General features: G+C 47.4%; 121 protein-coding genes, 3 pseudogenes and 1 riboswitch (1 of these 125 cut by a window edge). Of the genes and pseudogenes, 87 read left to right on the top strand and 37 right to left on the bottom strand.

From position 1 onward, the window contains the following. The 3 genes from ACI1P2_RS09520 to ACI1P2_RS09510 all read left to right on the top strand — a co-directional run. On the top strand, positions 1–191 hold the final stretch of the coding sequence (locus ACI1P2_RS09520; protein WP_355319071.1) for a hypothetical protein. 193 nt of this gene lie to the left of the window's left edge; only the last 191 of its 384 coding nucleotides appear in the window; its start codon lies off the left edge, out of view; it ends in the stop codon at positions 189–191. Between the two features lie 3 nt (positions 192–194). Next, positions 195–1,550, top strand: a complete 1,356-nt coding sequence (locus ACI1P2_RS09515) for a glutathionylspermidine synthase family protein (protein ID WP_355319069.1) — start codon at positions 195–197, stop codon at positions 1,548–1,550. A gap of 95 nt (positions 1,551–1,645) precedes the next feature. Next, a complete protein-coding gene (locus ACI1P2_RS09510) occupies positions 1,646–2,050 on the top strand; it encodes a DUF350 domain-containing protein (protein WP_355319067.1) in 405 nt (134 codons plus the stop codon). Positions 2,051–2,553: 503 nt separating this feature from the next. On the opposite strand, the gene ACI1P2_RS09505 is transcribed toward ACI1P2_RS09510, so the two are convergent. After that, positions 2,554–3,345, bottom strand: a complete 792-nt coding sequence (locus ACI1P2_RS09505; RefSeq protein WP_355319189.1) for a GTP pyrophosphokinase — start codon at positions 3,343–3,345, stop codon at positions 2,554–2,556. Positions 3,346–3,486: 141 nt separating this feature from the next. Then, positions 3,487–5,844 carry a UvrD-helicase domain-containing protein gene (locus ACI1P2_RS09500; protein ID WP_355319065.1) on the bottom strand — a complete coding sequence of 786 codons (2,358 nt, stop codon included), beginning with the start codon at positions 5,842–5,844 and terminating at the stop codon, positions 3,487–3,489. 333 nt (positions 5,845–6,177) lie between these two features. Between ACI1P2_RS09500 and ACI1P2_RS09495 the strand changes: the two genes are divergently transcribed. The 3 genes from ACI1P2_RS09495 to ACI1P2_RS09485 all read left to right on the top strand — a co-directional run bounded on the left by ACI1P2_RS09495 (position 6,178) and on the right by ACI1P2_RS09485 (position 8,170). Beyond that, positions 6,178–6,933, top strand: coding sequence for a zinc ribbon domain-containing protein (locus tag ACI1P2_RS09495; protein ID WP_355319063.1), 756 nt, complete (start codon positions 6,178–6,180; stop codon positions 6,931–6,933). A 64-nt stretch (positions 6,934–6,997) separates the two neighbouring features. Next, positions 6,998–7,795 (top strand): TrmB family transcriptional regulator, encoded by a 798-nt coding sequence (locus ACI1P2_RS09490; RefSeq protein ID WP_355319061.1) that lies wholly within the window; start codon positions 6,998–7,000, stop codon positions 7,793–7,795. Between the two features lie 81 nt (positions 7,796–7,876). Next, positions 7,877–8,170, top strand: coding sequence for a hypothetical protein (locus ACI1P2_RS09485; protein ID WP_355319059.1), 294 nt, complete (start codon positions 7,877–7,879; stop codon positions 8,168–8,170). A gap of 94 nt (positions 8,171–8,264) precedes the next feature. Here ACI1P2_RS09485 and mscL read toward each other — a convergent pair whose 3' ends face one another. Further along, a complete protein-coding gene (gene mscL / locus ACI1P2_RS09480; RefSeq protein WP_355319057.1) occupies positions 8,265–8,765 on the bottom strand; it encodes a large conductance mechanosensitive channel protein MscL in 501 nt (166 codons plus the stop codon). Between the two features lie 387 nt (positions 8,766–9,152). Between mscL and ACI1P2_RS09475 the strand changes: the two genes are divergently transcribed. Next, positions 9,153–10,394 (top strand): hypothetical protein, encoded by a 1,242-nt coding sequence (locus tag ACI1P2_RS09475; protein ID WP_355319055.1) that lies wholly within the window; start codon positions 9,153–9,155, stop codon positions 10,392–10,394. 137 nt (positions 10,395–10,531) lie between these two features. Then, on the top strand, positions 10,532–10,612 hold the full coding sequence (locus ACI1P2_RS09470; RefSeq protein ID WP_355319187.1) for a putative holin-like toxin: 81 nt from the start codon (positions 10,532–10,534) through the stop codon (positions 10,610–10,612). A gap of 202 nt (positions 10,613–10,814) precedes the next feature. On the opposite strand, the gene ACI1P2_RS09465 is transcribed toward ACI1P2_RS09470, so the two are convergent. From ACI1P2_RS09465 to ACI1P2_RS09455, 3 genes are all read right to left on the bottom strand, one after another. Continuing rightward, positions 10,815–11,105, bottom strand: a complete 291-nt coding sequence (locus ACI1P2_RS09465; protein WP_355319053.1) for a transposase — start codon at positions 11,103–11,105, stop codon at positions 10,815–10,817. Between the two features lie 66 nt (positions 11,106–11,171). Continuing rightward, a complete protein-coding gene (locus ACI1P2_RS09460) occupies positions 11,172–12,311 on the bottom strand; it encodes an MGDG synthase family glycosyltransferase (RefSeq protein ID WP_355319185.1) in 1,140 nt (379 codons plus the stop codon). A 94-nt stretch (positions 12,312–12,405) separates the two neighbouring features. Further along, positions 12,406–12,561: a hypothetical protein gene (locus ACI1P2_RS09455; RefSeq protein ID WP_355319051.1), complete on the bottom strand. Its 156-nt coding sequence runs from the start codon at positions 12,559–12,561 to the stop codon at positions 12,406–12,408. A gap of 485 nt (positions 12,562–13,046) precedes the next feature. Between ACI1P2_RS09455 and ACI1P2_RS09450 the strand changes: the two genes are divergently transcribed. The 10 genes from ACI1P2_RS09450 (at position 13,047) to ACI1P2_RS09405 (ending at position 21,931) form a co-directional block, all read left to right on the top strand. Next, positions 13,047–13,235, top strand: a complete 189-nt coding sequence (locus tag ACI1P2_RS09450; protein WP_355319050.1) for a hypothetical protein — start codon at positions 13,047–13,049, stop codon at positions 13,233–13,235. A gap of 212 nt (positions 13,236–13,447) precedes the next feature. After that, positions 13,448–14,167 carry a hypothetical protein gene (locus ACI1P2_RS09445; RefSeq protein WP_355319049.1) on the top strand — a complete coding sequence of 240 codons (720 nt, stop codon included), beginning with the start codon at positions 13,448–13,450 and terminating at the stop codon, positions 14,165–14,167. Positions 14,168–14,218: 51 nt separating this feature from the next. Continuing rightward, a complete protein-coding gene (locus ACI1P2_RS09440) occupies positions 14,219–14,623 on the top strand; it encodes a GntR family transcriptional regulator (RefSeq protein WP_355319047.1) in 405 nt (134 codons plus the stop codon). A 3-nt stretch (positions 14,624–14,626) separates the two neighbouring features. Beyond that, positions 14,627–15,556 carry an ABC transporter ATP-binding protein gene (locus ACI1P2_RS09435; RefSeq protein WP_355319045.1) on the top strand — a complete coding sequence of 310 codons (930 nt, stop codon included), beginning with the start codon at positions 14,627–14,629 and terminating at the stop codon, positions 15,554–15,556. Beyond that, a complete protein-coding gene (locus ACI1P2_RS09430) occupies positions 15,553–16,455 on the top strand; it encodes an ABC transporter ATP-binding protein (RefSeq protein WP_355319043.1) in 903 nt (300 codons plus the stop codon). The genes ACI1P2_RS09435 and ACI1P2_RS09430 overlap by 4 nt, the downstream gene beginning before the upstream one ends. Further along, on the top strand, positions 16,448–17,755 hold the full coding sequence (locus ACI1P2_RS09425; protein ID WP_355319042.1) for an ABC transporter permease: 1,308 nt from the start codon (positions 16,448–16,450) through the stop codon (positions 17,753–17,755). Before ACI1P2_RS09430 ends, ACI1P2_RS09425 begins: the two co-directional genes overlap by 8 nt. 379 nt (positions 17,756–18,134) lie before the next feature. Continuing rightward, the gene (locus ACI1P2_RS09420) at positions 18,135–19,085 is read left to right on the top strand and encodes a S8 family peptidase (RefSeq protein WP_355319040.1); all 951 of its coding nucleotides are present in this window, start codon (positions 18,135–18,137) and stop codon (positions 19,083–19,085) included. A 17-nt stretch (positions 19,086–19,102) separates the two neighbouring features. Beyond that, the gene (locus tag ACI1P2_RS09415) at positions 19,103–19,987 is read left to right on the top strand and encodes a hypothetical protein (protein ID WP_355319038.1); all 885 of its coding nucleotides are present in this window, start codon (positions 19,103–19,105) and stop codon (positions 19,985–19,987) included. A gap of 71 nt (positions 19,988–20,058) precedes the next feature. After that, the gene (locus ACI1P2_RS09410; protein WP_355319036.1) at positions 20,059–21,207 is read left to right on the top strand and encodes a hypothetical protein; all 1,149 of its coding nucleotides are present in this window, start codon (positions 20,059–20,061) and stop codon (positions 21,205–21,207) included. A 79-nt stretch (positions 21,208–21,286) separates the two neighbouring features. Then, entirely contained in the window at positions 21,287–21,931 is a 645-nt protein-coding gene (locus tag ACI1P2_RS09405; protein WP_355319034.1) for a TraX family protein, read from the top strand. 216 nt (positions 21,932–22,147) lie between these two features. Here ACI1P2_RS09405 and ACI1P2_RS09400 read toward each other — a convergent pair. After that, positions 22,148–22,369 (bottom strand): annotated as a pseudogene (locus ACI1P2_RS09400) (IS3 family transposase); the annotation flags it as partial. Between the two features lie 266 nt (positions 22,370–22,635). Here ACI1P2_RS09400 and ACI1P2_RS09395 point away from each other — a divergent pair. After that, positions 22,636–23,193 carry a pyridoxamine 5'-phosphate oxidase family protein gene (locus tag ACI1P2_RS09395; protein ID WP_355319032.1) on the top strand — a complete coding sequence of 186 codons (558 nt, stop codon included), beginning with the start codon at positions 22,636–22,638 and terminating at the stop codon, positions 23,191–23,193. Positions 23,194–23,253: 60 nt separating this feature from the next. Here ACI1P2_RS09395 and ACI1P2_RS09390 read toward each other — a convergent pair whose 3' ends face one another. Next, positions 23,254–23,751: an AAA family ATPase gene (locus ACI1P2_RS09390; protein ID WP_355319030.1), complete on the bottom strand. Its 498-nt coding sequence runs from the start codon at positions 23,749–23,751 to the stop codon at positions 23,254–23,256. Between the two features lie 214 nt (positions 23,752–23,965). Here ACI1P2_RS09390 and ACI1P2_RS09385 point away from each other — a divergent pair, with 214 nt between their 5' ends. Beyond that, entirely contained in the window at positions 23,966–25,186 is a 1,221-nt protein-coding gene (locus tag ACI1P2_RS09385; protein WP_355319028.1) for a hypothetical protein, read from the top strand. A gap of 174 nt (positions 25,187–25,360) precedes the next feature. On the opposite strand, the gene ACI1P2_RS09380 is transcribed toward ACI1P2_RS09385, so the two are convergent. Beyond that, positions 25,361–26,572, bottom strand: coding sequence for an ROK family transcriptional regulator (locus ACI1P2_RS09380; RefSeq protein WP_355319183.1), 1,212 nt, complete (start codon positions 26,570–26,572; stop codon positions 25,361–25,363). A 433-nt stretch (positions 26,573–27,005) separates the two neighbouring features. Here ACI1P2_RS09380 and ACI1P2_RS09375 point away from each other — a divergent pair, with 433 nt between their 5' ends. The 8 genes from ACI1P2_RS09375 (at position 27,006) to ACI1P2_RS09340 (ending at position 35,217) form a co-directional block, all read left to right on the top strand. After that, positions 27,006–28,268 (top strand): ABC transporter substrate-binding protein, encoded by a 1,263-nt coding sequence (locus ACI1P2_RS09375; protein WP_355319026.1) that lies wholly within the window; start codon positions 27,006–27,008, stop codon positions 28,266–28,268. A gap of 6 nt (positions 28,269–28,274) precedes the next feature. Further along, a complete protein-coding gene (locus tag ACI1P2_RS09370; protein ID WP_355319024.1) occupies positions 28,275–29,216 on the top strand; it encodes a carbohydrate ABC transporter permease in 942 nt (313 codons plus the stop codon). A 113-nt stretch (positions 29,217–29,329) separates the two neighbouring features. Then, entirely contained in the window at positions 29,330–30,091 is a 762-nt protein-coding gene (locus ACI1P2_RS09365) for a carbohydrate ABC transporter permease (RefSeq protein WP_355319181.1), read from the top strand. Between the two features lie 21 nt (positions 30,092–30,112). Beyond that, entirely contained in the window at positions 30,113–31,132 is a 1,020-nt protein-coding gene (locus ACI1P2_RS09360) for a Gfo/Idh/MocA family protein (protein ID WP_355319022.1), read from the top strand. A 12-nt stretch (positions 31,133–31,144) separates the two neighbouring features. Beyond that, a complete protein-coding gene (locus ACI1P2_RS09355) occupies positions 31,145–32,119 on the top strand; it encodes a Gfo/Idh/MocA family protein (RefSeq protein WP_355319020.1) in 975 nt (324 codons plus the stop codon). 23 nt (positions 32,120–32,142) lie between these two features. Beyond that, complete coding sequence (locus tag ACI1P2_RS09350) at positions 32,143–32,985, top strand: sugar phosphate isomerase/epimerase family protein (protein ID WP_355319018.1); 843 nt, start codon at positions 32,143–32,145, stop codon at positions 32,983–32,985. A 27-nt stretch (positions 32,986–33,012) separates the two neighbouring features. Next, entirely contained in the window at positions 33,013–34,011 is a 999-nt protein-coding gene (locus ACI1P2_RS09345; RefSeq protein ID WP_355319016.1) for a Gfo/Idh/MocA family protein, read from the top strand. A 573-nt stretch (positions 34,012–34,584) separates the two neighbouring features. Continuing rightward, positions 34,585–35,217 carry a DapH/DapD/GlmU-related protein gene (locus ACI1P2_RS09340; RefSeq protein WP_355319014.1) on the top strand — a complete coding sequence of 211 codons (633 nt, stop codon included), beginning with the start codon at positions 34,585–34,587 and terminating at the stop codon, positions 35,215–35,217. A 256-nt stretch (positions 35,218–35,473) separates the two neighbouring features. Here ACI1P2_RS09340 and ACI1P2_RS09335 read toward each other — a convergent pair whose 3' ends face one another. Then, positions 35,474–35,851 (bottom strand): MerR family transcriptional regulator, encoded by a 378-nt coding sequence (locus ACI1P2_RS09335; RefSeq protein ID WP_355319013.1) that lies wholly within the window; start codon positions 35,849–35,851, stop codon positions 35,474–35,476. Positions 35,852–36,029: 178 nt separating this feature from the next. On the opposite strand from ACI1P2_RS09335, the gene ACI1P2_RS09330 reads away from it, so the two are divergent. Together ACI1P2_RS09330 and ACI1P2_RS09325 are read left to right on the top strand one after the other, a co-directional pair. Continuing rightward, positions 36,030–36,878, top strand: coding sequence for an SDR family oxidoreductase (locus ACI1P2_RS09330; protein WP_355319011.1), 849 nt, complete (start codon positions 36,030–36,032; stop codon positions 36,876–36,878). Between the two features lie 74 nt (positions 36,879–36,952). After that, positions 36,953–37,897, top strand: a complete 945-nt coding sequence (locus ACI1P2_RS09325) for an alpha/beta hydrolase (protein WP_355319009.1) — start codon at positions 36,953–36,955, stop codon at positions 37,895–37,897. A gap of 154 nt (positions 37,898–38,051) precedes the next feature. Here ACI1P2_RS09325 and nspC read toward each other — a convergent pair whose 3' ends face one another. The 9 genes from nspC to ACI1P2_RS09280 form a co-directional block, all read right to left on the bottom strand. After that, the gene (gene nspC / locus ACI1P2_RS09320; RefSeq protein WP_355319007.1) at positions 38,052–39,179 is read right to left on the bottom strand and encodes a carboxynorspermidine decarboxylase; all 1,128 of its coding nucleotides are present in this window, start codon (positions 39,177–39,179) and stop codon (positions 38,052–38,054) included. A gap of 1 nt (position 39,180) precedes the next feature. Continuing rightward, positions 39,181–40,419, bottom strand: a complete 1,239-nt coding sequence (locus ACI1P2_RS09315) for a saccharopine dehydrogenase family protein (protein ID WP_355319005.1) — start codon at positions 40,417–40,419, stop codon at positions 39,181–39,183. A 598-nt stretch (positions 40,420–41,017) separates the two neighbouring features. Next, positions 41,018–42,145, bottom strand: coding sequence for an FMNH2-dependent alkanesulfonate monooxygenase (ssuD, locus tag ACI1P2_RS09310; protein ID WP_355319003.1), 1,128 nt, complete (start codon positions 42,143–42,145; stop codon positions 41,018–41,020). Positions 42,146–42,163: 18 nt separating this feature from the next. Next, positions 42,164–43,021, bottom strand: a complete 858-nt coding sequence (locus ACI1P2_RS09305) for an ABC transporter ATP-binding protein (RefSeq protein ID WP_355319001.1) — start codon at positions 43,019–43,021, stop codon at positions 42,164–42,166. A gap of 51 nt (positions 43,022–43,072) precedes the next feature. Further along, positions 43,073–44,158, bottom strand: a complete 1,086-nt coding sequence (locus tag ACI1P2_RS09300) for a taurine ABC transporter substrate-binding protein (RefSeq protein ID WP_355318999.1) — start codon at positions 44,156–44,158, stop codon at positions 43,073–43,075. A 25-nt stretch (positions 44,159–44,183) separates the two neighbouring features. Beyond that, positions 44,184–44,990 carry an ABC transporter permease subunit gene (locus tag ACI1P2_RS09295; protein ID WP_355318998.1) on the bottom strand — a complete coding sequence of 269 codons (807 nt, stop codon included), beginning with the start codon at positions 44,988–44,990 and terminating at the stop codon, positions 44,184–44,186. A gap of 220 nt (positions 44,991–45,210) precedes the next feature. Continuing rightward, complete coding sequence (locus ACI1P2_RS09290; RefSeq protein ID WP_355318996.1) at positions 45,211–45,756, bottom strand: TetR/AcrR family transcriptional regulator; 546 nt, start codon at positions 45,754–45,756, stop codon at positions 45,211–45,213. A 155-nt stretch (positions 45,757–45,911) separates the two neighbouring features. Continuing rightward, positions 45,912–47,246: an MFS transporter gene (locus ACI1P2_RS09285; protein WP_355318994.1), complete on the bottom strand. Its 1,335-nt coding sequence runs from the start codon at positions 47,244–47,246 to the stop codon at positions 45,912–45,914. A 13-nt stretch (positions 47,247–47,259) separates the two neighbouring features. Next, on the bottom strand, positions 47,260–48,375 hold the full coding sequence (locus ACI1P2_RS09280; protein ID WP_355318993.1) for a 5-methyltetrahydropteroyltriglutamate--homocysteine S-methyltransferase: 1,116 nt from the start codon (positions 48,373–48,375) through the stop codon (positions 47,260–47,262). A 192-nt stretch (positions 48,376–48,567) separates the two neighbouring features. Here ACI1P2_RS09280 and ACI1P2_RS09275 point away from each other — a divergent pair, with 192 nt between their 5' ends. From ACI1P2_RS09275 to ACI1P2_RS09265, 3 genes are all read left to right on the top strand, one after another. Next, positions 48,568–48,981, top strand: a complete 414-nt coding sequence (locus ACI1P2_RS09275; protein WP_355318991.1) for a MerR family transcriptional regulator — start codon at positions 48,568–48,570, stop codon at positions 48,979–48,981. Beyond that, complete coding sequence (locus ACI1P2_RS09270; RefSeq protein ID WP_355318989.1) at positions 48,953–49,279, top strand: thioredoxin family protein; 327 nt, start codon at positions 48,953–48,955, stop codon at positions 49,277–49,279. The genes ACI1P2_RS09275 and ACI1P2_RS09270 overlap by 29 nt, the downstream gene beginning before the upstream one ends. Before the next feature lie 267 nt (positions 49,280–49,546). Further along, the gene (locus ACI1P2_RS09265) at positions 49,547–49,951 is read left to right on the top strand and encodes a hypothetical protein (protein ID WP_355318988.1); all 405 of its coding nucleotides are present in this window, start codon (positions 49,547–49,549) and stop codon (positions 49,949–49,951) included. A 186-nt stretch (positions 49,952–50,137) separates the two neighbouring features. On the opposite strand, the gene dapA is transcribed toward ACI1P2_RS09265, so the two are convergent. Further along, on the bottom strand, positions 50,138–51,028 hold the full coding sequence (dapA, locus tag ACI1P2_RS09260) for a 4-hydroxy-tetrahydrodipicolinate synthase (protein ID WP_355318986.1): 891 nt from the start codon (positions 51,026–51,028) through the stop codon (positions 50,138–50,140). A gap of 111 nt (positions 51,029–51,139) precedes the next feature. On the opposite strand from dapA, the gene ACI1P2_RS09255 reads away from it, so the two are divergent. The 3 genes from ACI1P2_RS09255 to ACI1P2_RS09245 all read left to right on the top strand — a co-directional run bounded on the left by ACI1P2_RS09255 (position 51,140) and on the right by ACI1P2_RS09245 (position 53,472). Continuing rightward, a complete protein-coding gene (locus ACI1P2_RS09255; protein WP_355319179.1) occupies positions 51,140–52,009 on the top strand; it encodes a LysR family transcriptional regulator in 870 nt (289 codons plus the stop codon). Positions 52,010–52,146: 137 nt separating this feature from the next. Continuing rightward, on the top strand, positions 52,147–53,226 hold the full coding sequence (locus tag ACI1P2_RS09250; RefSeq protein ID WP_355318984.1) for a serine hydrolase domain-containing protein: 1,080 nt from the start codon (positions 52,147–52,149) through the stop codon (positions 53,224–53,226). Between the two features lie 33 nt (positions 53,227–53,259). Further along, positions 53,260–53,472 (top strand): deaminase, encoded by a 213-nt coding sequence (locus ACI1P2_RS09245; protein WP_355318982.1) that lies wholly within the window; start codon positions 53,260–53,262, stop codon positions 53,470–53,472. Positions 53,473–53,523: 51 nt separating this feature from the next. Here ACI1P2_RS09245 and ACI1P2_RS09240 read toward each other — a convergent pair whose 3' ends face one another. Continuing rightward, positions 53,524–54,069, bottom strand: coding sequence for a GNAT family N-acetyltransferase (locus ACI1P2_RS09240; protein WP_355318980.1), 546 nt, complete (start codon positions 54,067–54,069; stop codon positions 53,524–53,526). 35 nt (positions 54,070–54,104) lie between these two features. Beyond that, positions 54,105–54,989, bottom strand: a complete 885-nt coding sequence (locus tag ACI1P2_RS09235) for an ABC transporter six-transmembrane domain-containing protein (RefSeq protein ID WP_355318978.1) — start codon at positions 54,987–54,989, stop codon at positions 54,105–54,107. A gap of 166 nt (positions 54,990–55,155) precedes the next feature. Here ACI1P2_RS09235 and ACI1P2_RS09230 point away from each other — a divergent pair, with 166 nt between their 5' ends. The 5 genes from ACI1P2_RS09230 to ACI1P2_RS09210 all read left to right on the top strand — a co-directional run bounded on the left by ACI1P2_RS09230 (position 55,156) and on the right by ACI1P2_RS09210 (position 59,321). Further along, positions 55,156–55,977, top strand: coding sequence for a MerR family transcriptional regulator (locus tag ACI1P2_RS09230; protein ID WP_355318976.1), 822 nt, complete (start codon positions 55,156–55,158; stop codon positions 55,975–55,977). 158 nt (positions 55,978–56,135) lie between these two features. Beyond that, the gene (locus ACI1P2_RS09225; RefSeq protein WP_355318974.1) at positions 56,136–56,951 is read left to right on the top strand and encodes an inositol monophosphatase family protein; all 816 of its coding nucleotides are present in this window, start codon (positions 56,136–56,138) and stop codon (positions 56,949–56,951) included. Between the two features lie 18 nt (positions 56,952–56,969). Further along, positions 56,970–57,602: a DUF5071 domain-containing protein gene (locus ACI1P2_RS09220; RefSeq protein WP_355318972.1), complete on the top strand. Its 633-nt coding sequence runs from the start codon at positions 56,970–56,972 to the stop codon at positions 57,600–57,602. Positions 57,603–57,619: 17 nt separating this feature from the next. Then, on the top strand, positions 57,620–58,195 hold the full coding sequence (locus ACI1P2_RS09215) for a GNAT family N-acetyltransferase (protein ID WP_355318970.1): 576 nt from the start codon (positions 57,620–57,622) through the stop codon (positions 58,193–58,195). Beyond that, positions 58,182–59,321 (top strand): phosphotransferase, encoded by a 1,140-nt coding sequence (locus ACI1P2_RS09210; RefSeq protein ID WP_355318968.1) that lies wholly within the window; start codon positions 58,182–58,184, stop codon positions 59,319–59,321. The genes ACI1P2_RS09215 and ACI1P2_RS09210 overlap by 14 nt, the downstream gene beginning before the upstream one ends. A gap of 260 nt (positions 59,322–59,581) precedes the next feature. Here the strand turns inward: ACI1P2_RS09210 and ACI1P2_RS09205 are convergent, their stop codons facing one another. From ACI1P2_RS09205 to ACI1P2_RS09190, 4 genes are all read right to left on the bottom strand, one after another. Continuing rightward, on the bottom strand, positions 59,582–60,241 hold the full coding sequence (locus ACI1P2_RS09205) for a CPBP family intramembrane glutamic endopeptidase (RefSeq protein ID WP_355318966.1): 660 nt from the start codon (positions 60,239–60,241) through the stop codon (positions 59,582–59,584). Positions 60,242–60,748: 507 nt separating this feature from the next. Further along, on the bottom strand, positions 60,749–62,116 hold the full coding sequence (locus tag ACI1P2_RS09200) for a sensor histidine kinase (RefSeq protein ID WP_355318964.1): 1,368 nt from the start codon (positions 62,114–62,116) through the stop codon (positions 60,749–60,751). Continuing rightward, positions 62,113–62,787, bottom strand: a complete 675-nt coding sequence (locus tag ACI1P2_RS09195; protein WP_355318962.1) for a response regulator transcription factor — start codon at positions 62,785–62,787, stop codon at positions 62,113–62,115. The genes ACI1P2_RS09200 and ACI1P2_RS09195 overlap by 4 nt, the downstream gene beginning before the upstream one ends. Before the next feature lie 145 nt (positions 62,788–62,932). After that, positions 62,933–63,106, bottom strand: coding sequence for a hypothetical protein (locus tag ACI1P2_RS09190; RefSeq protein ID WP_355318960.1), 174 nt, complete (start codon positions 63,104–63,106; stop codon positions 62,933–62,935). 381 nt (positions 63,107–63,487) lie between these two features. On the opposite strand from ACI1P2_RS09190, the gene ACI1P2_RS09185 reads away from it, so the two are divergent. The 9 genes from ACI1P2_RS09185 (at position 63,488) to ACI1P2_RS09145 (ending at position 69,771) form a co-directional block, all read left to right on the top strand. After that, a complete protein-coding gene (locus tag ACI1P2_RS09185; RefSeq protein ID WP_355318958.1) occupies positions 63,488–64,576 on the top strand; it encodes an RNA-guided endonuclease InsQ/TnpB family protein in 1,089 nt (362 codons plus the stop codon). Positions 64,577–64,771: 195 nt separating this feature from the next. Then, the gene (locus tag ACI1P2_RS09180; protein WP_355318956.1) at positions 64,772–65,062 is read left to right on the top strand and encodes a MazG-like family protein; all 291 of its coding nucleotides are present in this window, start codon (positions 64,772–64,774) and stop codon (positions 65,060–65,062) included. Between the two features lie 21 nt (positions 65,063–65,083). Continuing rightward, positions 65,084–65,653, top strand: coding sequence for an AAA family ATPase (locus ACI1P2_RS09175; RefSeq protein WP_355318954.1), 570 nt, complete (start codon positions 65,084–65,086; stop codon positions 65,651–65,653). Between the two features lie 6 nt (positions 65,654–65,659). Next, positions 65,660–66,148, top strand: coding sequence for a cysteine hydrolase family protein (locus ACI1P2_RS09170; protein WP_355318952.1), 489 nt, complete (start codon positions 65,660–65,662; stop codon positions 66,146–66,148). 226 nt (positions 66,149–66,374) lie between these two features. After that, complete coding sequence (locus ACI1P2_RS09165) at positions 66,375–66,674, top strand: cyclase family protein (RefSeq protein WP_355318950.1); 300 nt, start codon at positions 66,375–66,377, stop codon at positions 66,672–66,674. Positions 66,675–66,758: 84 nt separating this feature from the next. Continuing rightward, positions 66,759–67,658: a GNAT family N-acetyltransferase gene (locus ACI1P2_RS09160; RefSeq protein ID WP_355318948.1), complete on the top strand. Its 900-nt coding sequence runs from the start codon at positions 66,759–66,761 to the stop codon at positions 67,656–67,658. A gap of 99 nt (positions 67,659–67,757) precedes the next feature. Further along, the gene (locus ACI1P2_RS09155) at positions 67,758–68,246 is read left to right on the top strand and encodes a hypothetical protein (protein ID WP_355318946.1); all 489 of its coding nucleotides are present in this window, start codon (positions 67,758–67,760) and stop codon (positions 68,244–68,246) included. 205 nt (positions 68,247–68,451) lie between these two features. Beyond that, complete coding sequence (locus ACI1P2_RS09150) at positions 68,452–68,874, top strand: P-loop NTPase family protein (RefSeq protein ID WP_355318944.1); 423 nt, start codon at positions 68,452–68,454, stop codon at positions 68,872–68,874. 3 nt (positions 68,875–68,877) lie between these two features. Beyond that, on the top strand, positions 68,878–69,771 hold the full coding sequence (locus ACI1P2_RS09145) for a DUF2785 domain-containing protein (protein WP_355318942.1): 894 nt from the start codon (positions 68,878–68,880) through the stop codon (positions 69,769–69,771). Between the two features lie 188 nt (positions 69,772–69,959). On the opposite strand, the gene ACI1P2_RS09140 is transcribed toward ACI1P2_RS09145, so the two are convergent. Next, positions 69,960–70,256 carry a hypothetical protein gene (locus ACI1P2_RS09140; RefSeq protein WP_408976183.1) on the bottom strand — a complete coding sequence of 99 codons (297 nt, stop codon included), beginning with the start codon at positions 70,254–70,256 and terminating at the stop codon, positions 69,960–69,962. 140 nt (positions 70,257–70,396) lie between these two features. Between ACI1P2_RS09140 and ACI1P2_RS09135 the strand changes: the two genes are divergently transcribed. The 8 genes from ACI1P2_RS09135 to ACI1P2_RS09100 all read left to right on the top strand — a co-directional run bounded on the left by ACI1P2_RS09135 (position 70,397) and on the right by ACI1P2_RS09100 (position 75,739). Further along, the gene (locus tag ACI1P2_RS09135; protein ID WP_355318940.1) at positions 70,397–70,612 is read left to right on the top strand and encodes a helix-turn-helix domain-containing protein; all 216 of its coding nucleotides are present in this window, start codon (positions 70,397–70,399) and stop codon (positions 70,610–70,612) included. A gap of 222 nt (positions 70,613–70,834) precedes the next feature. After that, positions 70,835–71,863: an ROK family protein gene (locus ACI1P2_RS09130; protein ID WP_355318938.1), complete on the top strand. Its 1,029-nt coding sequence runs from the start codon at positions 70,835–70,837 to the stop codon at positions 71,861–71,863. A gap of 60 nt (positions 71,864–71,923) precedes the next feature. Then, the gene (locus ACI1P2_RS09125) at positions 71,924–73,123 is read left to right on the top strand and encodes an MFS transporter (protein ID WP_355319177.1); all 1,200 of its coding nucleotides are present in this window, start codon (positions 71,924–71,926) and stop codon (positions 73,121–73,123) included. 178 nt (positions 73,124–73,301) lie between these two features. Continuing rightward, complete coding sequence (locus ACI1P2_RS09120) at positions 73,302–73,607, top strand: hypothetical protein (protein WP_355318936.1); 306 nt, start codon at positions 73,302–73,304, stop codon at positions 73,605–73,607. A 56-nt stretch (positions 73,608–73,663) separates the two neighbouring features. Beyond that, complete coding sequence (locus ACI1P2_RS09115) at positions 73,664–74,116, top strand: GNAT family N-acetyltransferase (protein WP_355318934.1); 453 nt, start codon at positions 73,664–73,666, stop codon at positions 74,114–74,116. A 15-nt stretch (positions 74,117–74,131) separates the two neighbouring features. Beyond that, a complete protein-coding gene (locus tag ACI1P2_RS09110) occupies positions 74,132–74,596 on the top strand; it encodes a DUF2691 family protein (RefSeq protein WP_355318932.1) in 465 nt (154 codons plus the stop codon). 41 nt (positions 74,597–74,637) lie between these two features. Next, complete coding sequence (locus ACI1P2_RS09105; protein WP_355318930.1) at positions 74,638–75,141, top strand: acetamidase/formamidase family protein; 504 nt, start codon at positions 74,638–74,640, stop codon at positions 75,139–75,141. A gap of 52 nt (positions 75,142–75,193) precedes the next feature. Then, a complete protein-coding gene (locus ACI1P2_RS09100) occupies positions 75,194–75,739 on the top strand; it encodes a GNAT family N-acetyltransferase (protein ID WP_355319175.1) in 546 nt (181 codons plus the stop codon). Between the two features lie 807 nt (positions 75,740–76,546). Here the strand turns inward: ACI1P2_RS09100 and ACI1P2_RS09095 are convergent. From ACI1P2_RS09095 to ACI1P2_RS09085, 3 genes are all read right to left on the bottom strand, one after another. Next, positions 76,547–76,987, bottom strand: a complete 441-nt coding sequence (locus ACI1P2_RS09095; protein ID WP_355318928.1) for a GreA/GreB family elongation factor — start codon at positions 76,985–76,987, stop codon at positions 76,547–76,549. 95 nt (positions 76,988–77,082) lie between these two features. Next, entirely contained in the window at positions 77,083–77,241 is a 159-nt protein-coding gene (locus ACI1P2_RS09090; RefSeq protein ID WP_355319173.1) for a cold-inducible protein YdjO-related protein, read from the bottom strand. Between the two features lie 388 nt (positions 77,242–77,629). Next, positions 77,630–78,571, bottom strand: coding sequence for an alpha/beta hydrolase (locus ACI1P2_RS09085; protein WP_355318926.1), 942 nt, complete (start codon positions 78,569–78,571; stop codon positions 77,630–77,632). A 317-nt stretch (positions 78,572–78,888) separates the two neighbouring features. Between ACI1P2_RS09085 and ACI1P2_RS09080 the strand changes: the two genes are divergently transcribed. Next, entirely contained in the window at positions 78,889–79,698 is an 810-nt protein-coding gene (locus tag ACI1P2_RS09080; RefSeq protein ID WP_408976188.1) for a YitT family protein, read from the top strand. A 101-nt stretch (positions 79,699–79,799) separates the two neighbouring features. Here the strand turns inward: ACI1P2_RS09080 and ACI1P2_RS09075 are convergent, their stop codons facing one another. Both ACI1P2_RS09075 and ACI1P2_RS09070 read right to left on the bottom strand, forming a co-directional pair. After that, positions 79,800–80,777 (bottom strand): aldo/keto reductase, encoded by a 978-nt coding sequence (locus ACI1P2_RS09075; RefSeq protein WP_355318921.1) that lies wholly within the window; start codon positions 80,775–80,777, stop codon positions 79,800–79,802. Between the two features lie 111 nt (positions 80,778–80,888). Further along, positions 80,889–81,455, bottom strand: a complete 567-nt coding sequence (locus ACI1P2_RS09070) for a TetR/AcrR family transcriptional regulator (RefSeq protein WP_408976182.1) — start codon at positions 81,453–81,455, stop codon at positions 80,889–80,891. Positions 81,456–81,614: 159 nt separating this feature from the next. Here ACI1P2_RS09070 and ACI1P2_RS09065 point away from each other — a divergent pair, with 159 nt between their 5' ends. Beyond that, positions 81,615–82,241, top strand: a complete 627-nt coding sequence (locus tag ACI1P2_RS09065) for an FMN-dependent NADH-azoreductase (protein WP_355318917.1) — start codon at positions 81,615–81,617, stop codon at positions 82,239–82,241. A gap of 298 nt (positions 82,242–82,539) precedes the next feature. On the opposite strand, the gene ACI1P2_RS09060 is transcribed toward ACI1P2_RS09065, so the two are convergent. Together ACI1P2_RS09060 and ACI1P2_RS09055 are read right to left on the bottom strand one after the other, a co-directional pair. After that, a complete protein-coding gene (locus ACI1P2_RS09060) occupies positions 82,540–83,115 on the bottom strand; it encodes an NAD(P)H oxidoreductase (RefSeq protein WP_355318915.1) in 576 nt (191 codons plus the stop codon). A 28-nt stretch (positions 83,116–83,143) separates the two neighbouring features. After that, positions 83,144–84,133 carry a saccharopine dehydrogenase family protein gene (locus tag ACI1P2_RS09055; protein WP_355318913.1) on the bottom strand — a complete coding sequence of 330 codons (990 nt, stop codon included), beginning with the start codon at positions 84,131–84,133 and terminating at the stop codon, positions 83,144–83,146. Positions 84,134–84,311: 178 nt separating this feature from the next. Here ACI1P2_RS09055 and ACI1P2_RS09050 point away from each other — a divergent pair, with 178 nt between their 5' ends. Then, a complete protein-coding gene (locus ACI1P2_RS09050; protein ID WP_355318911.1) occupies positions 84,312–84,680 on the top strand; it encodes a winged helix-turn-helix transcriptional regulator in 369 nt (122 codons plus the stop codon). 208 nt (positions 84,681–84,888) lie between these two features. Here ACI1P2_RS09050 and ACI1P2_RS09045 read toward each other — a convergent pair. Then, a pseudogene (locus ACI1P2_RS09045) lies at positions 84,889–85,035 on the bottom strand (aldo/keto reductase); the annotation flags it as partial. Between the two features lie 157 nt (positions 85,036–85,192). Here ACI1P2_RS09045 and ACI1P2_RS09040 point away from each other — a divergent pair. Then, complete coding sequence (locus ACI1P2_RS09040; RefSeq protein WP_355318909.1) at positions 85,193–85,888, top strand: response regulator transcription factor; 696 nt, start codon at positions 85,193–85,195, stop codon at positions 85,886–85,888. Further along, a complete protein-coding gene (locus ACI1P2_RS09035; RefSeq protein ID WP_355318907.1) occupies positions 85,881–86,969 on the top strand; it encodes a sensor histidine kinase in 1,089 nt (362 codons plus the stop codon). Before ACI1P2_RS09040 ends, ACI1P2_RS09035 begins: the two co-directional genes overlap by 8 nt. A 168-nt stretch (positions 86,970–87,137) precedes the next feature. On the opposite strand, the gene ACI1P2_RS09030 is transcribed toward ACI1P2_RS09035, so the two are convergent. After that, positions 87,138–87,866, bottom strand: coding sequence for a hypothetical protein (locus tag ACI1P2_RS09030; protein WP_355318905.1), 729 nt, complete (start codon positions 87,864–87,866; stop codon positions 87,138–87,140). A 53-nt stretch (positions 87,867–87,919) separates the two neighbouring features. Next, positions 87,920–88,069, bottom strand: a riboswitch (cyclic di-AMP (ydaO/yuaA leader). Positions 88,070–88,466: 397 nt separating this feature from the next. Here ACI1P2_RS09030 and kdpF point away from each other — a divergent pair. The 8 genes from kdpF to ACI1P2_RS08990 all read left to right on the top strand — a co-directional run bounded on the left by kdpF (position 88,467) and on the right by ACI1P2_RS08990 (position 98,164). Beyond that, positions 88,467–88,547, top strand: a complete 81-nt coding sequence (gene kdpF / locus ACI1P2_RS09025) for a K(+)-transporting ATPase subunit F (RefSeq protein WP_355319171.1) — start codon at positions 88,467–88,469, stop codon at positions 88,545–88,547. 30 nt (positions 88,548–88,577) lie between these two features. Continuing rightward, positions 88,578–90,248 carry a potassium-transporting ATPase subunit KdpA gene (gene kdpA, locus ACI1P2_RS09020; RefSeq protein ID WP_355318903.1) on the top strand — a complete coding sequence of 557 codons (1,671 nt, stop codon included), beginning with the start codon at positions 88,578–88,580 and terminating at the stop codon, positions 90,246–90,248. A 28-nt stretch (positions 90,249–90,276) separates the two neighbouring features. After that, complete coding sequence (kdpB, locus tag ACI1P2_RS09015; protein WP_355318901.1) at positions 90,277–92,307, top strand: potassium-transporting ATPase subunit KdpB; 2,031 nt, start codon at positions 90,277–90,279, stop codon at positions 92,305–92,307. A 22-nt stretch (positions 92,308–92,329) separates the two neighbouring features. Then, positions 92,330–92,899 (top strand): potassium-transporting ATPase subunit KdpC, encoded by a 570-nt coding sequence (gene kdpC / locus ACI1P2_RS09010; RefSeq protein WP_355318899.1) that lies wholly within the window; start codon positions 92,330–92,332, stop codon positions 92,897–92,899. Between the two features lie 87 nt (positions 92,900–92,986). After that, on the top strand, positions 92,987–95,305 hold the full coding sequence (locus tag ACI1P2_RS09005) for a histidine kinase (protein WP_355318897.1): 2,319 nt from the start codon (positions 92,987–92,989) through the stop codon (positions 95,303–95,305). 86 nt (positions 95,306–95,391) lie between these two features. Then, positions 95,392–96,924: an ATP-binding protein gene (locus ACI1P2_RS09000; protein ID WP_355318895.1), complete on the top strand. Its 1,533-nt coding sequence runs from the start codon at positions 95,392–95,394 to the stop codon at positions 96,922–96,924. After that, the gene (locus ACI1P2_RS08995; RefSeq protein WP_355318893.1) at positions 96,921–97,640 is read left to right on the top strand and encodes a response regulator; all 720 of its coding nucleotides are present in this window, start codon (positions 96,921–96,923) and stop codon (positions 97,638–97,640) included. Before ACI1P2_RS09000 ends, ACI1P2_RS08995 begins: the two co-directional genes overlap by 4 nt. A gap of 68 nt (positions 97,641–97,708) precedes the next feature. Further along, the gene (locus tag ACI1P2_RS08990; RefSeq protein ID WP_355318891.1) at positions 97,709–98,164 is read left to right on the top strand and encodes a GNAT family N-acetyltransferase; all 456 of its coding nucleotides are present in this window, start codon (positions 97,709–97,711) and stop codon (positions 98,162–98,164) included. A 468-nt stretch (positions 98,165–98,632) separates the two neighbouring features. On the opposite strand, the gene ACI1P2_RS08985 is transcribed toward ACI1P2_RS08990, so the two are convergent. Next, complete coding sequence (locus ACI1P2_RS08985; protein WP_007428610.1) at positions 98,633–98,713, bottom strand: putative holin-like toxin; 81 nt, start codon at positions 98,711–98,713, stop codon at positions 98,633–98,635. Between the two features lie 538 nt (positions 98,714–99,251). Between ACI1P2_RS08985 and ACI1P2_RS08980 the strand changes: the two genes are divergently transcribed. The 16 genes and pseudogenes from ACI1P2_RS08980 (at position 99,252) to ACI1P2_RS08905 (ending at position 112,505) form a co-directional block, all read left to right on the top strand. Further along, positions 99,252–99,374 carry a YjcZ family sporulation protein gene (locus ACI1P2_RS08980; protein ID WP_355318889.1) on the top strand — a complete coding sequence of 41 codons (123 nt, stop codon included), beginning with the start codon at positions 99,252–99,254 and terminating at the stop codon, positions 99,372–99,374. Between the two features lie 341 nt (positions 99,375–99,715). After that, complete coding sequence (locus ACI1P2_RS08975) at positions 99,716–99,895, top strand: ribbon-helix-helix protein, CopG family (RefSeq protein ID WP_355318887.1); 180 nt, start codon at positions 99,716–99,718, stop codon at positions 99,893–99,895. 150 nt (positions 99,896–100,045) lie between these two features. Next, positions 100,046–100,141: a hypothetical protein gene (locus ACI1P2_RS08970; protein ID WP_355318885.1), complete on the top strand. Its 96-nt coding sequence runs from the start codon at positions 100,046–100,048 to the stop codon at positions 100,139–100,141. 55 nt (positions 100,142–100,196) lie between these two features. Then, complete coding sequence (locus tag ACI1P2_RS08965; protein WP_408976181.1) at positions 100,197–100,349, top strand: hypothetical protein; 153 nt, start codon at positions 100,197–100,199, stop codon at positions 100,347–100,349. 405 nt (positions 100,350–100,754) lie between these two features. Next, the gene (locus tag ACI1P2_RS08960; protein WP_355318881.1) at positions 100,755–100,934 is read left to right on the top strand and encodes a ribbon-helix-helix protein, CopG family; all 180 of its coding nucleotides are present in this window, start codon (positions 100,755–100,757) and stop codon (positions 100,932–100,934) included. 140 nt (positions 100,935–101,074) lie between these two features. Next, on the top strand, positions 101,075–101,386 hold the full coding sequence (locus ACI1P2_RS08955; protein ID WP_355318879.1) for a DUF6809 family protein: 312 nt from the start codon (positions 101,075–101,077) through the stop codon (positions 101,384–101,386). A gap of 820 nt (positions 101,387–102,206) precedes the next feature. Next, positions 102,207–102,509, top strand: a pseudogene (locus tag ACI1P2_RS08950) (S-layer homology domain-containing protein); the annotation flags it as partial. A 15-nt stretch (positions 102,510–102,524) separates the two neighbouring features. Next, positions 102,525–105,353, top strand: coding sequence for an S-layer homology domain-containing protein (locus tag ACI1P2_RS08945; protein WP_355319168.1), 2,829 nt, complete (start codon positions 102,525–102,527; stop codon positions 105,351–105,353). 86 nt (positions 105,354–105,439) lie between these two features. Continuing rightward, positions 105,440–106,324, top strand: a complete 885-nt coding sequence (locus tag ACI1P2_RS08940) for a glycosyltransferase family 2 protein (RefSeq protein WP_355318878.1) — start codon at positions 105,440–105,442, stop codon at positions 106,322–106,324. A gap of 25 nt (positions 106,325–106,349) precedes the next feature. Further along, positions 106,350–106,589: a hypothetical protein gene (locus ACI1P2_RS08935; RefSeq protein ID WP_355318876.1), complete on the top strand. Its 240-nt coding sequence runs from the start codon at positions 106,350–106,352 to the stop codon at positions 106,587–106,589. 401 nt (positions 106,590–106,990) lie between these two features. Continuing rightward, the gene (locus ACI1P2_RS08930) at positions 106,991–107,308 is read left to right on the top strand and encodes a PTS sugar transporter subunit IIB (protein WP_355318874.1); all 318 of its coding nucleotides are present in this window, start codon (positions 106,991–106,993) and stop codon (positions 107,306–107,308) included. Further along, positions 107,301–107,633 carry a PTS lactose/cellobiose transporter subunit IIA gene (locus ACI1P2_RS08925; protein ID WP_355318872.1) on the top strand — a complete coding sequence of 111 codons (333 nt, stop codon included), beginning with the start codon at positions 107,301–107,303 and terminating at the stop codon, positions 107,631–107,633. The genes ACI1P2_RS08930 and ACI1P2_RS08925 overlap by 8 nt, the downstream gene beginning before the upstream one ends. A gap of 280 nt (positions 107,634–107,913) precedes the next feature. Next, the gene (celB, locus tag ACI1P2_RS08920; RefSeq protein ID WP_355318870.1) at positions 107,914–109,233 is read left to right on the top strand and encodes a PTS cellobiose transporter subunit IIC; all 1,320 of its coding nucleotides are present in this window, start codon (positions 107,914–107,916) and stop codon (positions 109,231–109,233) included. A gap of 56 nt (positions 109,234–109,289) precedes the next feature. Then, on the top strand, positions 109,290–110,714 hold the full coding sequence (locus tag ACI1P2_RS08915) for a glycoside hydrolase family 1 protein (protein WP_355318868.1): 1,425 nt from the start codon (positions 109,290–109,292) through the stop codon (positions 110,712–110,714). Positions 110,715–110,986: 272 nt separating this feature from the next. Further along, on the top strand, positions 110,987–111,697 hold the full coding sequence (locus ACI1P2_RS08910; protein WP_355318866.1) for a GntR family transcriptional regulator: 711 nt from the start codon (positions 110,987–110,989) through the stop codon (positions 111,695–111,697). 124 nt (positions 111,698–111,821) lie between these two features. Further along, positions 111,822–112,505 carry a transposase gene (locus ACI1P2_RS08905; protein WP_355318864.1) on the top strand — a complete coding sequence of 228 codons (684 nt, stop codon included), beginning with the start codon at positions 111,822–111,824 and terminating at the stop codon, positions 112,503–112,505. Positions 112,506–112,741: the final 236 nt, after the last annotated feature.

The following is a 112,741-nucleotide window of genomic DNA, read 5'->3' as shown; positions in this document are numbered from 1 at the left end:
CTAATGATGACTGCGATGACCCGGATTATTATAATCCGAATGCCTGTGATTATAACTCAAGTGGCGGCTCGTACTACGGGGGCTCCTACTATGGCGGCTCCAAAAAAAGCGGCTCCTCCTACAAATCAGGCTCATCCCACAGCGGCTTCGGCAGCGGCGGCTCTTCCAGCGGCTTCTTCTCGGGAGGTTAAGGGATGCGCCGGATTTTGCAGCTGCCGGCCCGGCACGAAGATTTGTTTACAGGCAGGATTGCCGAACAAATCCCTTATCACCGGATGTACGGCAAGCAGTACTGTCTGCCCTCGTTAACCTTGTACCGACGGGAGGAAATGGATGAGTTGGTCTATGCGTCGGAGGCGGTTGACGCCATCTACCGCAAAGCGCTGGCATTTGTGCAGGAGTATATGCCTGACAGCTATCTGACCGGCCCTCTGGGCATCCATCCCGGCCTGCTGCGCGCGGCGCGCATGCCCGTCCCCTGCGGCGGCATTACCCGCCAGGATTGGATTATCGGCGAGCAGGGCATGAAGTGCATCGAGAATAATACGGACACACCGACAGGCATCCCTGAGGCGGCTTATCTGGAAGGCGAGCTGGTGCGATTGGCTGAGGTCCCGGGGCTGGTGGCGCCTTCACAAGGAATGAATAATTTGCTGCGTGAGACGCTGTCGGCACTGATCGGGTTTTATAGGCAGCAGGGGCAGGATGGAAAAGTCTTCTTTACATGTTATGACTGGCACACTGAGGACCGCATGAACACGCGCTATCTGATGCGGATGTGTGAGGAGGCGGGTTTTGATACTGCTTATGCGCCGCTTGAAGAGCTGGAGATCATCCCGGGAGAAGGGCTGTTTCACCGGGGGGAGCCGATCCGCATCCTGTATCGTCTGTATCCGCTGGAATATTTAATTCATGACCGGGAGGAGGAAAGCGGTCTTGAAGTCGGATATGAGCTCATTCGTTTGATGGAGCAGGGCAAGCTTGGCCTGATTAACCCGCCGCAGCACATTATCAGCCAGAGTAAAGGCTTTATGGCCACGGTCTGGTCGCTGTACGAACGGAATGAGCAGACTCCTGAGTTTTGCGGGTTCCGGCTATTCGATGACAGGGAGCTGGAAATCATCCGGACATACCTGCTGCCAACCTATTTTGCTGCTGCGCCTTTTGAGCAGACCGGAACTGCTTATGCGGCCAAAGGCATGTGGGGGCGGGAAGGCAAGGGGACACAGCTGATGAACGCCTCTGGCGAAGCGGCTGCGGAGGCACATTTTCCGGTTGAGAAGAAGGATTTAACAGCTGAGGAGGCGGCTGAAGCGGCTGCAACAGCGGCTTATTACAACGAACAGCCCAAGATTTATCAGCGCTTTTGGCCGATGCAGGAAGCCGCAGCCGTTACGGAAGAAGGGCTTTACAAGGGGCATCTTCTGACAGGCATCTTTGTCGTGGGAGGCAGATTTGCGGGGGTGCTGCCAAGGATCGGGGAGAAGATCACAGGGGATATGGCCTTTTACTGCGCGGCTGCGGTTGAGCCGGATGAAGAAACTCGTTGATAACGAGTTTTCGCAAACTTACAACTTTAGTCATATTTAGTGCTGGTCAAGCAGCGTTATAGAGTCAGTTTTGAGTTTCAGGAGGAGGAGAACAATTGAGTCAATTCGGATTATCCGCGGCTAATTTGGGCATCGGCATCGTCCTGTTATTTATTGTGCTGGTTGCCGGTTACTTTGTATTCAGTAAAATCACCCGTTATGATGACAGCGAGGAAATGGCGCGCGGCAACGAAGCGGCAGGCATCTACATGGGCAGCAAAATGCTGGGTTTGTGCATCATTGTCGGCATGGTGTCCTTCAGCACCCATTCCTGGGCGGATATGCTGATCTGGTCGGTGATTGGCATCGTGATCCTGTCCCTGGTCTATGTTGTTTTCGACTGGGTGACGCCGCGCACGAAAATTTGCGAGGAAATTGCAAAAGGCAATGTGGCCCTGGCCCAGTTGCTTCGCTCGATTATTATCGGCGTCTCGCTGGTTATCGGCACATTTTTAATGTAATTATTCGGGTTAAAAGAGCGAGTATCAATGGCTGATTGCCATCAATACTCGCTTTTAACGGTTATCACAGCCGCTAATGGCTCCAAGAATGTTGATTTCAAATTATAGCGGTTGCCATGTCGCTTATTTCGCTTGAACGGAGCATTTTTGGCCTAGATTAAGGCAAATAACGTTGATCACGACCGTTAGAATTTAGAAAAGGCATTTTTTCGTAAAATAGCAGCGGCTGCAACCGTTAGATTTCCGGCGGGTGGAATATCGGCTCGTAAACCTGAGTTTCGACGAAAATCTGAAAAGTAGGTACAAAAGGTCGAGGACAGGGGGAGCTTAGACCTGTTCTCGACTTTTTTGCTTACAGAAATCGCCGGGGATTGGCGATTTCTTTCTGATTTAAGTAGGGACATGCACGAAGCAAATTTATTATCATTGAAATTTGGGGTCAACAGCGATGGGAGGAATGGTTCGTTCTCGGAGCGTCAGCCCTTCTGGGGCATCACCTTCGACTACACACGCTCGATACGCTCGGTGAGGCTTTCCCCGGACAGGTCTTCTCCTCCGGGAAGGCCGTTGTTCCCCTCAGGTTCCTCTGTCGCGGCGGCTTCCTCCGTCAGGGAGAGGATCTGCCTGCGCAGATTCAGCATTTTCCGATCCAGGTCATCTGCCGCTTTGGCGGCTTCGGCCAATTCAGCGACGACATGCTCCGGCACCTGCTTATCAAATTTATAGTACAGAATGTGCTCAAGGCTTGCCCAGAAATCCATCGCCAGTGTCCGGATCTGGATCTCCACCTTCATCCAGCGTTTGCCCTCAAACAGAATAAGCGGCACTTCCACGATCAGATGCAGGCTCTGGTAGCCGTTGGGCTTGGGCTGTGCAATGTAATCCTTGACCTCTTTAATGCGGATGTCCTCGCGTGTGCACAGATGATCGTACAATCTGTAGATGTCCTTCACAAAAGCGCATACGATGCGCATTCCAGCAATATCATGAATCTGAGTCAGAATATTGTGGATGGTCACCTCGTAACCTTTGCGCCGGACTTTTTGGATCATGCTTTGCGGCTCCTTGATCCTTGTCTTAATATGCTCAATCGGGCTGTAGCCGTCCTGAATCTTCCATTCCGTCTGGATCAGCTTGATCTTGTTCTTCAATTCCTCCAGGGCGAGCTGGTAAAGGACAGGGATTTTCTTCCACTCGTCTATTTGCTTGCTCAGGTCCTCGTTCAGCTCAAGATGGTGCTGAAATTCCTGGAGCGGCAGAGGGGTGTGGTTTAACAGCTTCTCTGGTTCATTCACAAGGCATTTCTCCCGGCGGGCCGCACGGCAGCCTGATTTCATCAGGATATCGTCAACGATCATACTGCAGTGCGGCCGTTTTTAATTCATGTAGCAATCGCTTTAATTGTACACTATAACAAAACCTGTGAGCAAAAACGGTCAGCGTGCCGGTACGCTGCGTGTGGCCTCCTGCATGGGTGAAGAACATAACGGGCATAAAGGAGGAGACTCGGCGGCTGCCGCTATTTCATTTCGTGCATAGCCGGCGTGCTTGATGTCCTTTCTGATCCACGCGCTGCAGGCGGGAGAGGAGCAGTTCCATACGGGAACGGTGATCATTCGCGCCTTGCTGTCGCGTGTCTGGGCGCCGGGTTTGACTTGGGCGGCAGGTCTGGCTTGAGCACCGGGGCGCTGGGCATGCGGGTCCTGACGTCCGGAGGGTGCGGACGGCTTGACGCCATATGCTTCGAGCAAAAAGCGCGACACCGCGGCAGGTTTGCCGTGATTGGCGGCAGGCGATGTGATGTACAGCATCTGCTTTGCCCTTGTAACTGCCACATACGCCAGCCGCCGTTCTTCCTCCAGGAGCTGTTCAGGATCAGCCTGAGCGCCGGGCGTGACAGGAGTCAGCAGATCCTCCGGGGGCTCCTTGCCGAGGGAGGTGCTGTGGGGAAGAATGCCTTCGCTGGCGCCGATCAGGTAGACGCAGGGGAACTCAAGACCTTTGGCCCGGTGGATGGTCATCAGGCTGACAGCGTCGCCATCGGCGGCGTTGCGCAGCGATTCCATCTCCCGGTGGCGTTCGGACAGCTCGTCCGCAAAGGCTACAAATTCCTCCACCGAGTCAAAGCGGCGTGCGGCCGTCTCCAGTTCCTCCAGGCTTTCCTGCAGCGTTTCTTTATAGTGTGTCCAGGTCCCGGGGTCCCCGCTTTCCAAATATTTATCATAAAATACCCTGCGCATCTCCTGAATGGCCATTAGAGGTTTCATTGCCGCCAGATTTTTGATCAGCCGGATGCGCTCCTTGACCTGCTCCTGCTGGAAGTCGCGCAGCCGTTCCCAGCGGGTAAGATGAATCAGCGGGTACTTCTTGGCCTGCTTCTTCTCTTCCTTCTGGATATGCTCCATGCCGGCCTCGCGCGGAACATACAGCGGTCCGAGCGCGCTCGGGATGCATTCCATGCGGCGGGGGTTGAGCGCCAGCCGCAGATGGTCCATCAATGGCCGGACCAGGGACTGATCGTAGAAAACCGTGCCGGCTCCGTACTGGATGAACGGAACATCCCGCATCACCAGTTGCTCGAAGATGGAGCGGCTGCCGCTGGCTGTGCGGTGCAGAATGGCAATATCGCTGTAGCGTAATGTTCCTTCCTCCACCTGGCGGAGCAGATGGGACACGACATGGATGGCTTCCTCCTCAGGATTGGACGGAGTGAAGAACTGCGGCTCCAGTCCTTCCCTGCCAGCGGAGACAAGCCTCTTTGCGCGACGCTTGCGGTTTTTGGCCACGATGCTGGAGCCGAGGCCCAGAATTCTCGAATCACTGCGATAGTTGATGTTCAGTGTAATGACTTTGGCGTCCTTATAGACCTTGTCGAACTGCAGTATGGATTCCTGACGGGCCCCGTTAAACGTGTAGATCGTCTGGTCGTCGTCGCCCACCACCATCAGATTGCGGTGCTTGGCGGCCAGCCTGCGCACCATCTCATATTGCAGCGTATTGGTATCCTGAAACTCATCGACCATAATATAGGCAAAACGCTTTTGCAGCGGAAGAAGCACCGCGGGATCGTGCAGCAGCTTGGCCGCCCGCAGCAAAATGTCGTCAAAATCTATCTTCTGACGCTCTTTCTTCCAGTCCTCATAGGCGAGCAGTGCCTGTTTTGCCTCCCTTTCCTCCTGGCTTGTCTCCGGCAGCTCGTGTGTGGAGCGTCCTTCCGCTTTCCACGCCGACAATGCGGACAGCAGCGTTTCCGGCTGATAAGCCTCGCTGAGGCGAAGCTGGCGCAGCAGCATTTTCATGACCGTGTGCTGGGCCTGGGTATCCCCGAAGATGTCCTCCGTCACTCCCTGATGGCGGAGCAGGGCGAGGGCAAAGGAATGGAAGGTGCGCGCCTGCACGGACCGTGCCGCAGCAGGCCGTATGCCGGGAAGAAGCGCGATCCGTTCCTTCATCTCGGCAGCGGACTTGCTGGTGAAAGTCACGAGCAGAATGGCCGAAGGGGATACGCCGCGCACCGCCATCAGATAACCTGCGCGGGCAGCCAGTACCGTCGTCTTTCCGCAGCCAGCCCCGGCCAGGGTCAGCAGCGGGCCAGGGCCGTAACGAACCGCCTCAAGCTGGGGTTTATTCAGCAGAATTCCGGCCTGTTCAAGGGCGCGGAAATAGAAGGCGTCCGGCTCATTCTCCCCGACAAGCTGAACGGTCGTATCCGTCGAAGCAAGCCCTGCTTCCGGGAGGGGCAGATGATATGAAACCCCGAGAGGGCGGGGGTAAAAACTGGTGTTTGAATCCATACGGTGAAACCTCACTCATTCTAATATCTTCCATTTTCCCAAGAAGGGATAGTTTTTGGTATGATAGATCTGATTACCTTGAAGCAATATTTTTTAGAACTCTATTATACCGGAGATTGACTTGTCCCGACAGGTTTCTCCATTCTTTTCCGACATGGGAGAGACATGATTGGGTACAAAGAAGTTTCCAGCAGCAAAGTTATCTATTATAGTAGATTATAGAAATTTATAAAATCTAAAATCTTAATTAAGGAAATTTAGCTGTTTATGGGATTGGGATCAGGCTGAGGAAGCTGTCTGTCGACCACCCCATTAGCTGATAGGAGGATTTGTATGAATCTGTTGCAAAAGATTAAAGACGGCGCCAACAAAGCCACTGAGAAAGCACAGCATGCTGTGGAAATCCAAAAAATGAACTCACAAATCGCCACGATACAGCAGGAAATGGATGTACATTTTTTGAAGATGGGGCAAGTCTTCTACGAAGGCTACCGTCTTCGGGATATGTCGGTGGCTGAAACTGAAATGACCCGGCTGTCACAGGCCTGTGACGAGCTGCAGGAGGAAATCGACAGCATTCGCAGCCGCATTGCGGAGCTAAAAAACGAACGCTTGTGCGAATGCGGCGCGTCTGTGCCGCAGGATGCCAACTTCTGCCCGAAATGCGGACGCAAGCTCGTGGACGAGAACGCGTCGCATCAAGCGGCCGCTGCGCGTGAACAGGCTCCGCAGTTCAAGGACAGCACTCTTTTCGGATATGTGGATCATGAGGCGGAGCATCCATTGGAGAAAAAGCCGTTCAATACGCCTGAACTGGATGAGGATGATGTAACGCATTCGGACTTTACACCTGAGGAAAAGGCAGAATTTGATGCGGAATGGGAGCGCCGCCGCAGCGAGGACTTGGAGCATGAACGCCAGCAGGAGCTGGATGAGCGTATCCGTTACTGGAAATCCAACAATCAGAATGAGGAGGCGGAGCCAGTGGAGACCCACTCGGCCAGGGGATTGGTGAAGTGCCAAATCTGTACGGCCGAGCTGCCCAAAGGCTCCAAATGGTGCCCGCGATGCGGGGCGGAGCAGATTTGATGCAGCCGCGCCGGCAGTCCTATGCTAGCTGGCCGGTTTTTGACAGCATGGGAGGACGGAAAGTATGGAACAATTGCTGCATCATTTGAAAAATCTCGGCTTTACGGATCTGGAAGCGAAGGTGATGGTTGAACTGGCGCAGAGCGGAGCGGCTTCAGGCTACGAGGTGTCGAAGCGGACAGGAGCCTCCCGCTCCAATGTATATGCGGCGCTGCAGAGACTGGCAGGCCAGGGCTTCCTGCGCACAGGCGAAGGGGACCCTGTCCGGTATAGTGTGCTGCCGGTGGAAGAGCTGACGCGCATCATTTCCGGCAGGCTGCGGGAATCTTTGGAGACGGTGGAACGAAAGATGCCGCGGCAGGGACAGGAGCGGGCTCCGTTCCACAATGTGGAAGGAGACAGGGATGTGATGGCCAGCCTTGCGCGCGAGCTCGGCCGGGCGAAGCATGAGATCGTCGTGGATGTAAGGCGCGAAGAAGTGGCGTTGGTGCTCGATCAGTTGGAACAGGCGGAGCAGCGGGGAGTCAGGGTGCTCTGGGCCTGCGACAACGGCGAAGCGGCGCTCGGCCAGTGGCTGCCGCGCGGCGCTTTTGAAGCTGAGCCGATACCGGCGGGGCGCAAATTTTCGTTTGTTGTTGACCGTCGCTGGTGTATGCTCGGCATGAGGGGAGACAGTGGGGCAACGCAGGCTGTCGTCACGGAGCATCCGGTTATGACAGAGCTGCTGCTGAATCAATTTGCCCAGGATGTCGTTCTCTACGAGATGGAAAACGACATAGGCGCTGAGCTCTCTGCCCGTTACGGGTGGCGGTACGAGGCGATCATCGGCAAATATGTTTCCGGTGGGCCGCGAAGTGTCTGAAATTCCGCCGCAATGAGATGAGACGGATTAGGGCAAGCTGGTACCATCGGGGTAATAACGGGGAAAAGGAGCTATGCAGAGATGGAGTGTATCGTTCATTTTCGTGTTGTGTATGAGAAGGAGACCAAGGAGCTGCGCGGTTTGATTCTGGTGGAGCAGGGGGGCAAACCAAGCATTGAGCAGATTATTGCCATGCTCGGCAATATGGGCTACGAGGTTCGCCAGGACTCCGCGGATGAGCTTGTGTTCAGGCCGGCGGATGCCGGAGCCGGTTACCGGTATATCCGGATTACGGAGCTGGATACGGGGGAAGAGGTATACCGGGAGGACCGCCATTTGCGCATGCTGCTGGAAAATCTGCTGCCAGGGCATTAATCACTCTAACTACTCGCTAATAAAAAACATCCGCCGGTACAATCCCCGGCGGATGTTTCTTTTTTGGATAAGTGCCCGTTTTTGTAATAATCCATCAAGCTTTCTGGCCTGCTTCCTCCAGCATGGAGGTGCAGTGCGAGCAGCGTACAGCCTTCAAAGGCACCTCTGACAGGCAGAAAGGGCATTCCTTTGTTGTTCTCTCTTCTTCCGCTTTCTCCGCCTTCTCCTGCTTGCGTCTCAGCATGTTGATCCCTTTCACCAGCAAAAACACGCAGAATGTCACAATCAAAAAGTCAAGCATCACATTAATGAACTGTCCGTAGGCTATGACGGCTGCGCCTGCCTCCTGGGCTTGAGCAAGGGGGAGCCGGTTGCCCGCCGCATCGGTGGTCTTGTCCGAGTCCAGCGAAAAGTAAAGGTCGGAGAAATCCGCGCCCCCGAGGATTTTTCCGACTGGCGGCATAATGATGTCATTAACGACAGAGGTCACAATTTTATTGAATGCGGCCCCGATGATAACGCCGACCGCCAAATCAATCACATTGCCGCGCATTGCAAACTCTTTGAATTCCTGTATAAAACCTTTGCCACTCATAAAATGCAGTTGTCTCCTCTCCTGCAGCTGATTCACATCAGCGTCCTGCATCTATTGTACAAAAATCACGGCGTTTGCAAAATATGCGTCAGGTCTCAGTCTTTATTTTCCGCTGAGCCTTCGCTGTACTCGTGACATTGAATTCGGGAAAGTTGAAAGTATATTCGTTCAGCTACTCACGGCTGCGCGTAGATTTATCCAGGCTGGCGACCGAGTGCCCATTATTGTCGATTTTTTGGCAAATGGGGAAGTGACTTTTGCAGAATAATATCCCAGCTGTTAAAATAGATATAGAATCATAACTATGTTGCGCACGCCCGCCTGGATATGGATTCTGGCGGTTATGTGTGTTGGGCAGGTTTAATGAAAGCAGGAGGTAAGAGCACGATGATTTTAAAAAATTGGAAACTATGGACCAGTGCCGCACTGACGGCGGCGCTGTTGACGGGCGTTCAGCCTGGAGTAAGCTCCGCGGCGCAGGCGGAAGAAACGGCCGTGAAGCTGACACAGCCGGCCTTTTGGACTGCTCCCGCTCTCCCGGCTGCCGGCGAACAGAATGGCACCGAGCAGGCAGTGGAACGGAGCGTGCATGCCGTGCCTGATCAGGGGCTCGTCTATGTTTTTACCCGCCAGGCTGTAAGTGCAGGGCAGGACAAGGCAGGTTATTTGGATATTTTGCAGGCTTATAATGATCAGACGGGTGAGTTGAAATGGCAGTACGGACTGCATAAGGAAGGCAAGCCCTACACTGCAAGTACCCAACTGATGTATACAGAGTCCGGGGAAATCTATTTTTATGCTCAATACACGGATGGAACGTCCCGCATCCACGCCGTATCGTCGAAAGGGAAGGATCTGTGGGCTCAAGAAGTCGAAAGCGGCAGCAAGGTTAGTCTTGTTAGCAGCAGCAAGCTGCTTGTTTATAAGGAAAGCGAGCCTTCCTGGGACGGATCGGTATCCACTACATTTACCCAATATTCTGATACAGGCAAGTTTATTACCCAGAGTATGCTTGGCGGCACAATGATTTTCGCTGGGGACGGCAGGGTCGTGATGAATGCGGACCGAAAGGTTAAGGTTGATGAACAGTGGCAGGATGACCCTCATCCGGATATTAAAATATTGGATGATTCCCTGAACTTATTGGATTCTTATACTTTCCCTACCACCACCAAAATTTACGGAGCCGGAAATCCGGTGATTGTGCTGGATGACGATACGCTGCTCATTCGGGCTGTAAGCGACTCACAAGGAAACATCCTGCTCGGATTCAATAAGGATGGGGAGAAAAAGTGGGAGCGCCTTATTCCAGAAGGCGCCTTGATTGAACAGGCCGGTGCTGGAAGCTATGCAGTCTATGCTGATGGTAAAATCGAACTTTACAATGCATTCAACAAGATGGCGGAGCGCACGTTTACCTATGATCCTTCTAATGCAGTGAGCATGGAGCAGACTGAAGAAGGCAAGCTTCGGCTGGTTCTTGGCTCTGATGTATATGTATTGGATCCACAGACCCTGAAAACCGGTAAATTATATAAGCTGGATTATCAGAATAGCACCTACGATACGACGGATAAAGCTGTATTCTCGATCGTGAACAACCAGCTTGCGAAAGGTTTGGTCCGTTAAGCGGCAAGCTGTAGTAAATTAGCACTACATTTTCAAGGAAAAAAGCCCCGAATCGGGGCTTGTCTGGTATAATTAGCTAGTACAACTTAACGGCTAACAAGGGCGGTCGGCTAATCTCCCGGAAGGGAGGTGAGGCTATGGAGGTTTTTCAAGCATTGTCATTGATGTTCATGTTTGGCATGTTCATTATTGCTTTGCTGACTTACCTTAAGAAATAGACCGCCCGGACAAGGAATCGGTCTATTTCCAGCACTGAATTCCGACAGCCAACCGCTCTTTTAGCGGTGTTGTACGGGGACCGGCTGCTACCGGTCCTTTTTCTATTCTTATGTTACCACATCGAATTTAGTCTAAGCAATAAATGTTCTTTCCGAATTTTAGTGATAAGGATAAAATTCGGACGCGATGATATGGGAGAAATCAAGGGTGTCCAGGATGCCCGCTCTTCTTTTCCTTCCGCGGGTGCGTAATTTTTCCCAGCTTATCCGTGTCGTTTTCTTTGGGAACGAGCCGCTCATCCGTCCTTCCTTCATGGTGGTTGTCAAAGGAGTATTCGGTCAGCTTCCATTCGCTCTTTCCCAGTACCAGATCCGCAGGAAAATGCTGCCCCCGCTTCAGATGCTGCTCATGGCCGTCTTCATCCTCATACACGCCGTCAACTTCCACATTTTCTCCCGATAGTGGAAGCATATCTTTATCATCAGAACTCATAATGTCTCCTTCCGTCACGCGTTCTCCTGGTTAAAATACCCGCCTGAAAAATAAATTATGCAAATTTCAAACGGAGGCGGTGACGGGAGCAAACCATTTGCTCATGATATCATCGGCGATGGTTTCGGCAGCATAGGGCTTGCGAAGTCGGCTAACCGCCTGCTTCATCCGTTCTGCCTGCAAAGGATCCGTGAGCAGCTCACTGGCCTGCCCGATCAGTTCCTCTGCATGGCGGGACAGCAGTGCCGCGCCCTTTCCTTGCAGATAGAGGGCGTTATTCAGCTCCTGGCCCGGAACCGGACGGTAGATCAGAATCGGCAGTCCGGAGGCGATACTTTCGGCAAGGGTGATGCCGCCTGGTTTGGTGATAACCATATCGCTCGCCCTCATCAGAGAGGGGATGTCTTCCACATACCCGAAGGTATGGATGTCCGGTTGCCCCGCAAATTCCTGATCCAGCTCGGACTTCAGCGATTCGTTCCGGCCGCACACGATCAGCACGCGCACATCCGGCAGGCGGATGAGGCCGCGGCAGATATCGCGAATGCCCGACAATACGCCGAAGGCTCCGGCCATCAGAAGCACAGTCCGCTTGCCCGGAGCCGCATATTCGTCATTGTCCGGCAGCAGCAGCTCGTCTGCTGCCCCGCAGAATGCCGGATGGATCGGTATGCCGCTGGCAACAACCCGGTCGGGGTGAACACCACGCGCTTCTGCTTCCCGTTTCATATCCTCGGTCGGAACATAGTAGCGATCGATATCGGGATGCAGCCAGCGTCCGTGCAGATCAAAGTCTGTAAGCACATTGACGATCGGTAGATTCATGCCCGTCCGGCGTCGCAGTGCAGGCAGGGCCAGCTGCGGGAAGGTGTGAATCACCAGATCCGGCTGCACATGCGTCAGCGTCTCCTGCAGCTTGCGCATGCCGAAGGAATGCAGCACACTGCCGAACGCGGATCTGGCCTGCATATCCTTCGTCAGGTTATACACCCAGCCGTAAATTTGCGGAATTGTCTTAAAGCTCTGCATATATACAAATTTGGTCAACTCATTCAGCATCGGATGGGCCTCGGCCATCAGGTCCAGCAGGACAACCTCGCAGCTGCCCCGCTTGCGGAGTGCGGCTTCAATTGCGCGTGAGGCCTGATAATGCCCGTTGCCGTAGCTGGCATATAAAATCAGAATTTTCGGCGTTGCTTTCCCCATGTTGATGCCCCCATTATCAGCCATCTGTCTTTTCATTGTATTCTCAGGTTCAGTTCCCGGCAGCAGATTCCGAATTTAAGCATATCACGGGAAGTCAGATACAAGCCAACATGTCCCGAAAGCCCCGCATTTCGGGATACTTGTCCCGGATGCTTTCATCTGCACGAACAAGCAAGTGCTCGTCTGCGCATGGTTTGTCATGCAGTACCGAGGGGACACGCGGGAATACGGCGGCTGGTACATTGGACATGGAATTTACTTGTCCACGGCGCGGTTCCCCTTTTTCCGCCAGTATTGTTGGATGGAAGTATTATAGCCTGTTGAACCAGGATAAAAGTAATATTTCTGTAACGTTTGTGAAACAGCCGTTTTCTTTAATATTCTGCTGATGTTTGTAAGGTATACTGCAATTAGTGTACCGAAACAATTTACCCAAATAATTTACCGCCGTAAGTCCGATGTATATTATAGTTACCTGTAGTACAGTACTAAGAAAAAATAGACAGAAAAATGTGACTTTACCCGGAAAGTGAATCTGACTCCTGAATATGATATAATGTGGTTGTGATTCAGGCAGAAGCGATTCGGGTAAGTCCAGTGTCAGGTATACGTCCATTTGGATCGTTCCCGACCTAAGCTGTGTTCTACTTGCTACTTCAATGTATATGACGTAATGACTTTGCAGCATTCTCTTCAACGAAGCATTTATTTCCAACGTTTTGGGAGGGAGTTAACATGGCAACGAAAGGTCATAATGAAGTAAAAGAAAGCCTGCGGGAGATGACTCGAATTTTTCGGCCAAAGGATCCCAAAAAATTTGTGAAAGAATACGTACGCAAGTACCGTATTACCGGAGGGTATGAGGAGGAACTCACCCTTGTGGTGGAGAATGAACTCGGCAAACTGAATTCTTCTGTCTCTTGAGCCTTAATTCACTGATAAATATTTCAGCGTATCGGCAACGCCGTCCTTTTCACGTTAGTGTGATAAGGGACGGCTTTTTTGTGTTTTCTGCAGCATGGACTGTGAAATTTTAGTAAAAGGTTGACGGAGGAATAAGTAGTTAGTATATTGTGTATAAAGATATACACAGTGATCACACTAACAGAATAGATGCGGATGAAGGGGGTGACGGGATGACAGCTTTTAAACAGGCATGGAAAATTACCGTGCGCGAGCTTTGTTCAGACCGGTTTATGGCGGTGTGGACGTTAATATTTATGGTTTATCTTGCAATAACGACTTCGTTTTTAGTAGATGCCCAGCTGGATAGGGAGAGTTTTAAAAATCCGGTTGCCGATTGTATGCTGCTTGCCTTGATTCCATTTCTCGGGTTTGTGTTAAACAGCCGGGCTTTCAAGTATCTGCAGGAGGATTCATACACACAGATGCTGGCATACCTCAGACTGCTGCCGGTAGGAGCCAAGACTGTGGTTGCGAGCCGGATTCAGCAGGCCATCATAGCGTTTTTGATGAACGGAGCTATTTACTTTGTGGTGATGTTTCTGTTTGTAGAGCCTTTTCGCATGATTCGTTCCCCTGGTTTCTATGTGGCTTTCGCGCTCACCTGGATCGGTTACGGAATGATTGTGAGCAGCTTGTACATGTATGTGGAATTTCTGGTCAAAGGGAAAACGTATTTTTGGCTGACGCTCGGAATTATGGGCTCGTCCGTCATTGTCGCGGCTATCATCAGAATATGCGGAGGAAATATGATTTTATGGACAAAAGATATGAGTCTTGCATGGGGAGCGGCTTCACCGGCCATGTGGGTGGCGTTGGCGGCAGGAGCGGCGATGATGCTGTTATCTTCGCGGCTGATGCTGCGCAAGCTCATTGTGCGTGATCTGGCTTAAAAGGCAAGGCCGGGCGGGCGTTGGCAGAAGGGCGGGGGTGAAAGAAAAAGGATGAATATACCGGTGCAAATTGATGAGAACAGCGCCGAACCGCTGTATGCACAGATCAAGAAGCAGCTGAGATCGCTAATCATCTCAGGTCAGATCCCTGAAGGCACACTGCTGCCTTCCATAAGGGAATTTGCAGGATCTCTGAACTGCAGCGTCATCACCGTCCGCCGGGTGTATCATGACCTGGAGAATGAGGAACTGCTTCGTACCCGGCAGGGAACAGGCACTTTTGTGGCGAGCATTGGTTCGGATTTAAAGGAAAACTACCGCCTTAAGGCGGTTAAAGAGGCGATAGAGCAGGCGGTCAACACGGGTGTGGCGGTGCAGTGCAGCGAGGAGGAGCTGAGGGTTCTGTTCGAAGAGGCGGTTGCAGCAAAATACGGGACAGCGAAGGAGAAGGGATAAGGCATGGGGAACGCGGAGAATATCGTGATCGAGATGCAGAATGTGACCAAGACAAGAGGAAGGCGCCAAATCGGTCCGATTACACTGACAGTGCCGGCCGGTTATGTGGTTGCGCTGGTCGGCCATAACGGCTCGGGGAAAAGCACACTGCTGAACATGCTGACCCGGCTTTCGCTCCCGGATGCAGGGCAGATTCGCTGGTTTGGCCGCGAATATGACGCGGAGCTGCCCACCGAAATCCGGCAGTGGATCGGATACATGCCCGAGCATTTCTTCAGTGAAGAAAACAGGATGACTGCAGAGCAGGCGGCTGCTTTCCGGGCGCAATGGTATTCCGGCTGGGATGAGATCCGCTTCCGGGAGCTGATGGAGAAATTTGAGGTGCAGGAGCATACTAAGCTCTCCAAGCTGTCGAAGGGCGAGCGGAGGAGGTTCGAGCTAGCCGCGGCACTGGCTCCCCATCCCCGTCTTCTGCTGCTGGATGAACCGTCATCCGGGCTGGACCCGTTCGCCTGGAAAATGATGCTTGAGGAGCTGCGGGACTGCATGAGGAACGAGAAGACCACGATTATTATGGCCACTCATATCGTGGATGAGATCAAGAGACTGGCCGATTATATCGTGCTCCTGCATGAAGGAAGGCTTCTGGGCTGTGCGGAGAAGGACCGGCTGCTGGAAAGCGGCAAGGAGCTATGGTTTGAGGGCACGGAGGAGGAAGCGGCAGACCTGCCGTGCGTTCTGGAGCAGAGTCAGGAAGGGGTGCTGCAGCGGGTCGTGACGATGGAAGCGGCCGCGGCGGCGGAAGCGCTGGAGGAGGCCGGAATCCGCATTTTGCGCACACGGGCGCTAGAGCTGGATGAAATCATGACGCACTGGGCAGCTGGCCGGCTGCCGCAGGATATGACATCTGTGAGAGAGGGGAATGAAGCATGAGTATGCTGCAGCTGGAACAGGTTGTGAAGCAGTATGGGGACAAGACGGCCGTCAACGGGGTGTCCCTGCAGGTGAACAGCGGTGAAATCTATGGTTTATTGGGAGGCAACGGCGCGGGCAAGACGACCACGATGCGTATGGTGCTGGGACTGATCTACCCGGACGGCGGGCGTATTCTGTATGACGGCAAGCCATATAACGCCGAGCTTCAGCACAGAATGGGTTATCTGCCGGAAGAGCGTGGGCTTTATCCGAAGGTGAAGGTCAGCGAGCAGATCATGTACCTCGCCAGGCTGCGCGGCATGTCTGCCAAGGAAGCGGATAAAAGCCTGCGTTACTGGCTGGACCGCTTCGGTGTGCCGGAATATTACGATAAGAGGATCGAAGAGCTGTCAAAGGGCAATCAGCAGAAAATGGGCTTTATCGCCGCGGCCGTTCACCGTCCGCCGATTCTTGTACTGGATGAGGCATTCAGCGGCCTGGACCCTGTCAATGTCGAACTGCTGAAGGACACGGTCAAAGAACTGCGCGATCAGGGCACGGCCATTCTGTTCTCCACCCACCGGATGGAGCATGTCGAGGAGTTGTGCCGCAACATTACTATCCTGCATCGCTCCAATACGGTGGTGCAAGGGGACATCAAGGAAATCAAGAACCGTTATCCACGCGAAAAAGTCCGCCTTGTAACCTCCGGGGAGATCAGGGGGCTTGACGCGATTCCCGGTGTGCGCAGAGTGGAGAAGCTTGAGAGCGGCTGGATGCTGTATATCGATAAAGAAGCGGCAGCACAGCGCATTTTGCAGACGGCTATTGCCCAGGGAGATGTTCTCCGCTTCGAAATTATGGAGCCAACACTGAATGAGATTTTCATCAAGGAGGTTGGAGAAGCTCATGAATAAAATGGGAACGGTGATCGGCTTTACATTCCGGCAAAAGGCCAGGACCAAATCGTTTATATGGACCACTATTATATTGGCTTTGCTCCTTACGATTGCTATGAATATTCCTTATCTGATTTCTATCTTCAAGGGGGATGAGACGGGAACAACGGGCGGGAAGGAACCTGTGCAAATCGGGCTGATTGCAAATGAATACACAACAGCTGCTGAGGAACTGGAGCAATACAGTTTGACCCAGTCTGTCACCCCTGTCAAATGGACCCGCTATCCAAGTATCAAGGATATTGGATTAAAAACCGCCATTGCAGATGAGAAGGTAAAAGGGTACGTCGAACTGGTTAAGCCTGAAGGCGGGGGAATGTTCCCGCTGGTCCGATATACTTCTGTGGACGATGAACCGTCACAGGATGTGATTTCCCTCCTGCAATCGGGACTGCAGAAGGCCAAAGCCAAAGCTGTGGCCGGAGATACGCTGTCAGCGGAGCAGCTTGCGCAAATCACCGAGCCGGTGGCCATCGACAGCATGGAAATCAGCAGCGCCGAAGCAGATGGTAAGGATGGCACGGTGGCGGGAGCGGATGTCGGGACTGTCAACTATGTCGTGATCTATGCGCTAATGATCCTGTTCTTCACATCGGCGATGATGACTGGCAATATGATCGCTGCCGAGGTTACGGCCGAGAAGAGCTCCCGAGTAATGGAAATTCTCATTACAAGCGTATCGCCGCTGACGCAGATGTTCGGTAAAATTATCGGAATCTTCTATGTTGGTCTTTTGCAGATCCTCGTGTTTGCCCTGGTAGTGGGGGGAAATCTCATGCTGCCGCACAACGAGGCTGTACTGAGCAGCTTTAATATGAGACTCGACGAACTGAACTATGAAATGCTGATTTACGGACTGATCTTCTATATTCTAGGCTACTTTTTATATGGTGTGCTGTTTGCCGCAGTGGGCTCGATTGTTAGCCGTACGGAAGATCTGGGTCAGGCAGTCATGCCGATCACGATGCTGTCGCTGGTTGCGTTTTATATCGGTATCTTCAATATCAGCGCATCGGACAACATGCTGGTGAAGGTGGCGAGCTACATCCCGTTCACGTCACCGACCGTCATGCTGCTGCGCATCGGGCTTGACCGCGCCGCCGCCTGGGAAATCTGGATTTCGCTCGTGCTGCTGGTCGTGGCGATCCTTGTCTTCGGCTGGCTGGCAGCGAAAATTTACCGGACCGGCGTGCTGATGTACGGCATGCGTCCGACAATCAAGGAGCTGCGCAAGGCGATGAAGGCTTATAAAATATAAATTTACGGAATGTTATGTTTTTTATTCAAATAATTGGGGTGTTGGAATTTTGTAATTGATAAATATATACTATTCTACTCTATATATAACCTTGATCCATCGGGAAATCTAATGGATCAAGGTTTTTTAATTAAAACACTTATTTATAAAAACTGTCTCAGACTGAAGAGAACAAGTAAAGTTTTCACTTATGAATTCTCTCCTAGTTGCCCAGTTCAGGAGTATCTTTATTTAGGGAAAATAACTCTACCACTTAGATTCTATAAAAGTTAATAATTATATAATAAAATCAAATGCAAATAAAGATTGAAAATTTTGCTAATAAATAATATGCTTATATCATAATAAAAAAAGGAGGGAATAACTCGAAAATGATCTAATGATAAAAGAAAAAGTAATTGATGTGAAGTTTTGTATTTTTTGGATTGCAGTAATTTTGTTTTTTGTTGTTGTTTTGTTTTTTTGTCTACTTGAAGTTAGTACTCAGAAGGTAGTGAATCCTAGTTCATTATTAAATGAAGAAGTAATGCCATGGGGGGTGAAACGAATTAATGCTCCCGTACTCTGGGAAGAAGGAATTACGGGGGAAAATGTTAAGGTTGCTGTTTTGGATACAGGCGTCGATTTTAATCACCCTGATTTAAAAAAAGTTTTACAAAAAGGGTATAACACCATCAATCCAGCTGCGTTACCTGTTGATGATAACGGACATGGAACTCTGACAACAGGAATAATTGCGGCACAACATAATCAAGTTGGTATCATGGGCGTTGCGCCAGGTGTCCAATTATATCCAGTAAAAGTTCTTGATGAATTTGGTGAAGGGGAAATACTAAATGTAATCCAAGGGATTGATTGGTGTATAGAAAATAAGATTGATGTTATTAATATTAGCTTTTCGATCATGAAGAATGATAAGAAGTTAGAAAATGCTATTCAAAAAGCAATAAATTCTGGAATTATTATCGTTGCTTCTGGGAGTAACAGTCATGGCGGAGAAGTTGGCTATCCTGCAGCATATGAGGATGTAGTATCAGTTACTTCGGTTAACAACAGACTTTCTGTTGGGAAAAGTTCGCCGAAGGGGAAAATTGACTTTTCATCCCCCGGAGTTGATGTGGTATCAACAGCTTTGAATGGGGAGTATGAAGTTACGACAGGTACTTCATTCTCAGCTCCATATGTAACGGGTATTATTTGCCTTTTGTTGCAAGAAAATACTGATTTAGACCGCAAAAAAATAAAAATAGTATTGAAAGAATATGCTATTGATTTAGGTCCTTTTGGTAAGGACTCAATCTATGGAGAAGGAATAGTAGTATTAAAATAGCGGAGGGAGTTTTATAAATGAAGTTTTTTAACAAAATTAAAAGGCATATTGTTATTATCTTATCTTTTGCGCTAATTTTTACTATTGTATCACCGAATCTATTATATGCAACTCCATCTGTTACAAGTGATGTATACGATAATTTGTCAGTGACAGATAAAATTGATGATAATATTGAGATTCTTGAAAATAATGACTCCTTCGTCACGGTAACTGGAGAAGAAGATGGTGTTAGAATTACAGCTACATACAACAAGACGACACATGAAATTACGATGACTTCGGTAGAAGAACAGTCTAATATTATGGGATTCTCCCTAACTCCACCTGAGGAAAAAACATATACGGTTGAAGTTGAAACAGCTATTGGCGGAGAAATTGAGGCCATTGCTACCGATAATGAAACAAAAAGAGAGTATAAAATCGAATCTCCGGGCATAAAAGAAGAGAAGGTTCAAGCTCAGGCTGCTATACCTGTTGCTCAGTGGTTAGGTCAAGCAATATTGAATGCATTACTTCTTTTATCTGCAGTACTTATTATTGATGGAATCCATTATGTTGATTTAGAAAGATCTGAAACACAAACACGAGTCAAAAAAGAAAAAAATGTGTACTATTATGCAGTAGTTGATTATGATACAAACCATGTATTTATAGGCAACCAAGTAAATTACAGCGGGGCAAGAGCATGGTTAGCTAAATCGCATGATAATAACATTTTTACTAGAGACAGAATTAACGCTTATACACTTGCTAGGAATTATACAAATAAAGAACCAATTGAGCATACAAATGAGTGGGCTACAAAAGGTGAAGGTTATTACCGTCACTTCCACCCTGGCAGTGTTATTGGAGGGAAATTAAATAATCATATTTGGTATATAAATTACACAAGTTTATAAAAACTAGTCCTTAAAAGTCGAACCCTTCCTCTTTAGAGAGGGAGGGTACTTTTTGAGAAAAGAGTGAGATTATGAAACTAATTTCGATAGATAATTGTGAGAATTATAATTTTTATTGGACAGAAATAATTTCTCAAAATTCTCGTGTTTTTCATGTTTTAGAATCAAAAAAAGAAGAAATAGGATATCCATTTAGAGGTTTTGCACTTTTCAACTTAGATAATAATCATTTATCAGAGTTTGTTTTTCCAGAATCTAATGTTTTTAGAATAAGTACTGTTGGTGGAAGTGATACTGTATATTATCTAAATGAAAAGATTTCTGCAAAAAGCATATCTTTTCATAAGTGTGAAATAAACAAAAATATTCATACAGTGATATGTGAACTGGACATAGGCTCTCTATACAATGCAGATATTGGAGACCAATCTTATACTAAGCCTTCTATATCCATTTATGGAATAGATGATCGTTATATGATTCTATCTATTGATAGTCTAGATGGTCGTAAAAAACAATGGAGTCTTTTGGATTGTACGAAAAAAACTTTTTTCTCCTTTTCCGATCCAATTTTAAATCGTTTAGAGACTATCTCCATACTAGAAAAAGATAATCATAGTTATATTATTCTTAAAACCGGGCAAGTTCATGCCAAAGAAAAAGAAGAGCTTTGGAGAGAAAACAGTGCTAGACTTTTAAAAGAAGAAATTATTGTAATCGATTCCGGAGTTTTCATAGATCAAATCTTAAATGGAATTCTTAACTTAGGTAATTTTATTGTTGATTTAGCTTTAAATGATGCTGCAATTGTCAATTATTCTATAATAGGTGATTCTATTACGTACTTAAAACAACATTTCAAGGAAAATATAACCATAATTGTTAATTTAAATCCAGAAGATTTATCCAAAAAATGTACAACGTTTAATGGATTGTTTAATTATATATGGTTATATGAGGATGGAGCCTTTTCTTACAATTATGATGATAAAGGACTTCTTATACTCGATTTAAAAGATAATAAGATATTGACTCGGATAGATTCACATGCATTAGTTCTTAATGTGAATGCCAGAGAATTAGTAACCTATAATATTTTAGAAAACAATAATCTCCAAGTTAGATCAATTAATCTAATTAACAATAAAGAAAAAGTGCTTGCGGAAGGAAGGATTCTTTTTGTTGAATCCAAAAACAATAGTATTATCCTTCTCAAGTGAAAAATGAAAATCGTACTTTCGGCTTGGGAAGGAAAATTTTACTGCATAAGAAGTGCTTAATTATTAAGGAGTATATTGAATGGTAAAATTTATCGCTATTTTTACTATGTTATTGGCCCATATAGGGTATTTATACTTCCCTGATTCGACTTTTCTGGGGGTGATCGGAAGATTTGCCTTTCCTCTTTTCGCATGGGGAATTACTGTAGGGTTTAGAAATTCTAAAAATCATACTAAGTATATGGTACGCGTACTAGTTCTTGCTATTGTATCACAGTATCCGTATTTTTTAGTTTTTGAGCACTCATACTTAAACGTATGTTTTACGCTCTTTGCTGGTATGGTGATCTTAAAATTGTACACTTCTTCACTAAACAAATGGTTTAAGTTGGTTAACATTGTACTAATTTTTATAATCGCTGATATATGTTCTTTTGAGTACGGTATGTATGGTCTAGCTACTATCCTGGTATTTTATATATATAGGTTGAAACCTATTTCTATCCTACCACATATAGGAATAACCTTAATGGGGATTTATTTTTATAAATACTCCTTAATTCAAATGTATTCATTGTTTTCAATTCTAATATTGATGTTACTTCATAAGTATGATTTTAAAATTAACAGGTGGGTTAGTTATGCCTTTTATCCTTTACACTTGATTTTGTTTGTTTTGCTTGATTATTTTAATATAGTTTCTCCTATTTCTCTGTTTCGTTAAAGAATAGAGGGATGAAGTCACCTATATCATCACTTCAAGGCGGTCAAAAAGTGAGTATAAATATAGAACGGGGCAGTCCTAAAAACCATTTTTTTTGGGACTGTCCCTTGTCTTGCTTATGCAGACTATTTAGCCCCTATTTGAATTTGATAGTTCATTTCCTTACTCTGGATTGTCAGCAGTAAATCAGTCATCTTTTTTAAGGGCCTTTTGGCGCTACTGAACAGGTGTCATGTATCCCAGTGTTCCGTGAATCCGATGCTTATTAAACCAGTTGACGTAATCGTATAGTTCGATCTCCAAATGACGAAGGTTCTGAAATTGCATTTGGTTGACGAACTCGGTTTTCATGACCTTGTAGGTGGCTTCCGCTACGGCATTGTCATAGGGACAGCCTTTCATACTCAGAGAACGACCGATCTCAAAGGTTTCCATTATTATGATCTACATACTGAGGGTGGAGTTAAAGAATATGAAACACCGACCGCACAAGTCTTATATCGCCTCATTCATAACCTGAGTGTATCTATGCAAGTTAAGAATATATTTAATTTATGCAGCGGCTTCGAATACAATGAACGTATAGTCAAGCGCGAGATCACTGCGGCAGCAAGTGATTCGTCCCGAATGCCATAGTTGGCACTGCCAAGGTGGTGTTCACGCGTCATTCGAACTAAAATACAAGTTTTGCGGAGGGGATTCAATTGGGAAAACAATTTCCGGCTATGCTTCCAGAGCACATGGACTTTATTCGCAAGCAGCACCTGTTTTTTGTCGGAACGGCACCCATGTCGCGGGATGGGCATGTCAATCTGTCACCGAAGGGATATGACAGTTTTCGAATCATGTCCGAGTCTAAGGTCGCGTATTTGGATCTGACCGGCAGCGGCAATGAGACCAGCGCCCATCTCGAAGAGAACGGTCGAATTACGATCATGTTCTGCGCATTTCAGGGGCCGCCGAACATCATGCGGCTGTACGGAACCGGAACCGTAATTCTCCCGGAGGACAGCGAGTGGGAAGGGTTATACGGAATGTTCGATCCGCTGCCTGGTGTCCGGCAGATCATTGTGGTCGATATATATAAAGTCCAGACGTCCTGCGGTTATGCTGTTCCCTTCATGGCGTACGAAAAGGAGAGGGACACGCTCCAGCGGTGGGCGGAGCAAAAAGGCGAAGAAGGCTTGCACAGTTACAGGCAGGAAAAGAACATGAGCAGCCTCGACAGATTGCCGACATCCCTAGGGAAACGAAACGTATAGGGACATAGTGATCAGTTCAAGGCTTTAATATTATGTTGGAAGCCAGATCCCCTCGTTGGTTCAAATATATTGAAGAATCCACTCTTTTATTTGAGCTGCAACTATAGTTACATCATGATCCGTTGTATCAATAGTAGGCATAGGTGGGGAAAAGTCCTTATCGGCCATATCAAGCAATGCTTTGGCAAAGTTTTTGTGGTCCTGTATCATTTCTTCTGACCAATTTCTTTCACGCAAACGTTTCTCACGTGTTTCTTCATCACAGTGCAGGTTTAGATAATATACATGCTTAAAACAAGGAAAGTCCGCACATTTTTCAATATCCCAAGGCATCATTGTTCCGCATAAAATAGTCATGCGCCCGCTTTGGGCGATATTTCGTGCAACTCGAAGCCAAATATTCCGTATTTTCTCCCAATCCTGTCCAACAAACTCGATCATATCATCAGGGTCAAAAACATCAAAATCAGGCATTATACCGCGCAGTTCTTTCACGACATATGTTTTCCCTGACCCACTGGCTCCTGTCACAATAAATAAAGGCAATTTATTTTCCATTTGTTATCCCCTCCCTTTATGTACTTATATAATCCCATAGATTTTTCAAAACAAAGAACAGACTCCCCGGCCTGTATAATTACATTTGGGTAAACAAGGAAGGCCATTTCAGTTCCATTTATAATCATGAAGGAGATATTATGATATGATTATCCTTTTGAATGAAAATGGCTTCTGGAGATATTTACATTTTAGATAATGGGGATTGCCGGCTATGGCTAAAACACAGCAAATTAAAGGTTTCGAGAACCAGTTTGTAAACTATTCGGGACTTACGATTGACGATCAGTATGCTATTTTTTATGTGATTAGCACTGAGGACGAAGAGACAATGGCTGCTTTAAATATACAAGATGGAATACTAAAATATGATTTTGTAAACCAAACGTCTCAATTTTTCGCGTATGAACAACGGGTGAATTATTATGAAAGCCGAACTTTTGCTAACGACGATGTTGTTTACTATGTCTTCTTGGAATGGGAAAACCGGGATGCAACTTTTAAGATTTATCAGTTGGATTGCCATGGGATGCAGAGTGAATTAGTGTTTAAACTTACTTTACAGGATTCTGTAGCGAAATCGCCAGATGTTTCTGCTTTACGGCGAACCGAGTTTTACGGTATTAATCGCCGCTATCTGATCGTTGGAGTTCCGGAGCTCGATCCCTTTTCCAAAAAACAAAATTCCGGGTTTTCTCATTATTTGCTCATCGATATAGAGGGTAAAAAGAGTTACCCTATTCCCGAGGCTATCGGCAACCATGATCGGATTGTCCATCTATCGTATATAGACGTGTTTGAGCATGAAGGCAGAGAGTATCTGATGATTGACACCGGCAGAATTGGAGTTTCTGAAAAACATGAACTATGGGAGCGATACGGATTTGAAATGATCGAGGGGGTGAAAATGCAAAGTGTTGTTGTAATCCCTCTAGATACCTTTGTATCTAAAGTGAAAAACAAGCAGCCGATAGACCAAAGTTACATTCTCAGCCAATGCAATCAAAGCTCCGGACTTGCTCACTCGAGTGTAAGAGGCTCCATAATATACGTGTACAAACATCATTTTTTAAATAATAGCTCAGAGCTACTTGAATATAACCTGAGTACAGGACAGGCGCAAAACCATGCTTATCAGGAAACGTATGATAGGTTGTTTACATCGGATCGATACCTGTATGGCGTGAAAAGGTCTAATCGAAATGAATTAATTGACTTGAAGTCCGGAGAAAAGCTTTTTTCTTGTGATCCAACTACGGAAATCAGATGGGCAAATGAGACATACATTATTGTTCATGAATACCAGCCTGAACAAGGCGCGATGCAATTACGGCTCTATAACTTTCAGACGAAAAAATTAAACAATGCTGTTACCGGTCAATACCCAAGTTTCAATTTCATTCCAAGCGCAGACTTAATCATATTCAGTGGTTAAGGATGAATTAAACCCGGAGGACACTAATTAAAAAAATGATAGCTTGCAGGTTAACTAAACCAGGCAAACAAAAAGAAAGACTATTGAGCAGCCATTTACCGGCCCAATAGTCTTTCTTGGCTTGTTCATACTTGCTTAGGACCAGCTTTATTGCTTTGTTTGAAGTTAAAACATTTACTTCACATGCTGCGAAGAGAGCGAAAAACGGAAAAAATCCTGCAGCAGCACCGAAGCCGCTCCTACCAGCTTGGCGTCTTTGCCAAGGGAGGAGGTGACGATCTGCAGCGGGCCGGAATTCAAAGTCAGCGCGTGTTTGGCAACATAGGAGCGAACCCGTTCAAGCAGCATGTTGTCTTCCAGGATCAGTTCGCCGCCCAGGATGATCGCTTCCGGATTGAATAGATTGATGAGATTCACCAGGCCAGGCCCCAAATAACCGACAATTTCTTCAGTAATATCAACCGCCAGTGCGTCGCCCTGCAGCACGGCTTCGTGGAACATTTCAGGCGTAAGCTGCAGCGGGGGGTCACCCGCAGGGGCAAGGATGGTATGTCTTCGGCGGGAGATGGAAGTAACGATCCTTCCGTAAACCGCGGGCCAGCTGATATAGTTTTCGAGGCATCCATAGTTGCCGCATTCGCAGCGGATGCCGCTGCGGTCCACGCTTGTATGTCCGAATTCGCTGGCGCCTCCGCGTTTACCGCGCAGCACCGCATCATTGATGATGATGCCTGCCCCGACACCGTCCCCAACGGTAACATAGATCATATCGCTGTAATGCCTATTGCCGATCTGCTTCTCCGCAAGGACGATGGCGTTCATATCATTTTCTACCCATACCTTGATGCCGTAACGTTCGGCAAGGATGTCCTTAATCGCAATATTCTGCAGCTGCAGCTTGGAATTGTAACGGACAATCCCTTCTTTATGATCGACAATGCCCGGGACCGCCACCGATATTCCGATGCATTTATGCAACTCCATGTATTCTTCGTTTAATTGATCGATCAGGCCGATGGCCGCCTGTATGACCTCTTCACCGTACAACTGCTTGACGGCCAATGATTTGCGTGACAGGATCTTGGCTTCCAGATTCACGTGGGCCGCCTCGATGATGGAGTTGGAGATGGAGACGCTGATCAGGTAAAAGTTATTGGGAGCGAAGCTGACCATGATCGGCTTTCTGCCCCCGCTCGACACGCCGGCGCCCAGTTCGTCGACAAATCCTTCTTTAATCATTTCCTGGACAGCCGTTGCCACGGTCGTCGGGCTGATTTTATTCATTTTTGCAATTTCGCTCCGGGAAATAGGCCCATGCTTGCGGATCGTATTCAGGATGATGGAGCGGTTCAATTCCTGAATGAGCTTTAAATCCCCTGTTCGCATTTTTTCCAAATGAGATCACTCTCCAACTTAATTCACTGACTGGATTTACAAAAAGTTTTTATTACATAAATATAACAGAGGTCTTGAAAAAAACATAATGCTTTGTAATAATGTAAATCAAACGTAAGATAACTGGTCCAAAGTTTACGAAAACCCTCAAATTCCCCTATGTACTTAACTTTATGATATATAAATGATTATGCAATTCGTTTCTTTCATGCACTATATATCTTATTTCTTTTATATTTCTTCTACCAGTTCCCTGGTTTCACGTAATTTGTTCATCCATATAGCTCTTATTTTTTTGATGACTTATTTCATCCATTGGAATAAGTCGTGCTCAAACACAGTTATGCCGACCATTCTGTATGGAGGTGATGCCCCGATCCGTAAGCCGGAAGTTGAAATCACTTTGATTGCTGGAGGGTTCGCGATGAAAAAGACCGGTATTTTGTTCATGTCACTTTTGTTGATGGTATGCGTAACGCTTACAGCTTGCGGCGGAGGAGAGAGCGCTGCCGGAGGAAACGGCAAGAAGACGATCAATCTTGCGCTTTGGGATGAAAATGCGAAGGAATTTGTGGACAAATCCATCGCACTTTATAAAGAGACCCACCCCGATGTGGAGGTCAAGGTCACTTATACTCCTTTTGCAGACTATTGGACGAAGCTGAAAACCAGTCTGGCCGGCAAAGGCGGCCCAGATGTGTTCTGGATGAACGGGCCGAACTTTTACAGTTACGCTTCAAGTGGACTGCTGAAAGATCTGCAGCCATTGATTGAGCAGAGCAAGATGGATGTCTCCGTATATAATGAACTGCTCCGCAACATGTACACCTATGAAGGCAAGCTGTACGGAATTCCGTACTTTCAGGATGTCGTAGGCCTCTATTACAACAAAGAATTGTTCGACAAGGCGGGTGTTGCTTACCCGGATAATACATGGACATGGGATGCCCTGGAGCAAAATGCCCGGAAGCTGACGGACAAGGAAAACGGGGTATACGGTTTTGTCGCACCAGTCATCGACAGCCAGCCAGGTTATTACAACTTTATAGCTCAGGCAGGCGGATATGTGATCAGCGAAGACAAGACCAAGTCCGGATTCGATTCGCCGGAATCATTGGCAGCTTTTGAATGGATGGACTCTTTGATCAAGGCAGGCATCTCGCCGACCGCCCAGCAGCAGCTGGAGACGGAACCAAAGCAGATGTTTGCATCCGGCAAAGCGGCGATGTTCCCGGCGATCTCGGTAAGTGTGCCTGAGCTTCACGGCATTCTCGGCGACAAACTCGGGGTGGCGGAGCTGCCGGCAGGCAAGCGCAAAGCCAGCATCGTGCACGGGCTGAGCTGGTCGATCAACAAGAGCACCGAACATGAACAGGAAGCGTGGGAGCTGATCCAGGCGCTTGCCGGGGAAGAAGGCAGCAAGTATTTGGCTGAAAGCGGATTCAGCATTCCTGCATATAAGGGAGCGGAGGAAGGATGGCTGAAGTCCGTGCCGGGTCTGGATCTGACAGTATTCACGGACAGTCTGCAGTTTGGCGTGCAGTACCCGATTTCGGAAAAAACAGCGGAGTGGCAGGCGGTAGAAACGAAAGAGCTGCAGAATGCTTTCCTCGGCAAACAGTCGATTCCGGATGCCCTGCATAAAATCGCCGCCGAAATGAACGCCATTCTGGAAACCGAGAGGTGATCCGTCATGTACGAAGCTGAAATGACCGGAGTCCAGTCCAAAACGGCCAGTGTGAAACCGAGAATGTCCAGACAAGGCTGGATGGAGGCAATGTGGGCATACATATTCATCAGCCCGCTCGTGCTGGGACTGTTCCTGTTCTACATGGCTCCATCCGCCGTATCCCTTGCGTTGTCCTTTACAGACTGGGACGGGCTTGCTGCTCCCGCGTTCACCGGACTGGCCAATTTCCAGCGGTTAATGGATGACCCCGTATTTCTGAAATCACTAGGGAATACATTTCTGTATACGATTGTGTCCGTGCCTGTCACAACGGCTTTGGCGACGATCCTGGCCGCCCTGCTCAATCAGCCGATACGAGGCAAGACGGTTTACCGGACACTCTACTTCATTCCCGTCATTACGATGCCTATCGCCGTTGGCATGGTGTGGAGATGGCTGTACAACTCCGAATACGGGCTGATCAACTACGTGCTTGGACAGCTGGGCCTGCCGCAGCCGAACTGGCTGTTCGATGAGAACATCGCATTGTTCTCCATCATTCTCATCAGCATCTGGAGCGGTATCGGGTACAGCGCCGTCATTCTCCTGGCCGGATTGCAGGGGATATCGGGGTCATATTACGAAGCAGCAGCGATTGACGGGGCAGGCAAAGTACGCCAGTTTTTTCAGATTACGCTTCCTTTGCTTACGCCCAGCCTGTTTTTTGTCGTCGTGATGTCTTTCATTAATTCATTTCAAATTTTTGATCTCGTGTACATTATGGTGGGCAAGCAGGATTCCATGCTCGATTCAACCCGAACGATTGTGTACAGCATTTGGGAGAACGGATTCAAGTATTTTGATATGGGTTATGCGTCTTCCCAGGCGTTTGTGCTGTTTGTGGTCATTCTGATCTTTACGATCGTACAAATGATTTTTCAGAAGAAATGGGTCCATTACCAATAGGATCACCGATCCGGTGAAAGGAGGGGTTCATCTTGGCTACGAATGCGGCAATAAGGCCGAACCGCGCCGGGGGCATATGGAAGCATATCGTGCTGGCGGCGGGAGCGGCTGTTATGATTGTGCCTTTCTTGTGGATGATCTCGACTTCGTTAAAGTCGTACGCGGACTCAATGCAGATACCGCCCGTATGGATACCGCCGGAGTTTCACTGGGACAATTATGCGAAAGTATTCGATAAAATTCCGTTCATGGAGTATTACCTGAACACCTTATTGATGACCGCCGGCCGAACGGTCGGCCAGCTGCTGATCTGCTCGATTGCGGCATTTGCCTTTGCGTGCATGCGGTTTCCGGGTAGAAATATCATTTTCGTCGCCCTGCTGTCGGTCCTGATGGTTCCCTCCCAGGTCGTCATGATTCCGAGCTTTGTCATCATGCGGGATCTGGGCTGGCTGGACACGTTTTACGCCCTCATTATCCCGGGCATGTTCAGCGCGTTCGGAACCTTCCTGTTGCGTCAGTTTTTTCTCGGGCTGCCGCGGGATTTGGAGGAGGCTGGCAAAATAGACGGCTGCAGTTACTTCGGCATTTTTGCGAGGATCTACCTGCCTCTGTCACGGTCAGCGCTTGTCTCGCTGGCAATCTTCACGGTGATGGCCTCCTGGAATGATCTGCAGTGGCCTTTGATCATGACCAGCTCGGACGATATGCGTGTGCTCTCCATCGGCGTCTCGACGTTCCAGGGCCAGCACAGCACTGATTATCCGCTGCTAATGGCCGCAGCAGTGATGACTACATTGCCTCTGATTATCGTATTTATATTTCTGCAGCGTTATTTCATTGAAGGTATTGCGATGAGCGGCATTAAAGGTTGAATGACAAAGGAGATGGGAACTGTGATCAAGGTTTTGTTGATTGGCGCAGGAACAATGGGCAGTACACATGCTCAGGCTTATGAACAGATGGAAGGCGTACAAGTGGCAGGAGTGGTCGATATCCAGGCGGAACGGGCACAGTCGCTGGCAGATGAGGTGCATGCCCGCGCGTTTGCTTCCTACGAGGAAGCGATATCGGCTCTGGACGATGTCGATGTGGTGGATGTGTGTCTGCCTACTTATCTTCATAAACGATATGTGCTGCAGGCTGCACAGGCGGGCAAGCATGTCATCTGCGAAAAACCGCTCGCCCGTCATCTTGCGGATGCGGAAGAGATGATCGCGGTATGCAAGCAGCACGGAGTGAAGCTGTTTGTCGGGCATGTGCTGCGTTTCTTCCCTGAATATGCGCAGGCCAGAACGGTTATTGAAGCGGGTGATCTTGGCGAGATCGGTGTTGTGAGGACTTCCCGGGGCGGCACTTTTCCGCGGGCGTGGAACAATTGGTACGCAGACTATTCGTTAAGCGGCGGGCTGACGCTCGATATGATCATTCATGATTTCGATTATTTGCGCTGGTGCTTCGGCGAGGTGGACAGAGTTTATGCGAAAAGTTTGCGCGGACGTGTATACGGCCAGATCGATTATGCGCTCGTCACGCTTCGCTTCCAGAGCGGAGTCATTGCGCATGTCGAAGGGACGTGGGCGCATGAATCGTTTGCCATGAGTTTTGAAATCGCGGGGAAAAATGGGGTTCTTCAGTTTGACAGTGCTCGTGATAATCCGGTTACGGCCGTAAGCCGCAACGGGGTGCAAGGGAGACCGGGGGTGGCCGTACCGGAAAGTCCGCTCCGTGAAGGCACCTATTATCGTGAGCTGAAGCATTTCATGGATTGTATTGCGACCGGAAACGAGCCGCAGATCACGGCGGAAGACGGCCTGGAGGCCCTTCGCATATCGCTGGCCGCACTGGAGTCCATGGAAACGGGCAAACCGGTCACGCTGATTCATAAACCATCCGCACTGCAGCATCAATCTTAAGGGGGCTCTACGATGAAGATCGGAATTATCAGTTTCGCACATATGCATGCCTATAGCTATGCATCAGCATTACAGAAGTTGGACGGCGCCGTGCTTGCGGGTATTGCCGATGACAATGCCGCTCGCGGCAAGCAATTTGCCGAGACATTCGGTACGCAGTTGTACACCGACTACCATGAGCTGCTGCAGCAGGATATCGAGGGTGTCATTGTGACGTCGGAAAATGTAAATCACAAAGAGCATGTCATCGCCGCCGCCAAGGCAGGCAAGCATGTGCTGTGTGAGAAGCCCTTGGCCACGAATGTGGAGGATGCCCTCGAAATGATCGAAGTGTGCCGGCAGCATGGTGTCATTCTGCAGACAGCCTTTCCGGTACGCTACAATTCCAGCATCGTAAGGGCGAAAGAAATGATTGATGAAGGCGGAATTGGACGCATCCTCGCCATGAGAGGCACGAACCGCGGACAAAATCCGGGAGGGTGGTTCGTGGAGCCAGCCTTGTCGGGCGGCGGTGCGGTCATGGATCATACCGTGCATGTCGTCGATATTATGCGCTGGTTCACAGGATATGAGGTGAAGGAGGTGTATGCGGAGATCGACACTCATTTCTCCGATACCCCGATTGACGATTGCGGCATCCTGACGATGGAATTTGAACATGGAATATTCGCCACGCTCGACTGCAGTTGGTCACGCAACAAAACCTTCCCGACCTGGGGAGACGTTACGCTGGAAATTGTCGGCTCCGAAGGGACGATAAGCATTGATGCTCTGGACCAGAAGCTGCATGTGCATACCGATCAACACGGGTACCGGCACTCGTTCTGGGGTGACGATATGGATGAAGGGCTTATCGCCGGTTTTGTGCGCGCCATCCGGGAGGGCAAAGCGCCGATTACCGGAGAGGACGGCATGAGAGCTGTGGAAGTGGCGCTCGCCGCTTACCAATCCGCGAGGATTAAGGAACCTGTCGCTACCGGGCTGTAACCAAAAGGGAGGATGAACGATTTATGCTGAAAGCAATGAATCAATGGGGATTTCCGGACGGGACACCGCTGGAAAAGGTGTTTGCCGTCAGTAAAGAGGCTGGATTTGATGCGGTTGAACTCAATCTGTACCCGGCCGGTGGTACGGGGCTGACGATGGATACGACGGCGGCGGAAGCGGAAGAGATCGGGCTTCTTGCACAGCGGCACGGAATCCGGCTGCTCAGTCTGTCGACGGGTATGCTGTGGGATTCACCTTTGTCTGCGGGAGACGCCTCTGTCCGGCAGGAAGGCGCACGGATCGTTGCTAAACAACTGGAGCTGGCTGCAGCCCTGGGAATGGACACGATACTTGTCGTTCCCGGTTCCGTGGATGAAAACACCTCCTATGATGATTGCTACCGGAACAGCCAGGAGGAGATCGGGAAGCTGCTTCCGCTGGCGGAAAAGCTGGGTGTGTCCATCGGAATTGAGAACGTATGGAATAAATTTCTGCTGTCCCCGCTCGAAATGGCGCGTTACATTGACGAATTTCAGTCCTCCCGGGTAGGCGCTTATTTCGATGTCGGCAATGTGCTGCAGTTCGGCTATCCCGAGCAATGGATCCGTATTCTCGGTCCGCGCATACGCAAAGTGCATGTTAAGGATTTCAGCAGAGCCGTCGGCAATATCAACGGATTCGTGCCGCTGTTAAGCGGGGATGTGAACTGGACTGCGGTGCGTGCAGCACTGCAGGACATCGGCTATGATGATGTGCTTACCGCAGAGCTGACTGCCTATGAGCATGCTCCGCTGCAAATGATTTTTGATACGGCGCGTCACCTGGATTGTATTATCGAACAGATGCCTGCGGGAGTAACGGAGTAATATTGAAGGAGGCTGAAATCATTCCATATGGATAAAGTGAGAGTTGGCATAGTCGGAACAGGCGGCATTGGGCATGCTCATTTGGACAATCTGACAGCGAACGGTTCTGTTGAAGTTGCTGCGGTGTGTGACGTGAGCCGTAAGCTCGGGAAAGAGAGAGCTGCTGCCGTTGGAGCAGTATATTATGAGCAGGCGGATGATATGTTCGAGCAAGCTCAACTGGATGCCGTCTTTGTCTGTGTACCGCCGTTTGCGCATGGACAGATTGAGGAGCAGGCTGCGGCGCGCGGAATTCATCTGTTTGTGGAAAAACCTCTTGGCTTGGAGATGGCATCCGTACAGAGGAAGGCAGCGGCGATAGAAAAGGCAGGCATTATTCATGGCTCAGGATACTGCCTGCGTTATATGGACATTGTCCGGATCGCCAGATCATATTTGCAGGACAAAGAAATCGGTATGGTGCGGGCTCACTATTTGTCATCCTTTGTGGAGACACCGTGGTGGCGGGATATGAGCAAATCGGGCGGCCAGCTCGTGGAGCAGTCGACGCATACGGTCGATCTCGTCCGCTATCTTGCCGGTGAGATGAGTGAAGTGTATGCCCGTATGGATCTGCGCTTCATGAAAAATATGGACGGCATGAATGCGCCTGACGTGACTTCCGTCAGCGTTGTATTCGAATCGGGTGCTATCGGACATATCGACAGCACCTGCATTCAGCCGGATCATCGATCAGGCATTGAGCTGCTGGGCCGCGGTTTCCGTGTGGTCATTGACGGATCCGAATTGACGATTGTAGATGATGAAGGAACACAATCGTTTAAGAGGGATACCGATTTTTACAAAGCACAGGACGATGCCTTCATTGAAGCGGTGCGAACCGGGGAACGGAGCCTGATTCTATCTTCGTATACAGACGCCATGCGGACTTTGGAGGTTACGCTGCGGGCGAACGAATCCGCCAAGTCAGGTGTTCCCATTAAGCTGGAAGGATTCAAGCCTGAGTCTGGCATCTCACGGACTTAGGGTGATCAGGGAGCTGCCTTGAAATTTGAAATTAGTCAAAGTGGCTATTGAATGAAATCCAAAGCCTTGATTCATTGGAAACATTGATGAATCAGGGCTTTTTTTGTCCACTGTTGTGGGGTAACTTCGTCTCAGGAAGAATTTTTACACTGGGATAACCCTTTCAGCTTGGCATCAAGTTAATGTTGATCCATAAAGACCGTAATCATAGATTCTATTTCCTGAAAAGGAAGCTCAAAACCGAAATTGGTGCTTGACTGGGGGACAGGGCAACAGCGTAAAAGAGTGAAATAAAATCTAACGTTTGTGAGCGATGCTATTTGGGCAAAAACAAGAGGGTGCAAAATGTAACGGTTGCTGGCGAGCCTATTTCCCGTTTTTTGGCGATAAAGAGGCGGTTTCACCCAAATAAGCTCGCCTACAACCGTTAAAAATGAAACCTCCGCTTTTTCGCCCGAATAAGCGTGATGACAACCGTTAGCCCAGAAAATGTTCCGGATTGATTGATCATTTGAGGCTTCCCCACTAGTCAAACACCGATTTTAGGTTGAGTAGAAAAGGAGCTGCATACAAATGTTTCCCATTCATCAAGTCCATCCTCAACCGCCGTTGTCGGTCAAACCCCGTATACACGAAAGCAGCCGTATCGTGAACAGTCTTATCGGTAAATGGACATCGATCGGACCTGATAACAAGCTGATTGAAGCCGAGATCGGGGATTACACCTATACGATGGATGGCGTTACCATCAACTACGCCGAAGTAGGCAAATTCACTTCCATCGCCTCCCACGCATGCATCAATCCGGTCGACCATCCCATGGAGCGGGTGACACAGCATCATATTACCTACTATCAGCCTGAATACGGGCTTGGGGAAACGTACGACGAGGAAGTCTACAACCGGCGCAGGGGAAACCGCGCCACCATCGGCCATGATGTGTGGATCGGCCACGGAGCGATTGTGATGAAAGGTGTCCATGTCGGAACAGGCGCCGTCATTGGCTCCGGCTCTATCGTGACGAAGGACGTTGAGCCGTACACGATCGTGGTCGGAGTGACAGCCAAGCCGATCAAAACCCGTTTCCCGAAGGAGATTGTCGACAGTTTGCTGCAGATTGCCTGGTGGGACTGGCCGCGTGAGCTGTTCATCGAACGGTTCCACGAGCTGAACGATGTACACAGCTTTGTTAAGAAATATGGCTGATTTGCACAAGAAGGTTATCTGCATCTCTGAAAAAATGGAGAACGGCAGTCAAGGACGGATTATTTCTCGTCCATGGCTGCCGTTTTTCGGGATCTCAATCGCTAAAAAGACAGGATTAATATCAGTATTGGTGTCCTGAAGCATCAATATAAAAGGAACGAACAAGGGTGCGGCGGAAAGGACGCCCTTCTTCTGTAATACCTTCGACCTCAAAGCTAGTGTTATAAATGCCGGGTTTACCGGTTAAAATTCAAGGCTAAGGCAGCTTTTCGAATTTATTGTCCTGGGCATCGATTAACGCAAGCTTGTAATTAAGCTTTTCAAGAGTCTTCATGAGAAGTGAGATTTGTTCCTCGACTTTGCTTTTCTGACGAGCCAGCATGATTCTCCTATCCGGCAACGTACTATCCCCGCTTTTATAAAGCTCCACATACTGTTTTATTTCTGCCAGCGGTAAACCTGTTGAACGCAGGGCTTGTACCGTCTCTATACAATCGATGTAATGTTCATCAAACTTGCGCACCCCGTTCGCATTTCGTTCAACAACCGGCAGCACGCCTTCTTTCTCATAAAAACGCAGGGTATACGGAGAAATGCCCGTTTTTTGTGAAATTTCCTTAACAGTAAAAGCCATTATCATTCACCGCCTATCGGGGATTAGAGCTGCTCTAACAAATTGTACAGTCCGAACCTGTGTCCGGTCAAAATAAATCCTTTATCCATAAGGGGGAGCTATATGGAGTTGACTTAGAGCCGCTACGGCCCGGTAAGCTACGTTTAGAAACAAAAAATGATTAGAAGGAGATCGTTCAATGATAAAAACTGTGTTGATCACCGGCTCTTCGACTGGATTAGGAAACACTACCGCTAGGAAATTTGCTGATGAGGGATGGAATGTGGTGGCGACGATGCGCAAACCGGACCAGCGCCTAGCAGAGGAATATCCCGAACGGATCCTCGTAACGGAACTTGATGTTACCAATCCCGCCAGCATCGAGGCGGCAATTGCGGCAGGGGCTGCTCGCTTCGGCCGGATCGACACCGTTGTGAACAACGCCGGCGTCAGCATCCTCTCGATTTTCGAAGCGACGCCTATGAATGTAGTCCGCGGGGTATTCGAGACCAATGTCTTTGGCGTCATGAACGTGATTAGAGCGATTACGCCACATTTTCGCGAGCAGGGCGGCGGAACCGTCGTGAATATCAGCTCGAGCGTCGGCTTTGCGGCAACTCCGCTTCTGGCCGCTTATGTTGCGTCCAAACATGCGATCGAAGGGCTGACGGAATCGCTCTCGTACGAGCTTGAATCGCAAAATATTTCCGTCAAACTGGTGGAGCCGGGAGCCATTCGCACCACAAGCTTTACCTCGAACACCATGTCCGCATCCCAGGACGTGTCCATTCCCTCTTCGTACCAGTTTTACTATGCTCATATGATGCAAGCCATGATGAACTATCCGTTTGAAGATGCGGATGAGAAGCAGGTTGCCGAGCGGGTTTACGATGCCGCCTGCGACGAGTCTGACCGGCTGCGTTATATCGCAGGTCCGGACGCGGAAGAAATGGCCAAGCTGAGATTTTCCCAATCGGAAGAAGAGTACTTGACCTCCATGCGGGACCTGATGGGACAAACTGCTTGGCGAGCTATGCATGAAAAGTAGGTTAACGTCGCTTTACAAGAGAGTGGGCATTGAAAAATCAATTTGTGACACTGTTAACGAAGGATGGTTGGTTTATGGAAGAAAAACTGCACCCTGAACTTAAAGAATTGTTTTCAGTTTTACCGGAAGTCATGTATACCCGAGAGAATTTAGGTGCCAAAAGGAAAGAGATGCACGAAATGTTTGCCGGCCTGGCTGCATCTCTGCCTGTGAACGATGCAGTCCTAACTTCAGAGTGGTATGTTCCGGGAGCAGCAGGAGGCCCGGATGTCCGTATCAAAATCTATGAGCCAAGAGTAAAGGATGAAATCCTGCCAGGTGTCCTGTATATTCACGGTGGCGGTTATATCCTTGGTTCTGCCGATATGATGGACCCTGTCATGCAGCAACTGGTACCGGAGCTCAATTGCGTCATCGTGTCCGTGGATTATCGACTGGCCCCGGAGCATCCTTTTCCGGCTCCACTCGAAGATTGTTATGCTGCACTTCAATGGTTCTCTGAACATGCTGAGGAACTGGGGGTGGATTCATCCCGAATTGCCGTGGTTGGTCCCAGTGCCGGCGGTGGATTAACGGCTGCGCTTTCTCTTTTGGCAAGAGATCGCAAGGGGCCTTCTATCGCATTCCAAATGCCTCTTTACCCCATGCTGGATGACCGGGGCACAAGCAAATCCAGTAATGAAATCAGAGATGAAAGGGTATGGAGTAAAGCCAAAACCCGGCTTGGATGGGAAATGTATTTAGGAGAAAACCGTGAAGTATCCCCATATGCTGCTCCGGCACGCGCAACCGACTTGTCAGGGCTTCCACCTACATACACATGTGTTGGTGACCTGGATCCATTCCGTGATGAAATCATTGATTATGTATTAAGGCTTACGCAGGCCGGCGTGCCAACAGAGTTTCATTTATACCCCGGATGTTTCCACGGCTTTGAGGAATACGCTCCTGCTGCCGAGATCAGCCAGAGATTTGTAAAAGAATATAAAGAGGCTTTGCAGCGTGCCTTACACCAATGATTGATTACATTCAAAGCGCTCTGCGGCGGGACGGTCGAATTTATGAAAAAAACCGGATTCATGTTCGAATCCGGTTTTTTTAAACCTCTGTGCGGATACTCTAATCCGACAGAGTGTCCGCACAGAGATTAACGTGTATGATGTTCCAGTTCAATTAAGCCAATCTCACTTTAAAATCCTGATAACCAAATTCACGCACTACTTGGCAATCACCGTCTTTATGCTTTACTGCAATGGCCGGCAGAGCCATGCCGTTAAAGGTGTTGGTTTTCACCATGGAGTAAATCGCCATATCGCCAAAAACCAATCTGTCGCCGCTCTTTAACGGCTGGTCGAAGGAATAATCTCCGATCACATCGCCGGTCAGGCAGGTTTGCCCGCCCAGGCGATATGTAAATGGCTTCTCGCCGGGTTCGCCTGAACCAAGGAGGGGAGGGCGATAGGGCATTTCCAACACATCAGGCATATGGCAGGTGGCCGAGGTGTCCAGAATGGCAATCTCGATTCCGTTTTTATGAAGATCAAGCACCGATGTGATCAGATAACCTGCGTTGAGCGCAACGGCCTCTCCCGGCTCCAGATAGACTTCCAGGCCGTATTTATCCTGCATACGCTTAATGCAAGCTTCCAGTCTCGGGATATCATAATCTTCTCTTGTGATATGGTGACCGCCGCCAAAGTTGATCCATTCCATTTGCGGCAGCCATTGCCCGAACTTTTCCTCCACGGCATTCAGTGTGGTCTCCAGATCGTCCGAGTTTTGCTGGCAAAGGGTATGGAAGTGCAGTCCTGAGACACCTTCCAGCAACTCCGGACGGAAATCCCCGCTCTTCACACCGAATCTGGAGCCCGGTGAACATGGATCATAGATTTCATGCCCTTCTTGCGTGGAGCATTCAGGGTTGATGCGCAAGCCCACTTTTCTGCCGGCCTGCAGGGCTTTGTTCTTGAATTTCTCCAGCTGTGAGAAGGAATTGAAGATCATATGATCACAAATGGATATAATTTCATCAATTTCATCCTCACGGTAAGCAGGGGCAAAGACATGGTTTTCTTTGCCCATTTCCTCATAACCCAGACGTGCTTCGAATAAACCACTCGCGGTTGTGCCGCTCAAATATTTTCCGATGAGGGGGTACATGGTTGTCATGGAAAACGCTTTTTGCGCCAGCACAATCTTGGCTCCTGTACGCTGCATAACGCCATTCAGGATTTTCAGATTTTTTTCGATCAGCTCTTCGTCAACGACATAACAAGGCGTAGGCAGCTCCTCGAATCGCATTTTAGCGAACAAGCTCCGACTCTTTTTCTTCTGCAGGCAGTTCGTCAACAAGCACCGGGTTAAAATCTTCTACCCACGGAAGTCCCCATTTGTTCAACTCTTCCATGAATGGATCCGGATCAAATTCTTCGATATTGAATACGCCAGGCTTATTCCACTTGCCGGTCAGGACCATGGCTGCGCCAATCATGGCAGGAACGCCGGTTGTGTAAGAGATGGCTTGGGAGCCCACTTCTTTATAGCACTCCTGGTGGTCACAAATGTTGTAAACATAGTATGTTTTGTCCTTGCCGTCCTTTTTCCCTTTGAAGATGCAGCCGATGTTTGTTTTTCCTACTGTACGCGGTCCAAGGGAAGCCGGATCAGGAAGCACAGCCTTCAGGAATTGCAGTGGAATGATTTGTTTTCCTTCGAATTCGATCGGCTCGATGGAAGTCATTCCTACATTTTCAAGAGCCTTCAGGTGTGTCAGATAGCTTTGGCCGAAGGTCATGAAGAAACGGATGCGCTTCAGTCCAGGAATGTTTTTGGCCAGGGATTCAAGCTCTTCATGGTACAGCAGATACATATCCTTTTCGCCAACTTCAGCGAAGTTGTACTCACGCTTGATTTCCATCGGCTTTGTTTCGATCCATTCACCATTCTCCCAATATCTTCCGTTCGCGGAAACCTCGCGGATATTGATTTCAGGGTTGAAGTTGGTAGCAAACGGATAGCCATGGTCGCCGCCGTTGCAGTCCAGAATGTCGATATATTCGATTTCATCAAAATAATGCTTCAGCGCGTAAGCGGAGAATACGCCTGTTACGCCAGGGTCAAAGCCGCTGCCCAGCAGAGCTGTAATTCCAGCCTGCTCGAAGCGCTCTTTGTACTCCCATTGCCATTTGTATTCAAATTTGGCCGTATCTTCCGGCTCATAGTTTGCTGTATCCATGTAGTGTGTTTTTGTGGCAAGGCAAGCATCCATGATGGTCAGATCCTGATAAGGCAGAGCCAGGTTCATGACGATATCCGGCTTCACTTCGTTAATCAAGGCAACCAGTTCTTCCACATTGTTGGCGTCCACCTGTGCAGTGGTAATTTTCGTTTTGCCGCCGTCCAGCTTCGCTTTCAGCTCATCACATTTGGATTTTGTACGGCTGGCGATGCAGATTTCTTCGAATACTTCACTGTTTTGAACACATTTGTGAACCGCTACTGATGCTACGCCCCCGGCGCCGATAATAAGTGCTTTTGCCATTTCTCAATCCCCTAACTGTAATAGATTTGTTTAAAGCGGAATTCCATACCATCGATACTAACGTGCGGCCTGCACCTGCAATTTCTGACAACAAAAAAGCAAGTGCAAAAACGCATCACTCGCGCATCACACTTGCTTCGATATAATCATTCATATTAAAAAAGCACAGGGTAACCCCGTAACAAAAGTATTCAGCATCAATACGTCATAAAAACAGGACTTTTGTTAGAAAGCTTTTTAATATTCGGAATATATCAATAAAGGATCAGAGTCTATATAGCAAATAATTACTTTTACCACTCTTATTGATCGTTTCACAAGTTGATGTGCATATGCACTGGTTGTAAAGTAACCAACTTATAAAATTTGAGCTTTTAACTCAATCAATAAGGCAACAAAGTTGCCAATCGGCATTTGACCCGGCTGTCCGTATGGCCTTAACATCCTTAAGGAGTGGTCAAAAATTATCTGCTTGGAAAGATCCCGGATATTCAGAATATCAGCTTTCCAAATTTCACGCACTTCATATATTATCACATTCATTTGAGATTGCAACAAAAAATATTTGGGTTTTTGCCCTTAATTTTTATTAAGCTAATTATGGTTTTGGTTTTCGATTCTCGGCCAGCAGCTCGCCCATCGCTGTCCATTCGGTTTCTGCCGGGGGCTGAGAGTAGGTAACCGGGAGTCTTGGAAACAGCAATTCAGCGATGCGGTAAGCCTCCTCCAGATGCGGGTAGCCTGACAAAATGAAGGTATCAATGCCAAGAGCGGCATATTCCTGCAGACGCTCCGCCACTTCCTCGGCACTGCCGACCAATGCCGTACCGACACCTCCCCGTACTTGCCCGATACCTGCCCATAAATTGGGGATGATTTCAAGCTCATTCCGATGCTGGCGTACAAGCTGGGTCATGCGCCGCTGCCCGACGGAATCGAAGCGGTCAAGCAGCGACTGTGCCTCCTCGACATCCTCCTCAGTGACATGCTGAATGAGCCTGCGGGCTGCATCCCACGCTTCCTCGGCCGTTTCCCGTACGATAATTTGCACACGCAGACCGATTTTGATGCTTCTGCCATGCTGGCTTGCGCGTGCTCTTACGTCGGCAATCTTCTCTGCCACCATGGCGGGTGTCTCAGCCCAGGTCAGATAGGTATCGATATGCTTCGCGGCGACCTCGTGCCCGGCCTCGGAAGAAGCACCGATAAACAGCGGGGGAGACTGCCGGTTAAAGGGAATATACTGCAGCTTGGCGCCCTCCACATGAATATGCTTCCCCTGGAACGTGACGCTCTCACCAGCCATGAGCCTTTTCCACACCTGGAGAAATTCATCCGTGACTTCGTACCTTTCACGGTGAGAGAGGAAGATGCCGTCTCCTTTCATTTCTACCGGATCACCGCCCGTTACGACATTAATGAGCAGCCGGCCGGAGGATAACCGTTCGAAGGATGCCGCCATTCGGGCGGCAATGCTGACCGATATTCCGCCTGGGCGAACGGCCACCAGAAATTTCAATCTCTCCGTCGCCTGAATGAGCGCTGAGGCTACGACCCAGCCGTCCTCGCAGGCATGACCGGTAGGCACCAGCATACCGGAGTAACCGAGCCGGTCGACGGCTTGGGCGATTTGTCTGAAGTAATGCAGGTCGGTTATTTTGGCTCCTCGGGTTGTGCCCAAATATCTTCCGTCTCCCATGGTGGGCAAATACCAGAACATCTCCATGTCGGGTGAACACTCCTGTTATTTTATAATATGACTGCTGCCAATCAGAGACACCAAATGCTGACGTAATTCGGTAAAATCTTTGTCTGAACGCAAGTCTTGAAAGGCAGGCATTTCTGAATCGTGAAGAAGAAGGTTGCTGAAATCCTGAACGATTCTGCCGGGATTCGGCTGCATGACGATAATGCGCCGGCCCAGCAGCAGCGCTTCATCCACATCGTGTGTAATGAAGAAAAAGCAGCGGCGTGATTGCTGCCAAATTTGGCGTACATGCTGCTGCATGGTTTCCCGGGTAAGCGCGTCCAATGCACTGAACGGTTCGTCCATTAATACGATTCTGGGCTCTGTTGCCAATGTCCGCGCAAGTGCGGTACGCTGCTTCATGCCTCCGGACAGCTGATGAGGCAGCCGTGAGGCAGCGGACTCAAGTCCAACCATCTCTATGTAGCGAGCGGCTTTCTCTCTGCGTTCCTTCCTGGGCATACCAGCCATCCGCAGCCCAAATTCTACATTGCCGGCTACCGATAACCACGGGAACAAATTCGCATGCTGGAAAACGACACCTACCTGGGGCGTTGGCCTGGTATGAACCTCGCCGTCAATGGAGACGTACCCGCTGGAAGGCTTTAAGTATCCCGCGATAATGTTAAGCAGCGATGATTTGCCGCAGCCTGAAGGTCCGAGCACACACACGAAATCATCCGGCGCAAAGGATAGCTCAATCCGCTCCAAAGCCTGGATTGCGACATTTCCTTGGTGATACGTTAGAGAGAGGTTCGTCAATTGCACGCCGGATGGTATCACATCCAAGGCCGATGAAGCTTGCTGAATTGAATTCGTATCGGCTGTGAGAGGGGCTTGGCTTGCTACGCTCATGTTTCTTCCGCCTTTCTTTTTGAAGCTGTCCAGTTCTGAAACTATCTTTCGCTATTTTGTATACAGATCGTTAAGAAGCGCCTTCTGGAACACGTCAAGCTCAGGCGCACTCTTGAGTGATTGCTGCTCCACAAGGAAATCCGCCGTTTGCTTCAGCAATGCAGCGAATTGTCCGGGCTGATCGGGGGTTCCTAAATATTTGGGGTCTGTCTGAGCCGCTGCATCCAGAACGGTAATTTCGTTCATAGCTTTCAGTGTTTCTTCTGCAGACAAGCCAAGCTCCTGAGATAAAGCTTCGGCCGCTTCCTGCGGATGATCCTGGTAATACTTTGTTCCCTCATCCAGAACCTCAATATAGAGCTTGACGGCCTGCGGATATTTGGCGGCAAAGTCGTCATGGACTACGCCGAATTCGCCTGTTAGGGCTCCTTTATCAGCGACCTCCCTGGAGGTAATAATGACTTTTCCATTCTCGGCAAGCAGCTTGGATTGCACAGGCTGCCAGGTGTATGCGCCATCAATGTCGCCGCGCTGCCAGGCCGCAAGCAGGTCGGGAGCCTGCATGTCAATGATCTTGATGCCGGCCGGATCTATATTTGCTTGTTTGAGCGCCGACAACAGGCTGAAATGGGAGGTCGAGCCGAAGGTTGTAGCCATGGTTTTGCCTTGCAGATCCTGCAGGGATTGAATGCCGGAGCTTCCCTGTACGACAAGCGCTTCGCTCTCGCCGATGACGTCATGAATGTAATAGACCTTGTTCGGCAAGCCTTGCGCGATGCCTGAAGCGCCCGGAGGAGTGCCGACAAGCCCGAAGTCGATGCTTCCGCTTGCCATCGCCGTGTTCACATCACGTCCGGAGTCGAATTTCAGCCACGAGATATTGACCCCGGGAAATTTCTTCTCGGCCAGGCCGAGCGCTTTAGCGACCAGCTCCCCGTTCGGAGATACCTGGTAGCCGATGCGGATTTCTTTTGGAAGCTCGCTGCTGCCAGAGCCATTGGCGGATGTGGGGGAGGAGGCTTCGTTTTGGCTTGCTTGCTCATTGGCGGGTTTGTCGCAGCCTGCCGCCAGCAGCATGATAGCCAGCAGGAGGAAGGCAGAAGCCAAACGGAATGATTTTAAGGGGAAATGATTCATATGGTTGTGCTCCTTCTTCTGAAAATTAATGTTCAATCCACGGGGATACCCGTTGAATGAGCAGTCTTATGGCCGTGTCAATGAGGATGGCGATGATCCCCATAATGATGATGGCGGCGTAGATAATGTCGCTGCGCAAGTATTTGCTGGCATCCAGCACCATCCAGCCAATGCCGGAGACGGCGGCGATCATTTCCGCTGCGACCAGGGTGGCATACGTGACCCCGACTGCCGTGCGCAGACCTGTTAACAAATCGGGCAGGCAGGAAGGGAAGATAACGAACACATACAGCCGCAATTTGTTTGCACCCAGGGACTTTGCCCCGTTGATTCGGTCGGCGGGAATACGGCGCGCGCTGTACACGGCGGCAATAAACATCGGTGCGAAGCCGCCCAGGAACAGCAAAATAATTTTGGATGTGTCCTCAATTCCGAACCAAAGCACAAGCAGGGAATAGTAGGCCAGCGGCGGCAGCGGGCGGTAAAATTCAATGAACGGATCGAAGACCGCCCGCAGCCAGCGAATTCTGCCACAGAGGATGCCCAAGGGCACAGCCGTAAGAAAAACGAGAATCAAGGCAATGGCGATCCGCTGCAAGCTTGCACCGATATGGCCAAGCAGGGTCGTTCCTTTGTAGCCTTCTTCGGCGATGGTGACGAATGCGGACCATACGTCGGCAGGAGAGGGCAGGAACAGGGGATTCATCCATTCGTTATAACTGGCAACCCACCATAAGAATAAGGCGAAGCCTGCGGAAATAAAGGAGACGGCTAAATATAAACCGTTTCTGGGATCGAAGCGGCTGGATGTCGACCGCTGTATATTAGCCATCGGCAAGGCACACATCCTTTCGTGAAAAATGTTGATTTCGTCGGGATGAAAGGCGGTACCGTCGGCGTTTGGATGGGATTAACAGACAACAAAATGAGAGCATCCTATCGAAACGTTCGGCCTTTCATGCAGCCAACTGCTTACGATTGTCTCTCCTGTTGTCAGGTGGAGGGGAATAGGAAATTGTAGAAGTTCATGTGGTTTTATTGCGTGTTCGCGCTTATTGCGGTTTGCTCTCTACCTTGGTTAACAGGTAAGAGAGTACGTCAGCCCGCAGCTGGTTATCCAGCGGGGCAAAGCCAAACAGCTCGCAAAAGAACAAGCCGTCCGCGGCTAGTCTGGCAGCCGTTGCTGTGACCGGATCCTTGCATTCTGCAGTCATCCGGCTTTGCCACAATAAATAACGCTGCCGCATGGGTGCAAGCAAATCAGGATTGCTGGCTGCGGCTGCCAAGATCCCGAAGCTCATTTCCAGATCATCCTTGCTGATCTCGAATGTCTTGATCAAATAGGCTTGAGCCCAACCGTTATTGAGGGCGGTATTGCTTGCAGCCTCGGCATCCGTGTCCGAATCGAATCGGTCCAAAAAGTCATTCAAAGCTGCCTGGATCAGTGCTTCCTTGGTGGGGAAATGGTAAAGCAGTCCGCCTTTGCTAATGCCTGCTTCTCTGGCTACTGCGTCCAGTGTAAGATGAGAGGCACCCATCTCTCTAACCAGTCTGCAGGCCACCTTCAGGATATCGGTGCGTTTCGAATTACGGTTCATGGCAGCACCTCCAGAAATACTATACTGTCCGGACGGTCCAGCAGTCAATGATTAATTCAATAAAACCGATGAGATAAGTTGGGATAAATATAAATGCCCCCTTAATGGACCAGATTGCCTGGCTGTCATTAAGGAGGCATGATAGTTTATTAAGGCTATTTCGATGCTTTGACCAATCTTTCAAATGCCCCGTATTTCTCTTGGACCAACAAAAGAGCGATTCCCCCGAGAATGCTCGGAAGGGCAAAGGCCATGAACGCCTGCTGTGGCGCTAAGTTGGTTGCCAGCAGGAGACCGATGATGAGGGGGGCTAGTATAGCTCCTATCCGGCCAATGCCGACGGTTACACTGAGTCCGGTTGTGCGGACCTCCTGCGGGTAAAACTCGGATACATAGGGGTTCACCAGATTTTGCGTTCCGCCTGTACATGCTCCGCCAATGGCGATCAGGAGATACAGCAGAAGCAGATTGGACGTTACACTTAGAGTAACAAAGCAAATCGCCCCGATGAAAAACATGATCAAAAGCACGTTGCGATGCCCCAACCGGTCCACCAAGTAGCCGCCAAGCAGCGAACCTCCAATTTGTCCGACTCCCAGCACAAGGCTGAAGGACAGGCTGGAAGTGATTCCGTATCCGGATCCCTGCATGATTTTGGGCAGCCAGGTATTCAGGCCATAGATCATAAGCAGACAGCTGAACACCGTGATCCAGAATGCGAATGTACTGACACCGCGACGGTCGGAAAACAGCTTTTTGGCCGGAAACCCTTTGGCGCGTTCTTGAACACTCACATACTCAAAATCATCGGTTGCTGCATAGTTCCCTTGAGGATTGATTTTGTTCAGTATCCTGGCGATTTGCTCACCCTGGTTACGAAGGATATGGAAGGCTAGCGATTCGGGAAATTGTCTGATAAAAAATGGCAGGGTAATCAGCGGGATAATCCCCAGCCAATATAAAAATCTCCATCCCAGACTCTCCATTAAATACATCCCCGTAAGTGAAGCCAATATGCCTCCTATGGAGTAACCGCAGTACATCGTTGCGACAATCAGCGCTCTGTTCTTTTTAGGTGAATACTCTGTCATCATGGCAATGACGGCGGGCATTAATCCGCCCATCCCAAGCGCTGCAATAAAACGCATGATCGTAAAGATGAGGGGATTGGGCGCTAGTCCTGCCAACAGAGAAAATACGCTGAATAAAAGCATACAGATCACTAATACTTTCTTTCGCCCAATGAGATCGGACAGTGAACCAAGCAAAAAGGAGCCGATCATCATGCCGATGAGCGAGTAGCTGCCAATCGCTCCCGCCTCTACGAGAGTCAGCTTGTATTCATCCATCATCATCGGCAATCCAATGCCGTATAAAGCAATATCAAACCCGTCGAAGGCAATGGCATAAAAGCACCAAAGAAACACCAATAAGTGAAATTTATTAAATTTGCTTTCAGCGATGACCCTGGAAGCCTGGACAGTATGCATCAGTTGTACTCCTTTATTTCCAAACTTCCTTGGAGATTTCCACAACATGCTGCAGTTTGGCCCACTGTTGCTCCTCTGTCAGCAGGTTGCCTTCTTCTGTGGAGGCAAATCCGCATTGCGGGCTCAAGCAGAGCTGCTCTAAAGGAACGAATTTCGACGCTTCTTCAATCCGCTTTTTAATGTCATCCTTGTTTTCCAGCTCGCCAAATTTGGACGTAACCAAGCCCAGAACAATGTTTAAATCCGATCTGTTCACAAAACGGAGCGGTTCAAACCCGCCTGAACGGTCATTATCATATTCCAGGAAGAAACCGTCGATATTCAGATGTCCGAATAACGGTTCCGCAACAGGCTCATATCCGCCGGAGGAAATCCAGGTGGAGCGGAAATTACCGCGGCAAATATGCATGGTGATTTTCAAATCATCCGGGCGATCCGCTACCGCTTTGTTCAGCGTCTGCAAGTACATGTTGACCAAGTGATCAGGATTCTTGCCTTTGGCGCGCAGCTGTTCTTTCTGCTCTTCCGAGCATAAATAAGCCCAGGACGTATCATCAAGCTGAAGGTAACGGCAGCCGGCATCATAGAATGACTGTATGCCTTTTTTATATGCCTTGGCCAGATCATCAAAGAACTCTTCTTCATCCGGATAGACCGAATTGTCAATCTCGCCGCGGAAATGAAGCATACTTGGACTTGGAATGGTAAATTTCGCAGTATGATCTCCAGCTACGTGGTTGAGATATTTAAAATCCTCCAGCATAGGATGATCTGCAAAGTCGAGTTTGCTGGTTACTTTAATGGCACGGGATTTGGTTTGCTTTTGCTGAAATTGAATCCCGCTTCCTGACCAGTAGCCCTCAACTCCGACGAGGTTTTCCAGAAAATCAAAATGCCACCAGGCTCTGCGGAATTCTCCGTCCGTCACGGCCTGCAGGCCGATTTCTTTCTGCTTCTGCACAATTCTTGCAATTTCCCCGTCTTCAATCTTGCGCAGCTGTTCTGCTGAAATTTCGTCATTTGCTCTCTGCAGGCGCGCTTTTTTTATGGCATCGGAACGCAGCAGGCTTCCGACCTGATCCGCACGAAAGATGGTAGAATGGTTGTTGGACTGATTCACTGTTGTCATTAAAAATCCCTCTTTCCTCTTACCTTTGTTGTGTAATCCTATCACGATTTAAGGGATAACGTGTAACTGTTAAAATATATTGCTGGTTATAGCTAAAAGCTATATCGCATTTTTTCCTCTTGACCCTGACATTGTTGTCACGGTTTATACTTGGGATGCGGCACGAGGATCGAACTACCGGAGGTGGATGATATGAAAATCGGTGAACTTGCCCGCAAGACGGGGGTAAGCATACGTTCGCTCCGTTACTATGAGCGGCAAAAGCTGATCGCGCCCATGCGCTCTGACAACAGCTACCGGGAATACAGCCCGCTTGCGGTCGAACAGGTCAAAACGATCCGGCTGTATATGAACCTCGGCTTCACGACCGAACAAATCGCCGGCTTCCTTCACTGCGTGCTGCAAAACAAAGAAGCGTTCTGCCACGACATCGTGCCGGTCTATGAATCGAAAATCACCGAGCTTGACGAACAAATTCAGCTCCTGACCATGATCAAGTCGAATCTGGAGGAGCGGGTAAGGTCGATCTTCGAGGAGCGGCGGATGGAGGAGGAACGCGCCAAAGGAGCGATGACGCATGACTATCATCACAATGACGGACGATAACTGGAGTGACATCGTAGGAAAATCGGATTCTCTGCTTGTCAGCTTCAGCAGCCCGCACTGTCCCCCTTGCCGAGCCGCTGAGCCTGTAATGGAGCAATTGGGGCAGGAGCTCGCCGACCGGTTGAAGGTAGCGAAAATAAACGTCTGGGAGCATTCCGAATTGGCATCCAGTCTTGGCATTATGGCAACACCTACGTTTGTGCTGTTCCGCGGAGGAGAGCCAACGAACAAAATGGTGGGATACCAGTCGAGGGATGCTCTTTTCGGCACGATCCAGGGATGGATGGATGCGAAGTAAGGAGCCCTGTTTAATCGCAGCAGGGGCGTTTCAAGGCGAGTAAGCGCAGTTTTTTCTCTATTAATTAGAGGCTATCGATTCACGAGCGGATTTCGTGAATGCGATGGCCTTTTTCATGTGGATGGAGGTAGAGGAACCATCTTTTTGAAGAGCAGGCGGATTGTACGGAGGATGATTGCAATAAACGGAAGGTTCACCCAAGCATAATAACAGGGACGAGCATAGATTACTAAAAGATCGATCTAGTATCTAAGAGGAGGAGATGTAATGCGCAAGAAAAATATTCGTAGCTGTCAGGCCCCGCAGGACATTACTCTGGTTCAACGTCTGCAGCCGCTTGTGGGACGGACGGTTACGGTGTCCCAGCCCGGACTTCTTAGGCTAACTAAGACGACAGGCAAGCTCACCAACGTGACCAAGTCCTCGTTTACAGTCGGAACAACGGTAGTTAAGCTCCAATCCTCCTTCTTTATCGTCCTGAACGAACGGGTTAAACGGACAAAGCCTTTTGCATTGACAGCCATTGCGGAAGATATGGGGGAATTGCGGGGGCCTTTGATTCAGCTCGGTCGGGATTTCGTCGAGTTTATGCAGACTCCGGGCCGGAGTGTGCCTATCCTTTTTCCGTTAAATAAGTTTACAGAAGTGTTTTGGGAGGACGAAGAGGAGTAAGAATTCAATCAATCTGCGTGAAAGGCCATCCCATTTGTGGGGTGGCCCTCCTGTACATAACCGCGGTTTCCGATCACACACCGCCACGATGGATGCTCTCTATTTCATTGAAGTGACGGGCAGGATCGTTACAACATGCGAAAATGATTCCAGTTGAGTAATTGTGCCCCAAATAGGTCCGTACCTTTAAACACTGGCGTCAGAGAGCACCTCCATTAATCTTTGTTTTACCCCCTCCGTTACGGGCATAAGCGGCAGACGTAATTGCTCATTTGCAATGATATCCTGCCGGGTAAGCAGCCACTTGAGCGGGGCCGGGGCAGGCTCTTCAAATAAATGATCGATCATGGGCTCCAGGGTCTTGAAGTCGTCTCTCGAACCATTAATATCACCAGCAGCAAACCGCTGGTATATCTCAATAAAACGATTGGTGTGAATATTGGCGGATGCGAGCATTCCACCTGTGGCTCCCTGGCACAACATGGCGTGAAAATGTTCATCTTGTCCGCAGAGCACAGGTTTTGTCTCATACTCCATCAAAGCGGAGAGAAGATCAAGGCCGCCGGAGCTGTCCTTCAGCCCGATCACCCCATCAAGGTCCATTATTTTCCTCATGGTATCCACTGTGACTCGACTTCCTGTTCGAGCCGGGATTTCATACACAAGGATAGGTAGGCCGACCTGGGAAGCTCTGCGAAAATGTTCCTGAATCCCTTCCTGTGTCGGCTTATTGTAGTAGGGAGTAACAACCATTGCGGCATCCGCCCCTAATTCAGCTGCCAATTCTGTCCGTTTAACCGTTGCGTAGGTATCGTTTGTACCCGTTCCAACGACAATTGGAATTTTTTTATGCATTCTCGTTAAGATGTCCTGTGTAACTTCAACCATCTGTTTTACTTCTTCCCATTGGACAGTCGGTGACTCTCCTGTAGTACCGTTAATGACCAGCCCCTGGATGTCATGGCTTGCGAGATGGCTGATGTATTTATGAAACGACTGAATATCCAGTTTGTTGTCACTCGAAAAAGGGGTGATCACCGGTATGAAAATTCCATAAACGTCATGCTCTTTAATCATCATTAGCAAACCCTTTCAGTTGGAGTGAATTCAATGTAACATAGGAATTAGCATTATAGTTATCTATATTAAGCGATGGTTGTAATCAATATTTTTGATGAGGTGGCTTGGATGGACTTTACCTATCTTCAGACTTTTCGAGAAGTAGCGATACGTCAAAGCTTTACAAGAGCAGCAGAGGCGCTTGGTTATGCACAATCCAGTGTGACAACCCAGATTCAAAAGCTTGAGAAAGCTTATAATGTCAAATTGTTTGAGCGCTATAGCAATAATAAGATTCGGCTTACGTCCGCAGGGGAAGAATTATTTAAGCTTGCTGGACAAATGTTGGAGCTTTTTGAACAGTCCAAGGAAAAGATGGCACAGCAGGGTGGGGGTTCAATAACCATCAGCACCATGGATTCTATCGCTTCTTATTTTCTGGCTTCTTATATCCAGGCAACCCGAAGAGAATATCCTAATCTGAATATAAGATTGCATACGGATCGCGAAGAGATGATTTTGCACCAGGTTAAGGAAGGGGAAGCAGATGTAGGGCTTATATTGGCAGACGATTATGATTCCAATTTAAAATGGGTCACGATTCGGGAAGAACCGCTCGTTCTGATTGTCAATCCAAGCCACCCGCTATTAGAAAAGCATAAAATCGAACTGAATGATCTGATTGATGCGGAGTGGATCATGCCTGAGCATACCTGCAATTACAGACAGCTGTTGGAGAGAATGCTTCGTGCAAACGGAATTGCTTATCGAGTTGGCCTCGAGCTTGGTAATCCGGAAGCGATTAAAAGGAGTATCAAAACAGGATATGGTATATCCATACTGCCCCAAATGGCTGCCATAGAGGAGATCGAACGTGGAGAACTAAAGGTCTTGCCCTTTGAGCATTCCGAACTGAAGCTGAAGGTTCAGCTCATTCTTCACCCCCGGAAGTGGGTTTCTAACCCATTAAGCTTCTTTATGGATGGATTAAGAGTGTAAAGTTCACTCCTCATGGTATTAAACTAACGGGCTTGTGGTTGAGAACGGTAACTATTTAAGGAGATTTTGATAACTTCCAGACTGTGGACAAATATGGTAAGGTGAATGAACATATGTTCTTGTTTGGAGGGGTTTTAATGAATGGTAAAAGCGGCGAATTGTCGGGTTTGCTACACAGTAGTATGGAACGGTTTCATGTGCCAGGAGCAGGTATAACATTATTTCAAGAGAATCGGCTTAATCGTCAGATGTCGCTTGGGATTGAAGAAATGGGCACAACTCGCAAAGTGAATTCAAACAGTATATTCCATGCATGTTCAATGAGTAAAATGGTTACTGCCATCGGTGTGCTAAAACTAGTTCAAGAAGGCCTGCTTGATTTGGAGGAAGATACAAATACTTATTTAAAGTCTTGGCAAATTCCTGAAAGCCTTTATCTGAAGACTAAGAAAGTAACGATAAGCAGTTTGTTGGCTCATCAGTCAGGATTCATTGATCCTGCAGGCAGTTTTGAAGTGCTTCAAAATAACACCCCATTCCCTGCACTCAAAGAATTGCTGTCAGGAAGAACTCCCTACAATGCCGAATCATCAGTTGTAAAATATACACCTGAAACGGAATTTCACTACTCCGATACCGGATATACCATCCTAGAACTCCTTATTGAAGATATAACGGGTGAGCCTTTTAGCTCTGCTATTAAGAAGCTTGTCATTGAACCCCTGGGCTTAGAGCAAACATTTTTTTGGAATGGTGCATCAACACCCATGATAGCCAAGGGGGGCAGCCTGACATCAGGACATGATAAGCATGGAAAGGTCATAGCGGGAACAAGGGCTCATTATCCCAATCTGTCAGGGACCGGCCTCTGGACAACACCTTTTGAGATATCTCTTATAACCAAGGAAATTATAAAGTCCTTTGATGGTGACCCTGCATCACTTTTATCACCCGAATTAACCCGTAAGATGCTGACAGGTTATAGCAGTGCCCAATTCGCTGGATTAGGGGTATTTCTATCAAAAGCTAAAGAGGAACCTTACATGATGTCCAAAGGCTGGGGAGTTGGCTACCAGTGTATGCTTATAGCTTACCCGCGCTTAAGATGCGGGATGGTTATTATGACAAATTCTGAACCGGGAAAGCCGCAAGAGGAGGCATTCATTGGAGAAGCTATTCAATTCATTTCGGAAGAATATGATTGGCCAGGATTGTAAGGGGTCATAATCCTATACGAAAGGAGACAAAGAATGAGTCAAGACGAGTTTTTTATGAAAGAAGCAATCAAGCTATCTAAACTTGCGGTTGAGCACGGTAACGAACCCTTCGGAGCGATACTGGTTAAAGACGGGATAATTGTATGTTCTAATGAAAACCAGATTTATACGGCATCGGACCCAACTTTCCATGCAGAAGCAGGGTTGCTGCGGAGATTCTGCGCAGAAACAGCCGATCAGCGGTGATCGGCTGCCTTTTCTCTGGGTAAAACAAACATGTCCTATCATGGGAAAGTATTAGAATTTTGAATAAAAGAAAATTGCATTTTCATCTTTATATTTTGAGTTTGAGTAAAGCATAGTATCCACTGCACCAATTTCAAACCCATTCTTCAAATAAAACCGGCAAGCGAGCAAATTAACATCCTGCGTATCAAGCGTGAATCCTTTCATTCCTTTTTGTAATGCCCATTCCTTTGCCTTGTTGAGTAAGGCGGTTCCTATTCCTTTTCCTCTGCTGCTTTCTAGTACAATAAGTCTGTCAATGGAAGCAAATTTTATTTCGTCACTTGTGCTTAATCTTATATGTCCCAGACATTTTCCTTGGGAATAGTATAAGAAAGCAATGTTGTCATCACTATTAATATATTCATCAAGATCCTCGTGTTCCGGGTATTTTGATTCATAAGGTTGTTCATAGAGCTCTTCTTGATAACTCCATATACCATTTTCTAATTTAGGTACAAGTCTCCCTATAACCGTGAAAGGATGTTCTTTGCGTTCGTAATCCTCTTTGTTATCAAGTGTCATTTCAACAATTTCAATTCCTCTAAATTTCCCCAAAATATCTCTCCTCTGTCACCTTATAAAAGGTGTTTTTATACAGGATGATCTGTTTCAATTTTTTCGCCTACCCGTTCACCGATGTCATACACACGCGAAACATTGTCTACTATGACTGGGATGTCATTCACCGCATCTTTAAACATCCATATATAAGATATTATGGCGTAAATTGTTCCAACAGTTATTCCATACAAATGCGTTAGCCTTAGTAGTGTTGCAACTGTTAAGATAATAACCATAATATCTACAATACCCCAAGTTATAGCTTCAGTGTTGGAAATCGATATGCGCCAAAATTGCATCCGATTAAAGTGACGTCGAACAATGGAAAGAGGCTTATGCATGATTATGTCCGATTGTACCTCTAATCGGTTGTTAAGTCCGTTATTGAGACGATAAGCACGTCGGCCAAACCATCGGTTAATGAATACAATTGGAATCATTATAAATAACCCAAAAAATCCAATAAATGGGTCATAAATAAAAAGCATAGTGATTGCACCAATAAAATAAATCGCAGATGTGGCTATTGCAGGCAATTCTGTTTCAAAGAAAAACACAATTTCTCGGGACAATGAAACCCGTCCTGCAATCTTATTTCCTTCAATTCCACTAGCACGCTGGCGCTCAACCATATCAAAAGCCATACGAGAATAAATAACACCGAAGATTTTGGTATCGTAGACATGTCTATATAGCCCGACAGATAAGTGAATAATCCATAAAGCGGAAATTGGTAAAAGGTTGATAAGGTTCCCTTTCAATAATCCATCAATTGCAAGACCAATTGCAGCAGCTTGAAGAAGATTGCAAATATTTTCGATAATAATTAATAAATAAGTAATACTGATACCTTTATAATTTTGGAACCAGATGTGGCGAAGCAGTTGAACCGCTGGAGAATTTATCTTTTTCACTTCATCAACTCTCTATATATTAATTCTGCAATTTTTTTGCTAATAGTCTGTACATTCCCCCCAATAAAACGCAGCCTGCCTATTGATCTTGTCCCCCCTCCCCCTCACTAAGTATAATGAGCATCATAAAGTATATGGTTACCGGATAGTCAAGAGAGGGTTTATTATGGATAAACAATTTTATGGGTATTTTACAACTGGTGAATTTGCAAAGCTTTTCCGTATAAAAAAGCAAACTCTGTTTCACTATGACGAAATTGGCTTGTTCTCTCCCGAAGTAAGAAAAGAAAATGGGTATAGATATTATTCCCATAATCAATTTGAACTTTTTCAAGTAATCAGTTTATTTAAAGAGGTTGGCGTTCCTTTAAAAGAGATAAAGTTACTCTTAAATGATAAGACCTCAGACAATATAATCACCCTTTTCAAGGGAAAGTCCATTGAAATAGGGGAGAAAATTAAAAAACTCGAACATTTAAAAACAATTATGGAGACAAAAGTGAAACTTGCTGAACAAGCAATAGAAGCGGACCTTTCTTCCGTTTCTATTCAGTATTTAGAAGAAGAGAGAATCATGATTACTCCAAATTTATTAGGCTTATCTGAATGGCCATACATTACTGTTATCTCCGATCTTATTCATTATGTTCAATCACATGAATTGAATCTGGGGCACCCTGTATGCGGTATGTTGGCGAAAGAACAAATACTGGAAAAAGACTTCTATAATTATCAACATTTATTTTTCAAGATACCAAATAATGTTGAGAATTTAGATTATCGAATGAAACCAAAAGGGCTGTATGCTATCGGTTACCAAAAAGGATATGAAGTTGAAGAAGCTTATGATAGGATTATTCGATTTATTGAAAAAAATGGATTTGAAATCGGGGAATGTGCATACGAGGAGTTTATTCTAGATGAAGTCATGGTGGACGGGATGGAAAACCAAATTACAAAAATCCAACTTCAAGTTCTACGTGAGTAGGACTGAGAAGGCACCCGTTATATGTGCTGAAGATAAATGGGGTTGTACCGATACCAATATTTCTGCCAGGAAACCCTATGGTAAAGGAAATGGGCTCAAGTTATAGAAACTAGATAACAATAAGAGTTGCACTTATATAGTCATTTGGAGGTTATACCATGGAAGATATTCTGCCTATTGCTAGAGAGTTTGCTATCCAGGCTGCCAAGAATGCGGGACAACTTGCTAAGGAGTTCTTTGATCAAGAAAAAGAAATCTCCGAGAAGGAGCATGGCGATTTAGTCACTCTGGTGGATCATCTTGCGGAAAAGAAGATTTTATCTGAAATTTTATCCCAATTTCCGGATCATCAAATACGAAGCGAGGAAACAGGCTGGACGGGGCAGGAGGGTGAATGGCTTTGGCTGGTAGATCCTCTGGATGGTACCAACAACTATGCGATCGGCCTCCCGGTCTACGGGGTATCTATAACTCTTATACATAATAAACTACCGCTCCTGGGAGTCATATATGACAGCCACTTGGGGGATATTTACGTTGCTGAACAAGGCAAAGGAACGACACGCAACGGAATTCCCCTTTCTATTAAGTCAGATGCTGCAATCAGCCAGCCAAATCCAAGAAGAATGACCGTGGGGTGGATTCAAGGACACCACGTGCAGAAAGAGCAGCGAGCCATGGACTTAAAGCATAAGCTGGACCTGACCTTTAAACGAGTATTAAGGCTGTGGGCACCATCACTGCTTTGGTGCATGCTGGCTCGCGGCGATGTGGATGGCATCGTGCTCTATAATTCCGAAGGTGATGATTTATATGCAGGCATACTGATGGCTAAAGAAGCAGGGGCTATGGTTATGGATTTTTCAGGTAAGCCTTTTGTGGGAATGAGTCCGGAGCCATACATAATCGCGTGCTATCCTAAGTATAAGAATGATCTCTTAAGTATTGTAAATGATAGTAATTTTTTTGGTTGATGGGCAGGTAGGTATGCAATGGAACATAACATTTTACCAAGAGATAAGCATGATTTTAATAGTGTGGAAGTGTTGGCTCATCTGGAAAAGTCAAAGGTTATTCCTTTATTACCAGAGCTCTTGGAATGGCTGCAGGATATGAATTGGCCAATAGCCCCAGCCATTGTTGACCTTTTACTCAAGTATAAAGTTGAAACTATTCCACATGTCAAAACGATTTTCTCCCAACATGACTCCGGCTGGATATACAATATTCTTGAACATTTGATAAAGAGATGGGATACGGAATTCGTATCCAGTGTGTTTTCAAGCTTACGAGACTTGGCTCAATCTACAGATAACGATGATGATACTGATTTAATCGCAATCGAAATTTTATTGAATAATCGTTTAATTGAAGCAACAGATGCAACAACACTACTGGAAAGAAAATTGAATGATACAGAATATCGGCTCCATAACTTTACAGCAGAACAAAAAGAGCACTTTGCAGAGTTGGAAAATGAAAGGCTGCATATTTTAAACACAAGCGTTAGGCAAATTGTTAACTTCGTTAAGGTAAATAACAATTCATTAAAAGAAAAAGACCAGTATGAAAATTTGCTTCGGCGTTATCGGGAAATTGAGCTTTTGATTACAGCTAAAAAATAGAGACGGAGGACAAAATCATGGTGTATACGTTTGAAACAGACCGATTATTGCTCCGCTTTTTTGAGTTGTCTGATGCAAGCAGGGTTCAAGATCTAGCTGGAAACGAAGAGGTAGCCCGCACAACTCTATCCATTCCTCATCCCTATCCGGATGGTGCGGCTGAACAATGGATCGTAAATATCCGTCAATTTTCCGAAAAAGGAGAAAGATATGCTTTTGCGATGGTAAAAAAAGAGGATGGTCTGTTAATTGGAACTATCAGTATAGGCATATCGCAAAGGCATAAGCACGCCGAACTGGGTTATTGGGTGGGAAAGCCTTATTGGGGACAAGGTTATGCCACTGAAGCAGCACGAAGAATACTTCAATTCGGATTCGAGGATCTGGATCTGAATCGCATTTTTGCGGCTGCCATGACAACGAATCCCGGCTCTTATCAGGTTATGAGAAAAATTGGGATGAAGGAAGAGGGCATCTTCCGTCAACATATATTTACTTGGGGAAAGTATGAGGATCTGGTGTTCTATGGAATGCTTAAAGCGGATTATTTAGAACGAGACGGCTCACAAGAGGGTGACGATGATCATACATAACAGAACAGACCTGCCTGTAGAGAACAAGACTGACCAACTTTTTGTTTGTCTTTCTAAGATATTCGGTGACATTGATTTTGAGTTGGATGACTTCACTTGTGAACCTTTGGGAAATGAAGCTTTGAATTTAACTACAGAAGGGATATATCATTTATTTGGAGACGTAAAATCTGACAACCAAAACCTGCCGTGGTCCATTGTTCTCAAAGTCATCAAGCCGGATAGCGAAGAAAAGAACAACCCTCAGCATCACAATTATTGGCGCCGCGAGGCGCTTTTGTTCGAATCCAATCTTCTTGATGATCTTCCCGGGTTAACCAGAGCTCCGATCCGTTATCTTGTTGAAGAACAGCAGGACGGAACAGTCTGGTTATGGATGGAGCATGTAAAAGGGTATTTTGCCCATACCAAGGAGCAATTCGAATTCATCGCACATCAGTTGGGCATGTTCAACGCTGAATATCTTACCACAAGAGCAATGCCAAATGAGGCATGGATCTGCAGGAGATGGCTAAAATCATGGACAACCTCAAGCCGAATGTACGCGCCAAGCCCGGAAGCATACCTAAGCCGGCTACAGGACGAAGAAGTAAAGTCCGCCTGGGAATGGTTGCAGGCGTTGACTGCAGATTTGGATGACAAGCTAAGCTCCCTTGAGAGGCTGCCGCGTGTATTGGCACACCAAGATCTGTCACATAAGAACATGTTAATCGACATGAATTCGGACTGTGAACGGCTGGTGCTGATGGATTGGCAGTTTCTGAGCATTTCAGGCATTGGTGAGGATTTAGGCAAAATGTTTGGCGTAAATATGAGTTTAGATGTGATTCCTGTTGATCAATATGAAGCTTATCAGGATTCTTTATTCAGTTTCTATATTAAAGGAATGAGAGAATCAGGTTGGCAGGGAAATGAGGAGTCAGCCAGATACGGTTATTGTTTGAGCGCTGCTTTGCGAAGCGTGTGGGAAGTGCCTCAGCTTTGCTCTTTGTCTGTGCAGCTTGACGGCGACCCATTAAACCTTGGGCTTCAACAACGGGTTCAGCGTCTAAAGAAAATCATCCATATGCAGAAGGAGATGGCTCGGGAAGCTGAATCCTTAAAGGAAAAGAGTTATTCTTTTTAACTCAAGAAAAACACCGCTTCGTTTGGTAAAGTGAGAGTGACGAACAATCACTACCACAAAGAGGTGTCTTCTCTATGATAGAACACTACCGAATGCGGTGGGACATTGAAGTCTTTTTAAAGTGCGCTAAATCGCTCATGCGCACGCCCGACGATGATGAGCACTACATCTACGCTATAACACTACAATCATAGACAGCCACGGTCGCGCGCAGTTGACCGAGCTGTTTGTCTCTGCCACGATGCCTCATGGAATTAGATCTATAGCGTAGAATAGTAGAGAAGATTGAGTCCGTTATACACGATATGCACCACGACGCCGGGCCAGACGGAATCCGTCTTACGGAACAGTATGCCCGTCAGGATGCCGACCATGAATGCATCGAACAGGATGACGTTGAATCCATGAACGACGCCGAAGATCGCAGCGCTGCCGACCACGCCGGCCCATGCTCCGTAACGGTTCAGCGCATTGGCAATAACGCCACGGAATACAAACTCCTCGCCGAGCGGCGTGAGGATGGCGCCAGTGATCATTAGAACGAAGAGTGAGAACGCGCCGCCTTTCGCCGCCGCCTGGAAGTCCGCTTGGTTGTTCGGCTCGGTGATGAAGTGAAAATACACGCCCTCTATAACGAAGCATCCGCCGAACGCGATAACACCGAGGGCGGCTCCCACAAGCAGCCATTTCCGTTCGGTCACCCGGAAACCGAAAGCGCGCAGATTGCGAACTCGCAGGGTGTAGGCTGCGATCAAGGCGGCGAGGCCAACGAGACCATTGCCTACACCCCCGATGTTAATTCGCAAGATGGCTTGCTCGTCAGGGATTTGCGACATCCAAAGACCGAGCATAATAATGCCGATCAGATAGAGACCCAGTGCAGTTAGAATTTCCGGCCAGCCAGGTCGGGCTTGGGGCATAGTGGACGTGGAAGGGCTACTCATTTCCAGCCTCCGATCGTGTTGGTCGCAACGTTTTCAATTGATGCGGCCAGTTCTTGTCGCTCGGGAGTGCACAACGCCCATAAAGCGGATCGAAGGTGCGCTCCGTACGAATTCGCGGCTAATCCGGCCTGCCTCCCGAACGCTAGTTGGCACCAGCTTTTACTCATGCTAAAAACCTCCAGTTTAAATTGAACGTCACAATCTAATTTATGAAATAATTATAGATCGAACGTTCATTGTAATAATGACATGGGCATCCTTCGGACTTCATCTCCCTCATCGCTTTATTGGGCTGCCTTAACGAGCCGCTAAAGAAAGCTTATACGACGAAGATGTACTCCTTATGACGGCAATATGAACGGAGTATGAACAAGCACAAAAAATGCTACGGCGTCACATGCAAGGAAGCTTGCACAAGATGCCGTAACAGGGAGAATAAGGGGATAGTATTGAGCCAATCCGAACTGTACAACATGAATCTAATTACTCTGTCGGCGTTGTGATTGGCAAGGTGACAATGACTGTCGTTCCTCGGCCGGGCTCGCTTTCCACTCGGATGTCGCCTTGATGAAGCGATACGATCTGTTTAACGATGGCGAGTCCCATACCGCTGCCGCCATACTTACGACTGTGGGAACGATCGGCCTTAAAAAACCGCTCGAATATACGCTTCTGGTCCTCGAGGGAAATACCAATGCCAGTGTCGGATATTCGGACTGTCACGTTTTTGATATCTTGTTTGATGCTGACGTTAATAACGCCGTCATCCCTGGAAAATTTGATGCTATTGCCGAGTATGTTCGTCCATACCTGGTTTAATAAATCATGATCAGCCGTTAGTCGAACGGCCTTCAAATTGAGCTCGAAACGGATGTTGCGAGCCGACCATTGCGGCTGGATCGCGACGATGACTCGTCTGATCTGCTCATCAAGGCTGAATGTGACGAGCCGCAGTTGCTGTGACTGCGATTCAAGCAAACTCAGCTTTAGCAGGCTATCGCTCATCTTGGACATCCGATCTGCTTCAGCGATGATAATATCGAGATAACGGCTTCGCTCGTTATCTGTGATGTCTACTTGCTTGAGCGCCAGAGCATAACCGGATATCGAGGTGAGCGGCGACTGAACTTCGTGAGATACGTTCGATACGAATTCCCTACGCATCTGCTCAAGCTGCTGCAGATCATGCATCATTTCTTCGAAGCTGCGAGCCAAAGCACCTAACTCACCCTTTTGCTTAATATTCAGCTTCACGTTGAAATCTCCAGCTGCTATACGCCTAGTCGCTTTAGTCAGCTTCTTGATCGGTCTTACAAGGAACATGGCGGCAACCAGAATCGATAGGCTTCCTGCTACCAACGAATAGGTCAAAAGATTCAAAATCCACTTTATGATAAAAGAGGCGGAAGGGAGGCCAATCGGTTCTACAAACATCGCTTTCGTTCCCATTTCAGTTGTCAACGGCATCCCCAAGAGATTAGCAGTAGCATCAATCGGATTGATTTTAACAACTTCTCCATCCAGTACTTTTTTTACTTGTTCCATAGTCACAGTGGCAGGATTGTGTCCGTTAAGCGCTCCGTAAGACTGGAACTGACCCGTTTCTTCATAAATTCGAATATGATAAGATTTGAGCTGATTCATTCCACTTAAGAAATTGTCCGCTTCACGTAACGGTAATGTCTCGTAAATCCGGGCAACATCCTGGCCGAAGTGAAGTAAGGGGATTTGCATGCTCTCGTTCAATTTATCTTTAAATACCCAAGTTGCCACATAAAAGGAAAGGGTCGTGCCCCCGATTACGGAGACTAGAAATGTCAGGACGACGCGTGTATATAAGGATCTGATCATTCGTACACCTCAAGCCGGTAGCCAAGCCCACGCACCGTTTCGATGCGAAATTCGCGTGTAGTCGCGAACCGTTCGCGCAGGCGTTTAATATGAACGTCTATCGTCCGATCATCCCCAGCGTAATCGATCCCCCAAATCTGATCGATCAACTGCTCGCGTGTATAGACTTGTCCGGGTGTTCCAGCAAGTTTATACAGCAATTCGAACTCCTTGAGCGGCAGCGTGAGCGACTCTGTCCCTTTCATCACCTTATAGGTCTGCCGATCAAGGATGACGTTGCCGAACTGGATCGTCTGCGTTGAGCCAATCCGGTATCGTTTCAGTAATGCCCTAACACGAGCCGTCAACTCCAATGGATCGAATGGTTTCGTCAAATAATCGTCCGTCCCAAGTTCGAAACCTTTCACCTTCTCCCATGTTTCGCCTCTCGCAGTCAGCATAAGTAACGGAAGATCAGGATTGGCTCTGCGGAGCTCCTTGCATAACGTCCAACCATCCATAATCGGCATCATAATATCGAGCACTACAAGATCGACATGCGTCGAGGCATAGACGGTCAGTGCTTCCTTGCCGTCCACGGCTTCGACTGTTGTGAATCCGTCGTTGCGCAGAAATAAACAGACGAGTTCGCGAATGTTCGCATCGTCGTCAGCAACCAGTATAGTAGACATTCGTTCCCTCTTTTCCTGTTGTCCATCCTAACCATCATACTATAAATGAACCTATAATATACTTTCAACTAAACAGCCTGTTACTTCAATCACCAAAAGAGGAGCAGCCTCGAAGCAAGCTCCCATTATAGTAGTTCCCATTTGTTCAATGACCAATCTCCTTGTCGGCACGGTCAAAGCGGATTCTCAGAGCTCGCCGACGGTTGTGCTGCACCAGCAAGATGATCATGATGCCCAGAACGATGCCAGTCTCCGTAGTCAGCACCCGTATCAGCGGGTATTCCGGGTTAGGCTGTATATCGGGGCGAGTCGCGGTCAAGAGGTTGTAGGTGTTGTGGGAGAAAGGCATTCCGCCACGAAGACTGGGAAGAAGATCTCCGCTTTGATTCGGTGCCAACTAGAGCAGTGGATGGTCGGTCTGCCCAGCTACATCGAGGCTTACCTGCCGATTTCATGCTGCGAAAGTTGTATTTTTAACATCTTTCCGTGAGAAGTCCTCTTCCTCTGAGCCTATGCTTTCGAAGCGAGTTTTGTTTGAAGTTTATTCAGGAAGCAGCGCTCACAAAACTTTGAGTAGGGGATGAATCTCGGTTAGGCGAAGCCTAAATGACTTGTCTATTGCATGAGGCGCGCACTTTTCTAGTCGAATGTTTGTGTGGTATGATGGGAATATACGTTCTCGTTAAGGCGGTGACCCTTCGTGCAAATCACGTACCAATTTCGCCTCTACCCGACCCCCGGACAGGAAGAACGCATGATTCGAACGTTGATCTTGTGCCGGAAGCTGTACAATCGGGCGAAGGAGCAACGGGATACCGTCTACAACCAAGAGGGCAAAACCGTCACCTACGCCAAGCAGCAAAATGAATTGCCCGCCTTCAAGAAGGAATTTCCCGAATATAAAGAAGTTCATTCGCAAGTGTTACAAGATTGCCTGCGGCGTTTGGATCATGCCTATCAGCGGTTCTTCCGCGGCGATGCGGGTTTTCCCCATTATAAGTCAGCTGACCGATATCTCTCCTTTACCTACCCTCAGCCTGGTGCAGTAGACAAGACTTTCGCCCAGGATGGATACGTCTATCTGTCCAAAATCGGCTTTGTCCGCATGCGTACACATCGTCCGTTCGACCGGGCGAATGTGACCCAAATCAACGTGAAACGGCATGCAGACGGATGGATCGTAGGAATCGGTGTGAACATAGAGACATCGGAAGCCGGCCAGACGGAGGAAACAGCCGTAGGCATCGACGTCGGGCTACGTACGTTTGCGGCGCTGTCCGATGAGACGAAGGTGGACAACCCACGGTATCTGCGAAAAGCGGAGAAACGGCTCAGACGCACGCAGCGACGGCTATCCCGCAAAGCGCGCGGTTCCCGCAACCGGCAGAAGGCCAAACAGAAAGTCGCGAGCATCCACCAGAAAGTGGCGCGGCAGCGAAAAGATTTCTTGCACAAACAATCGCATCGCATCGTTCAGGGACATAACCTGATTGCGGTGGAGCAGCTGAAAGTGAAGAACATGATCCGTAACCGCCGGCTGTCCAAGAGCATATCAGATGCCGGATGGCGAATGTTCATCACGTATCTGTCGTATAAAGCGGCAAGACAGGGGAAGCGACTCGTACAAGTGCCCGCCCACGGCACATCGCAAACCTGCATATGCGGTATGGATGTTCCAAAAACATTGGCGATCAGGCTTCATGAATGCAAAGCATGCGGACTGGTGCAGGACAGGGACATCGTTTCGGCCCAGGTCATTTTGCAGCGGGCTTTGAACATCGTAGCGTGATGGACCGAATACCGTAGGGAGGGTTTGCCCCGAACGGGATGCGTGCCGCATCGAACGCTTGTGGAGATCCAGTCAGACCTTTCCTACAGAAAGGCAGCGATCGTCGAAACAAGAAGCCCCCGCCTCTTCAGACGGTGGGAACATTCACTAGTATTATAGAAGGAAATAAATGTTTGGGGAGAGAGGTACGGGGAAATGAACACAGCAGAGTTTCAACAATATGTGAAAGAATACAGCAAGATCAAAGGATTTGAGGAAAGTACGATTGAGCAAAGGACCCTTTACCTTATGACGGAAGTAGGGGAATTGGCTAAAGAAGTTCTGTCCGTCTCTTTCCATCCGGACGCAGAGAAGAAAGAAAATCTAGGGCATGAGATGTACGATGTGGTATGGAATATTTTTGACCTGGCCAATAAGCTTGGCATCGATCTGGATCAGGCTTTCAAACAGAAAATGGAGATTAATGAAAAGAGAACGTGGGGATAAGAGGGTGGAAAATTAAAATACATGATCATATACCATTCCCCAAAGGAGGAGATTAGCCTGTCGGATCGTAAAGACTCATCTGTCGTCTATCTCATTTCCGGTCCACTCGGTGTAGGGAAGTCGACTGTTTCCAAGGAACTCGCCAATTCAATGAAGCAATGTACGCTGATCGAAGGTGATCTCCTGCTGCATGTCTACCGAGGGGAGAACGAACCGCCTTGGGAGGAACGGCTGCAGTTGGCCTGGCTTAATATCACCGCGGTAACGCGGAATTTCCTCCGGAACGGGTTCAATGTTGTCATTGATTTCGTCGTTGAAGAGGAACTTGAATGGTTCTGTGATCAGCTGTTGGATCTCGACGTGACGGTGTACTATGCTGTATTGTACGCGGAACCGGATACCCTCGCCGCCCGACTCCGTCAACGAGGAGATGAGCAATATATCGATCGTTCGCTCTTCCTGCGGAATAAGCTTATGGCTTCTCCGGACAATGAGCCGTTTCTGCTGAACGCAGATCTTAAGCGGCCGGAGGGGCTTGCTGAGGAAATCTTGCACGATGACAGGTTTCGGTTAATTAGAATAACGAGGTGACTAATAATGAAAATTGGATTTTTAATTGTAGACATGCAAAACATATTTCTGAAAAATCAATTGGAAGTGCCCAATGTCCAGGAGGCATGTGAGTATATTAACTATGTTGCAGATTTGCTGCGTACAAATCATCATCTAGTAGTCCATATTCAGGATATTGAAGGAAGCGCTGAAACAGACCCAGAACTATTGGAGGTTATTCCTGAAATTACAGTGGATCAGAAGGATATCCGTATTACGAAAGAGTATTCCAATGCTTTTTGGAAAACAGACTTGGAACAAATTTTAGTGAATAACGGTATTAGTTTGGTGATTATAGCCGGTTTTGCTGCGGAGCACTGTGTGCTTTTCACTTATAATGGGGCTATTGAAAGGGGCTTTAAATCGGTCATTTTGCAGAATGGAATTTTAAGTACAAAACCGGATGTCATCAATCAAACTTATCGGGATCGAAATATGATTTCTTATCCGGTTATTGAAAGTGTTGTGGGGTAATACCTTTATTTCATTAATGGGCAGGGATAAGTGAGAAAATATAGAATTCCTGAGTTATACAATTTCTTGCTCTGCTTGGAGAAGTATGGTGGTTCGATTAGACCCCAACCGAAACTTTAGTAATTCAGGGAATGAATTATTATCTGGCTTAAATATTATGTATGTGAGGTATACCGATAATTATTGATCTTACTCATCTGATTAAAGATGGCATGCCGCCATATCCATGGGATACAGCAGGTTTTTTGGGCAGCCAAAATATTTTACGGATCATCCGGTGTTGACTTTGGAATTCGCTGAATTGCTGGCGAGAAAGCAGGTGAAAATGGTCGGATTGGACATGCCATCACCAGACAAATACCCGTTTGAAGTACATAAATGTTTGTTCAATCATAAAATCTTCATTGCAGAGAATTTAACGAATGTAGAAAAGCTGTTGAATATCGGTGAATTTGAAGTGATCGCTTTACCTCTTCACATCAGAGCGGACTCTTCCATTGCGCGGGTCATTGCCCGGATCAAGTAAATCTGTTGTATTCGCTCACGTATCCCACAACACGAATTCTCTGCCTGTTATTTGAAAGTAACATTAAATATGAAGGAGCCGGTTATGGGAGCAGACATTCGTAATTATGAGCCAAAAGATGCAAAGGACGTCGCGGAGTTTAACTTTCTTTTTAACTTAGCCTATCAATACAATGGAGACTTCAAACCAGATAATATTTTTTGCGCCGAAATGGGCGGAAGAGTTGTTGCATCCGGCCATCTGGAGCCAACGGACTCATGTGAATATCTGAATCGGGAAGGAAAAGACGCTGCATACATTCATCGGTTTTTATTCGATACAGATGCTTGCAATGGCTATGAGTACTTGGAATCCGATCTATTTGACCTAATTACGGAAAGAGCTATGGAGATTAAACAATCGTATCCCCAAAAACGTATCCAAATCGGCCATACATGTTCTCATAATGATTTTCAGTATATTGACTTCTTACTATCAAAGGGCTTCTACCACGAATTAAATTATCTGATCATGAGGCGAGACTTGACTCAGCCACTGCCTGAACTCTCTAATAGCTACGGAATCGAAGTGAAGAGGTGGGCAATGGAATCCGAGGCAGAGAAGGATCTTTACTTGCAGGCTGAGAAGGATGGCTTCGATGGCGAGTCCTGGAGCAAAGAAAGATTAACGTGGTTTCAGCATGGTTCAGAATGGGACACATTCACGGCATTTCATGATCATCAACCGATCAGCAGCTGCATGACATGGGGAATATCTTCTGAAAGAAGTGCGACCGAACAAATTTTTACGATTCCCGAGTGGAGAAGAAAAGGAATCGCCAAGCTCGCCATTGTTGAGGCATTGAAATTTCTAAGGGATCAGAAGCAGAAAAGCGAAGCTACTTTAGGTGTTGTTGGATCGAATGCGGCTGCGATTAACTTGTATAAATCACTAGGGTATGAGCTGATCGATATCCATTTGCTCATGGTGAAGGATATTTTGTGAATTGGAAAAGGAGATGAGAGCTCCACTGTGACACTTTTCTATTATATAGCCGCAAATCGTGAGCTTCCAACAGGCTCATTCGGACAGAAGGGAACGGTTATGACACTAATAGATTACGTTACAAACGTAAATCCTGCCGAGAAGGATCGTTTCCCCATGAAAACATTACTTGAGAAATACCCACACGAGGATAAATTTATAGAGATTTATGATACTGAGGAGGATGCGGCCGGCTTATATATAACCGGACCTCTCACCGGACAAGATTCCTCACGTATGTTCAAAAATAAGTTAGTGTATCAAGTGAACCCTGAGGGCGGCTCTTTCGAAATGAATGCTGAGCTTAAAAGCTCACACCCCGTTTTGTACCAGACAAGTAAAAAGTGTTTAATAGAGCTGTTTAATTATCTTGCACATCATATGGAGACAGGCGAAGAGTTTGAACTCTATTCATGCTGGGCTAATGGACCAGAGAGATTCTCCGACATGCCCAAAAAGGAACTCGATCTCGTGATTGAACTAACCATATTTACATTGGGGAATGAGTTTGAATGGAAAGAACGGCAGATGATTCGAGTTAAGAAGTAGAGTAGGGAAGAAGCAGTCAGCGGTTCCCTGGCTTAAATGAATGTGTCGGGGCAGGATGAAAAAGTTTAACCCCTCCTCAACTAAGTGTAGCTGATCCACACACTAGTATTTAAGAGGAAGGGGTTAGATATAAGATTGATGGATTATGGCTATTGCAGCTTTACGGCTTCAATGTTAAGCTCAATCCTCACTTCATTGCGGACATATGACGATATTTGAATGCTGTTTTTTACAGAATCCAGGGTGTGCATTACTCGCCCGGCATGACGCTGGAAACGATCGTTTTACTCAGCATGTATTACAGATTGCGGGGCAGATTCAGGAATTAAATCCGATATTGTTTTATTTGAAGCCAACCGATGTTCGTGAGACGATTGAGCGAGTTAAAACCATGGGATCTCAAGAATGGTTAGATTTCGTCATTTGGTACCATACTGAGCAAAATTATGGAAAGAACAAGGGACTTCACGGGTACGAGGGATATATTAAGTTCCTTGAATATCGCCAAGAACTGGAATTGCGAATTATCAAACAGCTTCCTTTTCAAACCTTTATTATCGATAACTCCGATTATGATTGGGATAATCAACAGCAGACCGTTTCGAAGATCATGACGAAGTATCTGTAAAGCATGTCACTCATTCCGGGAAACGTTAGTTCAAGGATGACCGGCAGGATAAATGAGAGGTGTAGTAAATTGGCAATCACTAATGATGAGCGAAATTTGAAAGAAACATTAATTAAAATAAAGGGACAGCTTGGCAATAGGCCTGATAACACAGAGTTGTATGGTTTGGCCATGTATATGATGAACCATATCGGAAGTACAGATGCTGTTCTAAGAGATGAACTGATTTATTCGTTGCTTTCTGAATGGGTGCTCGCAGATCTCTTTTCTCTTGATCAGCTTAAGGAACTATTACATACTGCTATGGATGGAAGTCACCTGTTTTATAGAATTGGTGAGAAGGGGGCGGATTCCGTATTTACCAGATCCTTTTCCGTTTTAATCATCCCCTTGATTCTAATTTCGGACAGGAAAAGTTCTTTTCTAACGCAGCAGGATATAATAAAGATATATGATAGACTAATCGATTATTGTAAATCTGAAAAGGACACAAGAGGGTATGTTGCGGGAAAAGGATGGGCACATTCGGTGGCTCATACGGCAGATGCTTTTGAGGATCTTGTTCAATCACCTTACATAGAACAAAAACATCTAATTCAAATTCTTGAGATTCTGCAGCACAAAATTTGTTACAGTGACGAAATTTACCTCTACGAGGAGGATGAGAGAATTGCTGCGGCTGTAGTAAGAGCATTAGACAGAAAGTTGCTGGATATTAAAGAGGTTGAACAGTGGCTTTTAAGCTTTTATGCTGTCCCGGATTTTGATAGATTGCCTGAATCGGCTGTCTTGAGAATGAATGTTAAACATTTTTTAAAGACCTTATACTTTAGGTTACTTGATCACGGTGAATTGGATGAGTCGGTTCATATCATCAAAAAAATGATAAGCATGTGACAGGAAGGTTCAATTTAATGGATCTACGACGAGAACAACGAAAACAGGCCGTTGGTACGGCAGCTTGTTTAACTAAAGGGGCGGATTCTCGAACAAGCAAACAATGGCTCTTAAAAAAGCCCATCGACATTTAACCAGAATCCCTCTGTCCCCTCCGCTTTGCTCGTGCTTACAGTCAAGCGCTGATATTAGATTGAGTCTGACCTGTTCCAGTGCAATTCATTAATTAACTGAAGTGCATCACGGAAGCCTTGCAAATAGATTTCTTTTTCCAGGATGGATTGCATGGATAACTGGGTGTCTTCGTAAAGAAATATTGTATGGTTCAGATCGTCGGGCATTGCTTGCCGAATAGCTTGGAAGTAACTGTCACATTCTTTGGTTAGCTGACTATAGTCTGGCTGCGAATGAGACAATTTATTGTATAATAACTCTATACGTGTTCGAATTAAGGGTTCCGCCAAAGACTCGAGTGATTCCAGCATATCAGCACCTCTTTTTTATAAAAATAAACATTGTAAAGTTTAAAATGAACTCTAAAGTGTGTTATTTATCTACTTAAATATACACACTAGAGTATGCGTTGTCAACATCTTGGTATGGATTTTTGCAAGGAGGAGAAAGTATGATTAAAGTCCATCTATCTCGACTTATGGGCGAAAAAAGAATTAACATTGCTGATCTGTCCCGTTTAACCGGATTACACAGAAATGGGATTGCCAAGCTGTACAATGAAGAAACAGATGGTGTGAAGTTCGACACCTTAAACAGAATTTGCGAGGCTCTGGACTGTGAGGTTCAGGATATTATTGAGTATATTAAAGATGAAAAAAGTGATTGAAAATAAGACATACCTGGAAGGTTCAATTTAATAAGTCCGCGACGAGAACAACGAACACAGGCTGCTGGCATGGCAGCCTGTTTAGCTAAAGAGGCAGGTTTCCGAACACAATAACTCTTCGAAATGCAGATTTACCTATTTTCAGTTGACTTAATCGTCAGGGGACTTTATACTCCGCTTATTAAAAATGTTTTAAAAAGAGCCTGAAAAAGGAGGTGGAGCATGTCATTTTACACGCATAATACGATTCAGGTTAAGAAGATGAATATTGAGCTGGTTAAAAATGCCTTGAAGGCTCAGGGGATCTCTACAAAAGCATCCATTGCAGGCCTGACCAAGCTTAGTGTTGCCACCTGCGGGACGATACTTAACGAGCTGCTTGCCATAGGTGAAGTCATCGAATTAGAACCGGATGGGCCAAATGGCGGTAGACCAGCCAAGCAATATAAGTACAATGCAAACTTTGGATGCATGATCTGTCTTCTTGTCAGGACGGAAGGCGGCATTCATTCCATCAGCTACAGCATCGTGAATTTGCTTGGCGAGACTATAAAAGAGACAACGTTGGGACTGCCTCATATCGACAGGCATGTTATCGACCAATTGATTGAGGGATTAATCAGTGACAACGAGAATGTTCGAGCCATTGGTATCGGGATCCCGGGCATCGTTCACCTTGGAGTGATTGGTGTATGTGATGTTCCGGATCTGGCTGGACTGCCGTTAGGACCTTATTTGGAAGAAAAGTATGAGCTCCCAATTACGATTGAGAACGACATGAACATGACGGTATACGGCTTCTACCATCTTCAAAATTTCGAAGAAGATAAGACGTTTGCTGTTGTGACCTTTCCCAAGAACCATTTTCCTGGTGCCGGTTTTATCGTAGACGGACGAATCTTATCGGGTAACACCACATTTGGAGGGGAGGTATCTTTCTTACCGTTTGGCATTTCACGCGAGGAGCAGCTGCGGCAGCTGCATACAGAAGAAGGCTTTATCCGGCTGGCAGTCATGACACTATCCTCAATCATCGCCATCATCAACCCGGTAACCATTGCGATTACAGGGGAGCTGCCTCGTGAGTCACAGCTTGAAGACCTTTATATGGGATGCTTAAAGGATATTCCGGAGCAGCATATGCCGCAGCTCATGATTCGGAACAATACTCATCAGGAATACATGACAGGCCTTGTCACAGCTACGCTGGAAAGTCTCACTTACCGTCTGCAGATCACTCAGAAAAGATAACAAGTTAGGAGTACACAAAGGGTGGAAAAAAGTATAGGCAAGATCAACAAGATTTACGCCATGCAACTGGCAACCATATTTATTGGATTCGTCATCTTCGGGTTCTCGGAAAATATTAAAGGACCGGCAATACCACGCATTCAATTCGATTTTATGCTGAGTGAATCGCAACTTGGTACTTTGTTATCCTTGAACGCCCTGGGTTATTTGATAGCTTGTTCCTTTACAGCTTATTTGACCAAAATATGGGGGATCAAATGGGTAACCGTTGCCGCGTTCGCCTCTATGGCTGTATCCGGCATCCTGATTTTCTTCTCCCATAATTACCCAATGTTCTCGACTTCGTATTTCCTGATGTATATCGGCAACGGAATGCTGGAAATTGGTCTGGCTATTCTAAGCGCTCGGATTTTCGTGAAAAACACGGGCATGATGATGAATATGACGCATGGCTTCTACGGCCTAAGCTCAACGGTCGCTCCGCTTATTGCAACTGGCCTGATGAAAGTGACGATTGCTGGCCACACGCTGGATTGGCGCGGGATGTATATGGTGATGCTGCTATTGTCCGTCATCCCGATTGTGATCGCCTTGTTCAGTACGTTCCCGGGAGATGACATCTCGCACGAAGACCGTGTTCCATTTAAGACCTTGCTAAAAGACCGCGTATTATGGTTAATGGTGCTGGTGCTTACGTTTGGTGTTGTATCTGAATTGGCTGTTGGCGGCTGGCTCGTTAATTTCCTGGAGAAAGCTTATAGCTGGGATACCGTTAAGGCTTCCGGGATGTTATCCATCTTCTTCTTATGCTTCGCGCTGGCCCGGCTATTGCTTGGTCCGCTAACAGATCGGATTGGCTTTGTATTATCTCTCATTGTCTTCTCAGGGTTTTCGGCATTATGTACATTTGTTGCCATATTAGGTGGTGAAAATGTTGCGTTCCTGTTTGCTGCTTCCGGTATAGGCATAGCGATGATTTATCCGACAGTGATGGCTTTTATCGCGAAGAGATATCCGAAGGGCAGTGATACGGCTATCACATTCACTGTAACGTTGATGGGGTTAGGCAGTGTGATCGGTAATTATCTCATCGGAGGAGTCACAGAGCTCGTGAAGCAAATGGTTGGTGAAGATTCGCCCACAAGCCTGCTTCGTGGACTTCAAGCCGGCTACGGTTTCATTGGATTATGTGCAGCATTATGCGCAATAACCGGACTTATTTTATACGTGCATTTGTATAAGAGAAAAGAAGTCATCTAAATCATAAAAACGCCAATATTCAAGCCTTGGGGGGGCATATTGGTGTTTTTAAATTCATAGAATTTGGGGTTACTGGATCGTCACAGATCAATACTACTGTGTAGATGAGAAAGGGGATAGAACCTAGATTAATGAAGAATGTATTAGACTAATGGGAGTGGAGGAGGTGTAATCTTCATTGGACGATTGGAATAAGGAGAATGCCTGGGAACAGCTTGGGATTCATATCGATCAACTGATAGGCGAGGTAGATCGGATTCTACATGAGATAATTGACGCAGAAATGGGGAAGCGAGGCGCAGCATACGGTATCATTAGGGAGTATTGTGATCTTCCCGAGGAGCCGCCGACCTGGATTATCAAAATCGAGGACTCTAGAACTGTGCTCACTTATGACACGTTGTTTCAATATATGAGCAGGCATGAAAACCTGGAGGATGCGCTGACTCGTTTTATGCGTGATCACTTTCCATACTTCACATAACCAAAGCACCAACGGTGGATAAGAGATTTTAGTCCAGTTAACTTAAGGAGAAGAAAATGAATATTAGAAAACTACATACAAACGAAAATAACCCAATGGAACTGTTATTATCAGCGGACCCATCACCAAAACTTATTGAGGAATACGTCACCAGAGGAGAAAGTTTCATAGCCGAAGAGGATCATGAGATTTTAGGAATCTATGTGCTTCTCCCTACAAGGCCGGAAACCGTTGAATTGGTGAATATTGCGGTGACGGAACGGATGCAGGGACAAGGATTAGGAAAAATGTTAGTCTTACATGCCATTCAGACAGCTAAAGCAAGGGGATATAAAACCATTGAAATTGGCACAGGAAACTCAAGCATAGGACAATTAGCTCTCTATCAAAAGTGTGGCTTCAGAATTGTCGGGGTTGATCTGGATTTTTTCATTCGCCATTATGAAGAGGAGATATATGAGAATGGTATACAATGCAGGGATATGATTCGGCTGTCCCAGGATTTATAATTCGGTGCTCGGATGATGAAAAGAGGGATCAGTTTGGAGATTCCTAATGAATACGGAAGTTTTCTGGGAGAGATATTGGGGCCTTTTGATATGGCCGTATTCAATTGGTATACCGGAGGCGAGGAATCGTATCTTGTTAAGAATGGCGAATTGAGGGAACTTCTCCCAAGAATGATTGAGGGGATGGATGGCCGACTTCTAAAGGATATTTTAGAAAACAACACATATTATCTCATCTTTGCAGATTTGAAGGCCTTTCCTAAAGGGGAAATCGTTACAGATCTTCGGACGTATGAGGAGTTTGTGAATAGCGACTGTCAGCTCGTACTCCTAGTCGTTGACTCTGTTTATGTCACCATTTATTGTAAAGAAGAGGAAAAGGTTGATCGCTTATATTATAATGCAAAAATAAAAGGATATGACAACGTCGATTATATTACCGACGAAAATGATTTTAGAACAAGATTATCTGTATGGTAGGAGACTTGTCATGTAAGTGATTACATTTCTGGAGGGATACGATGGCCAGATATTCGCTGCATCCTGAAAGATCAACACTTCACGGCTCATTTTCAAAGGATTTTGATCCTGTATTGACGATTAATTCTGGGGATTCGGTTTGTTTTAGAACACTTGATGCAGGTTGGGGATTGGAGCCATTTTCAGCATCAGGAATACGGAAACCATTCGAGCCGAGAGAACGCCCGCGGGATGGTGGTCACGCCTTGTGTGGACCGGTTGCCATACATGGGGCGGAACCAGGGATGACGCTTGAAATAAAAATTAACGAAATACGCCCTAGTACATTATACTTGCCGATCCCAGTGCCAGGCGGTTTATTTTCAGTTGGGGACAGGCATGCCGTACAAGGTGATGGCGAAGTTGGTTGTCCGGCCTTAGAATGCCCGATGGATATTGTTGACCTCGAATTCAACGTTCATGAAAATATGAACATTAGCATGCCCCGTGCCAAAACTCCAACCGCATGGATTACTATGGGGTTCCACGAAGATTTGAATGATTGATCGTGACCTTGGTGCCTTAGGGAACAATATCCAGAGTAAGGAAGTGATGGTTGTGAATGTTGTGGTGCAGCTATGCAGTATGGAGGAGAAATTTATTATTAATAACATTTACCCGCTATATTTGCATGATCTATCTGAGGTGTGGGATCGGAAGACTAATCGATACGGTGTATTTGAAGAGGATGATACCCGGACTTTGGCCGAGCAGAATCGGGTATTTGATATCTGGTGGGAGCGCCCGGACGTTCTGTTCCCATACATAATTAAGGTGGATGATCTGCCCGCAGGTTTTGCTTTAGTGGCAACTCCGCCTTATACACCATGTCCTCGTTATATCGATTATTACTTGAATGAGTTCTTTCTTCTGCGTAATTACCGTGGGAAGGGGATCGGAGAAACAGCCATGCGCCAGCTGATCGGCAAAATGCCGGGACATTGGGAGCTGCAGACCAATCCTACAGAACGAAATGAACGTGCGATCAAATTCTGGCGCAAGACCCTAAAGGCTTGCACGAACGGGGAATATACCGAGGAAATAGGCAGCCATCCTGAAGATGGGGAAAAGCTTGTGTTTCGTTTTATTCACGAGAATGCCTAATGATTAGATGCCTTGTACTACACAGTCAATACAAATCCTTGGGAGGTTGACATGGTAGCTTTAGCTTTTGGATTGTTGACTTTATACATCATTGTTTACGCTCTAATCGCGGTTTTTGGAGCAAAATGGATTGGGAATAGGTTAACTAAAGGGAATTTAAACAGTACCAAGTTATTACTGATTGTCTCAATCCTTGCTTCATTAAGCTTCTTTATTGTGTGGATGTATACAAAATCACCTACTGTATTATTCCCGCTTGTTATTAGCCTATCACAAATAATTCGATCAGTTGTAGAGTTAAGAAAGACCTCTTCACATCCATAAATAAAAGAAGGGGTATCGACTGGATGCCCCTTCTTTAAACTTCAGATTACTAACTCCTATGTTGCTATAACCACCAATTTTAATGCCGCTGCCAATGTGGCCAAAGCTCACTCAATCCCGTCTCGCCACAACTGATGCAATCAAACTCCCCCTCATTATCCCGACTTCTTGGCCTGGCCGGGTCTGCGGGGGCTGAAATTGGATTTTCACCTATAAATGAACGTTCTGAACTGACACTATTGTTAGCCCTGCAACCACTTGATCATGTAGTATACCATCATGGCGATCAAAACAAGTGCAGATGAGTAGGATAATAACTCGAAAAATCGCCTGTCTCTCATCTCTGGCGTCATATTTGACCATTTATGCCGTAACCAGTGAAGCATTTTCCTCGTACCTCCGCTAAGCCATGCATGGAAACGATAAAGTATCAACAGATAAGCAACAATGCCCATGATTTCTATCCCATATCGACTGAAAAGGTCATTCCACGCTTCCATGGTTATAGTATTGAATATCCTGTACGCGGACAGGTATAGTTCCCGATGGGATTTCCAGCTCATAAGTTTCGTTTATTTGTGCCATAAGCAACTGCAGACCGATTGGAGAGAGGAACGATATTAAATTTTTATCAGGATTTGCACTCGATGGGAACACAATGACAAAGGATTCACTCATGTTATCGTCTAAATATTGAACAGTGACTTTACTTCCGATTAAGGCATACGAATTCAAGTTGTTAACCGAAAAATTTTGAAGCATATCTTCAATGATTGAAGTATAGCTATTTAAAGTATTTTCTACGATGCTGCGCTGTTGGTTGGGACTGGGAAAATATTCATTCAAAAAATTTACGAGCCCATCATCCAGATATACCAGTTGATTGACCAACTGATTTCGTGCTCCATCTAAACTATGGTTCATAGTAGATATCGTCTCCTCTGCGAAGGCCAACTGCGTATTTTGAATACGTTTTCATGTAATAACTTACCTCCGTGTTATACTCGGAATAAAAGGCTTTAAGGTAAAGGGTCATTCAAGGGTGGCACGAGCTTTTTGTCCAGTGACATAGATGAGCCACAGTGAGGACAATTCGGCTGTTTCTCCAGGGTGAATTGCTGCCGCATCCATCCGTTGCACCCTTTTTCTGAGCAGTTCCAAACTATAGCTTCCACCATATTCTCTGTTGTGCTTTTTCTAATCGGATAACGCCTCATGTTCATGTTCACCTTCGTAAATTAGTGTTTTCTTATGTCCTCCGTGATGCACTCTCCCTGATGGGGAAAAGCAGCGAACATGGACCACCTCCCAAAGCCATTTATTCATAAAACGAAGCATATGAACGAAAGACATCTCGCCCGGTACCAAGCGAAATGTCTTACTGCTACCATAGCAGGGTTGGAACATGATGTCAACTAAGTTTATATTAACCATTAAAAGTAAATGGTATAATTAAATGCCTAATTCAAGTTCACTTCATCCAATCCGACAGCCGTTGAGTAAAAAAATACAGCGGCAGTCCAGGACATTTGCTGTCCATGGCTGCCGCTGCTACGATTTTGGCGTTTACTGTTTTAACCACGCATTTGCCAGGAGCATAGCCCCTTTGGCCGCATTCGTCTCTGCCAGAGCGTTCAGCATGACGAAATCATGAATAATATTTTGGAAGCGGGCAGAGGTTACGGGTACACCTGCTTCAAGAAGCTTGCGTGCGTATGCCTCTCCTTCATCTCGTAAAACATCCGCTTCAGCGGTAATAATCAAGGCTTGCGGCAATCCTTCCAGTTGTTCCTTGGATGCTCTTAATGGGGAAGCCGTGATCTGATTGCGTTCAGTGACATCCGTTGTATATTGGTCCCAAAACCAATGCATTCCATCCCTGTGCAGAAAGTACCCTGTTTCGAATTGATGGTAGGATTCCGTGTCAAAGGCTGCATCGGTGACTGGGTAAAAGAGCAGCTGTTTATGTATCACAGGCCCTTTGCGTTCCTTGGCGAGCAAGGTGGTAGCCGCAGCCATATTTCCGCCCACACTGTCGCCGGCGATATAAAGGCGGTTCAAGTCAAAACCTTCATTTTTAGCGTTGGCCTCAATCCATTGCAATACAGTGTAGATCTCTTCAATAGCCGTAGGATATTTGGCTTCCGGCGACAGACTATAGTCCGGGAAGACAACAGCCGCCTCAGAGCCTGCGGCGAGCTCACGAACAAGCCGGTCATGGGTATGAGCATTGCCAAAAACCCAGCCAGCTCCGTGGATGTATAGAATGACTGGCAGATCCCCTGTTGCGTTCACGGGGCGAAGAATGCGTACCGGTACGCTGCCGGTCGGTCCACCTTCAACCTTGATATCCTGAACCTCTGCCGGTTGTTTAAATATTTCACCGGATTGGACTTCATTTACTGCCTTACGGCCTTCCTCTGGACCAAGGTCAAAGAGATAAGGAGGATTTGCAGTGTCTTCAACAAATTTCTGGGCAGCTGGTTCCAATACAGTTTTCTTTGTCATTCTTCATCAATCTCCTTTAGGTTTTTGAGGTTAGATTGTGGGCATCGGTTCATGTCCAATCATAACCCATTTGTCTAGTAAAAATCAAATAAATTGTGTAAAATTAAATTGTTATAAATATTAAATTTAACTTTTAGAGGACTGAAAATGATTTACAATACACGGGCTGATTAATATAATGATAGTATTAAAAGAGCTGGGCGACGGATGTGTGCATCAAGCGATTAAAGGATGATTTCTTTCCTTTAATCGCTTTTTTTGTGAGTTCAGTATTCATTGGAGGTAATCGTTTGAAAAATAGGTTGTTTGATTTACTTATGCTGCTTGTCGGGGCGTTTCTGTTTGCTCTGGCGGTTAATCTGTTTATCATTCCGAACGACTTCGGGGAGGGCGGTGTGACCGGGATCTCCATTATTTTGTTTTATCTCCTCAACTGGTCCCCGGCGCTCGTCAGCATCGTCGCTAACGGCATTTTGTTGCTGATTGGATATAAGCTGCTGGATAAGAAAACCACGGTGTATACGATCATCGCAGTCGGTTTCAACTCCTTGTTCCTGCACCTGACCGAGCATTGGAAGATTTCATCGACCGAGCCTTTTATTAATGCGATTTTTGCAGGGCTGCTAGTCGGTGTGGGCATCGGGCTTATCATCCGGGTAGGGGGGACTACGGCGGGGACGGCCATACTTGCCCGGCTTGCCAACAAATACTGGGACTGGAACATCAGCTACGCTCTGTTATTCTTCGATCTGATCGTGGCCGGATTCTCCATCTTCGTCATCGGGATTGAGAAGGTCATGATCACAGTAGTTATTTTATATGTCGGAACGAAAGTGATGGATTTTATTGTTGAGGGACTGAATCCCAAAAAAGCGGTCACGATAATATCCCCCCACCACGACAGCATCGCAGTACAAGTAACCAAAATCATGGACCGGGGGGTAACGGTGCTTAGGGGTTACGGCTATTACACCGGACAGTCGAAGGATGTACTGTACATTGTAATCAGCAAGCAGGAGGTGTCGATGCTCAAGAAAATTGTGCGTGCTGAGGATAAGAATGCTTTTGTCACCATACATGACGTGCGCGACGTCTTTGGTGAAGGGTTTATTGATATCTCCAAATAGTGCGGACACATGGCTAAAATGAGATAGCGGCAGCTCTGGACTTTTTTCGTCCAAGGCTGCCGCTATTTCCATTGTAGTAACAAATGAATGAGGGGCTTGGTTTATTTATCCGGCAGACGATATACGGCAAAAGGCTCGCTGTGCACGAAGCGGTTGCTAGCTTCATTCAGCCTGTCCTCGGTCTCGGCATCGTAAGAAAGGGACACGCTCTGCAGGCTGTCCTGCAGCTGTTCGACCCGGGTGGCGCCAACAATAACGGTGGAGACCGTCGGCTGATTCATCAGCCAGGTCAAAGACAGGGCAGTCGGGCTGGAACCCAGCTCACCCGCAATACGGCCTACTTCATCGCCAAGCTGAATCCGGTCCTCCGTAAGGAATCTGGCGAAATTAGGGTCGGTGTCTGCCCTCGATCCGGCCGGTGTCTGATTTCCGGCATATTTTCCCGTCAAAATGCCGCCCGCCAATGGGAAATACGGAATGATGCCGATGCCCTGATCCAGGCAGAGAGGGACCAGTTCCTTTTCCGGTGTACGGTCGGCCAGAGAGTAACTGCATTGAATGGAGATATATGCGGCGAACCGCTGTCGTTCGCTGACGCTCAGCGCCTTCATCAATTCCCATGCCGCATAGTTGGATGCCCCGATATAGCGGACTTTGCCGGCAGAGATCATATCGTCCAGGGTGCGGAGCGTTTCTTCCAGCGGGGTAGAGGGATCAAAAGTATGTATCTGGTACAGATCAACGTAATCCGTCTGCAGACGGCGGAGGCTGTCTTCCAACTCCTGCTGCAGATGGTAGCGGGAAGAGCCGCTTTGATTGGGCCCTTGTCCTCTGGGAAGCCCCGCTTTGGTCGCAAGCACAGCCTGCTGCCGTTTTCCTTGCAGTGCCACGCCGATGATTCTCTCGGATTCCGTACCCGCGTAAATGTTGGCCGTGTCAATGAAATTCATGCCGCTGTCGAGGGCATGATGGATAATCCGGATCGAGGTCTCTTCATCGGCACGCTTGCCGAACGCATTTGTCCCGAGTCCAAGTGTGGATACTTGCAGCCCGCTGCTGCCAAGGCGGCGGAAGTTCATGGCATTCACTCCTTCTGTTGATTATCAATAAGGTAATATACATTATCTCAAATGCAATAGTTCTACGCAAAGACATCGATAACTGTCATCATCCGATGTCTTCTTTATTTTTTATAACCAGTTTATCCCATGCAAAATATACGGCATAGCCAGCTTGATATACTCCTCTGCCTGCAAACTGCTGTTGTGCTGCCAATCCACGGTGGCCCCGTAAATCCCCCAGCTTAATGTGGCTGCTGCAATCCGCAGCGATTCCTTGTTATGGCTTGGATGCTGTCTGCTGAATATGTCAAAGAAGGTGTTTTCAAGCTCTTTTTTTATGAGTGCTTCAATCATGGTGAGAAACGTCAAGTAATTCCGCCGGCATTGCGCAGACAGAAGGGACTGAAATCCCGTCACCGCCAGAAACACACTCGTTATGGCCTCTTCATTAATGTCGCGATGCTCATGAATCTCATGGATCACATGGACCATTAAATCTTCTTTCAAAACCCTCTCGGCCAAATCATATTTATCCAGAAAGTGATAGTAGAAGGTCGCGCGATTGACCGTCGCTTCTGCAGTAATATCCTTTATAGTAATGTCTTTAAAATCTTTCTTCATGGAGATTTGAAGAAACGCGTCCATAATTAAGCGGCGTGTGCGCAGAATGCGCGGATCTGTTTTGGTTTCAGGCATAAGCTTGCTCCGTTTCTTTTTAGACATTTTTTCAGATATGTCGTATATCCGATCATTTTCGAAAAGTGTTGGTTGAGCCATTTTAAGCCCTCTATTTATAATCACTTTACAACATGTGTTGTATAAATAAAAGATGTGGAATGGAGATGACTAATTAGTATGTCTAATGTACTTTTTGTCAAAGTAAACGATCGCCCGGCGGAGCAGGCGGTAAGTGTGCAAATGTATGAAGCATTTTTAAACACTTATAAAGAAGAACACCCGTCAGATACCGTAGCTGAGCTGGATTTGTTCAAAGAAAATCTTCCGTATTACGGAAATGATGCCATTACGGCTTTGTATAAATCTTCGCAAAACCTGGAGCTTTCCAGCGATGAAGCTGAACTGGTGAAAATTATGGATCGGTATCTGGACCAGTTTTTGGCGGCAGAAAAAATCGTCATTGCTTTTCCGCTTTGGAATCTTGTTGCACCCGCACCATTAACCACCTATATTTCTTATCTTGCGCGGGCCGGAAAAACATTCAAATATACGGCTGAAGGTCCAGTAGGGCTTGTCGAGAATAAAAAGATCATGCTGTTAAGTGCACGGGGAGGTTTTTATTCGACAGAACCTATGCTAACCCTTGAATCTGCTGTCAAACCGGTAAAAGGTATTTTTACAAGCTTAATGGGAGTCTCGGTGGAGGAAGTCATTATTGAAGGGCATAATAAGGCGCAGGATCGCGCCGCAGGAATCATTGCGTCCGGGTTGGAAGAAACCAGGAAGGCCGCTGCCAGCTTCTGATGAGCAATTAACGTTCTGTATATCAGGACGCCCCAAAGGTCTGTTGACTTGGGGCGTCCTTTTAATGGTTTTAAAATCTATACATAAAAGATATATAGTATACTCAGAAAGCTAATCGCAGTGAGGATGAAAAACATGGCATACTCTACAGCTTTATCACAGAGGATTTCGATATTGCTCTTTATTCACGCTATGGCAGAGATTTGTTCCGGAGGAAGGTCCCTCCCTCCGGCGCCTCACAAAGTATTCGGAACAAATCATGGAGACCGAGATTACTTTGTGAGAATACGTTTAAGGCTCATTCCTCGGAAAGAGCCCGTCCCAGGTTGTAAGCTTGATTCAGCAACTCTTCCAGATGGCCTGGCTTCGCGTCCAGCGTCTCGTAGAACAATTCCAGCTTCGAGTTCTCGATTCCCGCATATCCTGCGTACCCTACGTTAAGATGATGCGCAATCATCTTGTCGTACTGTCTTTTCTCGAAATGCTCGGCCGGTGCGCCTGCAAGCCCTAGCCACAAGATGCGTCGATGTTTCAGTCGATTGGATCCATAAGCAAAGCCATAGTTCCACACACGATCGATATAACCTTTGAGCATGGCCGGCATCGCATACCACCAGATCGGGAAAATATAAGCCAGTGCCTCATGCCGTTTCATACGTTCTATTTCTGCCTCCACTTCGGAAGAATACCGCTTCTTCTCGTTGGACCAATCTGGCTCGTCCGCTTCCCGAGGCGCAGGGTCAAACCCGATTTGATACAGATCCAATATTTCAGTTTCGTGCCCAGCATCTTTAAGCCCTTGTTCGAAATGACGAGCAACCGCGAACGTAAACGAATCGTTCCGCGGATGAGATACAACGGTTAATACCTTCATTTTGTCTTCCTCGCTTTCTTTATTTATTTCATATATCTTCGGAGAAAATCCGAACGCCGAATCGTTCGAAACGCGCAATCGCCGTATCCACCGATACGAGCGTTTCCGGCAAATAGACACCGCCAACCACCGCAGGCATGCCGTCCAGGGCGAGTATGCGCTCTACCGCGACCAACATGCCGAGCCCGGTGAGATGCGCTTGCCCATATGGATCAGAGACGACTGTTCTCCGCTTGACCGATTCACCCGAATTTAATAACCCTGCGATATCAATGTACAAGTCTTGGGAAGGGTGCTTACCAGCTTTTGTCCCGATCGACTCGCCCTTGATAAAATCAAACCGGACGTTCGGCGCGCCGGTGGCCGCCGCCAAGCTCGGTACGTCGAGCAGTCCCATCGGAAATCCTTCCAGTTGGCTTCCGTCCGTCAGGCGAATATGCTTCTTCCGGTTAGCGGCCTCTGCCCAAATCCATTTGCCATTCTCTCGCATGAGTGCCTTGTGCATAAAACCCTCGGCGTCACCGACAGTCATAGGTCCCATCTGCTCATGATCATCGTACAGTCCAGCCAACTCAATCGAGTCCACTTGGCTGAATGCTTCGGCGGCTTTCAACGCCACCAGTGTCATGACTCCAGATTGTGAATGACCGAGCGGAACGATAGGGCGTTTTGGCGGAGTTCCCAGTGTTAAGAACGATAAAGGCGTAATTTCGTCGGACAGCTTCGTAATTCCGATATGTGCAATTCCTTGCTTCAATGCGATGTCGATCAGAGCGTCTGCCGGGTCTTGCAGAGCCGAGACGATTAGGTCAAATCGCCCCCAATTTTCCGAATTGCTCAGTTTCTCTAAATCAAGATAGAGCGTTCGGGCATTACCCAGCTTCTGCGCGAGTGTTGCGCCGCGTTCCGGATTACGTCCTGCTAGCACAATCTCGATATCACGGTTTACCGAACGTATAAGCCTGGCTAATGAACTTCCAACAACGCCATAGCCGCCTGCAATTATTATGGATGTCATGAATATTCCTCCTTTATTTTATTGCCCATGGGTGGCATAAGGAAATTATCTATCTTATAATGAAACTAGAAAAGTACGCACTAATTTGTATCATTATCACCTTAAAGTATCATAGGTACTAAAAGGTTCCTATTGATTCAAACATACCCGCTCGTTTTACTGAAAGGAGGCACGTAACATGAAACCCAATCCGGATCGGCACTATAACATCCCGGTGGAAGCTACGCTAGATGTTATTGGAGGCAAGTGGAAAACGCTGATTTTATGTCACTTGACCTACGGAGCCAAACGAACAGGCGAATTGCAAAGAGCTATACCGAACATCACGCGAAAAATGCTGACCCAGCAGCTGAGAGAATTGGAAGAGGACGGTGTAATTATCAGAACGGTTTATAACCAAGTCCCGCCGAAAGTCGTATACGAATTGAGCAGCTTGGGAGAATCACTTACACCGATTATCGACATAATGTGCGAGTGGGGCGACCGATACATCAAGGGAGCGCTGCAGGTAAAATCGACTAGTAGTCTCTCCAATCTAAACGGATAGATTGGATGGATGTGGTATAGTAATGCCAAGAAGAGGAATTCATATATGTCGAGAGGAGCAAGTGGAGCTCGAGCAATAATATATGGGCGAGTGAATGCTAAGGAAACGATGGGGGTTCAGCGGAACGATAGTTGAATCACCTACAATCAGGCCGCTGATTACTTCGTTGGCCTTTCGTGCATGTTATGTAGGCTTGCTCGTAGCCCCTCGTGTCAATGAAATTGATGCCGCTGTCCAGGGCATGATAGATAATGCGGATCGAGGTTTCTTCATCAGCACGCTTGCCGAACGCATTTGTCCCGAGTCCGAGTGAGGACACTTGCAGCCCGCTGCTGCCAAGACGGTGGAAGTTCATGGCATTTCACTCCTTCTATTGATCATCTATTAAGGTAGTATACATTTTCGCGAATACAATGGAAGTACTCAAAGACTTCGATTTGCGGATTATTCAAGTAGGTGTAAAATATGAACTGCATGGACTTTAAGGTTATTTTTAGAGGAGCGGAACAGGGATGAAACGCGCCACAATTTTGATAGCGGATGACGAAGCGGAAATTGCCGATCTGATTGCGCTGCATTTGGAAAAAGAGGGCTACCATCTTATTAAAGTGTCTGACGGGAAAGAAGCGGTTCGTGTCATCCAATCCCATCCGATTGACCTGGTGATTCTGGATATTATGATGCCGGGGCTGGACGGTTACGAGGTAACCCGCCAAATTCGTGAGCAGCACCGGATGCCGATCATTTTCCTAAGCGCAAAAACGTCTGACCTGGACAAGATTACCGGATTGGTGATGGGGGCCGATGATTATATGACCAAGCCGTTCAACCCGATGGAACTGGTTGCACGGGTGAATGCGCAGCTGCGGCGCTCCATGCAGTTAAACCAGCCGGCAATGGGCAATACTTCTGTATTGGAAGCAGGCGGATTGATCATTGATCCGGATAAGCGCTCAGTTGTTTTATATGGCAACAACATCGAACTGACTCCGAAGGAGTTTGATATTCTGTATTTGCTGGCCAGTCATTCCAAGAAAGTTTTTAGCGCGGAAAATATTTTCCGGCAAGTGTGGGGAGAAGACTATTACGAAGGCGGGAACACCGTCATGGTGCACATCCGCACCCTGCGCAAAAAGCTCGGTGAAGATGCCAATAAAGATAAATGGATCAAAACCGTATGGGGAGTGGGTTACACGTTCAATGGCTAAAATCACCCGAAGCTTCAGGTTTAGAATGCTCTATTTATTAGGGCTAAGCATGCTTTTGGCGGGTTTGATCACTTATGCGATCTATAAAGCTCTGCAGATCTATTATTATAGAACGGTTCGATACGAGGATCCGCTGGCTCATTATCGCCAAATGATCCGCGACTTCGGAGATCTGAATTTCTTTTTAATCTTTTTTATACCGCTTGCGATCTTGTTTTTCTTTTTGTTGACCAAGCCTTATGCCAAATACTTTCGCGAAATCTCAACAGGGATTCATCGGCTTGCCAATGGTGATTTTAAAAGCCGTGTGTTTATTTCATCAAATGACGAGCTGGGGATGATCGCGGCGGACATCAATCTGGCCAGTGAAAAGCTGCAGCAGGCGGTGGAACGAGGGGATTTTGCCGAAAGCAGCAAGGATCAGCTGGTCCTGAATTTGGCCCATGATTTGCGTACGCCGTTGACGTCTGTCCTGGGTTACCTGGATTTTATTCTGCAAAACGATCAGCTGACGGCGGAGCAGGTGAAGCATTATACGACCATTGCCTTCACGAAATCGCAGCGCCTGGAGCGTCTGATTGATGAATTATTTGAAATTACGCGAATGAACTACGGCTTGCTCACCCTTGATAAGAAACCAATTGACCTTAGCGAGCTGCTCACTCAATTAAACGAAGAGTTATATCCTGTCTTTGAAAAAAATCATCTGACGGCCAGATTGACGCTCGTTCCGCATGTGCAGCTTTTAGGGGACGGAGAGCTGCTGGCCCGTGTGTTTGAAAATCTGCTGGCAAATGCCGCCCGTTACGGGCGAGACGGTCAGTTTATAGATATGATCTGTAAGTTTGACGCAGGAGAAGCGGTTGTCCAGGTGGTGAATTATGGCGATTCGATTCCCCCGGAAGATTTGCCCCATCTTTTTGATATGTTCTATACCGGGGACAAAGCCAGGACACATCAAGAGGGAGGCACTGGCCTGGGCTTGTTCATTGCGAAAAATATTGTCGAGCGGCATGCTGGAACCATTTCCGTTCAGAGCGATGTAATCCGCACGGTCTTCGAGGTGCGTTTGCCGCAATAAATATGTCGGACTGCAGTCAATCCCGTCATTGAGACGGTAAGGAGATATCAGACATACCAGACATAAAGTGATGATATTGAGATGTAAAGGGCTCTGCTGGCGCAAGAATAGCAGAGCCTTTTTTGCTATGGATTGATTCTGGAAATATAGAGGGTTGCTATTAGACTCTTAAATTAAGGCACTATAATAAGCGCTTGATTTTTGAAACAACTCTTCAGAGTCCGGGTCAAACCCTGTGCCAACCGTGTGTGTGACGATATTTCGCAAAGACGCAGGCTCATGATCCACCTCATTCTCCATCCACTTCACCTTCAGGGCACTGGACAGCAGCTTTAAAGCAGAACAGGCGGGACCGATCAGGTGATCCTTGTGGATTTCCAGCGGATAGCCCTGAAGCCACAGGAGTTTAGCGTAAGCCATGGTTTCAATCAAGGTGTTTTTGTCGCCAGGATGAATATGATGTATGCGATTCCTGTTGACTCGTATATTCGAATTCTCCATTAGATGCCGTGTACTTGTGCGTATCAGGATTTCTGCGGCGATAAACTTGTTTTCCATACGGGCGCAGAGATCAAGCAAAGCGGTTTGGGTCATATCCGCCTTGTTTTCTCCCCATAAAATCCGGTGCAGTCCAGTGGTGATAAGTGCTTCTTGAATGGTCATTCCCTTCAAGCTGTGCAGAAAAGATGCCCATTTGACAATATTAAAGCTTCTGTCATTTACCGACATCACGCATTCTCCCCAGCCAGTGTAGGTACCACAGTTGATCTGCAGCAATCCATAGCGGCAGCCTCTTAACCTTCCCCTTCCTCTCTGGTAACAGGTATCAATGTCAAACTCGAAAAGCTGAATCCCTGTAATACGTGCCTCGGTCATGAAGTTTCCTTTCATGCTCATCAAGGGTTGAAGCTGATAGTGTATCGTGTAATCCTCCATGTTTCATTTCCTTTCATTCAGGTCTCGGACGCTTACGAGGTTAGCTGTCGGATTCGGGCGGAGAGTAGCCCTACATGAATTTCAATTCATGATTCACCCCAAGGCTGGTTAAGCCGTTCCGGTTCCCCCGCTTCCCGTTTACGGAAATTCAGCGATTACAACACTGCGCGTATCTTTCCATTCGAACTGAAAATCATAATAGTCCTGATGATTGAGGATGTAAAGCAGGCCTTTTTCATTTTTACACTTTTTTTACGCCTCCTGCCGAGATCTTAACCCCATTTTTATACCGAACCGTATTATCATTGCTCTGTGCTGAGGATAACTTCTACCCGAAAGAATGAATTTCTGCCACAGGAGGCACTCTATGAAAACTCGAAAACAGGATTCGCGAATTTGCAGTACACGGCCGTCAGGGCATTGCTGTCGGTCAATGATAGTGGGAGGTTGAGAATACATGCTGGATATCGTAATGGTAGTTTCTTTGATTCTGTTAACTTTGATGATGGTTGGATTACTGGCCTGGGCCGGCAAGGTGGCGGAGGAAGGAAGTGACCGCTCATGATGTGGCTGCTCGGTATCGTGGTTCTTCTGGTTGGCGTGTACCTGACTTACGTGCTGCTGAATCCGGAAAAATTCTAATGGGTCTGTAGAGGAAGGAGTTCAAACGTTATGTTCGCTGTTTTGTCTATCGGGGGGACGCTGCTGCTGGTGCTGTTGCTGGCGCGTCCAATGGGTCTTTATTTGGCCCGGGTATTTAACTATGAATCGTCCAGATTGGATAAATGGTTCGGGTGGATCGAGAAGCCAATCTATGCGCTTGGCGGCATCCGTCGGGACAATCAGTCCTGGAAGCAATATGCGCTGTCCGTTGTGCTCAGCAATCTGGTTATGATTCTTTTGGTATATTTGATTTTCCGGGTGCAAAAGTTTCTGCCGCTGAACCCGAGCGGTATTGAGAATATGGAGCCGACGCTTGCCTTTAATACGGCGATAAGCTTTATGACCAATACGAATCTGCAGCATTACAGCGGGGAAAGCGGGCTTTCCTATTTCTCGCAGATGGCAGCCATCGTATTTATGATGTTTACGAGCCCGGCTACGGGGCTTGCGGTTGGCATCGCCGTGATCAGAGGACTTGCGGGCAAGCCGCTCGGCAACTTCTTTGTGGACCTGGTCCGCGCGATCATTCGTATCTATTTGCCCATTGCCTTTGTTGCTGCGTTGATTTTTATCACGCTTGGCGTGCCGCAGACGCTGGATGCCACGGCTGTAGCGCATACGATTGGCGGGCAGGTGCAGGAGATTGCGCGTGGTCCAATCGGGTCATTCTTATCTATTAAGGAATTGGGGAATAACGGTGGAGGATTTGTCGGAGTCAACTCGGCGCATCCGTTCGAGAACCCTGACGCTATCAGCAATGTACTGCAGATGGTGATTATGATGCTGCTTGTGACTGCACTTCCTTTTACGTATGGCAAAATGGTCGGCAACGCCAAGCAGGGGCGTGTTCTGTTCGTGTCGATGGCGATGCTCTTTATTGTTATGCTGGGGGTTTCACTGAGCTCGGAGAATGCCGGCAATCCTGCACTGAATGCCATGGGAATCCAGCATGAACAAGGCAGCATGGAAGGCAAGGAGGTCCGCTTCGGGACGGTGCAATCCTCCCTGTATTCCGTGGTTACGACAGCATCGGAGACGGGAGCCGTCAATACGATGCATGACACCTTGACGCCGATTGCCGGATTGATCACGCTCGCAAATATGATGCTGAACACGGTGTTCGGCGGTGTAGGAGTAGGCTTCATCAACGTTCTGATGTATGCGATGATCGGTGTATTTTTGTCCGGTCTCATGGTTGGGCGGACGCCGGAGTTCCTTGGCAAGAAGATTGAAGGACGGGAGATGAAGCTGATCGCGGTCACGCTGCTGATCCAGCCGCTGCTGATCCTTGCCCCGACGGCGCTTGCTCTGAGCACGAATCCGGATACGATCTCGAATCCCGGATTTCACGGGCTGACACAGGCCTTGTATGAATTTACGTCCTCAGCCGCGAATAATGGCTCCGGCTTCGAAGGACTTGGCGACAATACGCCTTTCTGGAATATTGCGACAGGAATCATTATGTATCTGGGACGCTATTTCTCAATGGTTACGATGCTGGCAGTTGTAGGCTCGTTGGCTGTTAAAAAGCCCGTACCGGAAACGTTGGGCACGTTTCGAACCGATAACGCCTTGTTCGCAGGGGTGTTCCTGGGCTCGGTGCTGATTGTGGGGGCTTTGACCTTCTTCCCGGCGCTTGTGCTCGGTCCGGTTGCAGAATTTCTTACGCTAAAGCCTTAACCCTAGAAAGTAACGGAGGAACCTGGTCATGAAACAGAAAAAATCGATGATGAGCCCTGAACTTATTCAGAAGGCCATCAAGGAATCATTCCTAAAGCTGGATCCGCGCGTCATGATCCGCAATCCGATCATGTTCGTTGTTGAAATAGGTTTTATCATTACGGTTCTGCTAATTTTCGTACCTGATTTGTTCGGCGGAACGGCATCGTGGGGATATAATCTGACGGTTGCTTTAATTTTGCTGTTTACGGTGCTGTTTGCCAACTTTGCTGAAGCGCTCGCGGAAGGGCGGGGCAAAGCGCAGGCGGACACGCTGAAGAAGACGAAGCAGGATATTAAGGCCAATAAAATGACAGGTCCTGCTTCGGTCAAGGTCGTGTCGTCTTCGGAGCTGCGCAAAGGGGATGTCGTTATCGTCGCCCAAGGGGAAATGATCCCCGGAGACGGCGAGGTGATTGAAGGTCTTGCTTCCGTAGACGAATCGGCGATTACCGGCGAGTCGGCTCCTGTTATTAAAGAAGCAGGCGGTGATTTCAGCTCGGTCACCGGTGGCACGCGTGTAGTCAGCGATCAGATCAAAGTGCGCATTACCAGCGATCCCGGCGAGTCGTTTCTTGACCGTATGATTGCTCTCGTGGAAGGTGCGAAGCGCCAGAAAACACCGAACGAGATTGCGCTGAGCACTGTGCTGACGAGCCTGACGCTGATTTTCCTGATCGTTGTTGTGACACTGCCGTTTTTCGGCGCTTATTTGAATGTCTCATTGGAAATCCCGATGCTGATTGCGCTCCTGGTGTGCTTGATTCCCACGACTATTGGCGGCTTGCTGTCCGCCATCGGAATTGCCGGTATGGACCGTGTTACCCAGTTCAATGTGCTGGCGATGTCCGGGAAAGCTGTGGAAGCAGCCGGGGATATCAATACAATCATTCTCGACAAGACAGGCACAATCACGTTCGGGAACCGGATGGCCAGCGAGTTTGTCCCTGTCGGGGGACATGAGGAAAGTGAAACGGCGGAGTGGGCCGCCATCAGCTCGCTCAAGGATGAGACGCCGGAAGGACGCTCGGTGCTGGAATTGATGAAAAAGCTAGGCTTTACGTATGACGCTTCCTTGGGGGATGGAGCCGAGTTTCTTGAATTCCGGGCGGAGACCCGCATGAGCGGCATGGATCTCCAGGACGGACGCCAGGTCCGCAAGGGCGCGGTCGACGCTGTGAAGAAATGGGTCACCGCACAAGGCGGGAAAATCCCCAAGGATCTGGACCAGCACAGCGACCGCATTGCGAAAGCCGGGGGCACACCGCTGGCCGTGGCAGTCGATCAGGAAATTTTCGGTCTCATCTATTTGAAGGATACCGTCAAACCAGGCATGAAGGAACGGTTTGAGCAAATGCGGCAGATGGGGATTAAAACGATTATGTGTACGGGAGATAACCCTCTGACCGCGGCAACGATTGCCCTGGAGGCCGGTGTCGATGATTTCATCGCGGAAAGCAAGCCAGAGGACAAAATTGCCGTCATTCGCAAGGAACAGGCTGAAGGCAAGCTGGTGGCAATGACAGGCGACGGCACCAATGACGCGCCTGCCCTGGCGCAGGCGGATGTAGGGATTGCGATGAACAGCGGTACGGTAGCGGCCAAAGAAGCGGCGAATATGGTGGACCTGGATTCCGATCCGTCCAAAATTATTGAGGTGGTGGCGATCGGGAAGCAGCTGCTCATGACACGCGGCGCGCTGACCACCTTTAGTATCGCGAACGATATAGCCAAATATTTTGCCATCATTCCCGCGTTGTTCATGGTGGCCATCCCGCAAATGGATGTATTGAATATTATGCGGCTCGGCTCGCCAAGCTCGGCGATTTTATCGGCGCTGATCTTTAACGCGATCATCATTCCGCTGCTTATTCCATTGGCGATGAAGGGTGTGGCGTATAAGCCGATGTCCTCGTCCCAGCTGCTGCAGCGCAATTTGTTCATTTACGGATTGGGCGGTGTAATTGTGCCATTCCTGGGCATCAAGCTGATCGATCTGGTTGTCCATCTGTGGGTGTAGATAGAAAGGGAGGTTATTGAAAATGAAAGTAATTGTGAACAGCCTTCGCTTAAGCCTTGTGTTCATGGTGGTCTGCGGACTCCTGTATAATCTTGTGGTGACAGGCATTGCGCAAGCGCTGATGCCCAAGCAGGCGAACGGCAGTCTGCTGTATGATGATCAGAACAATGTCATCGGCTCGGAGCTGATCGGACAGAATTTCACGGACCCTAAGTTCTTTAAGGGACGTGTCTCTTCGATTGACTATAATGCGGCAGGGTCCGGAAGCGGCAACTATGCCCCTTCCAACCCGGATATGCTGGCCCGTACGCAGGAATCGGTTGAAGCGTGGAAAAAGGACAATCCGGACGTACCGGTCAGCGGGCTGCCTGTTGACCTGATCACCAACTCCGGTTCCGGTCTTGACCCGCATATCAGCCCGGAAGCAGCAAAGGCGCAAATTCCCCGGATCAGCCGGCTGACGGGAATTCCGGCAGAGAAGCTGAATGAGCTCGTAGCGGACAACACGTCAGGCAGAGAGCTGGGCTTCCTGGGAGAACCCGTGGTGAACGTATTAAAGCTAAACCTGGCTTTGCTTGAGCAAATGAAATGACCCTCACCCCGCTCAGAGAATCCTTTTGGGCGGGGTCATGGTTTTTCTGTGGAAGCTCATCATTTTGAATAATTGCGGGTGGTTCGTATGGGAGGATTCAGAAGAAAAACCCCTGAAGAAATATTGAAATCGATCCGGGAACTGCAGCGCGGCCGTTTAAAAATCTATATTGGTCCGTTCAGCGGTTCCGGCAAAACCTATCATATGCTGCGCGAGGGCAACAGCCTCAAACAGCGGGGGATCGATGTGGTGATCTGCGCCGTTTCCACGATGCAGCGCAAGGAGACGATTGAACAGATCGGCTGTCTCGAAAGAGTCCCCAGCATCCATTGGCAGCAAGGGGACGTGGAGAAGAAGGATTTGAATCTGGAAGCGCTGCTGGAGCGAAATCCGGAGGTAGTGCTTGTCGACGGGCTGGCGCATCGGAACCGTCCAGGGGCTCGGCACAAGACCCGTCTTCAGGACATTCAGTACTTGCTCAAGTCCGGGATTAGTGTGATTACCACGATCAATGTGTATGAGCTGGAGGGGTATCACGAGCTTGCCCAGAAGCTGACAGGCATCAAGGCTGAAGAAACAGTTCCTGCCGAGACCCTGGATTTGGCCGATGAAGTCCGTCTGATCGACGTCACGCCCGAATCGATTCTTGCCCGCCTGTCTGAGGGGGCCCTGGAGGCTCGCCTGGCATCGCTGTCTCAAAGAAATACTCTCGGGAAATTAAGGGAACTGGCCTTGCGGCTTGTAGCAGAGGATGTCAATGAATCGTTGGAGAAGCATCGGGAGGAGCTAGGGCTAGACGGCCCTTCCGGTGCGGCAGAGTGTATATTGGTCTCCACCCAGTACCACTGGAACGGATCGATCTATATTCGCCGCGGCCAGCAAATTGCCAAAAGGCTCAACGGCGAAATGCTGGTCGTTACCTTCATAAATCCGCGGAAGCAGCTTTCCCGGGAACAGACGGCGTTTAAACGTTCCATGGTGAAAATGACGGAGAAACTCGAAGCCGACTTTATTGAGCTTCCCTTCATGTACAGAAGAGCGATTCCAAGACAGCTTGTGGATTATGCGATCAGAAACAAGGTGACACGGATCGTGCTGGGTCATTCCAAGCAGACGCCCTGGCAGGAGCTGCTCAAAGGATCGCTCGCTAATTCCTTGATGAAGCTGGTCAACAATATGGATTTGTTTTTTGTTGCGGATACCGCCGAGGCGAAGGGGGAGCGAATTCTGCCGACTTCCATCCGGCAGCAGCATGATGCCAATCCATACCGGCGTCTGAGCGAGAGCGAGGTGAAAGAGCAAATCAGCCGGATCAAGCGCGGAACCTTCAAGGTGTATATCGGGGCAGCGCCAGGCGTCGGGAAAACGTATACGATGCTGCGGGAAGGAAATGTTTTACTGCGCAAAGGGATTCAGGTGATGATTGGGTTGCTGGAGACGCATGGGCGTCAGGAAACACTTGAGCAGATCGGCGACCTGCACATCATTCCAAGAAAAGTGGCCGACTACCGCGGAGCCCGCCTGGAGGAAATGGATGTGGCGGGAATCATACGACATAATCCCGAGGTTGTGCTCGTGGATGAGCTGGCGCATACCAATATTCCTGGCAGCAGGAACAGAAAAAGATATGAAGATATTCTTGAAATTCTGGACGCCGGCATTTCGGTGATTTCGACCATGAACGTGCAGCATCTGGAAAGTCTGAACGATGCTGTGGAACAGCTTACAGGCGTCAGAGTGCGGGAAACGGTGCCCGACAATATCCTGCGCCTTGCCGATGAAGTCCAGTTGATCGACGTCGCTCCGAACGCCTTGCAGCAGCGGCTGCGGGAAGGGAAGATTTACGCGGCGAACAAGGTGGATCAGGCCTTGAACCATTTTTTCAAGACAGGCAACCTCATTGCCTTGCGTGAGCTGGCTCTGCGCGAAATTGCCGATGACGTGGACGAACGGCTGGAGGCCTGGGAGCAACGGGGCTCCTTGCGGGGACCGTGGCGCCGGCAGGAGGTGATCTTCGTCTGTGTAACCTTGGGCGTGCGGGCGGAGAGCCTCATTCGCAGAGGCTTCCGGATCGCACACCGGCTGAAAGCAAACTGGTATGTCCATTATGTCTCCCTTCAGAGCGGATTTACGGAAGACGAGCAGAAGCGCATCCATGATCTGGAGCAGCTGACCCGGCGGTTGGGGGGACAATTCGAGCTTCAGTATGCGAGGAAGCCACGGGAAGTAGCCCACAAGCTGCTTGAGAAAGCCAATCTGTATGCAAGCACACAAATGATTGTCGGACAGACGAAGAAAAATGTATGGCAGCGCAGGCTGACGGGCAGTACGGTCAAAACGATTCTGAAATACGGGCGTCACATGGATGTGCTGGTCGTATCAGGTTTCAGTCAGAAGGAGCGGTAACCCGGCATAAGCGGGAGAGTTGCTTAATTCAGGCTGTTTGTCCATACTTGTTTTTAAACGGCAGATACACTTAGGATGTGACGTGAATGGCGCAAAAAAGCCCTTATATATGGGTCACTTTGTCGATCATATTGCTGACCCTTGTTTTGAAATGGATTCCTTTTTTTGACCTGGTGAATATTGCTCTAATGTACTTGCTGCCGGTATTAATAAGTGCAGTGTATGGGAGTAAAGGATCTTCATTCTACGCGGCAGGCTTGGGCGTGCTGGCTTTCGATTTTTTCTTCGTTCCTCCACAATTGAGCTTTACCGTGGCGGATCTGCGCTATGTGGTGTCATTTGTCATTTTCCTGTCTGTGGCTGCATTAACGGGAAGTCTGGCAGCGAGATTGAAGAAGCAGGTGGAATATTCCAGGCAAAGGGAAGAGCATACGGCATCGCTGTACGCGCTCAGCAAAGAGATGAATGCCATTACAGATATCCAGGCCCTGCTGGACCATATTGTGCTCCAGGTGTCCCGTTCGTCGGAATCCGCGGCGGTCATTTATTTGCCGGGCAGCGGGGATGAGCTGGAATTGGCCGCTTCTTCCCCGGAAGCTTCCCACTGGGGATCAGGCGAAGCGGAGCTGGTTATCGTCAGATGGGTGTACCGGCATGGTGTACGGGCCGGCAAAGGTGCGGAGAAGCTGCGGGAATCGGCCGGATTATACATCCCTTTGCGTATTGAAGAGAAAACCTATGGAGTACTGGGCGTGAATCTCAAGTCTGTGCTCCCGTCGCCAGAAACGGCAAAACTGCTTGAGGCCCTCGCCGAGATTGGCGCAAGCGCCATCGCCCGCCTCAAACTGAGCGAAGAGGCCAGGCTGGCCCATCTGACCGCAGAATCGGAAAGGCTGCGGACAGCGATCCTGGATTCCGTTTCCCACGAGCTGCGGACCCCTTTGGCGACAGTGATCGGCTCTGCGACGGCCTTGCTTGAAGGAGACAGCCTGTTCTCCAAAGAGGACCGGATGGATTTGCTCGCCACAATCCGGGATGGGGCATTGCGCATGAATCGGCTCGTGTCCAATTTGCTCGGTATGATCAAGCTGGAGAGCGGCATGCTGAAGCTGCGGAAAAAATGGTGTGATATCGAGGACTTGCTTGGGGTTGTGCTGCAGCAGGTGAAGGATTTTCAGCAGCAGCGGAAGTTGCTTGTGCATATGCCGGATCATGTTCCGCTCATTCTGGGAGATGAGGTTCTGCTTGAACAGGTGCTGGTGAATGTGGTCAGCAATGCGATCAAATATTCGCCAGATGGAAGTGAAGTGAACATTGACGTTTACACAGAAGCGGATGCGGATGCGGTGATCATTTCTGTGAGGGACAGGGGAATGGGACTTGATGAAGCCGATCGGGAGCGGATATTTGACAAGTTTTACAGGGCGGATAAAACGAAACATGTGCCGGGGACGGGCCTCGGCCTTGCGATCTGCAAGGGAATTGTGGAGCTGCACGATGGCACCATATCCGCCGCGTCTGCTACGGATCAGGGAACGATCATCACGATCCGCCTCCCGCTAAGTGAAGAAAACAAGAGCATGTTCATGCATACAGAAAGGGAAATGGAGAACCTATGACGACATCCGAAACAGGGGCCAGAATTCTGGTGATCGACGATGAACCCCAGATTCGCAAGCTGCTTAAAGTAACCCTGCAAGCGCACCAATTTGAAATTGAGGAGACGGCGACCGGCGAAGAGGGCATATTGAAAGCCACGGTTTCCCATCCCGATTTGATCGTATTGGATCTGGGGCTTCCCGATATGCCTGGCATGGAGGTTCTGCAGCGCATTCGCGAATGGTCCAGTGTACCGATTATAGTCCTTACGGCCAAAGAACGGGAAGAAGACAAGATCGCCGCCCTTGACGGCGGAGCGGATGATTATGTCACGAAGCCGTTCGGCATGGGAGAGCTGCTTGCGAGAATGCGTGTCGCGCTGCGCCATGTAGCGAAATCGGTCCATGAACCTGTCCTCAGATTCAACGAGCTGGTTATTGATCTGGCGCAGCGGAGCGTCATGGTGGGTGATGAACGTGTCAAGCTGACACCGACGGAATACGATCTTTTAAAAATATTGGCCTCAAATGCAGATAAAGTCGTTACGCAACGGCAGCTGCTGCAGCAGGTGTGGGGAAGTCATCACAGTGAATCCACCGAAGGCCATTACCTCAGGGTCTATATCAGCCACCTGCGCAAGAAGCTGGAGGAAGATCCGACCCGGCCCAAGCTGATTATTACGGAGCCCGGGATCGGGTACAGGTTTCTTACTCCTGAGCAAACAGACCTTGAATAATTTCTATATTCTTTTGCCGGATAACATGATATGATGCTGAATTAATATAGGCAGAAGGAGTGGCTTCGATGGATATTAAAAAGGATGATTTGAGCGGACCTGAGATTATCGCGTTAATTGGGGAGCATCTGCAGGACATGCATGTTACCTCTCCGCCGGAGAGTGTTCATGCCCTGGATCTTGATGGTTTGAAGAAGCCGGAAGTTACCTTCTGGAGTGTCTGGGAAGAGGGCCAACTGCTGGGCTGCGGGGCGCTGAAGCAGCTTGACCCGCTTCACGGAGAGGTGAAGTCGATGCGTACCGCTTCTCAGCATTTGCGCAAAGGAGTTGCCAGACAAATGCTTGCCCACATCATCGATGAAGCCAAGGGGCGGGGGTATGAGCGGATCAGTCTGGAGACAGGCTCCATGGAGGCCTTCGCGCCGGCCAGAAAGCTGTACGAAAGCTTCGGTTTCGAGTACTGCGGGCCGTTTGCGGACTACATAGAAGACCCGAACAGCGTATTTATGACCAAGGCGTTGTAAGATACATATTCGCTAATCACAAAATACCGGAATTCTGCAATGGCAGAGTTTCGGTATTTGGAAACTGCTTTACAGAGCTTCAAAAGATGTGTGACTATAATCGAAGCAAATTGTTATACCAATTTGTATTGGTGCTATGCTTTTTTAAAGCATTTGTCAATCTAATCACTAACATGACCTTGGGGCAAAAATCCTCAAAAGAGAAAGTGCTCAGTTTTGCAGCAATTGCTTATGCATCCAAAAGTAACTGGTTTGACGTGGAGAGATAAGCATGAATCTCAAACACAATTGACTTTAACGCTATTCAATAATCATTATACTATTGAGGTATGAAAACGGGTATGTTACAGTAAGAATAGAAATGAGGACGGTCTGCCAACCGTCCCCAGTACAACATCTTGAGTGGGAATCCCTCCAAGATCAAGCGTTCTTGAAAGTGACCCTCACTGGTGGCAACCTAGAGTTGGGTCACTTTCGTTTATCGATGTAAGTTAACAACGCGATCAGGAAGATCCCGAAGGTTAAAACTTCACCAAACGAAATGTGCATTCGCACCACCTCCTTTCGGAGGGTGCGCCCACTCAAGGTGCATTGTACAAGCCAAATTATAACATTGAAGGGCTCTCATTACGAGGGTCCTTTTTATTGTGGTGAAAGTTCCGCATCGGCTTTCTATGACCACTTCGAGAAGGAGTTATTATTCTGGCTACAGAAGCAGCAGTACGATCGGAAGGTTTCGCTTACTTGGACAAGATGGTATCCTGCATGTGGCTGCAGCTGAGGTAACGGCAAAGAAGAACGCACGTGGACCAGTGGTTAAGTTTATCGGCAAGCACACATAGGGTAACCCTGTTGTGCCAGAAAGTGATCATGATCCGCAACTGCTAGTCAAATCCGACGGCACCGAGAAAGACGGCCCGCACGGTTCAGAAGCACCTGCTTGATCTGCTCGAGAGGCTGAAATAATCAGCCTCATCGACTTAGCTGGGCAGATGTTTGTTCTAATCATAATTGCCAATATGCCCTGTTCAAGAGGAATTCTGTGCATACATTGAAAATGTACTACAGAACAAGGAGGTAATTGTGAATGGGTGCAGTTGGTGGAGCTTTAGGAGGAAGTTGTGGAGGTTTAGGCTTTGGCACTTCCACAGCAGCTATTCTGGTGTTGTTCATTCTCCTCGTAATTATTTCAAGAGCATTTTTGCTTTAATTAATTGCTCGAAATAAACGAAGTATGTATCTTGCTGAGGCATAACAATTAAACAGCCAGGTAAAATTTAATGTAAGGCCGTGCATGTGAAATAAACACTGTGGATTGTATCACAGTGTTTATTTCACATGGCATGAATTATCGATAGGGGTCTTGGGACATGCTCCTAACAAGCGAATTTGGATATCCATATTCAGTGCTTGTAACAACATGAGACAGCTGTTGCGTGTCAAAAAATACTTCACCTGCCGAGAAAAAAGCGGCGGGCAGCGGAATCATAGGATTGACTTTTTGGTCCAACAATAATATATTGTTGTTGGACCAAAAAGTGGGGTGAAGCAATGTCGTCCAAAAAGATGGGGCGTCCTCTATCTGACAATCCCAAAAGCGAAACGATCAAGATACGTGTCGATCAGGAAACGATGAGCAAGCTTAATGCTTCTGCCGAGAAGCTGAATACGACACGTTCGGATATCGTGCGCAAAGGGATTGAGAAGGTGTATGACGAGCTCCAAAAATAAAGAAGGAAGCAGCGTCAGTCCCTAGAAGAACACCGCTACTTCCTAACCCGCAATCGCTTGAATAAGCAGACTGCATAAATATCCTACCATGTGCAGGAATCTCCTTCAAGCGATGCGATGACATTTATGGGAGGATGAAGCGTAAATAGCATGCATGTTGAAGCAGCTTTTCTGCATGGGTTCAGGCTTGGAGCCAACTTGATGATCGAGGTCACTGGTAAACACGAGGATTTGCTCAGGATGTAGCTTTAGACTTGTCGTTATCACGAAAGCAGCAACTCGATGGCTGTCCTGTATGCGGATGGGACAACCCGCCACTTCTGCTGTTTTGGTGGACGTGTTAGGACAACTGAATCCTTCTAGGGTGGTGCTCATGCAATTTTCGTTGACTGAAGTGATTATGCTCGGCATGTTCTTGCTGGCGATGCTCACTTATCTAAATAAACGAAAATAACCCGCCCAGGTTAACGGCCAAGGGAACGGGTTATTTTCTCTGCTTCTTTGGAGGTTTCCCACCCAAAGTGTTGTACGGGGAGTCGGACGGCCATCCGACTCCTTATTTCTATTTTAATCATACCATGACTGTTTCATTCGAGCAATCTTGGCGAGGATTCAACAAAGATTTCGTACTTATCTTATTCATGTGAATGGTTAGTTTATAGAAAGCAATAGTCTCGCTTAAGTACCCGTTTCCTTACCTCCAAGTTTTCGGGATAATGCTACTACAACACGAAACAGCGGTCTTGTGTCAAAAAATACTTCACCTGCCGAAAAAAAACGGCGAGCAGCGGAATGAAAGGATTGACTTTTCGTCCTGACAATAATATATTGTTGTCAGGACGAAAAGTGGGGTGAAACAATGTCCTCCAAAAAGATGGGGCGTCCTCCATCTGACAATCCCAAAAGTGAAAAGATTGAGATACGTGTCGATCAGGAAACGATGAGCAAGCTCAATGCTGCTGCCGAGAAGCTGAATACGACACGCTCGGATATCGTGCGCAAAGGGATTGAGAAGGTGTATGACGAGCTCCAAAAATAAAGAAGGAAGCAGCGTCGGTCCCAACAAGAACACCGCTACTTCCTAACCCGCAATCGCTTGAATAAGCAGACTGCATAAATATCCTACCATGTGCAGGAATCTCCTTCAAGCGATGCGATGACATTTATGGGAGGATGAATATGAAAACGATTTTGGAAGCCCTGTACCGTGGGCAGCTTCATCCCGATGAGGCGATTGTACCGTCTCAACCTGAATATCGACGCCTAAGCCAACAATTGGTGGCACAGACGGAACAATGGCGAACACGATTGGGTGAGGATACTTTTCGTGAGCTTGAAGAATATTTTGACCTGTGCGACAGTGTGAATAGCATGCATGTTGAAGCTGCTTTTCTGCATGGGTTCAGGCTTGGTGCCAACTTGATGATCGAGGTCACGGGTAAACACGAGGAGCTGGTTCCGAATGCAGTTTCGGGCTTGTCATTAAGATGAAAATAACAACTCGATGACTGTCTGTAAGCAGATGTGACAGCCAGTCGATTTTGCTGTTCCATGATAGAAGAAACTCTGGATATTCATGAGGCATTGCGCTCACGACTGGTCTGGTTAAGGGGGACGAGCAGTTTGGTTATGCTAAGCTTGTTTCTCCTGTATGACTTTAAGTGTTATGACGAGGAATACGGTGCGTATTTAGCGCTGTAAAACCACCTGGAGATCAACTCACCTTTCATTTGAAAACGCTTTTAATAGGGCCATTTCCAGAGTGAACATGATGCGTGGCGATTAAGCTCTGACAGTTCGAAGACTGAGGTAAAAAGCAGCAATAAGGAAAGAAACGATAACTTTCATCAAGGGAAGCAAATGGGCGAGCGTAAGCTTCTAGATTAGCTTAACATGAGAATGGGGGGCCGTTGAAAGCTGAAAGTCGTCTGAGCTTCTCTTCCTATTTTATTTAACTAATTGTAATATAGAAAACCATTTTCTGGATACTAAATGCGCCGTAGTAAAATTTATAAGTTGACATTAAGTATATGTATATATTTAGTGATTTTCGGCGTTAAATGAAGTGTTTTGATAAAAAATCTATAGAACTCTCTATAATAGATATTGAATTATATGGAATTATCGTATAACATAGTCCTAGTTCCTTAGATCTAAAAAAATCCATATAACACCAACTTCACTATGGATTTTTAGGAGCAATGTTATAAAAACTTGAATACCAGGGGGAAAAGTTGTGGGTAATAAGTCTCGTATAACAGCTGCAGGAATTCTAAGTTTAGGAGTTGTACTAAGCTCCTTTGATTCTGCAATGGCTCAAACCAGTAACGATATTGCCGGCCATTGGGCTCAAACACAGCTGACAGATTGGATTAATAAAGGGGAGTTAAAGGGCTATAGTGACGGTTCAGTTCAGCCAAATAAGGTTATTACTAGGGCTGAGTTTATTTCACTAGTTAATCGGACATTTGGTCTAACAGAAACAACTTCTATCAGTTTTAAGGATGTGGCTTCATCAAACTGGGCTTATGATGATGTGGCAACTGCAGTTCATACTGGATATGCTCAAGGTTACTCGGATGGTCTTTTCCGCCCTAATGCTCTTGTAACCAGAGAAGAAGCAGCAGTAATGATCGCCAAGGTTCTGAGCCTGAATGTGGGCAAGGAAGAACTGTTGGAACAGTTTAAAGACTACTTTGAAATAGCTCCCTGGAGCAGAGGCAGTGTTGCAGCTGCGGTTCAGGCAAGCATTATGAGTGGCTATCCCGATGGAACTTTCGGGCCCAAAAAGAACTTAACACGAGCAGAAGCAGTTGTACTTCTTGATGCAGCTACAACAAACAACGAGAAAATTACATATAATCAAGCAGGTACATATGGATCACTAGAGGAGAAACAAGTAATTAATGGAGATGTGGTTGTGACTGCTCCAGGGGTTAAGCTAGAAAACATTGATATTAAAGGCAATCTCCTTCTAGCAGAGGGTATCGGTGAGGGGGACGTTATCCTCAGTAACGTTTCTGTTTCCGGAGTTACTACTGTCGAGGGCGGAGGAACCAACTCCATTCATTTCGATGATTCTCAGTTAAATGATGTCGTTGTTGACAAAGAAAAAGGTAGTGTTCGTCTTGTTGCTGAAGGATCAACAGAAATTGGCGATGTTTCACTACAGTCAGCAGCAACACTTGAGGAGAGTGAAGTAACAAGTTCGGGATTTAACGACATAGAACTAGCTGAGGAATTGGATGCAGGAGCACAAGTGATTTTGAGTGGTACGTTTAACGAGATGGAGATTTCCGCATCTTCAACATCCTTGGTATTATCCAAGGGTTCGATTGAAAGTCTAACTTTTAATTCGGGTGCTGAAAACAACTCGGTTGAGATCGACAGCGAAGCAAACGTAGAAAACCTCATTTTAAATTCCAAAGTTACGATTACTGGTACTGGTACTATTACACGTGCAGTTATGAATGATGGATCAGAGGGCTCGAGCTTTAAAAATAAACCTTCTAATGTCGAAGGCACACAAAAAGATTCTGTGGTAACCTCAGATAGATCAACTTCTTCTAGTGGCGGATCGTCTTCTGGTGGAGGATCATCCTCTGGTGGCGGATCTTCTAACGATGACGATGATGACGACGATAACAATAACAATGATTCCCCAACAGAAGCACCAACTGAGACACCAACGGAAGCGCCAACTGATGCACCAACAGATGCGCCGACGGATGCACCAACTGATGCACCAACAGAAGCACCAACAGATACACCGACGGACGCACCAACAGATGCACCGACGGACGCACCAACAGATGCACCGACGGATGCGCCAACAGATGCACCGACAGACGCACCAACAGATGCGCCGACAGAAGCACCAACGGAAGCACCGACGGACGCACCAACAGATGCACCGACGGATGCGCCAACAGATGCACCGACGGACGCACCAACAGATGCACCGACGGATGCGCCAACAGATGCGCCGACGGACGCACCAACAGATGCACCTACAGACGCACCAACGGATGCACCGACGGACGCACCAACAGATGCGCCGACGGACGCACCAACAGATGCACCGACGGATGCGCCAACAGATGCGCCGACGGACGCACCGACAGACGCACCGACGGATGCGCCGACAGACGCACCGACGGATGCGCCAACAGATGCGCCGACGGATGCGCCAACGGACGCACCAACGGATGCGCCAACAGATGCGCCGACAGACGCACCAACAGATGCACCGACGGATGCGCCGACAGACGTACCAACAGATACACCGACGGATGCGCCAACAGATGCGCCGACAGACGCACCGACAGACGCACCGACGGATGCGCCAACAGAAGCACCGACGGACGCACCAACGGATGCGCCAACAGATGCGCCGACGGACGCACCAACAGATGCGCCAACAGATGCGCCAACTGACGCGCCAACAGATGCACCAACGGATGCGCCGACGGACGCACCGACAGACGCACCAACGGATGCGCCAACAGATGCACCAACGGATGCGCCGACGGACGCACCAACAGACGCACCAACGGATGCGCCGACAGACGCACCGACGGATGCGCCAACAGATGCGCCGACAGATGCGCCAACAGATGCGCCGACGGATGCGCCAACTGACGCACCAACGGATGCGCCAACAGATGCGCCGACGGACGCACCAACGGATGCGCCGACGGACGCACCAACAGATGCACCGACGGACGCACCAACAGATGCGCCGACAGACGCACCAACGGACGCACCAACAGATGCACCGACGGACGCACCAACAGATGCGCCGACAGACGCACCAACGGACGCACCAACAGATGCACCGACGGATGCGCCAACGGACGCACCAACAGATGCACCGACGGATGCGCCGACAGACACACCAACAGATACACCGACGGATGCGCCGACGGATGCGCCAACAGATGCACCGACGGACGCACCAACGGATGCGCCAACAGATGCGCCGACAGACGCACCAACGGACGCACCAACAGATGCACCGACGGACGCACCAACAGATGCACCGACAGACGCACCGACGGATGCGCCAACAGATGCGCCGACGGACGCACCAGCAGCTGATAGTACATCACCAATTGTTGTAGATCAATCTGCAGGAACAGATACTGCAGCCTATGATGCTGGTGATAAGATAACTATCAAGTTTAACAAAGAAATATCAACTAATCTTACAATCACTAATCTCGCATTGGAGAATGGTGGGAATTGGGATTCATCAACTATATATGCGGAAGATCCGAATGAGGATAATCTAGCTACCACTTTTGTAATCGAACTGGGTAACGCATCCGAAACTTTGAATATTTCAGCCGGAATGACTATTACAATTGATAAAGCAGTAGTTGTAGACGCTCAGAAAGTTTCTGCAGCAAATGATGTACGGTTTGTTGTACCTGATATTGAGTCTGTCATTGAATAAATGATTTGAATTAGATGAAAAATCGCGTTGGAGAAATTCAATGCGATTTTTCTCTTTAATTCATTCGCCATGGAGGACCATTACACATGAATGATAAACCATTAATTTCTATAATATTTCCAGTGAAAAATGAAGGGAAGCATGTTGAAAACACACTTGATTCATTACAGGGGGTTAAGACTAATTATTCTTTAGAAGTTATTGTAGTTGATGATGCTTCTGTGGATAATTGTTGTGATTTTCTGTTAGAATACAAGTCTAGTTCTCCAATAAATTTTATAAAAACAAACGGTGTTGGTTCTTCTAATGCCAGAAACGTGGGCGCCGAGGCTGCTAAAGGCGAGTACTTTGTGTTTTGTGATGCTCATTTGTTCTTTGAAGACTACTGGCTTGATAATCTTCTCGAACCTCTCTTTGGGGGAGAAGCGGACGCAGTAGTTCCTATTATTGCTCCTCATGATAAATCACACATAAGAGCAACAGGTCAAACGTTAAATATGGAGAAGTTTAGAGCAACTTGGAACTATAATTATGAGGATCTTCAAGAAGTAGCTATTCTTCCTGGAGGATGTTTAGCTATTCCTAAAACTGTATTCCTTGACGTTAATGGGTTTGAAAGAGGATTTAGAGTTTGGGGATTTGAAGATATAGAACTATCCATTAAGTTATGGTTGTTTGGCTATAGATGCTGTGTCCAGCCTAAATCCAAAGTTCTTCATGTTTTCCGAAAAGTTTTTCCTTATAAGATGTCGGTTGATTTTTCGGATTACAATATGATGAGGCTGGCGTATAGCCACTTTAGTGAGGAAAGAATTAAGAAATGTGAGAATTTTATTAGGCGACCTGAAATAACAAAAGATTTAATAAATGACGTGTTAGAAAACGGAGTATTAAAGCAGAGAGATAACTATTTAAAGAAAAGAAAGTTTGACGATAATTGGTTTTTTGAGAAATTTTCAATAAACTTCTAATGGGTCTATCTAGAGGTGATATACAATGGACCAGGCTAAGAGTAATGTTACGGATATGGAGCAAATTAACCTTGAAATTGAAGAATACCTAAATCGATATAATTCTCTGACTCCTACGGAACAGCAGCAAGAAGATCATAAAGATGATATTGCAGGAAAAAAGAGCAGATTTAAAAAAATACTTTTAAATCTCGCTGTGATATATGCAGTCTTCCACCTTATTGTCATCGTTCTTAGAATTTTGGAACGTTTTTCGTTATTGTGATGGCATAAGGACAAAGTAATCAGTTGGCATCATGCGGCTAAGATAATCCGATAGGGGGACGACGTGCACTTTTTGGAGTAGTGCAGCATGAGCTTCTACTTCCGAAACAGTAACCCTTAGATATGTGCTAAGTTGAAAGTCCGAGATTAGAAATTAGACAGACATAGCTTTAAAAATAAACAACCCCTGTGCAATCCAACTGCCGGATCTGCAGGGGTATTTGGCTTTCCTCAGTATGAATGATCACATGAATCAGTACGAACATAAAAATTCGTAATTTAGACAAAAGTATATACAAATATTTTTAATGTATAGACAAATAAAAAAGATGGGTTTATAATTTCCCCTGTAAACGTTTTCTGCTAATTCATATTTTAAGCTTGAAAGGATGGAGAACCGTTATGAAGAGAATTTTACTTGCGTGCAGCTCCGGTATGTCTACAAGTATGCTGGTTACCAAAATGCAGGAGCATGCCAAGTCGATCGGAGATGAGGCTGAGATCTGGGCTGTTGGTCAAGATCAGGCGTCTGAAGAATTGACCAAGGCCGATGCGGTACTGATTGGCCCGCAAATGAGCTTTTTGAAAGGCCAGCTGGAGAAAGAGGCTGCCCAATATGGTGTTCATGTAGAAGTAATAGATATGATGGCCTATGGAATGGTTGACGGCAAGAAGGCTTATGAACAGGCTCTGAAGTTGGTGGAACGCAAAAATGGATAAGGTGAATATTGCTGATTTAACGGAGGAGCAAATCAGCTTCCAGCTTATTTTTCATAGTGGAAGTGCCCGAAGTAAAGTCATTCAGGCTCTGACCGAATATCGCAATGGGAACGTGGAGGGTGCGGATGAACTGATCAAGCAGGCGAAGCAGGATTTGCGGGCTGCACATGACATCCATTTTCAGATGGTCAAGAAGGAAGCCGAGGGAACTGCAACTTCTTTGACACTGCTGTTGATGCATGCGGAGGATCATCTGATGTCTACGGTCACCATGAAGGATCTGGTCCATGAGCTGTTGGAGCTGTTTAAATCGAGGAATTTATAAGCCGATCTTTGAAATGGCTTACATGAAAGCGTGAGCTGATTTTTCACTGAGTTGGCTTCTTGAGGATTCATTTCATGCTGACACCTATTTGGATGCAAAAAAGCGTCTCCTTGTCCGGGTCCTGAACAAGGACCCTATCACTGGCGAGTGAATTTAGGAGAGCGCTTATTACCGAGTATAGTCAATTGCAGCAGCAGAATCAAATCCTCACTAAAAAGCCAAGCGTTTGGTACCGGTGCTTAAGAGAAAGGAAAATTAGTTTCGGTGGGAGGAATAGGAGTTGTTTGAGAAATTAAGCCAGATATTAATACCTATTGCCGGTAGATTGAACAATAACCGTTATCTGTCTGTGCTGCGGGATGCGTTTATGCTGTCATTTCCGTTAACCGTGTTTGGATCGATTATCGTCGTTATTATCAATCTCCCGTTCTTGAATGATTGGATGGGAGCAGACAACCTGGCGAGACTTCAGGAGCTGCTGAACATTGCGCCCAATGCAACACTCAATATTATGACCGTGTTCGTCGTGGTCGGGATTGGATATTATCTATCGCGAAGCTATAAGGTAGAGCCTATATTCGGCGGCATGATTGCGCTGGCTTGCTTCCTGATGCTCACCCCGTTCGTATTGACTCAGGATGGCGGGACTACCATTGCTGATGTTATTCCCAAGGAGCGTCTTGGAGCCAAGGGCATGTTCCTCGGGATGATTGTGGCATTTATTGCGGGTGAAATTTACCGTAAGGTCACACAGCGAAATATTGTTATTAAAATGCCTCCAGGTGTTCCGCCGGCAGTAGCCAAGTCGTTTGCAGCCTTGCTGCCTGCATGTATCACACTGGGCATATTCCTGATCATTAACGTGATTGTTAATGTGACGTTCCACAACAATTTACATGATTTGATTTACAAGGCGGTTCAGGCTCCGCTGGTACATTTGGGCAGCGGCATTATTCCTACATTAATAGCTATATTCCTGATCCAGATTCTGTGGTTCTTTGGGCTTCATGGTCAAATTATTGTGAACTCGGTGATGGACCCCATTTGGAATACGCTGTCGCTCGAGAACTATGAAGCGTACTCGCAAGGTGCGGAAATGCCGCATATTATCACGAAGCAATTCATTGACATTTATACCGTAGGCATCGGGGGTACGGGGATGACCCTGACGGTGGTGCTCACGATTCTGTTCTTCCTGAAGAGCAAGCAGTTGAAGCAGGTCAGCAAGCTGGCTGTTGGACCAGGCCTCTTCAATGTTAACGAGCCCGTCATCTTCGGTCTGCCAATTGTAATGAATCCGCTTATTATTGTTCCGTGGGTTGTTGCACCCATGATTGTCACCTTAATTACCTATTTTGCCATGTATACAGGGATTGTTCCGCCACCGAACGGGATACAGGTCCCTTGGACCATGCCACTGTTCTTTAGCGGCATGATGGGAACGGGCTCCCTGAGAGGGGGATTATTGCAGCTGTTCAATATGGCCGTCGTTTTTGTCATCTGGTTCCCGTTCCTGAAATTTATTGATCGGATGAACGTTCGTAAAGAGCAGGAAGAGGAAATTAGCGCTTCCACCAAGGAGCAAACGGTTGGAATGTAACACACAGCGGGCAACACAGCTTTATAGATGCGGCAAATAGAGAAAGGAGCAGGACAATGAATCATACTGAGGCAAAAGAGACGGTGCAGAAAGAGATCAAATATCCGTTTCCAACCGATTTCTGGTGGGGCTCCTCGGCCTCCGCTACACAAACCGAGGGTACGGTGGAGGGAGACGGGAAAGGCCCGAATATTTGGGACTACTGGTTTGAACAAGAGCCTAACCGTTTTTATGACGGAGTAGGCCCTGCCAAGACCTCCGGATTCTATACCCGTTATAAAGAAGATATCGCACTCATGAAGGAAATGGGGCACAATTCATTTCGTTTCTCCATATCCTGGTCACGCCTGATTCCGGCGGGGACAGGAGAGGTGAACCAGAAAGCCGTTGAATTTTATAATGCGGTCATTGATGAGTTAAGGCAGGCCGATATTGAGCCGTTCGTGAATTTGTATCATTTTGATTTGCCCATGGCATTGCAGGAGCATGGAGGCTGGGTGAATCGGGACACGGTTGAGGCTTATGTGAAATATGCCAATACCTGCTTTGAGCTCTTCGGTGATCGTGTAGCCAAATGGTTTACCCACAACGAGCCTATCGTTCCCGTGGAGGGCGGTTACCTGTATGATTTCCATTATCCGAATGAACTGGATTTTGGCAAAGCTGTTCAGGTGGCGTATCATACCCTGTTATCAAGCGCAAGCGCGATTCAGTCCTACCGGGAGAAGGGTTATAACGGAAAAATCGGAATCATTCTGAATCTCACTCCGACCTATCCGCGCAGCCAGCATCCGGCAGACCTTCGTGCGGCTGAGATCTGTGATGCATATTTCAACCGGTCTTTTTTGGACCCGTCTGTGACAGGGGAATTCAACCCTGTACTCGTAGAGCTGCTGACCCAAGATGGATATTTGCCATCCATGCTTGACGGGGATCGGGAAATCATACGTCAAGGTACCGTCGATTTATTGGGCATTAACTATTATCAACCGCGTAGAGTCAAGGCGAGAGAAAGTTTGCCTAACCCGAATGCCCCATTTGTACCTGAGCATTATTTCGACTACTATGTCATGCCTGGCCGCAAAATGAATGAGATGCGGGGCTGGGAGATTTACGAAAAGGGCATTTATGACATCCTGACGAATGTACGGCTGAATTACGGAAACATTGAATGCTTTATTTCTGAAAATGGTATGGGCGTGCAAGGGGAAGAGAAGTTCAGGAACGAGCAGGGCATGATCTGTGACAGTTATCGCATAGATTTTATTCGCGAGCATTTAAAGTGGGTGCAGCGGGCGATTTCAGAGGGCTCTAATGTGAAGGGTTATCATCTGTGGACCTTCATGGATAACTGGTCCTGGACGAATGCTTATAAAAACCGCTATGGCTTTGTGTCTGTAGATCTTGAAAATGGTGGACAAAGATCCATCAAGCAAAGCGGATACTGGTTCAAACAGGTGCTTGAACAAAACGGATTTTAAGATGGTCCTTTGGGCCATCTTTTTTTAAGATTACAGAATTTACAAGTTCTCAGCGAAGCTGAGCAATTCTGTAATCGCAAGAAAAACTACCACTAAATGCGGTCTGGCTTCTTTGAACGTACGTCGATAGACGTTTTTCTTTAGATATCGCCGATCAAGCACTCTGCTGGTGAGAAAGTGTATTGTTTTGTATACTTACTTATACTATTTGTGAGCTGACTTTTTCTACAAACCGTGCTATACAACAATATCTAATACAGGTGATCATAAAGATGAATAAATATGAACGAATTGCCCGAGAGGTCAAAGAGCGGATCATGAATAAAACCTATAGCAGTGATGAGCCTATACCTGACGAAATTTCACTGGCCAATGAGTTTCAGGTGAGCCGGATGACTATGAAGAAGGCTTTGGATACGCTGGTCGGCGAGGGACTGTTGATTCGTAAAAGAGGACATGGAACCTTTATCGTCAAGTCAGCCTACAATTCTCCTGTAAACGTAGTTGTGAATGAAATGCTCGGATTGACCAATCTGCTGCGCGGGAAGGAAATCAAGAACAAGATTATTGCATTTGATGTTCAATTTCCCTCGGAGGAAGTGGCAAGTCAATTATTTATTGATCCTAAATCACCTGTATACCATATGATTCGTCTGCGTATCGTGGAAGGCGAGCCTTATGTAATGGAAAAAACGTACATGCCTGTCAACCTGATTAGCGGTCTTACGGAAAAAGTGCTGCACGGTTCTGTTTACAAGCATATTAAGGAGGAATTAGGACTTAATATTGTCGGTTCACACCGTACCATTCGTGCGTCCAAATCCACAAAAATGGATCAGGAGCACCTGATCTGCGCGGCAGATGATCCCATATTGGAGATTGAGCAGGTGGGTTTTCTGGATACGGGCATCCCTTTTGAATATTCCTTCTCACGTCATCGGTACGATAAATTTGTATTTACTACAATGAACCGGATGCGTTAAGTATGAAATTCCCTTACCGTAGTGATAACACATAAGTTAAAGGAGTGTCCCGAAAGGTGATATGCTCCCCATATAGTAGACAGGTGAAAAAACAAAAACCTGTTACTGTATGGGGAGTATTTTTATGGAGAAAAAGAAATTTACGGCATTCGAAAAATTAACGATCCTTCAAGAAATAAAGCAGGGATTGATCGGGATAAAGGCTGCGACCCGGAAATTTGGTGTGACCAAAAACTCAATCGTGAGATGGCGGCGACGGTATCAATTGTACGGTTACGAAGGCCTAGAAGCTCGATCCCACAATCAAAAGTATTCGGCAGAGCTCAAACTCCAAGCGGTTAGGGATTATCTCGAGGGGAAATTGTCGCAAAACCAAATCATCTATAAATATAAGATTGCGAGTACAACCCAACTTGCCAATTGGATTAAGAAGTATAATGGTCATAGCAACAGCTTAACGGCTAATTCAGGAGGAACGAAAGCTATGACCAAAAAAGGACGTGCAACCACTTGGCAGGAGCGGATAGATATCGTGCTGTACTGCCTAGCGAATGGACAAGACTACACAAGGGCGACAAGCCATTTCCACGTGTCTTACCAGCAAGTATATAGCTGGGTAAAGAAGTACGAAGCAGGCGGTGAGGAGGCGTTACGGGATGGTAGAGGACGTACCAAAGTACCTGAAGAGCTGACGGATGCGGAGCGCTGCAGACTGACCATGAAGAAGCTGGAATACGAGAACGAACGACTTCGTGCGGAGAATGCTTTTTTAAAAAAGTTAGAGGAACTCGAAAGGAGGGGACATTAAGTTCCGTTCGTCAGGAGAACATCTACCTGGCCATCCAAGCTGTCCGGCAAGAGGAGTCCTGCTCTATTCAGCTGTTGTGTGACATTGCAGGGATTTCACGGTCCAGTTACTACAAATGGATGAAGCGTGAGCCCAGTTCTCGTGAGACAGACAATGAAAAACTTACCCAGGCTATGCTCCAGTTATACGATAAGGTGGAACGAACTTTCGGGTACCGCCAATTAACCTTACATTTG

It is taken from the genome of Paenibacillus jiangxiensis (assembly GCF_046098255.1).
GTDB classification, from domain to species: domain Bacteria; phylum Bacillota; class Bacilli; order Paenibacillales; family Paenibacillaceae; genus Paenibacillus; species Paenibacillus jiagnxiensis.
The sequence above is the reverse complement of the archived record's forward strand: the minus strand, read 5'-3'. Positions and strand labels throughout refer to the sequence as shown.

What these genes read in the sequence shown, in the direction of transcription:
- ACI1P2_RS09115 (WP_355318934.1), top strand. Translation starts at nt 73,664, where the DNA reads ATGAATATTAGAAAACTACATACAAACGAAAATAACCCAATGGAACTG.
- ACI1P2_RS09270 (WP_355318989.1), top strand. Translation starts at nt 48,953, where the DNA reads ATGACTATCATCACAATGACGGACGATAACTGGAGTGACATCGTAGGA.
- ACI1P2_RS09440 (WP_355319047.1), top strand. Translation starts at nt 14,219, where the DNA reads ATGAATATACCGGTGCAAATTGATGAGAACAGCGCCGAACCGCTGTAT.
- ACI1P2_RS09345 (WP_355319016.1), top strand. Translation starts at nt 33,013, where the DNA reads ATGGATAAAGTGAGAGTTGGCATAGTCGGAACAGGCGGCATTGGGCAT.
- ACI1P2_RS09375 (WP_355319026.1), top strand. Translation starts at nt 27,006, where the DNA reads ATGAAAAAGACCGGTATTTTGTTCATGTCACTTTTGTTGATGGTATGC.
- ACI1P2_RS09110 (WP_355318932.1), top strand. Translation starts at nt 74,132, where the DNA reads ATGAAAAGAGGGATCAGTTTGGAGATTCCTAATGAATACGGAAGTTTT.
- kdpF (WP_355319171.1), top strand. Translation starts at nt 88,467, where the DNA reads ATGATGTGGCTGCTCGGTATCGTGGTTCTTCTGGTTGGCGTGTACCTG.
- ACI1P2_RS08945 (WP_355319168.1), top strand. Translation starts at nt 102,525, where the DNA reads ATGATCGCCAAGGTTCTGAGCCTGAATGTGGGCAAGGAAGAACTGTTG.
- ACI1P2_RS09295 (WP_355318998.1), bottom strand. Translation starts at nt 44,990, where the DNA reads ATGGCTAATATACAGCGGTCGACATCCAGCCGCTTCGATCCCAGAAAC.
- ACI1P2_RS09040 (WP_355318909.1), top strand. Translation starts at nt 85,193, where the DNA reads ATGAAACGCGCCACAATTTTGATAGCGGATGACGAAGCGGAAATTGCC.
- ACI1P2_RS09080 (WP_408976188.1), top strand. Translation starts at nt 78,889, where the DNA reads ATGCTGCTTGTCGGGGCGTTTCTGTTTGCTCTGGCGGTTAATCTGTTT.
- ACI1P2_RS09325 (WP_355319009.1), top strand. Translation starts at nt 36,953, where the DNA reads ATGGAAGAAAAACTGCACCCTGAACTTAAAGAATTGTTTTCAGTTTTA.
- ACI1P2_RS09335 (WP_355319013.1), bottom strand. Translation starts at nt 35,851, where the DNA reads ATGGCTTTTACTGTTAAGGAAATTTCACAAAAAACGGGCATTTCTCCG.
- ACI1P2_RS08940 (WP_355318878.1), top strand. Translation starts at nt 105,440, where the DNA reads ATGAATGATAAACCATTAATTTCTATAATATTTCCAGTGAAAAATGAA.
- ACI1P2_RS09250 (WP_355318984.1), top strand. Translation starts at nt 52,147, where the DNA reads ATGAATGGTAAAAGCGGCGAATTGTCGGGTTTGCTACACAGTAGTATG.
- ACI1P2_RS09350 (WP_355319018.1), top strand. Translation starts at nt 32,143, where the DNA reads ATGCTGAAAGCAATGAATCAATGGGGATTTCCGGACGGGACACCGCTG.
- ACI1P2_RS09090 (WP_355319173.1), bottom strand. Translation starts at nt 77,241, where the DNA reads ATGGTGGAAGCTATAGTTTGGAACTGCTCAGAAAAAGGGTGCAACGGA.
- ACI1P2_RS09170 (WP_355318952.1), top strand. Translation starts at nt 65,660, where the DNA reads ATGAAAATTGGATTTTTAATTGTAGACATGCAAAACATATTTCTGAAA.
- ACI1P2_RS08905 (WP_355318864.1), top strand. Translation starts at nt 111,822, where the DNA reads ATGGAGAAAAAGAAATTTACGGCATTCGAAAAATTAACGATCCTTCAA.
- ACI1P2_RS09205 (WP_355318966.1), bottom strand. Translation starts at nt 60,241, where the DNA reads ATGCCCCAAGCCCGACCTGGCTGGCCGGAAATTCTAACTGCACTGGGT.
- mscL (WP_355319057.1), bottom strand. Translation starts at nt 8,765, where the DNA reads ATGAGTGGCAAAGGTTTTATACAGGAATTCAAAGAGTTTGCAATGCGC.
- ACI1P2_RS09220 (WP_355318972.1), top strand. Translation starts at nt 56,970, where the DNA reads ATGGAACATAACATTTTACCAAGAGATAAGCATGATTTTAATAGTGTG.
- ACI1P2_RS09130 (WP_355318938.1), top strand. Translation starts at nt 70,835, where the DNA reads ATGTCATTTTACACGCATAATACGATTCAGGTTAAGAAGATGAATATT.
- ACI1P2_RS09415 (WP_355319038.1), top strand. Translation starts at nt 19,103, where the DNA reads ATGAAGTTTTTTAACAAAATTAAAAGGCATATTGTTATTATCTTATCT.
- ACI1P2_RS08980 (WP_355318889.1), top strand. Translation starts at nt 99,252, where the DNA reads ATGGGTGCAGTTGGTGGAGCTTTAGGAGGAAGTTGTGGAGGTTTAGGC.
- ACI1P2_RS09455 (WP_355319051.1), bottom strand. Translation starts at nt 12,561, where the DNA reads ATGTCCAATGTACCAGCCGCCGTATTCCCGCGTGTCCCCTCGGTACTG.
- ACI1P2_RS09390 (WP_355319030.1), bottom strand. Translation starts at nt 23,751, where the DNA reads ATGGAAAATAAATTGCCTTTATTTATTGTGACAGGAGCCAGTGGGTCA.
- ACI1P2_RS09155 (WP_355318946.1), top strand. Translation starts at nt 67,758, where the DNA reads ATGACACTAATAGATTACGTTACAAACGTAAATCCTGCCGAGAAGGAT.
- ACI1P2_RS08985 (WP_007428610.1), bottom strand. Translation starts at nt 98,713, where the DNA reads ATGCACATTTCGTTTGGTGAAGTTTTAACCTTCGGGATCTTCCTGATC.
- dapA (WP_355318986.1), bottom strand. Translation starts at nt 51,028, where the DNA reads ATGATTAAAGAGCATGACGTTTATGGAATTTTCATACCGGTGATCACC.
- ACI1P2_RS09465 (WP_355319053.1), bottom strand. Translation starts at nt 11,105, where the DNA reads ATGAGTTCTGATGATAAAGATATGCTTCCACTATCGGGAGAAAATGTG.
- ACI1P2_RS09180 (WP_355318956.1), top strand. Translation starts at nt 64,772, where the DNA reads ATGAACACAGCAGAGTTTCAACAATATGTGAAAGAATACAGCAAGATC.
- ACI1P2_RS08930 (WP_355318874.1), top strand. Translation starts at nt 106,991, where the DNA reads ATGAAGAGAATTTTACTTGCGTGCAGCTCCGGTATGTCTACAAGTATG.
- ACI1P2_RS09365 (WP_355319181.1), top strand. Translation starts at nt 29,330, where the DNA reads ATGATTGTGCCTTTCTTGTGGATGATCTCGACTTCGTTAAAGTCGTAC.
- ACI1P2_RS09280 (WP_355318993.1), bottom strand. Translation starts at nt 48,375, where the DNA reads ATGACAACAGTGAATCAGTCCAACAACCATTCTACCATCTTTCGTGCG.
- ACI1P2_RS09125 (WP_355319177.1), top strand. Translation starts at nt 71,924, where the DNA reads ATGCAACTGGCAACCATATTTATTGGATTCGTCATCTTCGGGTTCTCG.
- ACI1P2_RS09515 (WP_355319069.1), top strand. Translation starts at nt 195, where the DNA reads ATGCGCCGGATTTTGCAGCTGCCGGCCCGGCACGAAGATTTGTTTACA.
- ACI1P2_RS08935 (WP_355318876.1), top strand. Translation starts at nt 106,350, where the DNA reads ATGGACCAGGCTAAGAGTAATGTTACGGATATGGAGCAAATTAACCTT.
- ACI1P2_RS08915 (WP_355318868.1), top strand. Translation starts at nt 109,290, where the DNA reads ATGAATCATACTGAGGCAAAAGAGACGGTGCAGAAAGAGATCAAATAT.
- ACI1P2_RS09305 (WP_355319001.1), bottom strand. Translation starts at nt 43,021, where the DNA reads ATGAGCGTAGCAAGCCAAGCCCCTCTCACAGCCGATACGAATTCAATT.
- ACI1P2_RS09230 (WP_355318976.1), top strand. Translation starts at nt 55,156, where the DNA reads ATGGATAAACAATTTTATGGGTATTTTACAACTGGTGAATTTGCAAAG.
- ACI1P2_RS09255 (WP_355319179.1), top strand. Translation starts at nt 51,140, where the DNA reads ATGGACTTTACCTATCTTCAGACTTTTCGAGAAGTAGCGATACGTCAA.
- ACI1P2_RS09215 (WP_355318970.1), top strand. Translation starts at nt 57,620, where the DNA reads ATGGTGTATACGTTTGAAACAGACCGATTATTGCTCCGCTTTTTTGAG.
- ACI1P2_RS09210 (WP_355318968.1), top strand. Translation starts at nt 58,182, where the DNA reads ATGATCATACATAACAGAACAGACCTGCCTGTAGAGAACAAGACTGAC.
- ACI1P2_RS09285 (WP_355318994.1), bottom strand. Translation starts at nt 47,246, where the DNA reads ATGCATACTGTCCAGGCTTCCAGGGTCATCGCTGAAAGCAAATTTAAT.
- ACI1P2_RS09470 (WP_355319187.1), top strand. Translation starts at nt 10,532, where the DNA reads ATGGAGGTTTTTCAAGCATTGTCATTGATGTTCATGTTTGGCATGTTC.
- ACI1P2_RS09035 (WP_355318907.1), top strand. Translation starts at nt 85,881, where the DNA reads ATGGCTAAAATCACCCGAAGCTTCAGGTTTAGAATGCTCTATTTATTA.
- ACI1P2_RS09060 (WP_355318915.1), bottom strand. Translation starts at nt 83,115, where the DNA reads ATGAAGGTATTAACCGTTGTATCTCATCCGCGGAACGATTCGTTTACG.
- ACI1P2_RS09135 (WP_355318940.1), top strand. Translation starts at nt 70,397, where the DNA reads ATGATTAAAGTCCATCTATCTCGACTTATGGGCGAAAAAAGAATTAAC.
- ACI1P2_RS09030 (WP_355318905.1), bottom strand. Translation starts at nt 87,866, where the DNA reads ATGAGCATGAAAGGAAACTTCATGACCGAGGCACGTATTACAGGGATT.
- ACI1P2_RS08975 (WP_355318887.1), top strand. Translation starts at nt 99,716, where the DNA reads ATGTCGTCCAAAAAGATGGGGCGTCCTCTATCTGACAATCCCAAAAGC.
- ACI1P2_RS09380 (WP_355319183.1), bottom strand. Translation starts at nt 26,572, where the DNA reads ATGCGAACAGGGGATTTAAAGCTCATTCAGGAATTGAACCGCTCCATC.
- ACI1P2_RS09420 (WP_355319040.1), top strand. Translation starts at nt 18,135, where the DNA reads ATGATAAAAGAAAAAGTAATTGATGTGAAGTTTTGTATTTTTTGGATT.
- ACI1P2_RS09225 (WP_355318974.1), top strand. Translation starts at nt 56,136, where the DNA reads ATGGAAGATATTCTGCCTATTGCTAGAGAGTTTGCTATCCAGGCTGCC.
- nspC (WP_355319007.1), bottom strand. Translation starts at nt 39,179, where the DNA reads ATGCGATTCGAGGAGCTGCCTACGCCTTGTTATGTCGTTGACGAAGAG.
- ACI1P2_RS09075 (WP_355318921.1), bottom strand. Translation starts at nt 80,777, where the DNA reads ATGAACTTCCGCCGCCTTGGCAGCAGCGGGCTGCAAGTATCCACACTT.
- ACI1P2_RS09435 (WP_355319045.1), top strand. Translation starts at nt 14,627, where the DNA reads ATGGGGAACGCGGAGAATATCGTGATCGAGATGCAGAATGTGACCAAG.
- ACI1P2_RS09165 (WP_355318950.1), top strand. Translation starts at nt 66,375, where the DNA reads ATGGGATACAGCAGGTTTTTTGGGCAGCCAAAATATTTTACGGATCAT.
- ACI1P2_RS09145 (WP_355318942.1), top strand. Translation starts at nt 68,878, where the DNA reads ATGTCACTCATTCCGGGAAACGTTAGTTCAAGGATGACCGGCAGGATA.
- ACI1P2_RS09005 (WP_355318897.1), top strand. Translation starts at nt 92,987, where the DNA reads ATGGGAGGATTCAGAAGAAAAACCCCTGAAGAAATATTGAAATCGATC.
- ACI1P2_RS09300 (WP_355318999.1), bottom strand. Translation starts at nt 44,158, where the DNA reads ATGAATCATTTCCCCTTAAAATCATTCCGTTTGGCTTCTGCCTTCCTC.
- ACI1P2_RS09460 (WP_355319185.1), bottom strand. Translation starts at nt 12,311, where the DNA reads ATGGGGAAAGCAACGCCGAAAATTCTGATTTTATATGCCAGCTACGGC.
- ACI1P2_RS08925 (WP_355318872.1), top strand. Translation starts at nt 107,301, where the DNA reads ATGGATAAGGTGAATATTGCTGATTTAACGGAGGAGCAAATCAGCTTC.
- ACI1P2_RS09070 (WP_408976182.1), bottom strand. Translation starts at nt 81,455, where the DNA reads ATGCCTGAAACCAAAACAGATCCGCGCATTCTGCGCACACGCCGCTTA.
- ACI1P2_RS09425 (WP_355319042.1), top strand. Translation starts at nt 16,448, where the DNA reads ATGAATAAAATGGGAACGGTGATCGGCTTTACATTCCGGCAAAAGGCC.
- ACI1P2_RS09450 (WP_355319050.1), top strand. Translation starts at nt 13,047, where the DNA reads ATGGCAACGAAAGGTCATAATGAAGTAAAAGAAAGCCTGCGGGAGATG.
- ACI1P2_RS09355 (WP_355319020.1), top strand. Translation starts at nt 31,145, where the DNA reads ATGAAGATCGGAATTATCAGTTTCGCACATATGCATGCCTATAGCTAT.
- ACI1P2_RS09085 (WP_355318926.1), bottom strand. Translation starts at nt 78,571, where the DNA reads ATGACAAAGAAAACTGTATTGGAACCAGCTGCCCAGAAATTTGTTGAA.
- ACI1P2_RS08990 (WP_355318891.1), top strand. Translation starts at nt 97,709, where the DNA reads ATGGATATTAAAAAGGATGATTTGAGCGGACCTGAGATTATCGCGTTA.
- ACI1P2_RS08955 (WP_355318879.1), top strand. Translation starts at nt 101,075, where the DNA reads ATGAAAACGATTTTGGAAGCCCTGTACCGTGGGCAGCTTCATCCCGAT.
- kdpC (WP_355318899.1), top strand. Translation starts at nt 92,330, where the DNA reads ATGAAAGTAATTGTGAACAGCCTTCGCTTAAGCCTTGTGTTCATGGTG.
- ACI1P2_RS09485 (WP_355319059.1), top strand. Translation starts at nt 7,877, where the DNA reads ATGGAGTGTATCGTTCATTTTCGTGTTGTGTATGAGAAGGAGACCAAG.
- ACI1P2_RS09055 (WP_355318913.1), bottom strand. Translation starts at nt 84,133, where the DNA reads ATGACATCCATAATAATTGCAGGCGGCTATGGCGTTGTTGGAAGTTCA.
- ACI1P2_RS09140 (WP_408976183.1), bottom strand. Translation starts at nt 70,256, where the DNA reads ATGCTGGAATCACTCGAGTCTTTGGCGGAACCCTTAATTCGAACACGT.
- ACI1P2_RS09160 (WP_355318948.1), top strand. Translation starts at nt 66,759, where the DNA reads ATGGGAGCAGACATTCGTAATTATGAGCCAAAAGATGCAAAGGACGTC.
- ACI1P2_RS08995 (WP_355318893.1), top strand. Translation starts at nt 96,921, where the DNA reads ATGACGACATCCGAAACAGGGGCCAGAATTCTGGTGATCGACGATGAA.
- ACI1P2_RS09265 (WP_355318988.1), top strand. Translation starts at nt 49,547, where the DNA reads ATGCGCAAGAAAAATATTCGTAGCTGTCAGGCCCCGCAGGACATTACT.
- kdpB (WP_355318901.1), top strand. Translation starts at nt 90,277, where the DNA reads ATGAAACAGAAAAAATCGATGATGAGCCCTGAACTTATTCAGAAGGCC.
- ACI1P2_RS09385 (WP_355319028.1), top strand. Translation starts at nt 23,966, where the DNA reads ATGGCTAAAACACAGCAAATTAAAGGTTTCGAGAACCAGTTTGTAAAC.
- ACI1P2_RS09245 (WP_355318982.1), top strand. Translation starts at nt 53,260, where the DNA reads ATGAGTCAAGACGAGTTTTTTATGAAAGAAGCAATCAAGCTATCTAAA.
- ACI1P2_RS09095 (WP_355318928.1), bottom strand. Translation starts at nt 76,987, where the DNA reads ATGAACCATAGTTTAGATGGAGCACGAAATCAGTTGGTCAATCAACTG.
- ACI1P2_RS09495 (WP_355319063.1), top strand. Translation starts at nt 6,178, where the DNA reads ATGAATCTGTTGCAAAAGATTAAAGACGGCGCCAACAAAGCCACTGAG.
- kdpA (WP_355318903.1), top strand. Translation starts at nt 88,578, where the DNA reads ATGTTCGCTGTTTTGTCTATCGGGGGGACGCTGCTGCTGGTGCTGTTG.
- ACI1P2_RS09290 (WP_355318996.1), bottom strand. Translation starts at nt 45,756, where the DNA reads ATGAACCGTAATTCGAAACGCACCGATATCCTGAAGGTGGCCTGCAGA.
- ACI1P2_RS09050 (WP_355318911.1), top strand. Translation starts at nt 84,312, where the DNA reads ATGAAACCCAATCCGGATCGGCACTATAACATCCCGGTGGAAGCTACG.
- ACI1P2_RS09000 (WP_355318895.1), top strand. Translation starts at nt 95,392, where the DNA reads ATGGCGCAAAAAAGCCCTTATATATGGGTCACTTTGTCGATCATATTG.
- ACI1P2_RS08965 (WP_408976181.1), top strand. Translation starts at nt 100,197, where the DNA reads ATGGGACAACCCGCCACTTCTGCTGTTTTGGTGGACGTGTTAGGACAA.
- ACI1P2_RS09275 (WP_355318991.1), top strand. Translation starts at nt 48,568, where the DNA reads ATGAAAATCGGTGAACTTGCCCGCAAGACGGGGGTAAGCATACGTTCG.
- ACI1P2_RS09490 (WP_355319061.1), top strand. Translation starts at nt 6,998, where the DNA reads ATGGAACAATTGCTGCATCATTTGAAAAATCTCGGCTTTACGGATCTG.
- ACI1P2_RS08910 (WP_355318866.1), top strand. Translation starts at nt 110,987, where the DNA reads ATGAATAAATATGAACGAATTGCCCGAGAGGTCAAAGAGCGGATCATG.
- ACI1P2_RS09315 (WP_355319005.1), bottom strand. Translation starts at nt 40,419, where the DNA reads ATGGCAAAAGCACTTATTATCGGCGCCGGGGGCGTAGCATCAGTAGCG.
- ACI1P2_RS09410 (WP_355319036.1), top strand. Translation starts at nt 20,059, where the DNA reads ATGAAACTAATTTCGATAGATAATTGTGAGAATTATAATTTTTATTGG.
- ACI1P2_RS09430 (WP_355319043.1), top strand. Translation starts at nt 15,553, where the DNA reads ATGAGTATGCTGCAGCTGGAACAGGTTGTGAAGCAGTATGGGGACAAG.
- ACI1P2_RS09195 (WP_355318962.1), bottom strand. Translation starts at nt 62,787, where the DNA reads ATGTCTACTATACTGGTTGCTGACGACGATGCGAACATTCGCGAACTC.
- ACI1P2_RS08960 (WP_355318881.1), top strand. Translation starts at nt 100,755, where the DNA reads ATGTCCTCCAAAAAGATGGGGCGTCCTCCATCTGACAATCCCAAAAGT.
- ACI1P2_RS08970 (WP_355318885.1), top strand. Translation starts at nt 100,046, where the DNA reads ATGCATGTTGAAGCAGCTTTTCTGCATGGGTTCAGGCTTGGAGCCAAC.
- ssuD (WP_355319003.1), bottom strand. Translation starts at nt 42,145, where the DNA reads ATGGAGATGTTCTGGTATTTGCCCACCATGGGAGACGGAAGATATTTG.
- ACI1P2_RS09330 (WP_355319011.1), top strand. Translation starts at nt 36,030, where the DNA reads ATGATAAAAACTGTGTTGATCACCGGCTCTTCGACTGGATTAGGAAAC.
- ACI1P2_RS09175 (WP_355318954.1), top strand. Translation starts at nt 65,084, where the DNA reads ATGATCATATACCATTCCCCAAAGGAGGAGATTAGCCTGTCGGATCGT.
- ACI1P2_RS09405 (WP_355319034.1), top strand. Translation starts at nt 21,287, where the DNA reads ATGGTAAAATTTATCGCTATTTTTACTATGTTATTGGCCCATATAGGG.
- ACI1P2_RS09370 (WP_355319024.1), top strand. Translation starts at nt 28,275, where the DNA reads ATGTACGAAGCTGAAATGACCGGAGTCCAGTCCAAAACGGCCAGTGTG.
- ACI1P2_RS09065 (WP_355318917.1), top strand. Translation starts at nt 81,615, where the DNA reads ATGTCTAATGTACTTTTTGTCAAAGTAAACGATCGCCCGGCGGAGCAG.
- ACI1P2_RS09500 (WP_355319065.1), bottom strand. Translation starts at nt 5,844, where the DNA reads ATGGATTCAAACACCAGTTTTTACCCCCGCCCTCTCGGGGTTTCATAT.
- ACI1P2_RS09445 (WP_355319049.1), top strand. Translation starts at nt 13,448, where the DNA reads ATGACAGCTTTTAAACAGGCATGGAAAATTACCGTGCGCGAGCTTTGT.
- ACI1P2_RS09200 (WP_355318964.1), bottom strand. Translation starts at nt 62,116, where the DNA reads ATGATCAGATCCTTATATACACGCGTCGTCCTGACATTTCTAGTCTCC.
- ACI1P2_RS09340 (WP_355319014.1), top strand. Translation starts at nt 34,585, where the DNA reads ATGTTTCCCATTCATCAAGTCCATCCTCAACCGCCGTTGTCGGTCAAA.
- ACI1P2_RS09105 (WP_355318930.1), top strand. Translation starts at nt 74,638, where the DNA reads ATGGCCAGATATTCGCTGCATCCTGAAAGATCAACACTTCACGGCTCA.
- ACI1P2_RS09150 (WP_355318944.1), top strand. Translation starts at nt 68,452, where the DNA reads ATGACGATATTTGAATGCTGTTTTTTACAGAATCCAGGGTGTGCATTA.
- ACI1P2_RS09475 (WP_355319055.1), top strand. Translation starts at nt 9,153, where the DNA reads ATGATTTTAAAAAATTGGAAACTATGGACCAGTGCCGCACTGACGGCG.